An 81848-nucleotide genomic window follows, 5' to 3' on the forward strand; every position below is an offset into this window, starting at 1 on the left:
GTTTATTTTAGATGTAAATAGTCATTCGGAAATTTTCTTAATAGTTTAATTTTATTCAAAAAATAAGTTTCTTTGAAAGCAGAAATGTTACCTAATTTTTACAAAAATAGACACAAGCTAGTTTTATAATTTATTACAACACCGGAAAGAAAGAAAAACAATATATCTTTTTATCCATATTTTAGGCACCCTACCGCCATGGCATATACCGACTTGACCGTAGCCGCTCAACAGGAAGCATCATGGCATCACTGACGTCCTGGAACAAAAAAGATATCAAGACAATTATCGACTCAGAGCAGTTTGATGTTGACTACTATCTCTCTTCCTACCCTGATGTAAAAAATGCAGGCATTAATCCTATTATTCATTACGTCGTTTATGGCTGCAAAGAGCATAAACAACCAAACGATACATTTAATACAGATATCTATCTGAACCTTTTTGGCTCTGTTATTCAGCCAGAAGAAAACCCTTTCGCCCATTACATAAGAAATAATGAAAATATCTATTTTTTTGAAAAAGGACTTTTGCAGGAATATTCTCACGAATTTCTGACAAAATGCCTGAACCGTTTTAAGGGCTATGCCCTTTTTGACCCTGACTATTATCAGGATTCAAACAAGAAAGTGTCTTTTACCGGCATTTCTGCAACGCGACATGCCCTCTTATACGGTATTGGTGAAGGGAGAGAGGTTCTATCGCCGCGCCGCATTGCCCAGTATCTAGGAAATGAATGTAAAAAAGAACTCTTCTATAAACCGACAAAACAGAAAAAAGCTTTTAGCGCTCCAAAATCTATTGGCGTTTTTTATCATTCAGACGGTAACTCGTTCATTCAGGAACTTGCCGAGCTGCTACACGCCTACCTGACTGACAGCGGCTTCACCGCCACGCTCATGACCGAGCAAACACCCCTCAGCCAGAAGCCTGATCTGTGTATTTTTTGTGCGCCCCATGAGTTTTTCTTTCTTGCCGGAACGGAGGAGTGGAGGCAGGAAAACATCATTGAACAATCCATCATGTTCAATACGGAACAGCCGCAGACCTTATGGTTCACCCGTGGGCTAATCTACATTCTTATGTCTGCCGGGGTGATGGATTTGTGTCACCAGAATTTGCAGGCATTTACAGATATTGGCCTGAACACATTTCATTTTGATCCATTAGTAAAAATCGAAAAAACGCGCCTGAAACAAGCCGATAAAAATCATCCCTTTTTCCGCGTTCTACCAGAAGCGGCTCAAAGCGGATCTTCGCCGCTAAAAAACTTTAGCAACAGAAGTATTGATATCAGTTTCTTTGGCAATACATCCTTAAAGCGTGAGAAGTTTTTTTCGCGTAACGCTGGCTTTCTTTCTGATTACGAGTGCTTTCTGTATTATCGCAAAATAGATGGCCCACTCCCATCTAGCGGCGCTTACGATATTCTCAGCCGTCTTCCACGATACGTGGCGGAAAACTCAAAAATTCTTTTGAACATTCATAGAGACGACAACTGCTTTTTTGAATGGCATCGTATCGTTCGGCAAGGCATGGCAGCAGGCGCGGTGGTTATAACCGAAGAATGCTTCCCACACCCCCTTTATAAAGATGGGGAGCATTATCTGACGGAAAGCCCACGTCATATGCCAAACCTGATCGAATGGCTGTTCCACACGGAAGACGGGGTGCAAGAGGCTGCCAGAATTCAGCGAAACTGCTTCACCATTCTGACTAACAAAACACTACTGAAAGCCAAACATCTGGATTTACAGAACTATATTTCTTCTGTGTGGAGCACCGTTCAATGAGCATCATGAAACCGTGGGATCCAAAAGCAGAAACTGTTTTTTTACATAAGAAAAAAGCAAAGGTTTCCCCTCATCTTATCAGCATTTGTCTGACCAATTATAATTATGGGTCTTTTATTGAAGAATGCCTGGATTCTCTCTTCGCTCAAACGCATGATCCGCTTGATCTGGTGATCGTGGATGATGCGTCAACTGCCCCTGATACAATCGAAATCATTACGGATTGGCTAGAAAAGAATAAAAACAGGTTTTACCGGGCCACATTATTGGTGAACCCCCATAATCAAGGGCCGTCCTTTTCCAGAAATGTTGCTTTTGACTACGCCATGGGCAAATCCGTCTTCATTATGGACGCTGATAACGCCCTGTATCCCACAGCCCTTGAAAAAACCTACGATGCTTTAACGCGAGGTAACTTCCCCGCGGTATACACACAGATTGAAGAATTTGGTGAGCGTAACGGTATTGGGCGTGCCGACATGTGGGACACCACGCTCATGCGAAAAAACAATTATATTGATGTCATGGCGCTTATTCGCAAAGACGTCTGGCAACAGGTTGGGGGATTTTCCCATATTGAAGAAGGGTGGGAAGATTATGATTTCTGGCTGAAGTTTATTGATGCAGGGCTTGAACCCGGTTATCTACCCCAGATTTTATGCCGTTACAGAGTGCATAATGCGTCCCGCACAACGCTTGAGGCACTAGCAGCGCATGAACAATTAGAACTGATTATGGCGTTTCGGCATCCCGTACCAAACAACGGGACAGACCTGTAAATCATTCAGTTTCTAATCGAGTTTCAAAAAATTTCATGGTGGCTAACGAGAAAGAATAGCTTAATAAAGTCGTTCTTTCTCGTTTAAGGTAGAAATATAATTTATTAGACCTGCCACTGCCGGAAAATCATGATAAGGTATTCTTCATATCAGAACGCCCCCTAGAAATTTTCCAATCAGTTTTTATACCCCAATAAAAAACCCGCCCTATCAGAGGGGCGGGTTTTTGCGTTTCACCAGTTTGGCGTGGGGCCTTTTACAATCTGTGCCAGATCATCCGGTCTTACCCACTTCTTAAAGGCAGCCTGCACATCTGCACCGGATGCCTTGTAATAAGCCTCGGCCGCCTTGTCCGTATCATCTAATGGCAGATCAAGGTTGATCAGGCTCAGATACTCCCCTGCAATAGCCCTCAGGCTGGCACGACGGAGCGGCAGGCTCCGCAGGAGAGAAGCCTTGGCCAGAGACAGTTCATCCTCTGTTGGTGGAGCAGACTGCATGGTGCGCAAATCCTGCACGGCGGCAAGGCGCGCCTTACCAACTTTGTCAGGGTCTGCCCCGTAATCAAGTGCATAGCTTCCACGGGTGCGGCTCCAGTTAAAGCTGCTGCCCACCGTATAAACGTACCCCGTTTTCACCCGCAGATCACGATACAGGCGGGAGGAGAACAGGCCGCCGCCCAAGACTTCGTTCCCTAAGCGCAGCATGTAACGATCAGGATCTGACACCTGAAGTCCAATGGTTTCGGTCAGAACGACTTCATCCTGCACGCTGCTTTTATCAGGCACATTTGCCCGTGATGCTTTGCTCAACGGCACTTTTGGCAAGTTCAGGTCGGGTTTTGGGCCTTCAGCTTTCCAGTCACCAAATGCTTTTTCCACCACTGCACGTGCTTTTTCAGGGGTGATGTCGCCTGTGACCACAATGGTGGTCAGATCAGGCCGCCAGGCTGTCTGGTAATAATGCAGCACATCATCCCGCGTCACGCTCATGATGGAGACTGGCGTTGCCTCACGCAATGCGGGGTCTTTTGCTGGTAAAATGGCGGTTTGAATTGCTTTACCAAACAAGTGGCCGGGCGACATCAATGTACCGGCCTGTGCTTGTGCCAACTGCATCCGCACAACCTGAAACGCTTTATCTGGAAAAGCCGGATGCAATTCATTTTCTGCCAGAAGTGCGACACCTTTTTCAAAATCAGGTGTCAGCACTTGAAGTGAAAAATTACCGCCAGCATCTTCCCATGCAGGAATATCATCCAGTGCCTTCTGGAAGGCCAGACGATCATGCGTTGTCGTGCCGTAGGAGAACAGGGATTCGGTTATATCCTCGACCCCTTCTTTCCCTGCCGGTTCCTGCAAGGCCGCTTGCTGACGCACTTCACCCGTCAGCTGCACCGTATGACTGACGTGCGATGGCCAGACAATCAGCTTGATACCATTAGGCAGAACGCTGACATCGGGAAGCGGGGTGGCCGTTGGTTTTTCAAGCTGTGCCAGCGCTTTTTCAGCCCAGTCAGGCAGTTTTACTGGCTTGTCTGGTGTTGACGCAAAGGATTCTGCACCGCCGAAGCCTTTGCCTGCAACGGGCTTGCCTGAACTTTCTGGCGTCAGCACTGCCGTAACGGCATGCGCCGGGTCAAGCAGAGACGCGGCAAGTTTGTTGACGGCTTCAGGGGTGACTGCCTGATAAGCGGCAACAACATCCCCCGGAGACTCCAGATTTTGGAAGGCCAGCGCGTTGGACCAGATAGCAGCCAGACCACTCACAGAGTTAGCGGAAAACTGGAGCTGCGCTACTTCACGGCGTTTTGCCGCTTCAACCAGATCAGCCGGGACGCCTTCTTTGCGGATTTTTTCAAGAACACCGCGTAAATCAGCCATTGTTTTTGAAGAATCAGCCCCTTTGGGGAAAGCGGCCAAGGCTAGCCCAAACCCGGCTTCCTTTTTAGGGGCATATTCAAACCCCGCAAACAGGGCTTTTCCTTGCGGCACCAGATCATACAATGCGCCACGCTGGCTGCCCAACACATCAGACAGAATATCAGCCGTTGCAAAATCCTGTGCTGTGCGGCCGGGCATTGGGAAGGCCAGTGTGGCAAACCCTACGGGGTAATCGGTCGGTAGCGTAATGGTGTGCGCTGTAGGGGCAACAGGGGTTACTTTATGGCGTTCTGGCAGAGTTTTACGCGGAATATTCCCGAATGCCTCTTTCACCTGATCAAGCGTGGTGACCGGGTTTATATCGCCGGTAATAATCAGAATAGCATTGTTGGGCGCATACCATTTTTCATAAAAACCACGGAGCAGCGCGGCATTCGTTTTTTCAAAAGACGGGCGCGTGCCCAGCGCGTCTTTTTCATACGGTGTTCCGGCAAACAGAATGGACTGCAACTGTTCAAGATAGCGATAAGCCGGGCTGGACAGATCGCGTGAGACCTCCTGCTCAATCGCGCCGCGCTCCTTGCTCCAGTCCGCATCAGACAGGGTCAGGCCATTCATGCGCAGGGCTTCGATTTTCAGCAAAACGGGCAAATCGCGTGCCTGCGCCGTATAAAAATACTGGGTTACGTCTTCAGTCGTATCCGCATTATAGCTGCCGCCCAGACGGGACCCGATTGCAGCTAACTGGTCTTTATCCAGCCCCTTGCTTCCGCGGAACATCATATGTTCAAGCGCATGCGCGGTGCCGGGAAACCCAGCCGGGGCCTCGGCTGACCCCACAAGATAGTTGATTTCTGTTGTGACCACAGGCGCAAGCCTGTTCGGCACAATTACAACACGCAGCCCATTGGGCAATGTGGCCCGCACAACCTGTGCACTGCTAAGGGCGGCTGGTACCAATGCTGACGGCATGGAAGGGCCAGACGGCTGTGGCGCAGTTTGCTGCGCATACACAGGAACAGACAGCGCTGTGCCAGCCAGCAGCCCAGCCCCCAGAAGAAGACCGGACAGACGATTTTTCGCCCCAGTTCTTGAGGAATGGCTCTGCTGATGAGGCGCGGAGGAAGCGTGAACCGTCATTCTGTTACCTTGTTTCTGCGCAGCGTTTGAAAGAAAGGGCAAACCGGGGCGTTCAGCCCCCAAAACCTGGAATAGCCAGTTTCTTGGCTACAGCGGACAACTGATGCCGACGCAATTCAGACCGTGCGCGGGCATCTTCCGTCATATAATTCAACTGAATGGTATAACGCTGCCCCACAAACTGGCGGTGACCATGCCATGTGGTGGGACCGTTGGGGAAAATCAGCAATGTGCCGTCAACCGGCGGCACTTCCTTGGCGTAATCTTCAATATCATGCGGACCACGCAGTAGGCGCAGGCAGCCTTCCTGCTTTTCCCACGTCTCGCCCGCCGGGTTCAGATACAGCAGAATGGTAACGCGCTTTGCCAGCGAGTCCGTATGAATCCGACCATCTTTTTCCCGCGTGCGGCCACGGATTGTCAGCATGGATGGTGCATGGTCAAGATCAAGACCCAGCTTATCCGCTATCATCTGCCGCAGCTTTGGGCCTTCCATGGCATCAACCAGAGACTGCACCAAAGGCGACAGCGTCAGAGATGCGGGAGGGAAAGACCCGCCTGCCTGAATATCCGGCATGGCGGCAAACAGTCTGGGCAGATCATCCTTCCGAATGAAATTCGGCACCAGAACATGCGGAAAAGGATCGGTGCTGACTGGCGCGGCAGCCAACGCCGCATAGTCTGGCTGCACTGTAGTCTCTGACGTGGTCATGCGTTTCGTCCAGATAGGAACTTGTCGTCGTCATGACCACGGTAGAAGGGAAGTGCAGCCGGAACAAGACTCTGGGCAGCTCTGTTCCTCATTCACAACAAATAATGGCAGACACCCTCCGTCATTTACGCCCTGATTTTTGCCTTTATGGCGCAATGGCCCTGTAGCAGGCATTGCGCTGGGCAAACTGCTTCACACCGGCAGGCAGCGTATTCAACCGTTCACTTTGCGCCAGCATGGCGCGGCCATCGGCTGACCATTTGGCAAGGCTGATACTGGGGTTACTGAAGCTGCCACTGACCCTGACCGGAATATCCAGCGCGAAACGGCCTGTTGTTTTTCCCTGCGTGCTAAAAATCAGATCAAACCAGCGGCGGTTCAGGTCAAAACGGGCATTGGCGGATAATGTGCCATCTGCTGTCTTGATCCGCATGGGCAATGCCTGCCCTACCCCACCATGCGAACTGACAACGCCCAGCAGGCATGACACGTCAGTAGCGCCTTTGGGTTTGTTAAACAGCATGCTGATATCGGCTGATGCCGCCTGAATAATCTTTTTGTCCAACGCACCGCTGGTCATGGCCACAGCGGCAGCAATATCAGCTTTCTGCACTGCTGCGTTCAGGGTGTGCTGAGTTGCACTGGCCGTCATTTGCATATCAACCTGCCCCAGCAAAGGGACGGGTTTGAATCCCAATGCCCGACGAAACCTGTCAATATCAACTTTGGCCAGGGCCACGTCGCCCTGTACACGGGCATTCCCTTTCTCCGCCGCGGCAATTTTACCCGACGCCTTTAGCGTAGCCCCCAGATAAGCCAGGGACAGATTTCTGACCGCCATAAGCCCCGGTGTAACGGATGCTGACAAACTGGCGTCTGAGAAATGGTAGACGTTATAGGTCACCCCTTTAGCCGACAGCTTGGCGTCAATCAGCGGGTCGGGGTTGCTGCTGACATCCAGCACCATATCTGCGCCTGAGGGGTTGGATGCACCATCCTTACCCAGAAAGCTGTTCACATTCAGTTGGTCAAAAGCCACATCCGCTTTGACCTGATCCGGCTTGCCGCGCTCCCCTTCCATCAGGGATGCCTGCGTAATTGTCATGCTGTTGTTTTTTACAACGCCCTTGCCTTGGGTCACGGCCCAGAAATTACCGGCGTGGGTAAACTGGCCTTCCATATGCAGCGGGATATCCTGCGGCAGATCCATCCCGGCAATCGTCATTAACGGATGCGATGTTGGCGTTTCTGCTGTCACTGCGCCAGACAGGCCATCCGCATTCAGCGGGTCGGTTGCGGTACCATCAAACGTGAATTTGAAATCCCCTGACTGCCCCTTCACCACCATGCCGTAAGGTTTATGCGTCTGCCGCAGCGCGTCAAATGGCTGAAGCGTGGCGTCAAGCTGCACAGGTTGGCCGTTATAAGCCCCGTCCACCGTAAAGGACACCGGGGAACTGGCGTCCTTTGTGTTCAGCGTAATCGTGTTCAGGGTTGATCGGAACTCTGACCCATGTGCAGTGCGGTACGTAACATCACTGTTGTGCATCTGCACATCCAGCACCGTGGGGTAGCTGCTGCGGTCATCCGGGACAACCTGATCAGGCGATGTAATATCTGCTGCGGGCTCGTGCGGTTTGGCGGATGCCTCCCCCGGTATATCCTTGGTTTTGAAGCGCCAGTTGGGGTGGCGGTCTGGTGTACGCTCTACCAGAACATGAATGTCGCTACCCGTCACATGGCGCACAAGCATGGGACCATGCAGAAGTGTAGAAAGTTTGATTTCGACACTCAGATGACCCACATCGACCATATCCGGTTTGCTACCGCCTGGAATATTGGCAACTTTTACCCCGCCAAGATCCAGCTTCAGCCAACGGCCGGGTGTCACAGACAGGCTTTCAACAGATACGTCGCGGCCCAGCATGGCTGTCGCCCGCCGCCCCACAAACGGGCCAAAATTAACATGGCTGACTGTCATCCACCCCACAACAACTGATGCAGCCGCAACACCACAAACACCAGCACCCCCACACAGAAGCCAGAATCGCAGTGGCCGCTTGGCGGATTTTGCGGAAGATACGGTTTCAGGCTGCTGTGTCATGCTGTCTCTTTTCCAAACATTGCGCGATGATGATCCACCTTGCCCGGCATGACACACGCGCCATTTCTAACCCCACACGGGTTACAGAACTCCCACCCATCAGGCAACGGGTGAGAGACCGCATGATGGAGCATGGATCTGCCATCTGCGCCCACCACACAGCCGCTCTCTTCTGCAAGGCGTGTTGCCGTGATACGCAGCTTGTCTTTACCCTTTTTCCTTAAACTGGCTGGCGCATGACACCATCCCCTTCTACAGCCCGAGAATCCCGCGCTGTTTTATCCGCCATGATGGCGGGTGTGATGATTCTGTTTTCCCTGTGGGTGGTACGGCCTTTTCTGCCCGCCACCATCTGGGCCGTGACCATAGGCATAACCACATGGCCCCTGCTGCTGCGTATTCAAAAACTGCTGTGGGGCAGCCGGGGGCTGGCCGTTTCTGTCACAACCCTGATTGCTTTGATCGTGTTTGTCTTGCCCTTCTGGCTGGCGACAACCACGGTCATGACCCATTCGGCTGACCTGATGCAGTTTGGTGAAACCGTCATGAAGTTTCGCCTGCCAGCAGAACCCGACTGGCTGGCCCACCTGCCGCTGGTTGGCCCAAAACTGACATCCCTGTGGCAGAGATTTGAAAATACCCGTGTGCCACAGCTGGTTGACAACATGGTGCCAGACACAGGGCACATTATCCGCTGGGTACTGAATTATCTTGGCGGTTTCAGCATGCTGGCCCTTCAGTTTTTACTCACGCTTATCATCATGGCCGTGCTGCACATGAAGGGAGAAGCAGCATCTGCACTCGTGCTGGATTTCGGAAATGCTTTGGCCGGACAGCGCGGCAAGGACATGGTTATGCTGGCAGGCCGCACCATTCGCGGGGTTGCTGTGGGTGTAACGGTAACCGCACTGGTTGAAACCGCAGTGGGCGGATTGGGCATGAAAGTTACCGGTGTTCCGTGGGCCAGTGTTCTGATTGCCATTACGTTTATTGCCTGCCTGCTTCAGGCCGGACCGGGTGTGACACTTATCCCCGCAGTTTTATGGATGTATATTTTCCAAAGCCCGCTCAACGCCACTATTCTGTTAGCCGTTACCATTTTGACAATCGTGATTGATAACGTGCTGCGCCCTTATCTGATCAGAAAGCAGGCCAACGTACCGCTTATTCTGATCATGCTGGGCGTGATTGGTGGCCTGTCGGCATTCGGGCTTGTCGGTATTTTTGTTGGGCCCGTTATTCTTTCCGTCACCTATACGCTGGTGAAAAGCTGGCTGGCGGAGGCCCGGGCAGCCTCCCCCACCACGGCCTCTGCCAAGCCCTAACTCCGACTACGGCCACGGCCTTTTTTGGGTTTTGGGTCGTAACCACCCCCACCCGGCCCCAGCGGCCGGGGCACCTGATCCTGTTTTTTGCGCCGACCGCCTGATTTCTGCCCTGCGGTCGATATCGGGGCCGGTGGGGGTTCTAGCCCCAGTTGCACGGCTTCCAGCCGTTTGATTTCATCACGCAGTCGGGCCGCAGTTTCAAATTCAAGGTTGGCTGCGGCTTCCCGCATACGCTTTTCAAGACCGCTGATAGCCGCATCCAGATCCTGACCCACAAATTCTGTCACGCCTGTGTCTTCATCCGGCGCGATGGTCACGTAATCCTGTTCAAAGACGGACGAGACAATGGTGCTGATATTTTTACGTACGCTTTGTGGCGTAATGCCGTGGGCTTCGTTCCACGCCATCTGCTTTTCCCTGCGGCGGGCTGTTTCTTCAATGGCATAGCGCAGGGAGTCTGTCATTTTATCAGCATAAAGCAGCACGCGGCCTTCGACGTTACGGGCGGCACGCCCAATGGTCTGAATCAGCGACGTGCGAGACCGCAAAAACCCTTCCTTATCGGCATCCAGAATAGCCACCAGTGAACATTCCGGAATATCCAATCCCTCACGCAGAAGATTGATGCCAATCAGCACGTCAAACGCGCCCACGCGCAGGTCACGGATAATTTCAATCCGCTCTAGCGTATCCACATCGGAATGCAGATACCGCACGCGAATACCGGCTTCATTCAGATAATCGGTCAGATCTTCCGCCATGCGTTTGGTCAGCGTTGTCACCAGAACGCGGCCACCCTTGGCTATGGTCAGACGGCATTCGGCCAGCAGATCATCCACCTGATGCTCGACCGGGCGAATATCAGTCACCGGATCAATCAGGCCGGTGGGGCGGATCACCTGTTCGGCAAACACGCCCTCGGTCCGTTCCATTTCCCACGGTCCGGGGGTCGCGCTGACAAAAACGGTCTGGGGGCGAAACTTATCCCATTCCGCAAAATTAAGCGGCCTGTTGTCCAGACAGGAGGGCAACCGGAACCCGAATTCAGCCAATGTCGACTTACGGGCATTATCGCCCCGTTCCATGCCGCCAATCTGTGGCACCGTCACATGGCTTTCATCCACAATCAGCAGCGCGTCTTCTGGCAGATATTCAAACAATGTGGGCGGCGGGTCACCCGGCGCACGCCCGGACAGATAACGGGAGTAATTTTCAATCCCTTTGCACACACCAGTTGTTTCCAGCATTTCCAGATCAAACGTGGTGCGTTGGTCAAGGCGTTCGGCTTCCAGCAATTTGCCCTGCTGGGTAAAGCGGTCAAGCTGTTCGCGCAGTTCCTGCTTGATCCCTTTTATGGCCTGATTCAGCGTTGGCCGTGGCGTGACGTAATGGCTGTTGGCGTAAATGGTTACTTCCTGCAAATCAGCCGTTTTTTCGCCTGTTAGCGGGTCAAATTCAATAATACCGTCAATTTCATCGCCAAACAGGGAAATACGCCAGGCTCTATCTTCGTTCTGCACGGGAAACACATCTATGGTTTCCCCGCGCACACGGAACGTGCCACGGGCAAAGGCGGCATCGTTCCGGCGGTATTGCAGTTCAACCAGACCACGCACCAGCCGGTCACGGTCAATTTCACCGCCCAATTCCAGCTTCACCACCATGCGGGAATAGGTTTCAACCGAGCCAATACCGTAAATGCAGGACACAGACGCCACAATAATCACATCGTTGCGTTCCAGCAGCGCCTGCGTTGCCGCATGGCGCATCCGGTCAATCTGTTCGTTAATCTGGCTGTCTTTTTCAATATAGGTATCAGACCGGGGCACATAGGCTTCTGGCTGATAGTAGTCATAGTAACTGACAAAATATTCCACAGCATTATGAGGGAAAAACTGCTTCATTTCCCCATAAAGCTGGGCAGCCAATGTTTTGTTGGGGGCCAGAATAAGTGTCGGTTTCTGTGTGGCCTCAATCATTTTGGCCATGGTAAAGGTTTTACCCGACCCCGTGACCCCCAGCAGCACCTGATCCCGTTCGTTTGCCTCTACCCCCTGCACAAGTTCCTTGATGGCCTGTGGCTGATCCCCGGCGGGTTCATAGTCTGAAACCACTTCCATCCGTTTCAGCTTGGGGCGCGCCGCCTGCTTTTCGGGCTTGAACAGCACAGGCGGCAAAGCCGCTGCTTTTTCACTTAGGGAGGACCGTTTGGTTCCCCGCGCAGCAGACGTGGCGGAGCGGGATGCGGAGTGTGTGGCCATGCTGTGCAAGATGGGGCACAGTACAGCAGCCTGCAAGAGGACAGAGAGTGTTATACCGCTGAAAAGCAGCTTTTATTGCATATGAAACAACAGGCGCGACAACGGGGTGTGTGACAACACAATCACAATCATCCCCACCACAATGGCAATACGCCCACCATAGAAGGCATACGCCCGTGACACGTCATCACGGCTCGCCATATCCATGAAACGATCAATACCAACAAAGCCGTTTGCGGCACGCTGTGTCCGGTGCCGCGTCAGTTCATCATCCGACAAACCGGCGTCAGCAAACAGGGTGGCCGCATAGGTATCCAGATCATCCTTGCGATAGTGACTGATGCCACCTTGTCTAACAGATGCCGGACCTTCCCGCAGAAAAAACAGAATTTGCAATCGTTTTTCAGAAATACCAAGATAGTCTGCTGCCTGCCGTCTGGTAAGAATCTGCTGCCGTGGAAACTGAAAAACGGTTCCCGGCTCGCCTGACAGATCAACAAGGGGTTGCGGCTCTTTCATGGTGTGCCAGCTTGCGAAAAAGGCCGCAGCAGAGTCAACGGAAAAGCCCGGTCTGCTGCCCTGCGGGCACAACAAGGCTGCGGCACACACCCAAAAAGGGAGCCATAAAGCTCCCTTCTGGTCATCAGTCAGTCACGCGCAGGGGGCGCCATGAATTCAGGCCCCACAGGGTCTGTGATGTCACGGGTCAGAATGGCATCTATGGCTTTCATATCTGCGTCATCCAGCGTCCAGCCAAATGCGTCATCCACCCCGCTGATCTGCTCGGGCTTTCTGGCCCCCCACAGGGCGATAGTAGGCCCACGGTCCAACACCCAGCGAATAGCCAGTGCCAGCATGCTTTTACCGTGCTTGTCCGCAATGGCTTTCAGGTCCTCAACGGCCTGAAGATACTGCCCGAAACGCGGCTGCTGAAATTTGGGGTCACTGTTTCGCAGATCATCCCCGCCAAATTTACGGTCTGCCGTCATGCGGCCAGACAGTAACCCCCGGCATAAAGGCCCATAAGCCAGCACAACAAGATTATTCTGCACGGCATAGGGCAGAACATCTTTTTCAATCTCGCGCTCAAACAGGTTGTAAGGCGGCTGAATTGTCGCCAGCGGGGCAAACTTCCGAAACTCCTCCATCTGTGCGGTGGAGAAGTTACTGACACCCAGAGCTCCCACCTTACCGGCTTTGACCAGTTTTTCGAGGGCGCGTGCCGTATCTTCAATCGGTGTTTTCGGGTCAGGCCAATGAACCTGATACAGGTCAATATGGTCGGTGCGTAGCCGACGCAGTGAATCCTCTATTTCCTGCTCAATTCGGGCGGGGCGACTGTCACGGAACACTTTTCCGTCCTGCCAGTTCAGCGCCACCTTTGTTGCCAGAATAACGCGCCCGCGTTTGCCTTCAAGCGCTCGGCCAATGATTTCTTCTGAATGGCCAAACCCGTAAACCGGAGCGGTATCAATAACATTAATGCCCAGATCAAGGGCTTTATCAATCGTTCTTGCCGCGTTTTCGTCATCGGGGCCACCCCACATTGACCCGCCAATGGCCCATGTGCCCAGCGCAATACGTGAAGCCGGTTTGGCAATGCCGGGGATGGTAAGCATATCTGCTGTCATTCCTCGAGGTCTCCTTCCTGACGATGAACCAAAACAAAACAGGCTGCACCATACAAACATGCCACAGCCATTCTATCAAATTTAAGAAATACAGCCGTCACAGGTTGCATTGGAAAGGCGGGATGCTGCCATTCCCGCATATGGAAACAGATACCAGACTTAAAAACCCTCGAACACTTGACCGTAATCAGAAAATCGCTGCATTTTTTAAGGTATGACACAGCCTACATCCTTCATGCCCCGCGTTGGCGTTCTGGCCGCCGTTCAGCACGGGTCTGACTTTCTGCTTGTTCAACGCGCCAATGCCCCGGATGCAGGGTTATGGGGTTTTCCCGGCGGGCGGGTCGAAGCTGGCGAAACACTTTTTCAGGCCGCCGAGCGAGAACTGACTGAAGAAACCGGAATATGTGCCACGGCGTGTAGCGTTGTTGATGTGTTCGACAGCCTTCACCACACACCCGAAGGCACTTTGGCCTTTCACTATGTGATTATTGTTGTGCGCTGCACGATAGATAACAATACACCCTGCCCACCCCCGATTGCAGGGGATGACGCCGCTGATGCCCGCTGGTTTTCTTACGCGGATATTCAGGAACTCGGCGCACGGTCGAGCTCCCGCCTGGCTGGTCTCACAACACTCATGATGAAAAAAGCTGACAGTCCTTCATAAAATATTTTGGAAAATAAAATATCTTTCAAAATGTCCTATGAAGCAAAGAGTCAGAAAAGTCTGTCTTCTAACTCTTTGCGATGCTGCCTCTCTAACTTAGTAAAAAATACGACGGGCCGTGTGTGCCACACGATATTTCCAGACACAGAAAGCCACCAGAATACCCGCGGCATATAATCCACCCATCATGCTCATGGAAATAGGCAGATCAGGGATAAGATACGTTGGGGCATCACAAGGTTTGGAGGGCAGAAGCGGCATGGAGGCCAGTCGTTCGGCCATTGTATGACCACTGATGTGCGGCGCATGGCACCCCGGCAAAGGGCTGGGCCACCACTGCCATTCCACCCCAACGTGACAGGCCGCCAACCCGATAGAAGTCAACAGAACCGGGACAGCCAACCAGAGAACCGGCCCACCAGCCGCACCCGGCAAAAGAATATCAACAACGCCAATCAGAATAAGGATGCGCCACGGCCACCGCTCTACCAAGCAGAGTTCGCACGGCATGATGTGCAGAACATGTTCCACCCACCACGCCACAGCAAGCGCCAAAATGCCTGCCAAAGCCAGAAACAGCCCCATTTTCCGATTAACCAGCGCAGCTTTCACGCGCGTTTCACCTTTGCCGCCAACATGCCAATAAAATCACGTGCCCAGCTTCCCGCTGTCACACGCCAGACATCGGGCTGCAAACGGTTCCACCGGTCACACCGCTCAGATTGCGCCATAGTGAGGGCTTTGTGCAAGGCGTCGGCTATTTCATCCGCATCATGTGGGTTGACCAGCAACGCATCTTCCATTTCAGGCGCGGCACCAGCAAAATGCGACAGAATCAGCACGCCGGGGTCTTTACCGTCCTGCGCGGCCACATATTCCTTGGCTACCAGATTCATGCCATCGCGCAGCGGGGTGACAAGGGCCGCATCGGCCAGCCTGTAAAACCCTGCCAGCAATTCACGCGGTACCGGCTTTGTCAGATAACGGATCGGCGTCCAGTCAAAGTCTCCATACATGCCGTTGATACGGCCTGCGGCTTCATCAAGCTCCTCTTTCAGAAGCCGGTATTCTTCGACCTGCCCGCGTGAGACCGGAGTAATCTGAAGATAAACGACCTTGCCCTTATGTTCGGGGTACCGCTTCAAAAAAGCTTCATATCCCTTGAACCGCTCTGGCAGACCTTTGGAATAATCAAGCCGGTCAACACCGATAATAAAGGGTTTGCCGCGCAAACTTTCCTGCAACCGCAGCACTTCTGCATGCTCCAGACCGTCTCTGGCCTGTTCGGCAAAGCTTTCGGGGTCGATACCAATCGGGAAGACCTGTGCGCGTGCTTCTACGCCGCAGACGGAAAACCCGTCGTTCATATTGCGGGCGTCGTCCTCGGTTTGCAGGCCGATCACATCATAGGCGTGCATATTCCGCATCAGTCGCTCCGCACCGGGCAGCGCCTTCATCAAACTCCAGGGCGGGAACGGAATATGCAGGAAAAACCCGATTGGAGACGTAACGCCCAAATCACGCAGCGCCTGCCCCAGCGGGAATAAATGGTAATCATGAATCCAGATCAGATCACCCGGTTGCAGCAGCGGAAGAAGTTTTTCAGCAAAAAGCTGGTTTACATCCAGATAGACCTCGCGGTCGGCGCGGGTATAGCTCATTAAACCTGCGCGATAGTGGCAAAGCGGCCAGAGAATACCGTTGGAGTATTTCTGATAGAAGCCATCAAACTCGCTATGGGTCAGATCAATGGTGGCGTAGGTAACATTGTCCACCTTATCAATACTGACTTCGCGCTCGGCTTTGTCCTCTTCCGGTATTTGCTGGCCAGACCAGCCAAACCACAGACATTGCCCTTCGCTCAGGGCGTCACGTAAGGCAACAGCTAGGCCCCCGGCGGGCTGCTGCCGGTCGCGGGCTGCAGGGACACGGTTGGATACAACAACAAGACGTCCCATTTTCAGCCCTCCGTCCCGATACCAGCCACCAGAGACGCAAGCCATGTCCTGAAAGCCGCCGGCGTTGGGAAATCAGCGGGAATACGCAAGCCAATCCCCCCCAGTCTGACGGCTGTTTTAATGCCGTCTTCATCCGTCACGTCATCCCCCACAAAAACGGGTTTGCGCCCGGCAAAGGGAACCGTTTCCATCAACAGCGAGACCGCATAGCCTTTATCAATGCCGGTTGGCCGAATTTCCCACGCCATTTTTGCAGCCTGAAGATGAAAGGCACCGTCCGCATCACGCATCCAGCTTTCGGCGGCTTCCCGTATGGCGTTTCCCGCTTCCGGCGCGGCACGATAATGCAGCACAAAACCAGCCTGCTTGTGTTCCAGCCGCGTGCCGGGCCATGAGGCAACCAGCGCACGCGCTTCCTCAAGCCAATGAAAGGGAACTGTGGGCAGGGCTGCGCGCTCAATGGGGCCACCAGGGCGGTGTCGCACCGCTATGCCGTGCTCACCCGCAACAGCAAAGGGAATATCGCCCAGAAAATGGTCTATCTGGTCAATGGGGCGACCTGAAATAACAGCTAGCGCATCGCCACAGGCTGCACGCAGGTGCCGTAGGGTATCAGCCAGCCCTTCTGGCACAACCACGGCTTCCGGGCTGGGTGCGATATCAACAAGGGTTCCGTCAAAATCCAGAAGGAAAGCGGCCTGCGCCAGTGACGGAATCTGAGCCTTTTGATGGACTTCACTATCAGAAAGAGTACGGACCACGAGCACCTCGCCTTGCGTTATGCAGGCTGCATCACACCCCATGGCATGTGATGAAAACCTGCTTCCAAACGATGCCGGAGCCGGTAACAGGGGGCAACCACCCTAGGGAACAAGGCAGGCCCTGCATTCCTGAGGATACACCGCACGTCGTGGCTGTATCCTCAGTATTCCCCCCCATATTCAGGGCTGGCTGGTGGTGTGCTTTTACCTGCCGGGGCTGGCCCCTGTGGTGCTGCATCCCCCCCCATACCATCACCACCTGCAGGTGGCGATGGCGGCGCTGCGGGTTGTGTCAGCACAGGCACAGCCGGTGTTGGCAGTGGTGGGGCTGCTGGTGCCACATCATTGCCTTCACACCGCACCATCCGCACATCATAAACCGCACTTTCAAACACGCCCAAACCGGGTTCGGCGGCCAGCATCCAGCCTTTGAATACGGCCCCATCCGGGTGCGTGTCATGCAGTTCCAGCCACCCTGCGGCATCCGGAGATAATGTTTTGGGCCGCTCCAGACAACGGCCCGCTGTAATGTCTAAACTCTTGTAATGCGCTGTCGTTCCAACAGGAATTGCAATCACATCCACATGCGCATCCAACCGGTCGAGCACACGCACAACAGCCGTGCCTTTGCCCTGCCATGTGTTGGCAGGATAAATGGCGGGCGGAGCCAGTGGAGTCCCAACCGCATGAGCAGCCGAAATACCCATGCCACCCATAGCAACCGTCAGAGCGCTGGCAAGTATGGCGATAGACCGCAAACGAACACTTCTCATGCGTCGCGCCCTTGGTGGGGAGAAACAAGACCCGCCACCAGTTCGGCCAGCCGATCACGCATTACCTGTTCGCTCACACCCATCAAGATCGCATCCTCAAACGCATCGCGGAGAACGTCCTGAACTTCCTGCCAGTTTTCTTCCAGCATTTTCAGTTTCTCTACGCAGGAGACAGGCTGACCATCATTCTGTGGCCAGATTATGGGCGTTGCCATCAGGGTAGGTCGCCCTTGCCTGTGTCTGCCGCACCTGCCGGTTTATCCTTGGCGGCATCCTTGTTGGCGCGGGTCAGCGTATCCGTGACTGAGAAAATGAATTTGCTCAGCAACTGTTCCAGACTGATTGAGCCTTGAGTCTGGTTCACGGTGGCATCAGCTTTCAGGTTGCTGTCATCCCCACCCGGAGACAACGCAATATATTTACCACCCAGCAGACTATCGCTGGTGATGATGGCAGCGCTGTCGGTCGGCAGTTTTATATCCGGCCGCACGGTGAAGGTCACTTCAGCTTTGAAGGTTGCAGGGTCAACCCGTTCACTGACCACCTGCCCCACCGTAACACCGGCCAGACGCACGTCGGAACCCACACCCAACCCATCAATATGGGAAAAACTGGCGTGCAGGGGGTACCCGGTGCTGTCAGTCTTGCGGCCTTCCCCCACAATGGCGGCCACAAGCATAAGGGCGAGGGCAATCAGAACCACCACACCCGTGATAAGTTCAAGTGATGTGCGCCGTGAGGTACCTGCTGTTACCAAAGCCATGAATCCTGTGCTCTCTTTTCTCTTCCCCTTCCCTTAGCAGGGAATACGTCAGAGATCACGCATCAGGCGTCCAGGATTCATAATCCCCTGTTGCCTTAGGGCGTTGGCCGGTGCTGTAGGCGCTGCCGGATGGCCTGTAGCTTTGGGCTGTACCCGTCATGTTTGGCTGATAAGGAAGCTGCCATGGCTTGCGCTCTTCCTGCGGAATGGGCGCATCAAGCGTATGGTGCAACCAGCCCCACCATTCTGGCGGCACGGCTGATGGGTCTTCCCCTTTCAGGTAGATCACCCAGCGTTCTGGCCGATCAAGCCCACCGCCCCGACGGGCTGGCCCTGTCGATTCGTAATAGCAGCGCCCTTGTGCATCCTTGCCAATCAGGCGCCCTTTGCGGCGGGTGTACAGTCGTGTTCCGAGATTTGCCATAAGCGGGATGATAAGACCGCACGCGCGGGGTGGTCCACGCCTTTTGACAGGCTTTTCGATCAACTGCGCTCGATTGGAAAAAAGTTATCCCCCATATCCTCGTTATACCGGGGTCTGTATAGTGTTGCAGGGCCTTCAACCGGGTTACATCGCCCCTGGCACGCGGCGTAAAGTAGCCACCATGACAAGAGCCAGACGCCATTGGAACGGTGTGCTCATGAGCACACTCGAAGCCGCAGCAGACCCGGACGCACCCCTCCGCTCCGTCACGCTGCCCGCTGAGTGGGATGCAGACGCAGCCGCTGCGCTGGCCCAACTCATCCCCGGTACAGACGCCATTACCCTGTCCCACGCGACGGCACGGTGGGTGGACGCCCTGACACAGGATGATGCAACAGCACGCTCCCTGACATGGTTGCTGCTGACCCGTCAGGCCGCCCCGACAGAAGCCGTCTGGGCCTGCGCGTTCGACCGCGCACCGGGCTTTGTTGTGAATCTTGCGGCTTTTGTCACACCCGGTGAAGGCTTTGCCGCAGAAACCTTTGTCGCGGCGCTGCGGCTGCTGGCCGGTGTTTTGCGCAATGCTGCAAACACCACGGCAGACCAGCGGAATGGCGAATTACCCCTGCCCGATCTGTTCGCCCCGCAACAGGACACGGTGACGGCTTCTGCCATAACAGGTCAGGAAACGCAGTCGATGCCCCCGCGCATTGCGGGCGATATTCTGCTGACCAATCTGGATGCTTGTCTGGCCGGAGTCGGTCTTGATTATGATAGCGAAGATGGACGGGCGGCAGCCTGCGCCATTGCCACGCTGGCAACCCTGACAGCCCATTCAGGCTGTGGGCCGGAAACCCTGCCCCTGCCGCCTGTGCGTACAGTGCTGCCCGGATTAAGCGAAACGCTGCGCGCCGTCTGGAATGATGCGGCGGTTGAAACAGAAAACCCGCTTGACCTGATTGAAACAGGATTTTCAACTTCCGGCCCAGTGGATGGTCTACTGGGCGTTGAAGCCTGTGGTCTGGCCCCTGTCTTTTCGCTTCTGCGGCCGGATGGGCGTCTGGCCGCAAGCACGCAGCACCGCCTGCACGCGCGTGACTTTACAACAGAAACGGCACTGGCGGCAGCACTGGCGGGCGAAGATGTTCTGCCGCTGCCCGGCTCTACAGCCCATATGGCCATGTACCGGGCGTTGACAGGCTTTATTGACCGCATGCCCGCCCGGCCTGACCCGGCAGCCCAGCCAATGCGCCGCAAACTTGAACGCGGCATGCGGCGTGCGCTACCCCAGCGCCATGGTGGGTTTACACAAAAAACGGCCATTGGCGGCCACCGCCTGTTCCTGCGTACGGGGGAATATGAAGATGGCACATTGGGTGAATTGTCCCTGACCCCAACGCGTGAAAGCGCCATGGTCAAAGGCCTGATGGAAAGCTTTGGCGAGGCCGTCAGCATTGGCCTGCAATATGGCGCACCGCTTGAGGAATATGTGAGCAGCTTTGCCTATTCCTGCTTCGGGCCATCCGGCACGGTAGAGGGCGACCCTGTCGCCACCTATGCGACATCCATGCTGGACTACGCATTCCGGGCACTTTCAGAGGCTTATCTGGATAAAAAGCTGCCTGACGGCCCGCATCAGGACATGCAGGGTGACCCCGACCCGCTTCTGCCGCTTGATTTCCCTGGCGATGAGAGCGACCCTACCCCCCGCAAACGTGGAAGCCTGCGGTTGGTTGTCAGCTAATACAGCCGACTGTGGCTCCCGCCAGATCGGAGCCAGCAGGCCTGTCATCTTGAACGGAGAGTAAACATGAGCACGACCCCCGAAGCCCGTCTTGCCGCGCTGAACATTACCCTGCCAACCCCCGCCGCCCCGGTTGCCAATTACGTTGCCACTGTGCAGACTGGCAACCTGCTGGTTGTGTCCGGTCAGTTGCCGCTGGCTGATGGCAAACTGTTTGCCACCGGTAAGCTGGGAGACGCTGTGTCTGTTGAAACAGCGGTTGAAGCCGCCCGTTACAGCATGATCAACGTCATCGCACAGGTTAAAGCTGCCGTTGGTGACCTAAGCCGTGTGAAACGGGTGGTACGTCTGGGGGGCTTTATTGCCTGCACCCCTGACTTCACCAGCCATGCTGCTGTCATGAACGGCGCGTCTGATCTGGCCGTAGATGTTTTTGGTGATGCTGGCCGCCATGCCCGTTCTACCGTGGGCGTCCCTTCCCTGCCGCTGGATGCGCCGGTTGAAGTGGAAGGGCTGTTTGAAATCGACTGAGTAAAAGGAGTTACAATGCCCGACTGGTCTGTTTCTCTCCATGACGGCATTCACTCTCTAACGGCTTCTGCATGGGATTCCTGTGCAGGAGCAGACAATCCTTTTGTCAGTCATGCTTTTCTATCCGCGCTGGAAGACAGTGGCTCTGTCTGCCGCCGCACGGGCTGGATGCCACGGCATGTCAGCCTCCACGCCCCGGATGGCACATTGGCGGCCGTCTGCCCTGCGTATCTGAAGGGTCATTCGTGGGGCGAGTATGTTTTTGACCAAGGCTGGGCCCGGGCTTTTGAAGCCGCTGGCGGCCAATATTACCCCAAATTACAAATCGCCGTGCCGTTTACCCCGGCATCTGGCCCGCGCCTGCTGATTCACCCCACTGCCCCTCCAGAGTCTGCGGCTGTTCTGGCAGATGCCCTTCGACAAATCTGCGGTGATACCGGTCTGTCCTCCGCGCATGTAACCTTCTGTCAGGAACAGGAAAGCACGCTGATGGCCGGCCGTGGCTGGTTGCCCCGGCTTGGGCTGCAATATCACTGGCATAATCAGGGTTATCAAAGTTTTGAGGATTTTCTGGGGGCCTTATCGTCCCGCAAGCGCAAAGCCCTGCGTCGCGAACGTCGGGACGCCAATGCGGCGGGTTTAAGTTTCCACACCCTGCGCGGAAGTGACATTTCCCAGCAGGACTGGGACGCTTTTTACAGATTTTATCACAACACGGTCGATCGCAAATGGGGCAGCGCTTATCTGACGCCAAGCTTCTTTCCCATGCTTTCCGAACGATTGGGCGACCGGGTCGTGTTGATGGTTGCCCGCAATGGCACGGAAACCGTCGCTGCCGCCCTGAATTTTCTGGGTGGCGATACCCTCTATGGCCGCAACTGGGGATGTGAGGGTAACTGGCCGTTTCTACATTTTGAACTCTGCTATTATCGCGCCATCGATTTTGCCATTGAGCACGGCCTGAAACGGGTGGAGGCTGGCGCACAGGGCGAGCACAAAATTCAACGAGGCTACAGCCCCAGCTTTACCCATTCCGCCCACTGGATAGAAAACCCGTCCTTTCGCGCCAGCGTCAGTGCCTTTCTGGAACAGGAACGCGCGGCCATGGCAGAAGAGGCTCTGGCTCTCGACCAACTCTCTCCTTATCGACGGGATGAAACCTGACTGGCCACGGCGTAAAATTAACGCGTTCTAATGGCCTGTTCTGTCCAACATCGACATCATGACGGTTTTGTAGAAAGCGAAGTTCAACACCTTCTGCCTGGTGGCCCTCCAGACCGCCTGACTGTGTTTACACACTACATTCCCCTACCCGGTCACTGGCATCCTTTCTTCCAAATCGTTTCTGATTTTGGTCCCATGAAACTGGCTAAAACCTTGGGTAGCCGTGCCATAGCATTGTCCCGAGCCCATTTTTTGCGTATGCCAGCAGAACAATTTTAGCCCGCCCCTTCCCCATGAGACTGGCAGCAGGACCGATGAGCACATCCACCCCCTTTCCTTCTGATCATCACGCCACCCTGATTGATGGCAAAGGTTTTGCCGCGGACCTGCGCGCCAAAATTCGTGAGGATGTCCGCACGTTCCATGACGAACATGGCGTAACCCCCGGTCTGGCAGTCATTCTGGTAGGGAATGACCCGGCCAGCGAAGTGTATGTGCGGAACAAGGCTATTCAGACGCATCATGCAGGCATGCGCTCTTTCATGCACATGCTGCCTGAAACAACGTCTGAACCCGAACTTCTGGCCCTGATTGAACGTCTGAACAACGACCCGGAAATTCACGGTATTCTGGTTCAGCTTCCCCTGCCAAACGGGCTTGATGCGCGCCGGGTGACAAACGCCATTCGCCCGGAAAAAGACGTTGATGGTCTCGGTGAAATCAACGCCGGGCGTCTGGCCATTGACCTGCCCAGCCTTGTGCCCTGCACGCCGCTAGGCTGCCTGATGCTTCTGAAAGACCAGTTGGGCGACATGCGGGGCCAGCACGCCGTGGTCATTGGTGCCTCCAATCTGGTAGGCAAGCCTCTGGCTCTGTTGTTGCTGGCAGAAGGGTGCACAGTCTCCATAGCGCACATCCATACGCGTGACACGGCGGCGCTGGCACGGCAGGCTGATATTCTCGTGGTTGCCACGGGCGTTCGTGAACTGGTACATGGTGACTGGATTAAACCCGGTGCCACCGTGATTGACGTCGGCATTACGCGCGTCACCCTAGAAAACGGCAAAACCAAACTGGTTGGGGATGTCGTATTTGATGAAGCCGTGAAGGTTGCTGGCCGCATCACCCCTGTTCCAGGTGGTGTTGGCCCCATGACCATTGCGTGCCTGCTCAAGAACACCCTGACCGCCGCCCGCCTTCTGGTGACAGGAAAACCGGAATGAGCTTATCCCGCCTGTCTGTTGAACTCATCCCCCGTACAAACGAAGCCCTGCTGGATGATGTTGCACGTGTGAAAACGTTGCTGCCTGCGGCTGACACGCTGAATATTCCAGATCTGATGCGCTTTCCCCTACGAAGCTGGGATGCTGCGGCGCTGGTGCGTCCTCATTTCCCGAGTGTCGTGCCGCATGTCCGGGCCATTGATATTGCTCCGGATGCCACGTTGCCGGGTGCTGATCAGGACGGTTTGAAAGACGTTCTGGTGGTGCATGGTGACCCACCGGCAGATCTTTCCCATCGCACTTACCCCAACAGCACCGAAAGCATTATCCGCCGCTATAAAAAGGAAGCCCCGCACTTACGGGTTTATGCGGCATTCGATCCGTATCGGCGTGCGCCATGGCGCGAGCTGGAAGATGTTGCCCGCAAGAAAGAAGCCGGAGCCGAAGGCTTTTTCACGCAGCCGGTTTTTGATCTGAAGCTGTTTGATCTGTGTCAGGAATGGCTCCAGAACGAAACCGTGTTCTGGGGACTATCACCTGTTATTGGCCCCAAATCACGCTCTTACTGGGAAACGACCAACCATGTCGTGTTTCCCAAAAATTTTGAACCAACGCTGGATGCCAATATCCACTTTGCCCAGACGGTGTTGCGTACCCTTTCGAACCAGAAAGGCAGCGTTTATCTGATGCCACTTCGGGTCAAGCTTGATCAGTATTTACCCCCGTTGCTTGAGGCACTTGAGTAAATATTCCGACCACTTCACACTCCCTCTTGCCGATTGCATGAAAAGGTTCTGACATGGCGTTTTTTCTTCTTGGCTGGCATGGTGGGCTGGTAGGATACACAGGTTGGCACCTCCAGACGGCCTCCTTTGCAGATATCCTGTCCGGGTCAGTCTCACCTGTTATCATGCATGATGATGGCACGCTTGAGCCTTGCGGGGCATTTATCACGCCAACGCCATTAGAGAATTCAGACTCAATTGCGCTGAAAGTGAATCATCGCACTGTTTCAGATCGCAATGGCTTTCTAGAGTTGGTTGATCATCAGGCCACATGGGAATCATTCATTCCTGTTCAGACAACCTTACTTCCCATTCTGAAAGATCTGACAACGCGCAGTTGGCATGAGGCGGATAAGTGGGTCGGCAAAGCACATTGCACTGAACACCACCTTCATCTTGGTGATCGCCATTGGTCGATTGGAACACTGAATGCTGAAAAATCCGGAGAAACGGTCACGCTCTGGAATACAGATGCACCTGATCGTGTAACGTATAAGCTGTGTCCTTCACGGGCTCTCTCGTCCTTGCTGGAAACACTGAACGAGCGTTTGCAAGCGGGTGAAATACGATCCAGCGTCACCACACCCTGGGCTGATAGTGGCACTCTGCGGGAAACTCTTGCGAACGCCAGCTTTGCCCCGCACCGCACCGACTATCTGCTTCATCTTTCCCGCCAATGTGCCCTGTTTGAAATCTGGGACCTCGCTACAGGGTTTCTGGCCTGTGCGCGGCAGCAGGACTCAAATCCTGACTTCATTTACTTCGCTGCAATTCTTGCCTTGCGTGCACAGCAACATGACAGCGCCGCACAGCTTTTGGCAGAAGCTCTGACAACACGCTTTCCGGACTCAAATATTCTGGAAAAAACGGCAACCCTACGCGCGCGTCTGGCACAGGGCGAAAACACGCTGCTTCTGCTTCCTCAAACGCTTGAGGAAGCTAAGGTGCCCATGTTTGACAGGCTATTTGACCTGTTAATGGTTCCCCTTCCTCTGTCAGACCAGGACGGTAAGGACATACAGCAAGCCTACAGCATGCGTTTTGAAGACATGAGCGGCCAGCACGATATGACGCACCGCTTAAAACTTCTGACAGCAGAAGCCCATTATAATGGCGTAAGCTATTGGGAAGAAGTCAACATGGGGCACGTCGCGTGGTTGGCGGGCCTGCGTAAGGAAGCCGATGCACATTATGCGTCAGCGCGAAAACTGGCGATTGAAAGCCACATTCACCCCATTCATTATAATTGTGGCGTCTTTTCCTGGTTGAGTGAAGCAGACTGCGCTGCGCTCTCCAGCCGTTCCGTTCCAGACCGTCTTGGTGTTTCTCAGTGGGAGTGGCAGTTCAGTCCGGAAGACGATGCAACGGTTTTACCATCCGAAGTTTGTCTGGTGTTCGGGTGTGATAAAGGATATTTCCGCTTCATCCCGAAACTTATCCTTTCGCTCATCCGGGCCAGTCGCGCTAATCCGACTACCGGCTTTATTCAGTTGTGCATTGGCGTTGACCAACCCACCATGGAACAACTGACGTTTCTGACGAAAACGGCTGAATGGCTTGTTGCCAACAACTCCCGAGTGCGGCTCAATTTTGCGCATGGTACTCTGGCCTATCGGGACGGCGCGACCTACACAGCCATCCGTTATCTGATGCTCCCAGAAATTACAGCTCGCTTCAGTTGCCCCCTTATTACAGCAGATTGCGACGGCTACTTCCCATCTGATTTCGTGTCACTATGGCAGGACATGAAAGCATCGGCGGATTACGGGTTCAGACTGTATGCCTATAATCGGGAAGGCAAACAGGTCATGGGCGAACCATGGGGCTTCGGGGCCGGTATTTCTTACTTTGGGGAAGCTGACCGTATTCCCGCCATTGCCCATTTTCTGAACGACTATTTGAACACGGCCTATAATCCGCAGAATCCGACCAACTGGTGTGTGGATCAATGCGCACTGGCTGCGGCTTTCAAACGCTTTGTCGCACCGAAATGGGATGAATTGCGCATCAAATTCATGGACGAAGGCACACCCCTGATGGTTATGCCGCATCATGTGGGCGGCAAAGATGCCCTTCTGGCACATGAAGGGTCTTTTTCCATGGTGGATGTTGTGAGCGAACTGGCACGATACACACCAGAACCACCCCTCACCCCTCCCTCCTGACAATAAAAAGGGGAAGGCGTTTTCACGCTTTCCCCCTTTTAATAACGACAAATACCCCACACTCTTCAGCCAGAAAAACCTGTTTTGGTTTACGGCGCTTTGCCACCATAAACTGCCGTCAGGCTTGCTGAACCAAGGCTATGGTGATGCACCATGAACCCTACAAGCGCAGGGCTGGAGTCAGGCGTGACCTCAAGGTTGGGCACATCAAGCGCGTGCACCTTGAACACATAATGGTGCACTGGCCCCGGGGGCGGCGCAGCGCCACCGTAGCCGGGCACACCAAAATCAGTCCGAATCTGGAGCGCGCCTTCTGGCAGACCGCCTTTACCTGACCCTGCTCCTTCTGGCAGCGCGGTAACCGTGGCGGGAATATTCGCAACAACCCAGTGCCACCACCCTGACCCCGTTGGGGCATCCGGGTCATACACGGTAATCACGAAGCTTTTTGTGCCGTCCGGAGCCCCCTTCCATTCCAGCGCGGGGGACAAATTCTGCCCGGTTTGCCCCATGCCGTTGTACACCTGCGCCTGCGGCAGGGGTGCGCCCTCGGTAAATGCCGGGCTTGAGAGAACAAACGTCATGGTGCTTCCTCCTTGTTACCAGTTGCGGCTGATCAGCCAGAATTCTTCAGATGTCAGGGTAATGGCTTTCCCGGCATCAGATTCGGCAGCGGCAGCGGCCAAAGCTTCAATCCGTTCAATCATGATGATTTTACGCTGATGCGCTTCAGATGCCTCGTTAGTAGCCTGTAAAACGCCCAGAGACGTTTTGGCGGCTTTGGCAACGCGGTCAGCATCAAGCAATGCGTAGGACATGGTTTTTCTTCCCGTTTTTATACAAACACGCTTTAGTCTGAACGTCGTACGCCTGCGTATCAAGACCGGATGTGACGCACCACCCATTCGCGATTTTGCAGACCGTATCGCCACCACCTTCCATACGCCGCCGTGTGCCTGACGCATCAGGGCTGACAAGGTTCGACCAAAAACCCCATTCTTCTCTGGCGTGGGAGCCGCCTATTGCGTAAACCCGTCCGGCCATGAGCGACCGCACCGAAGATTTTGATTTCCACCTGCCCGAAAGCCTGATTGCGCAGGAACCCGCCCGCCCGCGTGAAAGCGCCCGCCTGCTGGATGTACCAGAGCATGGCGCGTTTCATGACCGGCATGTCTCTGACCTGCCGTCACTGTTGCGACAGGGAGATCTGCTGGTCGCAAACGATACAGCCGTTATCCGTGCGCAACTGCATGCGTTGCGGGGGGAAGCCCGCATTGGCATCACACTTGACCGTATCCTGCCCGATACCAGCTGGCATGTTCTGGTGCGCAATGCCCGCCGCCTGCGCGTAGGCGATACGCTGACCTTTACCGGTAGCCCCCACACAGCGGACGTGCTGGCGCGGGAGGAAGGCGGCGGGGCAATCCTGCGTTTTTCAGCGCAAGGGGCTGCATTTGATGCCTTTCTGAAAGATGTTGGGGCGCTGGCCCTACCACCTTACATCCACCGCCCCAATGGCCCTACCACGCAGGATGACACCGACTACGCCACCATTTTTGCCGAGCACAAAGGAGCCGTGGCAGCCCCCACCGCCGGATTGCACTTCACCCCGTCCCTGCTTCAGGCAGTCGATGCGACAGGCGCTGAACGCTGTACTCTGACCCTGCATGTGGGCGCAGGCACCTTTCTGCCTGTCAGAGAGAACGATATCTCCAAACACCATATGCATGCTGAACGCGGCATCATTACCCAGCAGACAGCTGACCGCATCAATGCGGTACGACGGGCTGGAGGGCGTATCATTGCTGTGGGGACAACAAGCCTGCGCCTGCTGGAAAGTGCGGCTGATGAAAATGGTCATGTGCATGCTTTTGATCAGGAAACATCCATTTTCATCCGGCCCGGCTACAAATTCAGGGCGGTTGATCTGCTTATGACCAACTTCCATTTGCCACGGTCAACATTGTTTATGCTGGTCAGTGCTTTTGCCGGGACCGAACGGATGCGCGCCGCCTATAACCATGCCGTCACGTCGGGCTATCGTTTCTATTCCTACGGGGATGCCTGCCTGCTGCGTTGCGCCAACCCCATTGACGCCCACCGTCGCACCCATCAGAACACCGTCCCTCTATCAGGTGAGGCTGGAGCATCGTCATGACCCGTTTTAACTGGACCTGCGAACGCACGGATGGTGCTGCCCGCGCAGGCATGCTGCATACAGCCCATGGCCCCGTTGCAACGCCAACATTCATGCCGGTTGGTACCGTTGGCACGGTCAAGGCCATGACCATGGATGCGGTGCGGTCAACGGGTGCTGGTATTGTGCTGGGCAACACCTATCACCTGATGCTGCGCCCCGGCGCGGAACGTGTGCGCCAGTTGGGCGGGCTGCACAAATTCATGGACTGGTCTGGCCCCATTCTGACTGATTCTGGCGGCTTTCAGGTTATGTCGCTGGGGGCGTTGCGCAAACTTGACCAGGACGGCGTGACGTTCAAATCGCACATTGATGGGTCAGCCCACCGTCTGACACCAGAAAGCTCGACCGACATTCAGCATGCGCTGGATGCCACCATCACCATGTGTTTTGATGAATGTCCGGCTCTGCCTGCCGCCCCTGACGTCATTGCCAAATCCATGCGGCTTTCCATGCGCTGGGCCGCGCGCTCCCGCGAGGCTTTTGTGCAGCGTGAGGGGTATGGTCAATTTGGAATTGTTCAGGGGGGCACGGAATCCGACCTCCGTGCAGAAAGCGTAAAAGCCCTGACCGATATCGGGTTTGAAGGCTACGCCATTGGTGGTCTTGCGGTTGGAGAGGGGCAGGAACTGATGTTCGCGACCCTCGATACCACTGTGCCGCTTATGCCGCAGACTGCGCCCCGCTATCTGATGGGCGTTGGCACCCCGGATGATCTGCTGGGCAGCGTCATGCGCGGTGTGGATATGTTCGATTGTGTCATGCCTACCCGGGCTGGCCGCACGGCACGCGCCTATACAGAACGCGGCACCCTGAACCTTCGGAACGCCCGCCATGCAAATGATGCGCGTCCTATTTCGCCGCATTGTGACTGTCTGGCCTGTTCACGCCACAGCCGCGCCTATCTGCATCATCTGTTCCGGGCCAATGAAATACTCGGCCCCATGCTGCTGACATGGCATAATATTGCCTATTATCAGCGCCTGATGCGCCAGATTCGTGAAGCCATTGTTGAAGGCCGCCTTGCTGCTCTGGCCACACACCTGCGCGCTGAATGGGCTGCCGAAGACTGGACAGAAGATGAAATGCCTCAACCGGTTATTCCACCTGTCGCATAAACACGCTCCCGCCCCCATTCCCAGAATGGGAGCTTACGCGACAGCTTTAGGCCGGCTGAAAAAATGCACAGGATCATTTACCCTGCGCCTGTTTTCTCCAAAGCCTTTGCCCGACAAATGCACTCCTCCGGCGATTGCTGATGTCTGATACGCCGCCTCTCCAGCCCGCCCTGTCTGAAACGCGCAGTCAAAAACTGGCCGCCCGTATTCGGGAAAAAGCGCTGGCACTGGGGTTTGACGCTATCGGATTCTGCCCGGCCCATCTGGGGCCAGAAGTGCGCACCCGCCTGACGGACTTTCTGGTGCAGGGGTATCATGGCGAAATGGGCTGGCTGGCTGACCGGGCCGACCAACGCGCGCACCCACAGGCCTTATGGCCCGAAGCCCGCAGTGTCATTGCGCTTGGCCTTTCCTACACGCCTGAAGGAGATGCCCTGGCAACACTGCGTAAGCCAGAGTGCGGCAATATTTCTGTTTATGCGCGGCACCGTGATTATCATGACCTGATCAAAGGCATGCTGAAACATCTGGCCCAATTTGTTGTCAAAGAAGGCCGGGATGCACTGAATGTGTCTGCACAGAGCCAGCACGCCACGGATACGCCGCAGGTTAAAGTCTTTGTCGATACGGCCCCTGTGGCGGAAAAACCCTTAGCCGCGCAGGCTGGCCTTGGCTGGCAGGGCAAACACACCAATCTGGTGTCCCGCACACAGGGAAGCTGGCTTTTTCTGGGTGAAATCTACACGACGCTCGATTTACCGCCCTCGCCCCCTTCCGGTGGCAGTTGTGGAAGCTGCACGCGTTGCCTGACCGCCTGCCCCACGCAGGCCTTTCCCGAACCCTATAAAATGGATGCGCGCCGCTGCATTTCCTATCTGACCATCGAACATGCAGGCCCTATTCCACTGGCATTACGCCCCGCTATTGGCACTCATATTTACGGTTGCGATGACTGTCTGGCCGTTTGCCCCTGGAACCGCTTTGCCCAAGTTTCACGGCAGATCAAACTCCAGCCGCGCCCTGATCTGATTGCGCCAGAATTGGCAACGCTTAGCCAACTGGATGATGCGGCTTTCCGTCAGATGTTTTCTGGTTCTCCCATCAAACGTATTGGGCGTAATCGCTTCATACGAAATGTGCTGATCGCTATAGGGAACAGCAAACAACCCGCCCTTCTGCCCCATGCACAGACCCTGACCAGTGACGCAGACCCGATTGTTGCTGAAGCAGCCCAGTGGGCAACCACACGCTTGATGGACCAACAGGCATGAGCGCCCATTTACGGAAACGCACCCTCATTCTGTCCGGGCATGACACTAGCGTGGCGCTGGAGCCCGAATTCTGGGAGGTGCTTGAAGATGTGGCGCAAAGCCAGAAACTCGCCCTGCCCGCCTTGGTTGCCAAAGTCGATTCCGCCCGTACACCGCCCCATTCTCTAGCCTCTGCCCTGCGGGTTTATGCTCTCAACTGGTTACGCCAGCAGTTAAATACCGACACCGAAGCATAACTTAGTGCCAAGCTTGACCCGCGCACGGCCTGTTTTTACGCCATGGCAGAACAAGGCAGCCATAACAGCGTTACCTGTATGCTGCCTTCTCTTGCGGCCCATCTGGTTGCTATGATGGTGCAAAGGCGAAACCCCGGCCCTATATAGAATGGCTGGAAAGCGGAAACGGGTTGAAGCAGACAGAATGGCTATTTGGGGTAAGATTTTCGGGGGTGTTGCCGGTTTTGCCATGGGTGGCCCGGTTGGGGCTGCACTGGGCACCGCCTTGGGCCACGCTGCGGACAAAGGCACGCTGCTTCAGCCGCCTGCTGGTGGCTGGAGTGACCGATGGGCGGCGCGCGCCAATCCAGACCCAAGCGGCGCGGCAACATTCATGGCCGCTAAACTGGCTGCCGCCATGGGCAAAAAGGAACAGCTTTACGGGTTAAGCAGCGTTATTTTGTGCGCCAAGCTGGCCAAATGCGATGCCCCGGTTAATCGACGCGAAATCAACGCGTTCAAGGCCCGCTTTCAGGTTCCGGCTGAAAATATGCGCGAACTGGGGCGACTGTTTGATATGTCGCGCCAGCGCACGGACGATTATGAAGGCTTTGCCCGCGAACTGGGGCAGGCCTACGCTAACGATAAGCAACCGCTGGAAGACCTTCTGGCCATCCTGTTTACAATCGCCCGGGCCGATCTGGCCGCTGATGAACCGCTGACCAAAGAGGAAACGCAGTTTCTCCAGCGCGTCCATGCTCTGTTCGGTCTTAGCAGAGGCGCGTGGGAGCGGGCCGAGCAAGGACGGGCGCGCCCCGCCATGGCTGAGGAAGACGCTTACGTCATCATGGGTGTGGAGTCCTCGCTCTCAAACGAAGAAATCCGCGCCCATTGGAAAACACTCGTGCGCCAGTATCACCCCGATGTGATGGCAGCGCGACAGGCCACGCCAGCAGAAATTGCCGAGGCTTCCGCCAAGATTTCCCGCATTAACGCAGCATGGGACCTCATCAAGCGTGAAAGAGGACTGTAAACGCCTTGTTGCAAGGAGCCTGAACAGACAACCGCACCATGATGCAGGGGGCGAATGCTGGCCGGACACAGCGCACGCAACTGCGGCATTCAGGCAACAGGGTATGGAAAAATCACAATTCAGACTGAACCCAAGGGTCTGAAGCGCGCTTTTTTTCCTCTACCCTGCCTTATGCGCAGAGAAGCCCTGCATTGCGTAGTGCCGTTCTCGTGGTAGACAAGGCGGCAGAATCTACCTGCCCGCGGGCAGGTGAAGGTAAGGATGCGTCACAGGGTGAAGGTGAAGGCGGCAATGAATTCAGGACGGAACGGTATGCGGCTCCGCCCTTGCGGTCAGGCGCAGGATGGTCAGACCCGGGCAGGCTTTTCGGCGTATCGCCGTCTTATATCCCGCTCTTCTTTCGTGGCGTTGTCGGCATTGACATTGGCCGGTTGCAGCGGGCTCCGCACACCGCCGCCCAAAGACCCCGATGCCCTTGCAGAATACAAGCAGGCCAACGATCCTTACGAGCCGCTTAACCGCAAGATTTACAACGTCACCATGACGTTTGATAAATGGGCTTTGCGCCCGGTTGCCAAAGCGTATGTCTGGTCCGTACCGCGCCCTGTGCGTAATTCGCTGGGCAACATGATTACCACCATGAACGAGCCCTCCGTGTTCTTTAACGATGTGGGCGCTGGTAAGCCCCGCCGTGCCGGGGATGCGTTTGTGCGGTGGTGCATCAATATGTCCGTCGGGATTGGCGGCCTGATTGATGTGGCGAAAATGGCTGGATACCCTCATCATGACAATGATGGCGGTTTGACACTGGCCAACTGGGGTATTCCGTCCGGCCCCTACCTGTTTCTGCCCATGGGTCCATCATCCTTCCGTGATGGCATCGGTTACGGCATTGACCAGGGGCTTTCCCCTTGGAACTATGTGCCGCGCGGTTACGGGCTGGTCAGCTTCAACTGGGCCTACAATATGCTGGCGATTGTTCAGGGCCGTTCTGCACATCTTGATGAGCTTGATGCTCTTCAGCGTGATGCGCTCGACCCATACGCTACCATTCGCAGTGCGTACCAGCAGCAGCGTAAAGCGCAGATTGAAGCGCTTAAAAACGACCACCGGGCGACTGTTCCTCTGTGGTACCATGTCAAGAACGAACAACAAGGGTAACACTGACATGACATTTTTCTCTGGCCGTCGCCTTGTTCTGGGTTCTCTGGCCCTGCTGTGTGCTGGCGGGCTGTCCATTATGCCTGCGCACGCTGCGCAGAACACAAAGCAGTTTATCGAAGGCTTTGGTAAGCAGCTTGTTGCCATCGTCAATAGCCCGGTTTCTCTTCCTGAAAAGAAAGAGAAGGTCATGCCGCTTATCCAGAAAAACGTGGATATCGATGCCATTGGCCGTTACTGCCTTGGGCGCTACTGGAAACTGGCAACGCCTGCCCAGCAGAAAGAATACCTCGAACTGTTCCATCAGGTGCTGGTAAACGCCATTACGGACAAACTGGGCGATTATCGCGGTGTCAGCTTCACCATCGGCAGCGTGACCAAATCAGGTGAAGACGAAGCCGTTGAAGCCACCCTGCTGCGCCCACAGCAGCCCCCGGCAACCATGCAGTGGATTGTCAATTCCGCCACGGGTTCTGAAAAAGTGGTCGATGTGATTGGCGAAGGTGCAAGCCTGCGTCTGACCCAGCGTCAGGATTATTCCTCTTACATCGCGCGGAACGGTGGCAGTGTGGACGCGCTGATCAGCGCCCTGAAGCGCCAGATTGCGCATCACACCGCAGCAGCGACCCAGAACTGAGTTTTTCACTCAAACGCGTCTGATTTCAAAAAAGGCATCTTGCGGCGGCAAGGTGCCTTTTTTACGTCCGCCCCCTTAAATCTGACGACGTGATTTTGAGAACACATCTGGCCTGCTTGACGCCCGAATACTTTCATACACGATCATGGTCTGACCATTCCGGGTGAATGTTTCACACTCGCGCATCCCGATTCCTTTCAGAATGCTACGCGATGCCAGATTGCTCTCTTTCGCGACGGCAATAACCCGCCTGATCCCGGCATCATGGGTGAAATTGAGCGCAGCATTCGCGGCTTCCCGTGCAATGCCTCGGCCACTGGCCCACGGGTAAAGAGCAAAACGCAGGCCAAAACCGCGACCATCCGGGCGATCATGAATACCGGTCATGCCCACAAACTGACCATTTTCACGAATGGTGAAGATACCAACCTTGTGGCAAGCCCAGAAGGCAATGTCGTCTGCCATTTCCTGCTCGGCCTGCTGGCGTGTGCACACACCGCCCAGCATTTGCCCAAAGGCACCGCCATCGGCTTTCAGGCGCACCATGTCTTCCATGTCACGCCAGGTAACAGGCTGAAGCGTCAGGCGGCCTGTGCGCACGGTGCGGGCGTCAGACATTGGTTTTTCTAGCTAACACAAGGGGTAGATACACAAACACCCCATTATGGGGCGTCCGGTTAGGCACAGAACCTGAAAAGAAAATCAGAACGGACAGATGCCTCATCAGACATCCATCCGCCAGAAATCAGCGTGCAATCGGCCGGTAACGGATGCGGCCCGGTTCGGTGGCATCAGCGCCCAGACGGCGCCGTTTGTCTTCTTCATAGGCTTCGAAGTTACCTTCAAACCATTCGACGTGGGAATCCCCTTCGAAGGCCAGAATGTGCGTTGCCAGACGGTCAAGGAACCAGCGATCATGGGTAATAACCACGGCGCAACCGGGGAATTCGGCCAGTGCTTCTTCAAGCGCACGCAGGGTATCGACGTCCAGATCGTTGGTTGGTTCGTCCAGCAGCAGAACGTTACTTTCTTGACGCAGCATCTTGGCCAGATGCACGCGGTTGCGTTCACCACCTGACAGAATACCGACTTTCTTCTGCTGGTCTGACCCTTTGAAGTTAAAGGCCCCGACATAGGCACGTGATGGCACAGCCCGTTTGCCCAGATAGATAACATCTGTCCCGCCAGAAATTTCTTCCCACACGGTTTTGTTCGGGTCCAGATCATCACGGGACTGGTCAACATAACCCAGCTTCACGGTTTCGCCGATTTTCAGCTCACCAGAATCTGGCTTTTCAGCGCCCACAATCATTTTGAACAGGGTTGATTTACCCGCACCGTTCGGGCCGATAACCCCCACAATGCCACCGGGAGGCAGCTTGAAGCTCAGGTCATCAATCAGCAGACGGTCACCAAACCCTTTGGTCAGATGGTCAGCTTCAATGACCGTGCCGCCCAGACGCGGGCCGGGGGCGATAACGATGTCAGCGACCGTGTTCTGCTTTTCAGCGCTCTGCGCCAGCATTTCTTCATAGCGCGCAATACGCGATTTGCTTTTGGCCTGACGCGCCTTCGGGCTGGACCCAATCCATTCCTGTTCAGCAGCAAGGGCACGCTGACGGGCGCTTTCTTCCTTTTCTTCCTGTGCCAGACGCTTACGCTTCTGTTCAAGCCAGGAAGAATAGTTGCCTTCAAACGGAATACCGCGACCCCGTTCGATTTCAAGAATCCAGTTGGTCACGTTGTCCAAGAAGTAACGGTCATGGGTAATGACCATGACGGTGCCCTGATAGTCGCGCAGTGTCCGCTCAAGCCACGCAACGCTTTCAGCGTCAAGATGGTTGGTTGGTTCGTCCAGCAGCAGAATGTCGGGCTTTTCAATCAGCAGACGGCACAGGGCAACACGGCGACGCTCACCACCAGACAGTTTGTCTACGGGGCTGTCAGCCGGCGGGCAACGCAGGGCGTCCAGCGCGATTTCAAGCTTGCGGTCCAGTTCCCAACCGTCACCGGCGTCAATTTTTTCCTGCAATTCGGCCTGTTCAGCCAGCAGGGCATTCATTTCATCGTCTTCCATAGGCTCGGCAAAGCGCATGGAAATTTCGTTAAAGCGGTCAACGGCCTTTTTCAGGTCACCAAAGCCCAGCGCCACGTTTTCGCCAACTGTCAGTTTGGGATCGAGCTGTGGTTCCTGCTCAAGATACCCAACCTTAACACCGTCAGCGGCCCAGGCCTCGCCACCATATTCCTTATCAATCCCGGCCATGATTTTCAGCAGGGTTGATTTACCGGCACCGTTTACGCCCAGAACACCAATTTTCACGCCCGGAAGGAAGGACAGCGTAATGCCCTTGAACACTTCACGGCCACCGGGATAGGACTTTGTCAGATCCTTCATCACATAGACGTATTGATATGGTGCCATGAGATGAACCCCCGCAGATAAATCGGTAAAAAAGAGTCTATAAGGACGTGAAAGGCATAAACCTGCGCCCGGCAGGACTTGAACCCGCAACCTAGCCGTTATGAGCGGCCCGCTCTAACCAATTGAGCTACGGGCGCGCAGGTGGCTCCCTGATTACGCAATCAGACACATTTGGCAAGACTTCCGTGTGTGAAAAGTGATGTAACGCCTCTCTATTCTGTTCCTGCTTGGCAAGTTGCATCCTGACGGATAGGGTCGGCATCCGTATTTTATCCATACTGGAGCAGCCTTAATGGACGTGTCGAAAATCTCCCCCGGTAAAGATGTGCCGTTCGATATTAACGTGGTGATCGAAATCCCGCAGGGGTCTTCCGTCAAATACGAAGTAGACAAGGACAGTGGTGCCATTTTTGTTGACCGCTTCCTGTTTACGCCCATGGCTTATCCCACGGCTTATGGCTTCATTCCCGGCACGCTGGCCGCTGATGGAGACCCGACCGATGCTCTGGTTTTGACACCTGCCAACGTAGTGCCCGGTTCCGTTATCCGCTCACGCCCCATTGGTGTGCTGAAGATGGAAGACGAATCCGGTCAGGACGAAAAAATCATCTGCGTGCCGCATGACAAAATTCACCCGCAGTTCAGCAAGGTGGAAAGCATTCAGGACCTGCCGGAAATCACGGTAAAGGCCATTGAACACTTCTTTACCCGCTACAAGGATCTGGAGCCCGGCAAGTGGGTTAAAGTGACCGGCTGGGGCACAAAGGAAGAAGCCGCAGACTTCATCCGCAGTGGTGTTGAAGCCGCAAAAGCAAAATAAAGGCCTACAGCCTTTATCCTGCCAGATACCGTCCCGCACGGTATTCTGAGCCTTTGAGACCGGAGAGTGCCCACGGGCAGCCTCCGGTTTTTTTGTGCCCGTTACCCTGCCCGCAGAATAGCCGCCATAAACCAGTCCACGGTTTTATATTTCATACCATGAGTGTGAAATATCTTCCCAAAACACAGGATTATCAAACCACCGGAACAGAGAGACAGTCAGGCCATCGCAACGCAAAGGTCTTATCGGTTCATGCCAGAAGCCAACCCCATAGCGCAGACTAAAGCCCAGCAGCCTGTGCTGTTTCTGCCTCATGGCGGCGGTCCCTGCTTTTTCATGGATTGGCCCGATACGTGGGATAACATGGCAGCCTACCTGCGCAGCGTCAGCCATACGCTTCCGCAAAAACCCGATGCCATTTTAGTGGTGTCTGGCCATTGGGAAACGGATATGCCCACAGTCACCTCTGGCTCGCACCCGTCTCTTCTTTATGATTACTACGGGTTCCCCGCACACACGTATCAGTTACGCTATCCGGCTGTAGGGGCACCCCACATTGCCACCAAGGTAACGCAACTGCTTCAACAGGCCGGAATCCCGGCAAAAGAGGATGCACAGCGTGGGTTCGACCATGGCGTTTTCATCCCGCTGATGCTCGCTTTTGAAAACGCGGACATCCCGGTTGTCGAACTCTCCCTGCAACAGGATCTGGATCCAGCGCTCCATCTTCGCATCGGGGCGGCTCTGGCTTCCCTACGGGAGCAGAATATCCTGATTATCGGCACGGGAATGACGTATCATAATCTGCGCCATTTCATGACGGCAGACCCTCGGTCTGATGCGGCTTCGCGTCAGTTTGATGCCTGGCTGGCAAACGCCATTAGTCTGCCAGCCCCACAGCGAAATGATGCGCTTACCCATTGGCAGGATGCGCCCGCCGCCCGAATCTGCCACCCGCGAGAGGAGCACCTTCTGCCGCTGATGGTCGTGGCTGGCGCTGCGGGCACAGACACGGGCGTGCGCACGTATACGGATACCGTCATGGGGAAGGCACTTTCTGCCTTCAGTTTCGGTGTCTGAAATTTTTCCCGGCAGAGCACAAACCGGGTTTTCCCACGTTATCGCTTCGCGAACACGGAAAAGCCCCTCTGCCATCCCTCTTCCTTTTCTGGTCAAGGATTAGTCCCATGTCTAAAAAAACAGTCGCCTGCACTTTTGCCCTGCTTGGGCTCGCAGCCTCGCTTGGCTTGGCACAGGCAGAAGGCACAGCCCCCATCAAGGTTGAAAGCGGCACCTACAAGGTTGAGCCCGGCCATACACAGGTTGTGTTCTCGTTGCTGCATTTCGGTTTTACACACTATTCAGGTCTGTTCTCTGACGTCAGCGGCACGCTGACCCTCAACAGCGCCCATCCTGCTGCCTCCAAGCTGGAAGTCTCCATTCCCGTCAGCAGCGTGCAGACCACCAGTGACAAATTGACCGCCGAGCTGAAAGAAGCGGATTGGTTTGATGCCGCCAAATACCCAGCCGCTACCTTTGTTTCCACTCAGGTCACTCCTGATGGAAAAGGCGGTGCAACCATTACCGGCAACTTCACACTGCATGGTGTTACCAAGCCGATTACGCTTCAGGCGCATTACGTTGGCTCGGGCGTAAACCCGATGGATAAAGCTTACACCGTTGGGTTTCAGGCTACCGGCGTTATCAAACGCAGTGATTACGGTGTAAAAACCTACGTTCCGATGGTCGGCGACGATGTGGCCCTGACAATTGCAGGAGCCTTTGAAAAGCAGAAATAATTTTCTGCCCCACACCGTTCTGGGTGGAGGGAGGCTTGAGACTTGGCCCTCTCCATCAAGACATTTTTCCGTCAGGCCAGACAATTTTCTTCTCTAACCCTCTGGTCCAGCACAAAAAACGTATCCGCTTCATTTTTTTTACACAAACCCTGTTGCCAAACGAAAAATCCCCGTTATAAAGCCCCACATACCGACGCACACTACTGGTGAGCGTCAAGATTGCGGGTGTAGCTCAGTTGGTTAGAGCGCCGGCCTGTCACGCCGGAGGTCGCGGGTTCGAGCCCCGTCACTCGCGCCACTTTCTCTTAAAATAAGAAATGGCGCGTTCTGATACGCTTTGCATCACAAAGCAGTTCAGAAAGATTGATTAATTTCCAAGATATTCTTGGTAAAAATCAGCTGTGCCTTTTAGCCCATTTATTCTCAACATGCTGATTGCAAATACCCGTCCCATAATAAAAAAGGATGGAAGATCTCTCCCCCATCCCTATCTTTTTAGACCCTCGATAATCGCTATGACGTAAGTCGAGTGTCAGCGGCCAGAACAGCGTGCAGCAAAACATTTGCCCCGGCTGTTGCATCGTCCGGTTCTGCGCTTTCTGCTTCGTTATGACTGATACCCTTCCAACAGGGTACAAAAATCATGGCCGTAGGGGCCACTTTGGCCACATAGACAGCATCATGCCCCGCACCGGACACAATATCACGCATGGAATACCCTAGCGCCTGCGCACTTTCACGCACACACCCCACACACAGCGGGTCAAAATGTACGGCAGCTGAAACCCATGTGGGCGTAATCTCCATCTCCACACCGCACACTGTCGCCTGATCTTCCATACGCTGTCGGAACTCCTGCTCCATAGCCTCCAGCACATCATCATCCGGATGGCGCAGATCAACCGTAAAGCGCACTTCTCCCGGCACCACGTTGCTGCTGGCAGGAAGACAGTCAATTATGCCTACAGTCCCCAAACCATCTGGGGCGTGATCAACCGCAACCTGATGCACACCCTCAATCATGCGCGCAGCCGCCCACAATGCGTCAGACCGCATGGTCATGGGGGTTGTACCAGCATGTGCATCCTGCCCTTTGACGCAGACAGTATACCAGCGCATGCCCTGCACACCCTGTACCACGCCAATTGTCCGCTCCTCGGCTTCAAGCACGGGGCCTTGTTCAATATGCAATTCAAAATAGGCAGCAGCCGGATGTTGGCCGCAAACTTCCGTGCCAGAAAACCCTATTTTTTCAAGCGCATCCCCCAAGATAATGCCAGCACGATCAGACCGCCCGCGTGCAAACGCCTCGGTGAACACACCGCCAAAAACACCTGATGCCAACATGGGCGGGGTGAAACGGGCCCCTTCCTCGTTCGTCCAGTTTACAATTTCTATCGGATGCCGTGTGGTTATGCCGGCAGTATGCAATGCCCGTAAAACCGCAATGCCACCCAATACACCCAGAATCCCGTCAAACTTCCCGCCTGTTGGCTGCGTATCCAGATGACTGCCAATCATGATGGGAGGAAGCGTGTTGTCTTCGCCAGCCCTGCGCGCAAACTGGTTACCCATGGAATCAAAGGTCACATCACAGCCCAACGCCGCGCAGGTCTGTGCAAACCATGTGCGTACCCGTGCATCATCATCGGACAACGCCAGACGACAAATCCCCCCTTTGGGAGTACCGCCAAACTGTGCCGTGTGCATCAGGTCCTGCCACAAAGCACCCCCATCAACCACCATATTGCTCTGTGTGACCATGTCCGCCCTCTATTTCTGAAAAAAAATTGAAAATAAAAACTCTTTCCTTGTTAAAGAATTTTTTGGGTCAGTATCCTTTTTCCGGGTCACACAACAAAGACGGCCGTTCGCCCCGCCCCATTTGCGCGATCACATCCGCTACATATCGCGCCTGCATGGTGCGAGACGCTTCAGACGCGACATGGGGGGTAATGGTGATGCGCGGGTGTGCCCACAAGGCTGACTCTGCTGGCAGCGGTTCCGGGGTGACAACATCCAGCACGGCACCACCGATCACGCCGTCATCCAGTGCTTGCAGCAGATCAGCCTGATTAACGTGGTCCCCACGACCCACATTGATAAACCCTGCCCCACGCGGAAGATTTCGCAAAAACGCGCTATCAACCAAGCCTCTGGTTTCAGGCGTGCTGGGTAGAAGGTTAACCAGAATATCACATTCTTTTAGAAAATCCGTTAAGCGGTCCTTACCGGAAAAAACCTTAATCCCTGCCACCTGCCCGTCTGAGCGACGCCAGCCAGAAACCTGAAAACCAACGCGGGCTAGATGGCTGGCAACCTGACTTCCTAGATGGCCTAACCCCATAACCCCTATGCGTGTTTCAGCACAGGTTCGGGCTACACCATTATAAGACCATTTATGCGTGGCCTGTTGCTGCGCCCATGTGCGTGCATCACGCAACAGCCCAATAGCCGCCCATGTGACGTAATCTGCCATCAGACCAACCGTCTGCTCCCCGCCCATGCGCACAAGCGGCACATGCTGCGGAAAATCAGGGGAGCGCAGCAGATGGTCAACACCTGCACCCGTGCATAAAATCGCTTTTACATCTGTTAGATTTTTGAAATGATCATCTTCCGGTTTCCACACCAGAACGTAATCATCTTGGCTGGGCTGCACTCTGGCGTGATACCATGAACAGACGTTCAGATCAGGTGCTACATCAGCAAAAGCTTTCCGCCAGCTTTCAAATTGCTCTGCCCCATCTGCACTGACAATCAGTCTGACCATTTTATATCCTCCACCCACTGCAACTTTTAGCCATCAAAACAGAAAACCCTGCCTCTTGCCACGCAAGACGCAGGGTTGCTTTCTGGCCTACTGACAAGCCCTGCTCACCATTTTAGGGGTGCTTACTTGCCTGTTGGCCCTCAGGCTGGCAGCAGTGATTTTCTACGCAATGGCATGGTCATGCAATGCACACTGCCGCCCCCGCGTGAAAACTGGTTGAGTTCCGGGTCAAGCACGGTCAGCCCTTCAGCGCGAAGCATGTCATTGATGCGCACGGAATGACGGGGGCTGACAACGCGTTCCCGCCCAAGTGCCAGCACATTGCACCCCATGTCCCGCATTGCTTCCTTATAAGAAACCGGCAGCAGACGAATACCCTGCGCACGGAACCAGTCCAGATCTTCATCCGCAATGCAATCAACAGCCGCAATTGCCAGATTTTCTGCCACCATGGTGAAAATAACATCCAGATGCAGAAAATGCTCAGGGAAGCGGATCATCCGGCATGTCCAGCCAGCTTCCTCAAACCAGCTGATGAATTCGGCAGCCCCGGCTTCATCCGTGCGGCCACCACTGACACCGACTGCCAGCAGGCCAGGGCGAATAATATGAATATCCCCGCCTTCAATATTGCCTTTGGTGCAGGTCTTCCAGATTTCATCTTCACCATAGAAAGACCGGATTTCAGCTTCCTCGCCCACACGCTCCTGACGGAACAGGCGGGTTACCACCGTGCCAAATGGCGTGGTCTGTGAACTGTCACGAGTATAGACCTGATAGGGCATACCCTCCTGCGGCTTCAGAAAATGGCAGGAAACATCTGCACCCTTCAGGGTAGAAACCAGCTCCGCAAACTGGGCGTTCAAGGCTGCACGATCAATCGTGCCTCCATTGGCCATTGTCTGGATGGCAATATCATTGCTGGGAATCCACTGATAATACTCAGGCGGGCACAGGAGTACATCAGCCAGATCACCGGTTTCGCTGTCAATAAACCACCGGTTTGCTTGCATTGCTGAAATCCTTAGATTGCTGAATTCTTCCTGACGGTAACGAATTTAAAACGGTTCCAAAATAAGAATAAACCGTAGTTCACTTTATAAATCTGTTAATCATCTCATCCAGCCCTCATCATAAAACCCCGTTCTGAACCCAAAACTGGCATTTTTTGGGCGCTGCCGGGGGTTCTCTACCGCACGGCCACATCGTTACACCTTCGTCTGGTGGCCCATCTGGCAATCATTCCCCTCTTGCATCTTTTTCCCATAAGCCGCAGGCTTTGGAGGGAGACAGACAGAAACCGGAGAACACACTGGCCATTTCGCTGGCAAAATAGCAGAATAAGCACGCTCGCTTTTCACTTCTTGCTCTTTGCGTTTGCCGTTTCACTCTATGCTGCATGTTATATCTGACAAAGGATGCGCCAGATCCGCATGACACGATCAACCAAAACTCCGCCAAGCCCCAAGCCTTCCGCAGGGCAGAAGCGCAGGCGTTCAAATGGCTTTCATGGTCAGGTATCAGAGGTTGATCTGCGCCTGCTGCGTGTCTTTCATACTGTTGCCGAACAAGGCGGCTTTTCCGCCGCTGAAATTGCACTGGGCAAAAGCAAATCTTCTATCAGTCTGGATATTTCTGCGCTGGAAACCCGGCTGGGCCTCAGGCTGTGTCTGCGCGGGCGAAGTGGCTTTGCCCTGACGGGGGAAGGTCGCGCCGTGCTGGAGGCAACGCAGGAATTGTTGCAGGACATCCAGCGTTTTCAGCAGCGGGTCAACCAGATTAGCGGCCTGCTCTCGGGCACATTCAAACTATACGTCCCTGACAATATTCAGACACACGGTGAAACACCGTTGGTGCGGGCCATAGAAGCGTTTACCACGCAGCACCCCAATGTGTTTCTAACCGTCCATTCCGCCTCCACCCGTGAAGTGGAAGTTGCTGTCATGAACGGGCAGGCAACTGCGGGCATAGCCCTTTATCCGCAGAATATGCCAGGCATCCACGGTACCCCTTTGGTGGCAGAAGCGCTGAATCTGTATTGTGGTGCGCGTCATCCGCTGTTTGCCGTGCCTGAAGACAAAATTACGGTTGAGACACTGGCTGAACAACGCATGATTGCCGTGGCGGAAGCCGCAACCTCCCCCCAGTGGGATAAAGTGCGATCACATATGTCCTATCACGCTGCGGCTGAAAATGTGGATGCCCGCGCTCTGCTGATTTTATCGGGCAATTTTATCGGGTTTCTGCCCGAAGCCTTTGCCAAACCCTTGGTAGACCGCAGCCTTCTGCGTCGCATCAGTTTCAATAATCTTCAGCTTATAACCTATTTCCATTTTCTCGCGCGCACATCTCCTGAAACAGGATTGATGGTCGAAACCTTCCGCGCCCTTCTGGAAGAGTCTTACTAATGGCTTCTCTGCGCCTTTTTTCCAGGCCAGCCCTTTCATACCGCGCAACGGCGTCTGGGCGATCGGACCAGTCTTCTTCGGTATTTGGCCACCACCCACACCCTCAAGGCTTGAGGTCTATGTTCCGCAAAAGTCTTCTGGCTTTTGCAATCAGTCTTGGCGTCAGCACAGCCCTACCTTTTGCCGCATCCGCGCAGGATGCTGCGGGCGATGTGCCTTCGTTTGTGCAGAACGGTACCCTGACGGTGTGTACAAACCCTACCCTTCCGCCCATGACATTTGTCAAAGGGTCTGACGCCAGCAAGCCAGAAGGGATGGATATTGACGTTGCACAAGCGCTTGCCCAGCGTTGGCATGCCAAGCTGTCGATTATTCCTATGGATTTCACGGGGTTGTTTCCCAGCTTGGGGGCACAGCGATGCGGTATGGTGTTGAGTGGCATTATTCAGCTACCTGCCCGTGAGAAGAATTTTGATGCCATAGCCTATCAGGATACTGCCCTGACCGTTGTGGCACGCGCCAATACTGCCCCCATCACCAGCATGGCCGATCTATCCGGCAAAACCATTGCCGTGCAGTCGGGCACCAGCTACGCCACACGCATCAACCGTGAGAATGAAGCCCTGACCGCGGCGGGCAAACTGCCAATCATCATTCAGCAATACCCCACGGAAGACCAAGTGGTGCAACAGGTGCTGATTGGCCGGGTTTTTGCTTTTGTCAGTCAGGATGTTGAACTTTATTTCCGACAAAAACAGCTTCATGGAAAAGTCAGGATTATTCTCAAACCTGATTACCCTGACTATCGACATTTTGCGGTCTATTTCCGTAAAAATGCCCAAGACCGCATAATGGTACAGACCGCCATTGCTGCACTTGAGCAAGATGGCACCTTACAGGCCTCGCGCCAGAAATGGTCTATCTCTGCTCAGTCCGAGCAGGCTCTGACACAGGATGAAAGCGCATCTTCCTTTAACTGGAGCGCCTTTTTCTCTGCATTGACTTCTCTGGCGTTTTTCAAGGGGGCCTGTATTACACTGGCTGTGGCGCTGTTATCTCACGCCATTGCCATTGTTATTTCCATCCCCATGGCTATCACCCTGAACGGACGGGGCAATTCTGTTCTCAAAGCTGTGCTGAAAACCTACGTTTCCGTGTTTCGCGGTGCGCCGACATTGTTGCAGCTTCTCTTTATCTGGAATGCCCTACCGCAATTTTTCCCTATTTTCCGGGAACAATGGTTTACCCCATTTCTGGCCACGCTCGTCGCACTGGCAATTAACGAATCAGCCTATCAGGTCGAAATCAATCGTTCCGCGCTTAGCGCCGTTGATGCCGGGCAAGAACTGGCAGCCGATGCCTTGGGCATGAACCGCAAGCAGGTTTACCGCCACGTTATTTTTCCGCAGGCACTTCGTATTGCGCTGCCCCCCACCATTAATGACTTCATCAGCCTGTTAAAAACCACGTCTCTGGCTTCCGTCATTTCCTTACAGGAACTGCTTGCCATCACGCAGGTTCAGGTTGCCCGCACCTTTGAATTTACCGAATATTACGCTGCGGCTTTGGTCTATTATCTGGCCATGGTGTTCTTTTTCCTGTTCCTGCAAAAGCGTGTTGAACGGCGTTTTTCCTGGGCAGACCGTAAGAAGGCTTCCGCCAATGCATCCTGACCTTCAACAGCCTGACGCCGCCCTCAGCGCAGCCCCATCTGAAAGCGCCATGATTTCGGTCCGGAATATGAGCAAACTTTATGGTGAGTTTGTTGCGCTTGATCGGTTGAACTTCGATGTGCAACAGGGCGAAAAAATAGTGGTGCTGGGGCCGTCTGGGTCTGGCAAATCCACCCTGATTCGTACCTTCAACAGAATTGAACCGCATGACAGCGGCAGTATTCTGATTGATGGGAAAGTTATTGATGAAAAAACCAACCTTACCCAGCTACGCTGCATGGTGGGGATGGTGTTTCAGAACTACAATCTGTTTCCACATCTAAGCGTGTTGGATAACTGTACTCTTGCGCCGCAGTTAGTACGCAACACCCCCAAAAAAGAAGCGGAAGACATGGCCCGCCGCTTTTTGGAGCAAGTAGGAATTCCTGAACAAGCCAACAAATATCCCATCCAGTTGTCAGGGGGCCAGCAACAGCGTGTCGCAATCGCCCGTGCCCTGTGCATGCAACCGGAGGTGATGTTATTTGATGAACCGACTGCTGCACTGGACCCTGAAGCCATTACAGGAGTGGTCAGCATTATGAACACGCTGGCTGAACAGGGCATTACAACGCTGTGTGTAACACACGAAATGGCGTTTAGCCGTCATATTGCTGATAAGATCATTTTCATGGATCGCGGCCGTATTCTGGAAATTACCCCACCAGAGACATTCTTCACCACCCCGCAGACTGAACGCGCGCAGGCCTTCCTTGACCAGATGATCCGCTACTAACCCTCACACACGAGCAGTATCAAAAGTAAGATTTACAACATTTCAAACGAAATACCCGCTGGTTCATTATTAAATTGAAATGAAGTTATTACCCGGGCGGATGCTTCCGCCCTCGTAAACAGGGGGTTTTCATGACCAGCAGTTCTGTACTCACTTTCCTGGAACCGCTTTGTCCACTCCCCATCCGGTCAGCTGACCGGCTGTTTACGGCGTTCTCCCCCGTATCCTCATGGCAGCACTGGATGGCATCATGACATATTTTTCGCGCCCCCAGTTTTCCTCGGCACCGCGCGTTGCCCGTAGTGTTCGGCATCGTCTGGCCATGACAGCTTTGCTGCTCGGCTCTACAACCAGCTTGCCAGCGCTGGCGGCTTCTGTAGCAACACACGGCAAACCGGCCGCGCATCCAACCGCAACCCCGGTGCACCATACCGCACCCGTCCGTATGCGCCGCACACCGCACCACAGCACGTCCCCTGAAGATATTCAGGTTGTTCGCTCCCGCACGGCACGGTTCCATTCCCAAGCCGGCACCGTCAATGTCATGAGCGGTCAGGAACTGCGTGAACTGCACGTAGAAAGCCCCAAGGAAATTGCCGCCTTTACGCCCGGTGTTACCGCCGTAAACGCGACGTCTGGCAGCACGCCTATTTTCTCCATTCGTGGTGTTGGGCTGGATGACTATGTTGGCACAAACATGGGCGGCATCGGCATCTATCTGGATGGCATGTTTGCGCCCTATCCCGCGCTGTATAACGGGCAGATGCTCGACATTGAAAACGTGATTGTTGAAAAAGGCCCACAAGGTTTTGACATGGGTCGCAGCACCACGGGTGGCAGCGTCAACATTGAATCCGTCAAACCCTCTGATAAATTTGGCGGCTATCTGGACTGGGGCTACAGTAGCTACAATACCAATACCGGAAAATTTGCCGTCAACGTGCCTATTACCAAAAAAATATTCAACCGTACGGCGTTCAGCTACACTAAAGGCGATGGTTGGCAGCATGATCTGCACACAGACAAACGCTATGGCGCGCAAGATCTGTTGGCCATTCGTAACCTGACCAAATTTGTCATTGATGACAAATCATCTCTGCTGTTGAACATTCACTACACACGCGACCGTGGCACCCCCATGTCCCCACAGGATACGGACGGCGATGCCGTAAACGGTCTGGCAGACGGTACAATTGGTGTCGGCCCCAATGCGTATTATAACCGCGTCAATGTCGGGTCCAGCCGCGTCGGACGCAAGGAAGATGGCGGCGGTGTATCAGTCAATTACGAACATCTGTTCAATTTCGGTGTGTTTTCATCATCAACCGGTATTGATTTCTATCGTCGCAATACGTTTGACAACTACGACGGTGAAGCCGCGCAGGTTGCCGATTACCACTGGGATGATACCTATATTGCGCAATCGCATGACATGCACCTGCGCACCAATATTGGAAAAATCTTTCATCTGACCGTTGGTATCTACGAATCTTATGACAAGATTGACGGCACGTACACCAGCTATCGCGCCTTCCAGTTCGGTGTTCCGCAAGCCAATCTGGCTAACCATTTCTCGCAGCAGAATCTGTCAACGGGTGTCTATGTCAACACCGTAACCAACATTACCCATAATCTGGACTTCATTGCTGCAGGCCGGTTCTCTTACGATGAACGTGGTTTCCATGGCGGCACACGGGATGTTGACGGTATTTTCGGCGGAGTGCCGGGGGCAAACCTGTCATATTTGAACACCAGCCACAATTATCCACGGTTCACTGGCCGCGTTGGGCTGCGTTATCAGGTTGTGCCAGGCACCTATCTGTATGCCAGCATCTCCAACGGCTACAAGGCCGGAACCTATTTTGCCGCCCCTGTTTCTGCACCGCAGGCGCTTGATTACGTCAAACCTGAAAACCTGATTGCTTACGAAGTTGGTGTGAAGTCCAGCCTGTTTAAAAACCGTCTTTCGATCGAAGGCTCTTTGTTCGATTATGAATATCATAATCGTCAAACGCTGTTCGTGGCTGAAATGCCGGGTAACACTACGTCGCTAAGCCTCGGCCCCATTTCACGCGCAAGAACACGCGGGGGGGAACTGTCATCCACCCTGCATAACATTGTGCCTAACCTCGATCTACGCGGGTCATTTGCTTATCTGGATGCGCAGGCTATCAGCGCAGTCAACAATATTGGCGGCCTGCCGCTTCTTTCAAACGTCACGGCCCATTCCGCGTTGCCGTTCGCCCCGCGTTTCTCATGGAGCGCCGTGGCCCGCTACGGCGTAGATGTAAACCGTTATCGCGTCACATTGCAGGCCAGCTATACATGGAAAGACAACATGCTGGTGGCGTTGGGTGACCCGAATGGTAAAACCAACAAAATCAGTTCCATGGGCCTGCGTATGGAACTCTCCCCCAAAAGCAGCAAATGGACAGCTGCCGTCTATGTTGACAACATGCTGAACAAGCACGGCAACACCTACTCCTTTACCGGCAGTGACAACAGCCGTGCACAATATCTGCAAACCCCACGTTGGGTGGGTGTTGATCTGCACTATAATTTCTGACCCCTTACGCTCCATGCCTGCATCCACGCGGCATGGAGCCCCTTTCAGGATTATCTGATGCGACTGGATGTTTTTAAAACATTGTGGGGTGACTTCCGCCCCTGGACCGCTGCACTAGAAGACCTGAAACAGGCCGGTTTTACCGGTATTGAAGCCCGTATTCCGGCAACATTACAGGAAGCACAGCAGAACGCAGACATTCTGGCTGGCGAGAACATTCCCTATATCGCCATTGCCATGACGGGTGGCGGCGTCATCCCCCGCCAGTCTGCAAGTATTGAGGACCATCTGCACGATCTGCGCGCAGCACTAGAACGCGCTGCCTGCATGAAGCCGCGCTTTATTAACGTGCTGGGGGGGAACGACCGCTGGTCTGCCACGCAACAAGCAGATTTCATTAACCGCGCCCATGCAATCGGGCAGGATATGGGGCTGTTATGCAGTTTTGAAACCCATCGTTCGCGCATTTTGGCAACACCTTGGGTTACACTTGATGTTTTACCACATCTGTCTCCCGATGTTCTGTTTACCGCAGATATCAGCCACTGGGTTGTCAGTTGTGAACGACTGCTGGATGATCCGCTCGACGATTTCTCCGCTTTTCTTGATCGGGTGCACCACGTTCAGGCCCGCATAGGGTATGATCAGGGGCCACAGGTGCCACACCCTGCTGCGCCCGAACATGCTGCGGCCCTGCGTTTTCATCAGCATATCTGGGAACAGATATGGCAGGCGCAAAAAGCACGTGGCTATCAGGTCACAACACTAACACCAGAATGTGGGCCAGATGGTTATCTGCACACTTTGCCGTTCACCAATGCCCCGATTGCCGATTTGTGGAGCCTGAATGTCTGGATAGGCCAGACAGAGCAAGCCCATTTCAAACAGTTCATGACCCGCTGACCCTTACCGGAGACACAGACATGACCGAACAGACCCCAACGGCAGAACAGACTGAAACATTCACGTCCATCCCGGTGGTCAATATTGCCGGTTTATACAGTGAAAATCCGGAAGACCGTAAAGCCGTGGCGGAGGAACTGGGGCAGGCAGCACGCAATGTGGGCTTCCTTTATATCTCCGGCCATCAGGTTCCGGCTGATCTGATCAAGAATGTGCGCGAGGCCGCAAAGAACTTCTTTGCCCTGCCGTTTGATCAGAAAATGGAATACTACATTGGCACATCCGCAACCCACAAAGGTTTCGTACCCGAAGGGGAGGAAGTGTATGGTTCTGGCCGCCCAGACCATAAGGAAGCCTTTGACATCGGGTTTGAAGTGCCGTCCGATAATCCACTGGTAAAAGCTGGCACACCGTTATTAGGGCCCAATAACTGGCCGACCGTGCCGGGCTTCAAGGACGCTGCACAGGCTTACTACAAAGCCGTATTTGCTCTGGGGCGGACGCTGTTTCGGGGGTTTGCTCTGGCGCTTGATCTGCCTGAAACGTATTTTGACGATCACGCCAATTTCCCACCGTCCAAATTGCGTATGATCCACTACCCCTACGATGCGGAAGCACAGGATGCGCCGGGCATTGGGGCCCATACCGATTATGAATGCTTTACCATCCTGCTGGCAGACCAACCGGGGCTGGAAGTCATGAACGGCCATGGTGACTGGATTGACGCCCCCCCTATTCCCGGTGCGTTTGTTGTCAACATTGGTGATATGCTTGAAGTCATGACCGCAGGGGCGTTTGTGGCCACCGCCCACCGGGTGCGCAGCGTGAAGGAAGAACGATATTCGTTTCCTCTTTTCTATGCCTGCGACTATCATACCCAGATTCGACCACTGCCTGCCTTTGCAACCGGCAATCAGGATTACGAGACCATTACCATTGGCGAGCATATGTGGGCGCAGGCACTGCAAACCTACCAGTATCTTGCCCGCCGCGTGCAGGAGGGCACACTTTCCCTGCCTGACGGAGCACGCAAAACAGCAACCTTTGGCCATTTCAACCGGGCCAAATCCACACACTAACCCGATTGTGGATTTTTATTGATAACAGGACGTGTTTTGATGTCTCTTGCCCCTACAGCCACGACCGAACAGGAACTGCGCGAAGAACTGGCTGCCGCTTACCGCCTTATGGCGCATTTCAACATGACAGATCTGGTTTATACACACCTGTCTGTTCGTTTACCCGGTGAGCAGCATCGTTTTCTGGTCAACCCTTACGGGTTACTGTTTGAAGAAATTACAGCCAGCTCTCTGGTCATTGTCGATGCTGATGGCCAACCGAAGCAGGAAACAACATGGCCAGTTAACCCGGCTGGTTTTGTTATTCATTCTGCCATTCATCGTAGTCGGCCAGATGCAGCATGCGTCATGCATACGCACACGGTACCGGGCATGGTTGTTGCCGCACAGGATCAGAAAATCCTGCCGTTAAACCAGATGAATATTGAGTTTTATGGGGCTGTCGCTTTTCACAGTTACGAGGGCATTGCCGCAGATGACAATCTAAGCGAACGCGACCGTCTGGTGCGTGACCTTGGAACCCATTCGGCCCTTATTCTGCAAAATCATGGGCTGTTGACTGTGGGTGCGACCGTAGCGCAGGCGTTTTACCGTATGTATTATATGGAACAGGCCTGCCGTATTCAGATAGCGGCGCAGGCTACAGGCGTCCCCCTGCATATGCCATCAGAAGAAAAAATTCTTCGTACAAAAAAGCAGTTTGACGAAGATCCTGATCAGGGAAAACTTATCTGGCAGGCGCTACGGCGCAAACTGGACAGAGAGCAGCCAGATTACAAAAACTGACACCCTCTGCCTTTTCTGCTCCGGTATAACAACTGGAGCAGAGACACTTAGTCGCCTAGTGCAGCAGCACCCTGAAGGGCCACGGCAACAGCATGAACTGTTGCGGCAATACGGGCCGCAGTCTGTACGGCCTCTGCACTCAAGGCTTCACGCACAATTTTTTCGTGGCTGGTGACGCACAGATCACACCCGTTGATAACGGAGACAGCCAAAGACCACAGTTCAAAATCCGCTTTTTCGACACCGGGACGGCCAATAACGCTCATGCGCAATTGTGCTGGCATTTTTGCGTAATCACCGCCCGCCATGTGCACAAAGCGGTAATAGATATTGTTCATACCCATGATCGCAGCAGCAGCTTTAGCAGCACTCAACGCTTCTGGGGAAAGCTTGTCGCCAAATTCTGCAACAATCGCTTTTGTGACCTCATCATTACGAGATGCAATGGCGGAGACAACAAAGGTACCAGCAAGCTGCTGCGGGGTCAGCGTGATATCATTGGCGAGCGAGCCGAGGTTCAGCCTCAGATCCTTCGCATAGTCGGGAAGACGATCCTTCAGGGAGTCAATGGACATCAGATAATCCGTATGAAAAGGGGGAGGAAAAACAGGGAAGGCGTCAGCCACCCTTTGCCAGACATTTGCCCAGCTACATCACCAGACCACGCCCCACCGCTCTTGTTCAGGGCGATACCGGCTGTCGGGTCAGACACATTGTTTGGGTTGGCCCACAAAGGCTGAATGTACGCCACAGGGAGGCATCGCCCCCTGTGGGAACATCCGCCAGACCAGATCCGTTTTGGGTCTGATCTGGCGGTTCGTCATCTAAAGATCAGACTTTGATGAAGTCGTCACCCTGTTTCCAGTTACAGGGGCACAGTTCATCGCTCTGCAGACCGTCGAGAATACGCAGGATTTCCTGCGGGTTACGGCCAACAGACAGATCATTGACGGACACGTGGCGGATGATGCCCTGCGGATCAACCACAAAGGTTGCGCGCAGTGCCACACCAGCGTCTTTCGCCATAACGCCCGTGCCTTCGGTCAGCTCACGCTTGATGTCGGCCAGCATCGGGATCGGCAGATCCTTCAGGTCGTCGTGGTGCAAGCGCCAGTTCAGGTGAACGAACTCGCTGTCGATAGAAACGCCATAAACAACGGCATCACGGTCAGCAAAGTCTTTGGCCAGTTTGCCAAACGCCACGATTTCAGTCGGGCAGACAAACGTGAAGTCTTTCGGCCAGAAGAAAACAATCTTCCACTTACCAGCGTCAGATTTGTCAGAAATCTGAACGAACTGGCCTTTAAGGCCTTCTGCACCACCGGGAACGGCGGTCAGATCAAAGCTTGGGAACTTATCGCCAACAGTCAGCATAAGCTTGCTCCTTGTTATTGGGCACATGCTACAACGGCACACAGGCACCGCTGTCTGGACAGTATGTATGGCGCGACACGTCCATTCATGCCAATGAATATTTTATATTAAAACAATCGGAATGATCGATTAACCGTCCAGACACTGTGCCCTAAAACAGAATCATGCCTACCGCGCCCTAGCCAGCCATAAACCGTAAGGTCTGCCATGCTTCCTCTGCCATCAGCCCAGCAGCTTCGTTATCTTATCGCGCTGTCAGAACTACGCCATTTCGGGCGGGCGGCGGCAGCCTGTGCAGTAACCCAATCGACCCTGTCAGCAGGGATTATGGCGCTTGAACGCCAGCTTGATGCGCAATTGCTTGATCGCACAGTGGGTAAGAAAGTTGTTTTTACCCCACTGGGGCACGAAATCGCGCAAAAAGGGCGGCAGGCGTTAGAAGCACTGGAAGCCGTGCCCCAACTGGCTGCTGCGGCGCGCACCCCCCTGACCGGCCCCATGCGGATTGGCATTATTCCCACCATTGGCCCGTTTCTGATCGAACCGCTGGTCAAGATCATCCGCGCACGTTTTCCACAGATTGTTCTGTCATTGACGGAAGACACAACTGAGCATCTGCTTGAAAAACTGTCTCTTGGCCGGTTGGACATGCTGGTTCTGGCCATGCCATGCCTGTGTGATGGCACGGAAACCCTGCCCCTGTGGCGTGACCCATTTCAGGTTATCATGCCTGACAACCACCCGCTGGGAAAACTGGCCCATGTGCCGGTAGAACGGCTGGAAGACCAGCAGATGGTCATGATGGAAGATGGCCACTGCCTGCGTGAACAGACTCTGGCAGTGTGCCGTCAGGGCCGAAGCTGGGATAGTTCGGACGGAGAAGGCGACTCCACATTCACCGCTACATCCCTACACACCATGGTCGATATGGTTGAACTTGGCCTTGGCATTGGGGTTGTGCCGTCACTCGCCATAGAAAACGGGCTGCTGGAAAACCATAATGTAAAGGCCCGTCCTTTATCTGGCGGCCCTGTGTGGCGCACAATCGGGCTGGCCTGGCGGCCACGCTCACCCCGCTCGGCTGATTTCCAGACCCTGGCAAAAGCGTTTGACACTCTTGCCCCTACTGCTCAGGCTACGCGGGTGGCCGATAGTTCGCTTTGAGTAAAGAATGCAGGCTGTGTTGCCAAAAAAGCAGCAAAACAGCGGTGCACAGAAAGAAATCGCGCCAAAACAGGGTGTGAAACATTGACTCGTACTGGCTGGGCCGGTATGTGCCCACACAACTTGTTTCCAGTTCCATTAAAGCATCGGCGGAGTAAGACGGGCCATGAAAATCAGAAACAGCCTGAAATCGGCCAAGGTGCGCGATAAAGATTGCCGTGTCGTACGGCGTCGCGGCCGGGTTTACGTTATCAACAAGAAGAACCCCCGCATGAAAGCCCGTCAGGGCTGATCCATGTCGTCTCCGGCCTTTCCTGGCTGGCTTTTGACGCATGACATGTGCGCAACCCGTTTTTCCGCCAGCCGGAGAAACGGGTTTTTGCGTATGAAGCCGTTATGTCTGGCTCTGTCATTAGCCAGCGCTGGTGTCAGCTTAACCAGCATCACAGTTCAAGCAGCGCCCACTGCTCCCAAACCGGCGGCTCCCAGCACTACGGCACCTGACCAGCACGGTCCCAAGCAGCCTGATTCTGCGGCTAACCAGACGCCTGCCAGCACCACAACGCCTGACGGCAAGCCGCACGGGCAAAAAGCCAAGAAACTCACCGTTGAGGAACAGATTACTCAACTGGCTGAACAACTGGCCCACGCCAAAACACCCGAAGAAGCCCACGCGCTGGAAACCATGTTGGAGAGCCTGCGGTCTGGCCATTTATCACCGACCACACAGCTTTTGCTCCGCCGGGCACAGAAAGATCTGGCTACTGAAAAACCGGATGATGCTGTGGAAGATCTTGGTGATGCCATTGCGCTTCAGCCCGACCAATCCATTCTCTGGCGCTCTCGGGCACAGATGCGGCTGGCAGCGGGGGATTTTGCCGGGTCTGTAAAAGATCTGGGGGAAGCCCTTCAGCGTGACCCAAAGGACGCGCAGGCCTGGGCATTGCTGTCAACGGTTGAAGAGCACCGCAAGGACGGACCAGCGGCTCTGAAAGCCTGGCAGAAAGTTCTGGAACTCAACCCCATGGCAGACAAAAACCATAAACATCTGGACGCACTGCACATCAAGGCTTTTGGTCAGCCCACCTAAAGGGTGCCGCCGCCTTTTCCACACCACGCTTAATACGCGTTCGTTACAGCCTGCTCTGACAGTCTGCGCTCCATGGCGCTTAGGCCTGCCGATTCTCGATCAGGCTTTTGCGAATTTTCCGGCCTCGTTCAATACGATCAACAATATAGTCTTCATCGCCCCACCGAATAGCGCGGGCCATGGCCTGCGCATCTTCCATGAAGCGGGCCAGCATCTCCAGCAAAGCATCCCGATTCAGCAGGAAAATATCGCGCCACATAATGGGGTCTGACGCTGCAATACGGGTAAAATCCCGAAAACCAGACGCCGCAAAATCCAACACCTCAGACCGGGTTTCATCCGCCAGATCATCCGCAGTGCCACAAATAGTGAAGGCCAGCAGATGCGGCAGATGGCTAACCATTGCACAGACGCGATCATGATGAGCGGGTGCCATCTCCCGCAACCGCGCACCGCACCGCTCCCACAAGGTTCGCACGGCTTTCACGGCGTCAGCAGGGGTAGACTCCAATGGGGTCAGCAAACACCAGCGATCTTCAAACAACGTCGCAAAACCAGCATCTGGCCCGGAAAACTCCGTCCCTGCCATGGGGTGAGCCGGGACATACGGGACATCTGGTCGCAGATAAGGGGTAATTGCTTCGATAACGGAAACCTTGGTTGACCCAACTTCGGTCAAAATAGCGCCGGGACGCATGGCAGGCAGTACAGAAGCCGCCACCGGGCCCATTGCGCCAACAGGCACACACAGCATGACGCAGTCAGCCACTACCGCAGCCTGGGCCGCATCGGTCGTGACCTCATCAGCGATTCCAAGTTCCGCCACGCGGGCACATACCTCGGGGGAAATATCAACCGCGATAACCCGACGGGCCAGCGTGCCATATTCCTTGGCGCGACGCAGCACGGAGGACCCGATCAGCCCCGGACCAACAACCACCAGCGTATCAAACACCGGCGCTATTTCCTCGGCCGAGGGGACGGGGGCTCTGTCTGGAGCACAGGCGGCGGTGTCCATTCCCTTATTCCTTCACCACAGATGAACCGGGGCTGTAGGGAGGAATATCCGGCTTTACCGATGCACTCACACTGGGGGTGCGCAGCCCCCGCATTTCCATGAACTGCCACAGCAACAGGACGGGAATACCAATTGCGAGCTCCCGCCCACGACGCAGCAGGGACAGGCCGAGCGAAACCGAGGAATCGATGCCAAACGTGTGGCCCAGTGCCATGTAAGCGCCTTCCTGCACACCCAAGCTGCCGGGCACCAGAAACCCAAGTGACATGACCGCGCACGTCACGCCTTCAATCGCTACGGCATTCGGCAGACTAAGCGGCGCGCCCAGAAAGCCCGCTGTCAGCCACAACATCCCCGCGCTGCCCAACCACCCCGCAAGATGATAGGTTGCAGACAGGCAGATACGGCCGGGGTGGCTCCAGACCTGCTCCATCCGCTCCTGCACATCATCCGCGCCGTTCAGGACGCTATCGTGCCACTGGGAGGCCAGACTGCGGGTAAACATCCCTCCGAACCGCCGGAAAATATGGCCACCATGCTTCTGGGTCCAGATAAAGCCGGCCGTGCCCGCAATCAGAAAAACCGCACCGATAATCACCGGCATGACAAACGGGCTGTTGCGTTGGTGCGCCACCAAAAACGCAACCCCAAGCAACACGAACGCGACCTGCCCCATAACCTCGGTGGTGATATCCACCAGATTGGCGCATGCGGCTTCGGGCAGATCAATCTGCCGGGACTTCCGGCCATGTAGCCCATGGCCGGAACACGTTGCGCGAATCCCGATCACAATGCCCCCAAGCTGGGAGAAAGGCAGACAGGTGGCTGCGGCGTCCCGCACCATGCGCGCGCCCAGCAGGCGAAGGTATCCGATCTCGGGCACAGCCGCATGCCAGGCCAGACCCAGCACGCCATCCACTACCAACTGACAGCATACCATCAGAAGGAAGCCGCCCAGACCAATACGCATGACAGCATGCACAACGGACCCAACGCCGCTCCATGCCATAGCTGCAGTAATGGCCACCAGGCCTAACAAAGTCAGAAAAATTGTAAGCTTCTTCAAGGGCTAAGCTCTGTCTGCCGGAGATACTCACCTGATGCGCCGTATGCCCAAAAGCACACGGTTCATCCAGCGGGGTGTGGTCGCAAGTGACCGATCACTTACACCAGCACAGGGTCTGGCGCCACCGTGGGTGTCAGGATAAAGAAACAATCCAGCTTTTCGGGTTCAGGCCCATCACCCTTATACCCTTGTGGGAGCGCACTTTTATGACCGCTTATACGCTCGTAACCGGCGCAACAGGTTTTGTTGGGTCTGCTGTTGCCCGCACCCTGCTGGAACGCGGACACACCCTGCGGCTTATGGTGCGCGAAGGCAGTGACCGCCGGAATATTGCCGATATCCCGGCTGAACTGGTCGAGGGCGATCTGTCCCGCCCGGATACCTTTGCCCGCGCGGTAGAAGGGTGCCGCTATGTGTTTCATGTTGCTGCCGATTACCGCCTGTGGGTGCCTGACCCTGCCCCCATGATGACCGCCAATGTCGAGGGTACACGATTGCTGATGCTGGCCGCCCAGAACGCCGGAGTGGAGCGGATTGTCTATTGCTCCTCCGTTGCGGCACTGGGCTTGATTGGCGATGGCACGGAATCCGACGAAAACACACCGGTGCAGGAACACGGTGTGATCGGTATCTATAAGCGGTCAAAATATCGTGCGGAGCAGGAAGTGCTGCGCATGGTGCGTGAAAACAACCTGCCCGCAGTCATTGTAAATCCCTCCACCCCTGTTGGGCCACGGGATATCAAACCCACCCCCACCGGGCAGATGATTCTGGATTGCGCGGCTGGCCGTATGCCCGCTTATGTCGATACAGGCGTGAACATTGTGCATGTGGACGACGTGGCAGAAGGCCACGCCCTTGCCCTTGAACGCGGCGTCATTGGCGAAAAATATATTCTGGGAGGTGAAAACTTCCTGTTGAGAGACCTGTTCGCCATGGTTTCTGAAATTGCGCATGTGCCCCCTCCGCGCATCAGCCTGCCGCAAGGTGTCATCTGGCCAGTTGCTGTGGTGTCTGAATGGCTATCACGCAGCTTCGGGTTCTCGCCCCGCGTCACACGCGAAATGCTGGCGATGTCACGCAAGAAGATGTTCTTTTCTTCAGAAAAAGCCATCACGGAACTGGGCTATGCGCCCCGCCCCGCCCGCAAGGCCGTAGAGGACGCCATTACGTGGTTCCGTAACAATGGAATGCTGAAATAAGGAGGCCGGGGGATGATTTTCGGGCTGGCCGTTCTTTCGGCACTCATCTGGTTCGGGCTCATGTTTTTCCATGGGTCCTTCTGGCAGGGCGGCCCTATTCTTCGCCCCTCCAGCCCGCAGAAAAGCCCGGCGGATATCGCGCCTGATGTCACGGTCATTATCCCGGCGCGTGATGAAGCAGAATCCATCCAGACAGCCCTTGGCTCCCTGCTGGCGCAGGATTACCCCGGCAAGCTGTCCCTCATTCTGGTCAACGACCGCAGCGAGGATAATACTGGTGCATTGGCCCGCAGCCTGCCTGACCCCAAAGGCCGCCTGACTGTTCTGGACGGTGCTGACCCCGCCCCCGGCTGGAGTGGCAAGCTATGGGCTGTCGCACAGGGCGTGGCCGAAGCCCGCCGGCGTCAGGAGACCAACCGGGGTTATATCCTGTTCACGGATGCAGACATTGTTCATGCTCCGGCCCATGTTTCCACTCTTGTTGCCAAAGCCCAGACCGATGCCCTGCATATGGTCTCTGAAATGGTGGAGCTTCAGTGCGAAAGCCTGCCAGAACGGGCGCTGGTCCCTGCGTTTGTGTTCTTTTTCGCGCTGCTCTACCCCTTCGCAAAGGTCAATGACCCCAAAAGCCTGACAGCCGGCGCTGCGGGGGGCACCATTTTGGTACGCCGTGATACACTGGCTGAAATTGGCGGAATCGAAGCCCTCAAGGGTGCGCTGATTGATGACTGCACACTGGCGCGCTGCATCAAACAGGCAGGCGGCCGCCTGTATCTGGGCCATTCCTGTCTGGCAAAATCCATCCGCCCCTACCCGCACACCAGCGACGTCTGGCGCATGATCACACGCACCGCCTATGTGCAGCTTCGGTTTTCACCGATTCTTCTGGTGCTGACTGTACTGGCCATGCTGGTGGTCTGGGTTGCCCCCGGCGCTATTGCCCTTCTGGCCCATGGCCCTGCGCGCTGGGTCGGTTTGGCAACATGGCTGGTATCAGTCGGGTCGTTTCTGCCCACATTGCGCCGTTTCCGGCTGTCGCCCCTGTGGGCGCTGACACTGCCGTTTGTGGCTCTTTTTTATACGGCAGCAACCGTGGGCTCGGCCATCAATCATTATTGCGGGCGCGGCGTGGTCTGGAAAAACCGGGCCTATACAGATGCAATCCCCAATGATGGCCGCACAAACCCAGCTGACCTGACACCCTCACACCCTCAACCGAGTCGGCCCCGACACCAAGGCACCGGTAGCGGCCAGTAAGAGACCCGACATTACGCGACCTTAGCAGCTTCGCCCCACCCGACTATGCCCACAGGGAACAGGTGGGAGTAGGCATGCCAGATCAGAGCGTGTAAAGCTCCGCCCTATGATAGCCAATCACGCAGAACCCAGCATGACTGAACCATCTTCTGTATGGGGAAAAGCTGACGTTTCCTCTGGCAAGGGAGCATCAGATGAAAACTTTCCAGTCGGATCGTTCCTGATCAGCAAAGCCCTGCGCCCGCATGTTCATGCCTATTACGCCTATGCACGCGTGATTGATGATATTGCTGACTGCGAAACCCTGACCCCGGACGAAAAGCTGGCTCGCCTGAACGCCATGGAAGATGTGCTGTTGGGCAAGCGCGAAGCCATTATGCGGCCAGACTCCATGAGCGCTGCGGTTTTACGCGCATCCTTGACGCGTACAGGGGTTCCGTTTGAAACCGCGACAGATCTGATTATTGCGTTTCGGGATGATTCCCGTGGCGTCGAATACAAAACCTGGGACGACCTGCTGCATTACTGCAAATATTCAGCAAACCCGGTCGGTCGTTTTCTGATTCACCTGCACCGGGAAAGTGCAAACGCCTTTGCCGCGTCTGATGCCCTGTGCACATCGCTTCAGATTCTCAATCATTTGCAGGATTGCCAGAAAGACCTGCAACGCTTGAATCGCTGCTATATGCCATCAGACATGATGGCTCTGGCAGGCGTCACGCAGGATGATCTGCTGGCTGGCCGCACAAGCCCGCGTCTGCGCCGTGTGTTCAACACCTTGCTTGATGGCGTGGATGACCTGAACACTCAGGCCTCTGCGTTACCCACCCATATTCAGGACCGCCGGTTCCGTATGGAATGTGCTGCAATTGTTGAACTGGCCAAACGCCTGACGCTGCGCCTGCGCCGGGAAGACCCGCTGGCCGGGCGCGTTGCCCTGAAACGGGCAGATGCCTTGCATGCAGCCGGTGCGGCCCTGCGGGCGTGGTCTTGAGCTTTCCCATTTCGGGAAGTGCTGTAAAAGACCGTGTTTCAGATAACCATGAACAGACAGGTGGAAAGCGCGTGACAGCCGAAGACATCCAGACGCATGACAAGCCAACCCCGCTTGGGTGTGATCCGGCAGATCTGGCCTGGGTGGAAAGCACCGTAAAACAGGCTGGTACGTCCTTTGCCGCTGGTATGCGCATTCTGCCGCCCATGCGCCGTTATGGCATGTACGCCATTTACGCCTTCTGCCGCGTGGTGGATGACATTGCCGACGGCAGCGAACCAATGGAAGAACGCAAGGCAGGTCTTGAAGCATGGCATGCCCGCATAGCCGACCTGTATGACGGCAAAGCGCAAGACCCGCTTGACCGCGTGCTGCTGGCCACCATCCGCTTCTTTTCCCTGCGTCAGGCTGACTTTGATGCCGTCATTGACGGTATGATCATGGACGCCGAAAACACCATTGTCGCCCCAGACGAAAAAACGCTTGATCAATATTGTGATCGTGTTGCTTCAGCCGTGGGCCGCCTGTCTGTGCGTATCTTTGGCGACAGTTCAGAAGAGGCTGATAAAGTGGCCTTCCATCTGGGGCGTGCCTTACAGATTACCAACATCCTGCGCGATATTGCCGAAGATGCTGCCCGCGGCCGCCTGTATCTGCCCGCAGACCTGCTGACCCGTTTCAACGTCCCGCACGACCCCATCAAGGCCCTGTCTGCACCCGGCCTGCAAAGTGTAGCCACTATTCTGGCAGCCCGCGCGCAAGACCACTTCCGCTCTGCCTTTGCCACCATGCGGAAATGCAACGGCAAGGCCATGCTGCCTGCCCGCATTATGGGTGCCAGCTACGAGGCCATTCTGGTGGCCCTGCGCAAACGGGGCTGGGCAAGCGCTGACCTGCTCAATCGCCCCCATACCAGCAAGCTGGGCAAGATTTTCTGGCTGACAGCCTCCTACCTTCCATAATAGCAGGCACAAGGCAGACAGACATGGCAGGTACCCTGCATATTATTGGCGGCGGCATGGCCGGACTGGCCGCAGCGGTAGAAGTTGCGGGTTCAGGCAAGAAAGTCGTGCTGCATGAAGCCGGACGGGCCTGTGGGGGCCGCGCGCGCTCCTATGAAGACCGTCAGCTTGGCTGCCGCATTGATAATGGCAACCATCTATTGCTGTCTGCCAACAAAACCGTATTCCGCTATCTGGCCATGACAGGGGCAACCGACACCCTGACCGGCCCGGAAGAACCAATTTTCCCATTTGTTGATCTGGCTGAAGACGCCCGCTGGACACTCGATCTGTCACGCGGCCGCGTGCCGTGGTGGGTCTTTCAGCCTCATCGCCGCGTGCCCGACATGCGCGTGATCGAACTCCTCAGCCTGAAAAAGCTGATGGATGCCGGGGAAGACCAAACCGTATCAGAATGTCTGCTGCCGGGCGCGCTTTCGCGTCGGCTGCTTGAACCCTTCGCCATTTCTGCGCTCAATACCTCCTGCGAGACAGGGAGTGCGGCTTTGCTTGGGGCTGTCGTGCGCGAATCCCTGTCACTTGGCGGCAAAGCCTGTGTGCCGTGGTATGCGCGTGAAGGTCTTTCTGAATCACTGGTTGACCCGGCGATTGCGCATTTACAGATTATGCAGGCCGAAATCCGGACCCAAAGCCGCATTGGCGGTCTGGACATAGACCGCGGCCGTGTCACCGCGCTGCACGGGCCGGAGGGGGCCATCCCCCTTACGGATGAAGACTGTGTCATTCTGGCGGTCCCTGCCCCCGTTGCCTCCAGCCTGTTAGCGAACCGTGTGGCCGGTTTCAGCGCGCCCGATGCCTTTGAGAGCATTCTGAACCTGCATTTCCGTCTGAATGACGCACCTCGCCCAATGGGGTCATTCGCCAAAAGCGGCTTTATGGGGCTGGTTGGCAGCATCGCGGAATGGGTGTTTCTGCGCGATAATATCCTGTCTGTTACGGTCAGTGCAGCAAACCGCTTTGCAGATCAGGACCAAGACGCCCTGGCCAGCACAATCTGGCACGATGTGCGCCGCGCCTGTGACCCTGTTCTGGCAGAAGCCCTGCCCCTGACGCCCCCCCAGCAAAGAGTGGTGTGGGAAAAACGTGCGACCTTTGCCGCAACCCCAGACCAGAACCGTCTGCGCCCCGGCGCAGCAACGTCTCTGGTCAATCTGGCGCTGGCGGGTGACTGGACGGCAACAGGTTTGCCCGCCACATTAGAAGGCGCAATGCGATCTGGCGTGCGTGCCGTGCATACATTGGGGCTACGCAGCCCTGTATGATGTGTGCCGCCAGACTATTCTGACCCAACGCTGAAACCAAAAAGGAACAATCGACATGGCCGCTGATGGCAGCGCTTTTTCAGATACCACCGTGTCCAGGGAGACACTGGATCGCGCAGTCAAAAACGCTCATGCCGCATTGGGCAAACGCCAGCAGGCCGATGGCCACTGGGTGTACGAGCTTGAAGCCGATGCGACCATCCCGGCAGAATATGTACTGCTTGAACATTATCTCAACCGCATTGATGACGGGCTACAGCAGAAAATTGGCAATTATCTGCGTCGCACCCAAAGTGCAGACCACAATGGCTGGGCTCTGTACCACAACGGCAAGTTTGACCTTTCAGCCTCTGTGAAAGCCTATTTCGCGCTGAAAGCGATCGGGGATGATATCAACGCCCCCCACATGCAGCGCGCGCGTGAAGCCATTCATGATCATGGTGGCGCAGAACGCACAAACGTGTTTACCCGCTGCCAGATGGCGCTGTTTGGTGATGTGCCATGGCGCGCCACACCGGTTATGCCGGTTGAACTGATGTTGCTGCCGCGCAAAGCATTCTTTTCTATCTGGAATATGTCTTACTGGTCACGCACGGTCATTGCGCCCCTGCTGGTGCTTGCCGCGCTGCGCCCGATTGCCATCAACCCCCGGCAGATTCACATTCGGGAACTGTTCGTGACACCACCGGAAGCCGTCAAGGACTGGATTCGTGGTCCTTACCGCTCGGTCTGGGGTCGCGCCTTCAAAGGGCTTGATGCTGTTCTGCGCCCTGTTCTGCCATTTATCCCGACCAAAACGCACGAGAAGGCTATCAAGGCTGCCATCGATTTCATTGAACCCCGCCTGAACGGCGAAGACGGGCTTGGTGCCATTTACCCCGCTATGGCCAATGTCGTGATGATGTATCGTGCTCTGGGTGTGCCGGATGAAGATCCGCGCGCTGTCACCGCATGGAAAGCAGTCCAGAAACTACTGGTTATCAAGGATGATGAAGCCTACTGCCAGCCGTGCGTGTCCCCCATTTGGGATACGGGGCTGTCCGGGCATGCCATGCTTGAAGCCGCATCTGGCCCCAACGGCATTCAGCCTGAAGAAACACTGATCGAACTGCGGAAAGCCAGCGCATGGCTGCGTGATAAGCAGATTCTTGATGTTGAAGGGGACTGGGCCATCAACAAACCCGGTCTGGCACCAGGTGGCTGGGCGTTCCAATACGGCAACGACCATTATCCGGATGTGGATGACACGGCTGTGGTCGGGATGTTGCTCCACCGTGAAGGCGACCCTGCGAACGCCGAGGCACTGGCACGCGCCCGCCAGTGGATTATTGGCATGCAAAGCACCAATGGGGGCTGGGGTGCCTTTGATATCGATAACGACAAGGAATTGCTGAACCACATTCCGTTTTCAGACCACGGGGCACTTCTTGACCCTCCGACAGCGGATGTTACGGCGCGCTGCATTTCTTTTCTGGCGCAGCTTGGCAACCCGGAAGACCAGCCAATCATTGACCGGGCCATTGAATATCTGCGCAAGGATCAGGAAGAAGATGGTTCCTGGTTTGGTCGATGGGGCACAAACTACATTTACGGAACGTGGTCCGTGCTTTGCGCCTTCAACGCTGCCGGGATATCGCATGATGACCCGGCTGTTGTGAAGGCCGTGGAATGGCTGCGTTCTGTTCAGCGGCCGGAAGGCGGCTGGGGTGAAGGCTGTGAATCATATGAAGGCGGCGCACACGGCACCTATGGTGAAAGCCTGCCCTCACAGACAGCATGGGCCGTGTTGGGCATGATGGCCGCAGGCCGCCGTGATGATCCAGCCGTGTCACGGGGTATCGCGTGGCTGGCTGAACAGCAGGACGATAACGGCGAATGGCATGAAGACCCATACAACGCCGTTGGCTTCCCGAAGGTGTTCTACCTGCGGTACCACGGTTACAAGCAGTTCTTCCCGCTGATGGCCATGGCGCGTTATCGCAATCTGGAAAGCAGCAATACCCGCCGGGTGGCCTTCGGGTTCTAAAGGGGTTTTATGTCACACTCTGCTCAGCCTTCCCCGCACAAACCGGGAATTCTGGTTGGCCTGAAGGCCGAAGCCAAATTCATCCGACAGGTTTTTCCACGTGCGGCTATTGCCGCAAGTGGGGCAACCCGTGCCGGGGCACAGCGGGAAGCCGCCCGACTGGCAGCCTGTGGGGCTGACTGCCTGCTGTCTTTCGGGCTGGCCGCAGGGCTTGACCCTGCCCTGCCTGCAGGCACGCTGATTGTGCCAGACAAAGTATCGGCATGGGGTACCCTCTATAATACAGACCCAACCCTGCGGCATATTCTGGGTGCGAGCCAGACAGGCGTGAATGGCGGCGCGTTACTGCACAGTGATACCGTTGTTCTAAATGCTGCTGACAAAGCTTCTCTCTTTGCTGAATCACAGTGCAAGGCACTGGATATGGAAAGCGGCTTTCTCGCCCGCGTGGCGGATGAAGCTGGTCTGCCCTTTGCTGTGTTGCGTGTGGTGTGTGACCCTGCAACGCGGTCCCTTCCCGCCATTGCGGGCACCGTTCTGTCACCCGATGGGGGCCTGAAGGTTGGGGCACTGCTGGGTTCTCTACTCCGTCACCCCGGCCAGATTCCGGGCCTGATAAAACTGGGGCAAGACGCCGGACGCGCCCGTACCGCCATGCAGCAGTTTCTGACCAAACAGCAGACACTCCCTGCCTTTACGCAGCTAATCGGCTAATTCAAACGCGCTGATTACCCTCGCACAGCCCCAAAACTGGTCTGCTTGTTTACAGGCTCTGCATGACGTTTTTTTGAAAAAATCACGCTCAGTGCGCCGTATCAATAACGGATAGGCAGAGTTACCGTTATCCTTATAGGGTCTCATCCGCCTTATAACGAGAAGGGAAACCGGGGTGTCAGACGTCATACTGGCTTTTAACTGTGGTTCGTCCAGTCTGAAATTCACCTTGTTTCAGCTTGATACCACAGATGGCGCGCCATCCGTGCTGGCTCATGGCGCTGTTGAAACAACGCCTGATGCGCCGCGTTTCCATGCAACGGCCAGCAACGGCACAGTTCTGGCTGATCAGACATGGGCACATCCGGATGCTCCCACTGCATCCGCCCCGTTTTCTCTTGGCCCATTGTTTGAGTGGATAGAAAGCCATCTAGCTGGCGGAAAAATTATCGCGGTTGGGCATCGGGTTGTGCATGGCGGCCCGCATTTTATTTCACCCGTGCTCATCACGCCTGACATTCTGGCAGAACTGGAAAAGCTGACTCCGTTTGCCCCATTGCACCAACCCGTTACCCTAGCCCCTATCAAAGTCATTGCTGCGGAACGCCCATCGCTTCCCCAGATTGCCTGTTTTGACACTGGCTTTCACCACACCATGCCCGCCATCGCACATCTGCTGCCGATACCCCGTCATTATGAAGATGTGGGTGTCAGACGGTATGGGTTTCATGGCTTGTCTTATGCTTACATTGCCTCCCGCCTGCCAGAGCTGGACCCCAAACTGGCACAAGGGCGCGTCATTGTGGCGCATCTGGGTAGCGGAGCCAGCCTGTGCGCCCTGAAAAACGGAAAAAGTGTTGAAACAACAATGGGGTTTTCTGCACTTGATGGTCTCATGATGGGCACCCGATGCGGTGCCATAGACCCCGGCGTTTTACTGTACATGATGCAGGAAGAAGGAGCAGGCTGGCACACGATTGTTGATACGCTTTACCATCATTCCGGTCTGTTAGGTGTGTCAGGCGTTGCCGCAGACATGCGCTCCCTGCGCGAGCATGTGGCCGAACAAACCTCACAGGCCGCTAATGCGCGTGAGGCGCTTGATCTGTTTGCTTACCGTGTGGTGCGTGAAATTGGCGCACTAACTGCGCTACTTGGGGGACTGGATGGTCTGATTTTCACGGCGGGAATAGGCGAACATGATGCCGCCCTCCGGTCGGAAGTGTGCTCTGCCCTGCGCTGGCTTGGTATAAGACTGGACACGAACGCCAACCAGCAACACGCCCCTGTCATCAGCACATCAGACAGCGCCATCATCGTTCGGGTCGAACCAACCAATGAAGAACTGATGATCTGCCTGAATGTTCTCCAGACAGCGCCAAACCTGACACAGCAGCCCTAACCACAATGCCCCATTGGGTACCGCAGAAGCCGTTATCAAACCTTTCCCGCCCAAGCTGACCATGACATCTGAAAGGACGTTGTTCACATGAGCACCCACTCCCTTCCCGCTCCACTTTCAGCCAATGATCTGACCCTGTTCAACAAATGGTGGCACGCGGCCAATTATCTGTCTGTCGGGCAGATCTATCTTCTGCGCAACGCCTTGCTGCGCGAACCGCTAAAACTGGACGATGTCAAAAAACGGCTGCTGGGCCACTGGGGTACAACGCCGGGCCTGAATTTTATCTGGCTGCATCTGAACCGTATTATCCGTGAGCAGAACCACGACATTCTCTTTATTGCCGGTCCCGGCCACGGTGCCCCCGGACTGATTGCCTCCACATGGATGGAAGGCACCTACACAGACTATTTTCCCGATGTCACACAGGATGAGGAAGGCATGACCCGCCTTTTTCGTCAATTTTCGTTCCCCGGCGGTATTCCCAGCCACGCGGCAGCCACCACCCCCGGCTCCATTCATGAAGGGGGCGAACTTGGTTATTCTCTCTCGCACGCGTTTGGGGCTGCGTTTGACAACCCGGATCTGATTGTTGCCTGCGTCGTCGGGGATGGAGAAGCCGAGACCGGACCTCTTGCAACATCGTGGCATTCAAACAAGTTTCTTGACCCGAAAACAGATGGGGCCGTGCTGCCCATACTGCATCTGAATGGCTACAAAATTGCCAACCCGACTGTTCTGGCACGCATTCCCAAACAGGAACTCCGTGATCTTCTGAAAGGTTATGGGTATGAGCCAATTTTTGTCGAGGGCCATGATCCTGACCCCATGCATCAGGCCATGGCCACCGCTATGGATCACGCTTTTGCCCAGATCCGTACCATTCAGGAAAACGCCCGCACACACAATGACACCCAGCGCCCCACATGGCCCATGATTGTGCTGCGCAGCCCCAAAGGATGGACAGGCCCTAAAACAGTTGATGGCCTACGCACCGAAGGGTTCTGGCGGTCCCATCAGGTGCCGGTCGATCATATGAATAAACCCGGCCATCTGGCTGTGCTGGAAGACTGGATGCGGTCTTACAAGCCCGCAGACCTGTTTGATGAAAATGGCTGCCTGAACGCTGACATTGCGGCACTTGCCCCCAAGGGCAACAAACGGATGAGCGCCACCCCCCATGCCAATGGCGGTGCGTTGATGCGGCCATTGCGTCTGCCAGACTTTCAGGCGCATGCCGTTGAACTGACAGCCCCCGGCCAGACCATTGCAGAATCAACCCGTATATTGGGCAACTGGTTGAAAGATGTCATGGCTGCAAATGCGGAAAGTCGAAACTTCCGGGTCGTTTCACCGGACGAAAACAATTCAAACCGTCTGAACGCGGTGCTGGATGTTACCAATCGTGCCTGGAACGCGGAAACCTACCCGTATGATGACCATCTGGCCCCAGACGGGCACGTAATGGAAATTCTAAGCGAGCACACATGTCAGGGGTGGCTTGAAGGCTATTTGCTGACAGGCCGCCACGGCTTCATGTCGTGTTATGAAGCCTTCATCCATATTGTTGATTCCATGGTGAACCAGCATGCAAAATGGTTAAAAACAGCAGCAGAAACCGAATGGCGACGCCCCATTGCGTCCCTGAATTATTTGCTGACATCGCATGTCTGGCGGCAGGACCATAACGGCTTCAGCCATCAGGACCCCGGCTTTCTGAACCATATGGTAAACAAGAAACCTGAGACGGTGCGTATCTATCTGCCGCCGGATGCCAATACGCTGCTATGTGTTGCAGATCACTGCCTGCGCAGCCGGGACCGCATCAATGTGATTGTTGCAGGCAAACAGCCTGAACTTCAATGGTTGGACAAAGACGCGGCCATAACACACTGCCAACAGGGAATTGGCATCTGGGAATGGGCAAGCAACGATAAAGAGTCAGAGCCCGATGTTGTCATAGGCTGCGCAGGGGATGTTCCGACCCTTGAAGCCCTTGCCGCCGTAAGCATCCTCAACTCCCATCTGCCTGATCTTAAAATCCGCGTCATTAATGTGGTTGATCTCATGACGCTACCCACACCTGAACAGCACCCGCACGGGCTGCCTGACGAAACATTTGATGCGCTGTTCACAACAGACAAGCCGGTCATTTTTGCCTTTCATGGCTACCCCACGCTTATCCACCAACTGATCTATAAGCGCAGGAACGCTGCCAACTTCCACGTTCATGGCTTCAGGGAGGAAGGAACCACCACCACACCCTTTGACATGACCGTACGCAACCACCTTGATCGGTTTCATCTGGTGGGCAACGTCATTCGCCGCGTGCCAAAACTGGCATCGAAAGCCGCCTACGCCCATCAGGCTGTCCGGGACAAACTGGCCGAGCATGAGCGTTATGTGCAGGAATATGGTGAAGATATGCCAGAAATCCGCAACTGGAGCTGGCCCCGCTAGGGCCACTTTCTCCAACACGCTTCACCCCTGATATCCTACCGGGCCGCCATGCAAAACACTCTTTTGCATGGCTACTATGTTGTCATTTCGCAACGGATGTCATATCGTTCCAAAGTGAGAACATTTTGAAATGACATCATACCTTGCGGCATACATGCAGCGCGCCTGTTCCTGTGTAAGGTTTTTTGAGGATATCGCGGGATTATCTGATGCCACATGCTCATCACTCCTTTCCCCCTACCCGGCGCCAGCTTTTAACGCGTATCGGCACTCTGGCCGGTAGTGCCGCACTCTATCAGGCCATGACCAGCCTTGGTCATGCTGCTGGCACGGACTTCAAAGGATCTCCTTCTCTTAAAGGAGCCAAAAAGGGCACCAAGATTCTGGTTCTGGGGGCCGGCCTTTCGGGTATGCTCTCTGCCTATGAACTCCGCAAAGCCGGTTATGATGTGCAGATTCTGGAGTTTCAAAGCCGCAGCGGCGGCCGCAATATCAGCCTGCGAGGGGGAGACACCGTAACCGAACTGGGCGGTGCCACCCAAAAAGTTGGCTTTGCACAAGGCAATTACATTAACCCCGGTCCGTGGCGTATTCCGTACCACCATCAGGGTCTACTGCATTATTGCCGTGAATTTGGTGTGCAACTTGAGCCCTTTATTGAACTGAACCACAATTCCTGGCTTCACTCCAGCGGCGCTTTTGGTGGCAAAGCTGTCCGATATCGGGAATTTGCTTCTGATTTCACAGGGTTTACAGCCGAACTTCTGGCAAAAGCGATTGATCAGCACAAGCTGGATGATGTGATCAGCGCGGATGAACGCGCCCATGTCCGTGACGCCATGAAATCCTGGGGCGCGCTTGGGTCTGATCTGACCTATAAAAAAGGAAACACCAGTTCACTGCGCCGCGGCTTTGAACGCCCGCAGGGAGGCGGCATTGACGGTGCCCCCATCCCTTCTGACCTGTTTGACCGGCAGGATGTCATGAAATCCGGTTTATGGAACTGGATGGCGTTTCATGAACGTCTTGATATGCAGACCACCATGTTCCAGCCCGTTGGCGGCATGGACCAGATTGGCAAAGGCTTTACACGGCAGGTCAAAGACCTGATTACCCTGAATTGCAAAGTTACCTCCCTGCATCAGGACCAGCAGGGTGTCACGGTTACGTATAACGATATGTCAAACGGTGGCGCTGTCCGCCAGGCAAAAGCGGATTATTGCGTCTGCACCATTCCGTTGTCCGTGCTGTCCCAGCTTGATGTACAGGTCAGTGATTCCATGAAGGCCGCTATCATGGCCGTGCCCTATGCCTCATCCGTCAAGATGGGCATGGAATTCAAACGCCGCTTTTGGGAAGAAGACGATCAGATCTATGGTGGCATCAGCTTTACGGACCAGCAGATCAGCCAGATTTCCTACCCAAGTCACGGCATTTTCTCCAAAGGGCCAGCTGTGCTTCTGGGCGGGTATATGTTTGGCCCCGCCGCTTATGATTTTGCGGGCAAGACACCGCAGGAGCGCATTGAAGAAGCGCTGAAGCAGGGCACAGCCATTCACCCGCAATACCGCAAAGAGTTTTCGAACGGCGTCAGCTTTGCATGGAGCCGTGTGCCATGGACACTGGGCTGCTGTTCCATGTGGACGGAAGAAGCCCGCAAAACGCACTATAAAACACTCTGTAGCGTTGATAACCGCGTGGTTCTTGCCGGGGAACATGCATCCTATATCGGCTGCTGGCAGGAAGGGGCCATTCTGTCCGCTCTGGATGCCGTCACCCGTCTGCACAAACGCGCGCTGGGAGCAGCCTGATGCGTAAAATCCTAACCGTTTCCGCTTTTTTTGCCCTGTCAGTCTGTCTTCTGCCCCATACTGCCAACGCAGATAGCGCCAGCGCCGTTGCGGGCAAAATGGGCAATCTGCCTGATGGTGCAGCCGTGTACAAACATGTCTGCCAAAGCTGCCATATGCCAGACGGAAAAGGGGCCGAGGGAGCTGGCGCACATTTTCCCGCGCTGGCAGACAACCCCAAGTTGCAGAGTGCTGAGTACCCCGCCTCTGTTATTCTAAACGGGTTTGGTGGCATGCCGTGGTTTGCTGGCATGCTGAACGACCAGCAGGTTGCCAACGTGGTGAATTACATTCGCACCCACTTTGGAAACCACTATACTGATACACTCAAACCTTCAGACGTTGCCGACATGCGGCCACATCTTACAGTAGAGGATGAATAACGTGCGCCTTTCCAGAACTTTCCTTCCCGCTGGTGCGCTGGCTTTGGTTGCCGCCATGGCTGCCCCTCTTTCTGCCCATGCAGACAGTGGCATCATACGGCACGCCGAAGGGGATTTCCCGATTTCTACAGCCATTGAGGTCCCGGCTGGCGCAAGCACCGTTTACCTTAGCGGTATGGGTGCCCCCGTTCAGGATAAATCAGCCCCAGCCAAAAGTCTGGAAGCCTACGGCGATACCCAGACACAGACTCTGGCGTCCCTGAAGCGTATCGAAGAAGAACTGAAGAAACTGAACCTGACCATGGGTGATGTGGTTCAGATGCACATCTATATGGTAGCAGACCCCCGAACCAAACAGCTTGATTTTGGTGGGATGATGAAGGCTTACACGCAGTATTTTGGCACAGCCAAACAGCCTAACCTGCCCGTACGCTCGGCTTTTGCTGTTGCACAGCTGGCTAATCCAGGCTGGCTGATTGAAATTGAAGTCACAGCCGTTCGTGCACCCAAGAAATAAGGCAGACGCCTAACAACGAAAGCCTCCTGCCCGGATAGGGTCAGGAGGTTTTTCATAAAGGTTATTTACCGTCCATTTTCTGAACGGTGCTATCTGCATCAGTCCCAAGAAAAAAATCTTCCGGGTCTTCTGGCACTGGCAAATACAGCAGAAAAAAACCCGCCAGAACAGTAACCACACCCAACGTAATCGGCATCCACCGTAGCACTGTTACCAGAGTGGTATCGCTCGGGCTGGCGTTCATCACCAGAGACCAGCCGCTGATACACAGCAGCGTAAAGCCGCCCAGCAAGCACACCGCTATCAGCACGAGCCGCCGAACATACACGGAAGAATGGCTACGCATGGCGTTTGCCTTCGCTTTATTGCTTGAAGGCCCGCGCTAACACATTCTGCGTTTCAAGGGAAACAGGAAGTGTCGAATTGGTCAGCGGTACACCGCGCCAACCCGCCCCCAACGCCGTGTACAGGTTCACAGCATCACGCAGACGTTCCAGCTTGGCCAAGGCTTCCTGATTCTGTGCATTCAGAGTCGTGCGTTCGGTTGTCAGCACTTCCAGAAAGCCGACCAGCCCAGCACCATACAGTTTGCGGGCGCGTTCACTGGCCGTGGCACTGTCCTCAGCCGCCTTGTGTAACTGTTCGGCATATTCAATATCGTCATGCCATGCGGCCATGGCATCTTCCACTTCTTTGAAGCCAGTCAGGACAGCCTGCCGGTATTCAAGGCGGGACGCTTCCGCCGCAGCCTGTGCCGCCCTGACTTCTGCAGTCATCTTGCCGCCGTGCATCAACGGCAGACTGGCCATCATCAGGAACTGCCAGCTCATGGCATTGACCTGGAATAACTGGTACATGGCCGATGCGTTCGGGTTGAACGTCAACGGAATCACAAAATGCGGGTAAAGGTTGGCAACCGCTACGCCAATCTGCGCTGTTGCCAACGCATATTTGCGCTCTGCCATCCGAATATCAGGCCGGTTTGCCATGACGATAGACGGCATGGTGGCCGGGAACGCCGGAACAGTTGGCAGAGGACGCACAGCTTTGAGCTGGTCTTCAAGCTCACCCGGCATTTTACCAAGCAGAACCGAAATCGCATGCGTAATCTGTGAAACACGGGTTTTCAGCGGTTCACGCGCCGCAATCTGGGTGTCCAGTTCAGCCTGCGCCTGCGCGATCTGCAAGGTGTTTCCCACACCCTCCAGATACAGTTTGTTGGTCAGATCAACCGCGTCTTTCGCAACGCGGATATTGTCTGTCGCAATATGGATCTGCAACTGCGTAACCCGCAGCAACATATAATCAGACGCCAGTTCAGACAGCAGCGTCATCAACAGCGCCCGACGCCCTTCGATGGATGCCTCAACCGCCCGTTCATGCGCTTCAACATCGCGCCGAATACGCCCGAATACGTCCATTTCCCACGTTGCCATGGCCCCATAGGTCAACATGGATGCTTGTGGGCGGTTCTGCGGATTACCGGGACGAATGGGCCAGTTATCAATGTTAATGGAATAGCGGACATCCCCGCCACCCATATTGGCATCCATCTGTGGATACCATTGTGATGCTGAACGGTCGCGAATGGCGCGCTCGGCCAGAATACGCTGCCCTGCAATTTGCAGGTCAAAGTTACCTTCAATGGCCTGCTGAACCAGACTGGTCAGCATCGGGTCATTGAAGGAAGACCACCACTCGGTCATTTCCTTGTTGGTGCGTTCAATTTCCGCAGGGGTGGCAGGATGCTCCTCTGCCGCTTCCTTGAACTGCGCAGGCACCTTCATACGGTCAGGCTGATAATTGGGCCCAACCGTGCAGGCTGTAAGCAGCATGCTGGACGCCATAAACAGACCGAGGCGACGACAAACCTTCATGTTGTGTGTTTCCTGCCGCGCTCAGAGATGATCTTGCAGCCAGGTCGTCAGCTTGCCGCGACGGCCCCGTGGTTCCGGCCCAACGCTGACAGTGGCTGTCATACCGGCAGCCAGCGTCACGCTGTCCGGCACATGGTCAAGATGAATACGCACAGGGATACGCTGTGCCAGACGCACCCAGGTAAAGATCGGGTTCACATCCTGCAGGCCCAGTTTGTCCGGCGTGCCGTTAGTATCGTTAATACCACGGGCAATGCTGACAACGTGCCCGGTCAGAATAGGCTTGTAGCCCATCAGCTTCACGCGGGCTTCATCACCCACATGCACGCCCCACATTTTTGTTTCTTCAAAGTAACCGTAAACCCAGTAGGAATCGGCATCAATCACAGCCATACGGGCCTGACCGGCTGGTGCATAATCCCCCACCCGCACATTCAGGTTGGTGACATACCCGTTGACTGGAGAATACAGCACGGAGCGCTGAAGGTTCAGTTTAGCCAGATCAAGGGCTGCGCGCGCCGCATCCACTGCGGCAATCTGGGTTGCCACGTTTGAGTTAAAGACTTCCTGTTCTTCCGCTGACACAATGCCACCCAGGCCCATACGGCGGCGGGCATCGTTCCGTTTCAGCTTCAGGTCTTCCAACGCGCCATCAAGCCGGGCCTGTGCCTCACGGATGGCCAGACGGAACCGAACCGGGTCAAGCACATAGAGAGGGTCACCCTTATGCACGTACTGGTTATCCACCACCGGAATTTGCACCACGGTGCCGGGCACTTCAGGGGCTACATCGACCACATACACGCGCACACGGCCGTCACGGGTCCATGGCGCAATCATGTACACGTTCCAGAGGGTGACCCCCAGAACAATGGCCATTGAGACGACCGCAAGGGTCAGGATAACTCGTATCAGGGTGCGCAGAAGGGGCATTGCGGAAACTCAACAGCCTTTTTCAGGATCAGACGTACAGGATCAGAAGGCAGAAAATACAAACGTAGAGAGAAACTTCGAACAAGGCGATGTGCCAGAACCAGCCCAGCAGGCCGCTCCACCACAACGCAAAGCGTACAAACATCGTCAGCGGTAGGGCCGCCAGCGCATAGACCACAATCGGCGCCATAAATACGCCGAAGAGATTGAATTCCGTCAGCATGACGCCATTCTCGTTACAGTTTTCACCGTGCGGGTTCTTTCTCGCTGGCCGGTAGGTCTTTTTGCCCTATGGCAGCCTGTTCCACACGGTCGAATATCTGGCAACACTGTTCAAGCTCGGCAGAGGACACATCGGCAGTCAGGCGCATGGCCACACGGTCGGCCGCCCTGCTGACCAGCGCCGCAATATCCCGCCCTGCTTCTGTAATGCTGACAAGTTTGGAACGCCGGTCCTCTTCATCAATTTCGCGCACAATGAAGCCGCGCTTCTCCAACACGTCCAGCAGGCGCACCAACGACGGGGCCTCCAGCGACAGGGAGCGCGCAAGGTCAGTCTGCCTGACCGGCATGCAAGAAAGGGTAAGATAATAGATGGGCCGCCAGGTAGCGTCCGTCAGACCATATTCACGCAAATCAGCATCAATCTCGCGCCGCCATACGGCTGCAAGACGCGCCAGCCGATGCCCGAAGGACCTGCGGGTTTCTATGCTGTTCGGAGAAGAGTGGTCAGGTTCCATGAAGCGCCCATGCTAGCAAGCATACAAACAGTTTGCACACTTACAAAATGCGGAGCTCATCATTCCCAGAAAAGATACGACCCCGCCAATGCAAAATTGGAATGGAACCTATGGGCAAAGGCGGAGCTGTTTATAAAAAGGACTCAGTCCTTTTTACGGCGCACAACATCCCATACTTTACGGGTGCCATGACGGCCCAGAGAACTGGCTACAGTGGCCGTTACAGCGGCCATTGTAATAGATTCGCGCATCTGCGTCATGCTGCGGTTCCGTGCGATACGGGCCTCGACCTCAGCCGTGGTCAGATAAGAACGGCGGCCAAACAGGACACAGATCAGGGCAACAAGCAAATCAAGCGCGAACACGGCAAATGCTGCGCTGACCGGGCCCCAATGAAACGTGAACAGAAAAAGGGCCCACAGGAGTCCATGCCCGGAAACAAGAGCAAAGAAGCCAAACACCGCGGCAACCACCAAGAATGCTGCCTGACGGCCAAGGCGAATGGCCATCTGCTGCATGAGGTGAGATTGGGCATGCAGGGCTGACCTGCCAAGTTCAAAAATACGCATGGACTCCGAGACTACCTTCGTTCAGATCACGTTATGCGTCAGCGTGACAGCCGACCGAGGATAAAGCCCACAACGCCTGAAATGGCGATGGAGACCAGAGAGGACGGACCACGCGTCTGCTTCGAAATATCGTTGCGCGCATGATTGGCCAGTTCACGCGCATTGGCAACAGCCTGCTCGGTCAAATTCTCTGCCTTGCCACCAGCGTTGGTCAGCGCAGGCACAATGTGTTTGGTGATCAGACGCTCAACATGCGCCTTCACAGCTTCAATTTCGTCACGGGCTGTTTCTGCTGCATTTTCGCCGGCAGCCTTTACATCCTTGATTTTATCAGAAGACATGGAAAACCCTACTCGCTCTAAATCTATTGACGATATCACTCTAACGGATCTGTCAGGACATCGTTGCATGCATACCGCGCATGGCTCGCCACCGCCACTGGCGCTTTTCAATTTTACGTCTCTGCCGTCTGGCGCTCCCCTTACGCTTACCGTGCCGTCAGGCCAGTGTCTGGCCCTTCTGGGAATCGGACACGATCAGGAAAATTTCACGGCTTTGTGCGCGGCTCTGGCAGGCCATCGGCATCCTGTGGCAGGCACTCTTCATGTGGCGGGGATGGATGTCACGCATGCGCCAACCGGGCACCGCAGGCTGGGCACCATAGGCCAGCACACACCCCTTTTCCCCCATTTGACCGTGGCGGAAAACGTTCTTTTTCCCTTAAGGGCTGAAGGCCGCATCCCCCCGGCAGATTGCCAGCGTCGTGTTACAGAAACTCTGGCCCTTACTGGTCTGGAGGCCCTCCGAAATCATCGTCCCGCTCGCCTGATGGACGAACAGGTGTTTCGGGCACAACTTGCGCGGGTTCTGGTCACCAGACCCGAAGTTATTGTGCTTGACCGCCCCTTTACCACCCTGCAACCCGCCAGCATCAGCCGTCTGGTTGCTCTGATTGAAAAGCTGCAACGCGCCATCGGCCTTAGCACCCTGCTGCTTACGGCCAATCGCGCCGAAGCGCTCCTTCTCGGGGATCGGATTGGTATCCTCGAAAACGGCCAGTTACTGCAATGTGACACCGTGCCCACGCTGCTTGACCGTCCTGTGTGTGAACAGGTGGCCGTAGCGTTTGGGGAGGCCAACGCCTTAACCGGCAAAGTGCTGTATTGTGATGATGACACAGCGGAGCTCCGCCTTCCGTCAGGCGAAACGGTCGAAGCCATGGCTGCTGCCGGGCTTGAGGATAACGACCTTGCCCGCATCTGCATCCCGCCTGACCGGCTTTCTGTCCTGTTTCCACGATCCCTGCCTGTTGCCGCGGAAGATAGTGAGGGCATGCTGCTGTGCGCGCTGGTTTCAGCCCGCCATTTAGGGACAAGCATCCATATGCGCTTCCGCATGCAGGATGGAGCGGAACTGATTGCGCATCGCCCCCCTGTCCATCTGCCAAAAGACCTTCAACCCGGACGCCCTGCTTTGCTGGCGTGGCAAACAGCCAGCGCTACAGCCTTTCCGATGGATGAGAAATCAGGCTAGAATAGCAACAAACCAAGAAGCTACCGCGTGAGGTCACCCTGTTTTTTTCATTCTTTCATGTCAGACACAGCAGCAAAGCCCATTCGGCCCTGTCCAAACGCGCATCGGCCCCCACTGTTATCCGGTGGAGCCTGAGCGCCGTTCTGGCAGGCTGCGTTCTGCTGCCCGGCATGACAGAAGCCCGCACGCATACTGTCCGCAAGGTGCACCACATTGCCCAGCCATCCCTGAAAGTGCTTACATTCGGGGGGGCCATTGCCACTATTCAACAGAAAATTCTGTTCTCCCCGTATGGGCAGCAGCTCAAAGAAACTGTTTCCGTCACGCCATGGGCTGGCGAAATTGACGCGCTGCGCAAGCAGGAGGCAGAGGCCCCCAATCGCTGGGCCGCTGTCATGATGGAAAACAGTGCCCTTCAGATCAGCTGCTCTTTAGGGCTATTGGTCCGGGACCCCGCTGACAAATCATCTGCCAGTTGTGGACAGGCCTCTGCCGCTATCGATTTTGCCATGGCGTGGGATCGTTCCCGCTTTGAAACACCGCCCACATGGGCCGATTTCTGGGATGTTGCCCGTCATCCCGGCCGCCGGAGTTTGCGACGCGACCCCCGTACCACACTTGAAATCGCGCTTCTGGCCGATGGGGTCGCGCCAGATGCGCTTTATCGGGTTCTGGACAGCACAGAAGGGCTTGAACGGGCCTTCCGTAAACTGAGCCAGATCCGTCCCTACATTATCTGGTGGTCAACACCCGAAGACGCATCCCGTATTCTTAAAAGTGGAAAAGCCCTTATGGGCAGCGTCCCAACCGGGGAAATCCTGAGCCTTCCGGCACCAGAAAGAGCCCGCTTCGGCCTGTTCTGGGCCCAGAGACTCCAGGTCAATTACGCTTGGGGTGTGCCGAACAGTTCGGCCCAGAACAATGCAGCCCTCGCTCTGACGTCATGGCTGGAACAGCCGGCCCAGAAGCAGGCTTTTGCCAATGCGTGGCCGTCCCTTCCGTCTTTAGCGGAAATCAGCACATTTTCGCCTGAAGCCCAGCATCTGCCCGCTGCAATTCCGGTCAACGATGAATTCTGGAGCCGTCATCTGGCAGATATTTCAGCCCGATTTGAACGCTGGGCTGAAGAACCGTAATTGTCAGGCTGGTGACTGTTTTGCCTCTTTTTCTCTTTGTATCGCACGCATTGGTCATGGCTTTCACCGGCATCGCTCTGGCCTTTGCTGTCCTAAGCATCGCGCTTGGCACGCATCAGGGTCAGAAACTTCATCTTCTTCTGATGCTCACCGTATTACCCGCTACCATTTTGGCATTGTATTTGCCCTTTATCGCAACTCCGTTTCACGCCAACAGGCTACTTCTGTCCTGTATGCAAGGGGTTTTGATCGGGCCAGCTATTTCTTTATGGCCCCTGACACATCTGAAATCAGCACCCAGCGTTTGGACACAAACCGCACAGGAACTTGGGGCGAACCGAGCCGCACGATTTCGTCTTCTCTGGCTGCCGCTATTGGGGTCATCCCTGACCGTAAGCCTTATCCTGACATGTGTTCTTAGCGGCTTTGGCACAGCCTTACTTCTGAAAGCCTCTCTTCCCTGAAAACCCAAGGCAGTTTATCTTGGGGGCATGACCTCCCCCACGCACACTAACGAATTTTGGAAAACCACTCCGCTCGATCAGATGACAACCCAGCAGTGGGAGTCTCTGTGCGATGGGTGTGGTCGGTGCTGCCTTCATAAATTACGCGATGAAGACACAGACGAAATTCACTACACATCCGTAGCCTGCCGGCTGCTGGATGTCTCAACGTGCCGGTGCACGGACTACCCCCAACGCCACCGAAAAGTGCAGGACTGCATTACGCTAACACCCGAAATGGTGGCAGGGCTGGACTGGCTTCCCCCCGATTGCGGCTATCGTCGTCTTTCGGAAGGAAAAGATTTACCAGATTGGCACCCCCTTCTGACAGGCACAGCAGAAAGCGTCATTACGTCGGGTGCTTCTGCCGCAGGCCGCTGCATCAGTGAACGGAAAGCGGGAGATCTGGAAGATTACCTTGTCACATGGCCCAGCGAACCTGCGACGGCTCCCCACCATCCTGTCATTCGTCATGTGCGTACGGAAAACAGCTAACATTTCTTCACGCAGCACCGTGGCCTCTTACTGGGAGGCCATGCTCCCCTTATGACACGTCATCCGCCCGAAACTCTTATCCTCAACAATCAGCCTGTTCCCGTAATCTGGCGGCCTTCCAACCGCACACGTCGGCTATCCGTGCGTATCGACCCAAAACATCAGGCAGTTATTGTCACCTACCCCCCAAATTTCCCGCGCCCACGGGCTTTGCTGTTCTTACAAAACCAATCCCATTGGGTTACGTCGCGCCTTACAACGCTCAACACTGCCCCCAGCTTTGCGCCCGGTAGTATCATTCCTATTTGTGGTGCACCCCATACCATCGTGCACCACCCCCATGCCCGCGGAGGCGTCTGGCTGGAGGGAACCGCACTGTGTGTCAGCGGCGAGCAAGAGTTTATCAGCCGTCGTATCAGTGATTTTCTAAAAAACCATGCGCGGAGTATTTTGGGACAAGAACTCCGTACAGTGGCCCAACAAAACAACCTGACCCCAACACGCCTTGATATCAGGGACACGTCCACCCGATGGGGAAGCTGCTCAAGCTCCGGCCGCATCATGCTCTCCTGGCGTCTTGTCATGGCAGAGCACGCCGTAAGGCATTATCTTATCGCGCATGAACTGGCCCACCTTAAACACATGAATCATAGCCCGGCATTCTGGGCTTTTGTTGATACGTTAACCCCGCATCGCAAGCAGGCTGAAGCATGGCTCAAACGCCACGGCAGCCAGTTATTGAGCATGCGATAAAAACGCCCCTTGCCGCCACGCCCCATCATGCTAAAACGCGGCATATCAAACCCCAGACGGCATGGACACACTATCGCCCTGCCTATTAAGCGAACTTGGCGGAATGGTAGACGCAGGAGACTTAAAATCTCCAGCCCGTAAGGGCGTGCGGGTTCGAGTCCCGCAGTTCGCACCACCAACCTGTTGAAATATAACAGTAAAATGAGAATTTGGCGGGTCTGCGGGATTCTCCCGTTTGTCTTCCCATAATGGGAATTCGTCATGCTTCGCCTCATCG

General features: G+C 55.1%; 81 protein-coding genes and 3 tRNA genes. 51 read left to right on the top strand and 33 right to left on the bottom strand.

Annotated features, from left to right (window positions below; translation table 11 throughout):
* Window positions 1-242: 242 nt before the first annotated feature.
* Both Abin_RS00320 and Abin_RS00325 read left to right on the top strand, forming a co-directional pair.
* Window positions 243-1793, top strand: a complete 1551-nt coding sequence (locus Abin_RS00320; protein ID WP_048844383.1) for a CgeB family protein — start codon at window positions 243-245, stop codon at window positions 1791-1793.
* On the top strand, window positions 1790-2572 hold the full coding sequence (locus Abin_RS00325) for a glycosyltransferase family 2 protein (protein WP_048844384.1): 783 nt from the start codon (window positions 1790-1792) through the stop codon (window positions 2570-2572). Before Abin_RS00320 ends, Abin_RS00325 begins: the two co-directional genes overlap by 4 nt.
* A 233-nt stretch (window positions 2573-2805) precedes the next feature.
* On the opposite strand, the gene Abin_RS00330 is transcribed toward Abin_RS00325, so the two are convergent.
* The 3 genes from Abin_RS00330 to Abin_RS00340 all read right to left on the bottom strand — a co-directional run bounded on the left by Abin_RS00330 (window position 2806) and on the right by Abin_RS00340 (window position 8411).
* Window positions 2806-5595 carry a M16 family metallopeptidase gene (locus Abin_RS00330; protein WP_048844385.1) on the bottom strand — a complete coding sequence of 930 codons (2790 nt, stop codon included), beginning with the start codon at window positions 5593-5595 and terminating at the stop codon, window positions 2806-2808.
* 52 nt (window positions 5596-5647) lie between these two features.
* On the bottom strand, window positions 5648-6307 hold the full coding sequence (locus Abin_RS00335; protein ID WP_048844386.1) for a 2OG-Fe(II) oxygenase family protein: 660 nt from the start codon (window positions 6305-6307) through the stop codon (window positions 5648-5650).
* Window positions 6308-6452: 145 nt separating this feature from the next.
* Window positions 6453-8411, bottom strand: a complete 1959-nt coding sequence (locus tag Abin_RS00340; RefSeq protein WP_048844387.1) for an AsmA family protein — start codon at window positions 8409-8411, stop codon at window positions 6453-6455.
* 26 nt (window positions 8412-8437) lie between these two features.
* Here Abin_RS00340 and Abin_RS00345 point away from each other — a divergent pair, with 26 nt between their 5' ends.
* Together Abin_RS00345 and Abin_RS00350 are read left to right on the top strand one after the other, a co-directional pair.
* The gene (locus Abin_RS00345; protein WP_146867655.1) at window positions 8438-8635 is read left to right on the top strand and encodes a hypothetical protein; all 198 of its coding nucleotides are present in this window, start codon (window positions 8438-8440) and stop codon (window positions 8633-8635) included.
* Between the two features lie 12 nt (window positions 8636-8647).
* Window positions 8648-9736 carry an AI-2E family transporter gene (locus Abin_RS00350; protein WP_048844388.1) on the top strand — a complete coding sequence of 363 codons (1089 nt, stop codon included), beginning with the start codon at window positions 8648-8650 and terminating at the stop codon, window positions 9734-9736.
* On the opposite strand, the gene uvrB is transcribed toward Abin_RS00350, so the two are convergent.
* From uvrB to Abin_RS00365, 3 genes are all read right to left on the bottom strand, one after another.
* Window positions 9733-12000 (bottom strand): excinuclease ABC subunit UvrB, encoded by a 2268-nt coding sequence (uvrB, locus tag Abin_RS00355; protein ID WP_048844389.1) that lies wholly within the window; start codon window positions 11998-12000, stop codon window positions 9733-9735. The two genes, Abin_RS00350 and uvrB, sit on opposite strands and share 4 nt — an antisense overlap.
* A gap of 72 nt (window positions 12001-12072) precedes the next feature.
* The gene (locus tag Abin_RS00360) at window positions 12073-12519 is read right to left on the bottom strand and encodes a hypothetical protein (protein ID WP_048844459.1); all 447 of its coding nucleotides are present in this window, start codon (window positions 12517-12519) and stop codon (window positions 12073-12075) included.
* A gap of 128 nt (window positions 12520-12647) precedes the next feature.
* Window positions 12648-13631, bottom strand: a complete 984-nt coding sequence (locus Abin_RS00365; protein WP_048844390.1) for an aldo/keto reductase — start codon at window positions 13629-13631, stop codon at window positions 12648-12650.
* Window positions 13632-13845: 214 nt separating this feature from the next.
* Here Abin_RS00365 and Abin_RS00370 point away from each other — a divergent pair, with 214 nt between their 5' ends.
* On the top strand, window positions 13846-14301 hold the full coding sequence (locus Abin_RS00370; RefSeq protein WP_052948137.1) for an NUDIX hydrolase: 456 nt from the start codon (window positions 13846-13848) through the stop codon (window positions 14299-14301).
* Window positions 14302-14397: 96 nt separating this feature from the next.
* On the opposite strand, the gene Abin_RS00375 is transcribed toward Abin_RS00370, so the two are convergent.
* From Abin_RS00375 to Abin_RS00405, 7 genes are all read right to left on the bottom strand, one after another.
* On the bottom strand, window positions 14398-14913 hold the full coding sequence (locus tag Abin_RS00375; protein ID WP_174766856.1) for a disulfide bond formation protein B: 516 nt from the start codon (window positions 14911-14913) through the stop codon (window positions 14398-14400).
* Window positions 14910-16259 (bottom strand): alpha,alpha-trehalose-phosphate synthase (UDP-forming), encoded by a 1350-nt coding sequence (locus tag Abin_RS00380; protein WP_048844391.1) that lies wholly within the window; start codon window positions 16257-16259, stop codon window positions 14910-14912. Before Abin_RS00380 ends, Abin_RS00375 begins: the two co-directional genes overlap by 4 nt.
* 2 nt (window positions 16260-16261) lie before the next feature.
* Window positions 16262-17020, bottom strand: a complete 759-nt coding sequence (otsB, locus tag Abin_RS00385; protein ID WP_048844462.1) for a trehalose-phosphatase — start codon at window positions 17018-17020, stop codon at window positions 16262-16264.
* Window positions 17021-17181: 161 nt separating this feature from the next.
* Window positions 17182-17793 carry a DUF2155 domain-containing protein gene (locus tag Abin_RS00390; RefSeq protein ID WP_255319321.1) on the bottom strand — a complete coding sequence of 204 codons (612 nt, stop codon included), beginning with the start codon at window positions 17791-17793 and terminating at the stop codon, window positions 17182-17184.
* Window positions 17790-18008, bottom strand: a complete 219-nt coding sequence (locus Abin_RS00395) for a hypothetical protein (protein ID WP_048844392.1) — start codon at window positions 18006-18008, stop codon at window positions 17790-17792. The genes Abin_RS00390 and Abin_RS00395 overlap by 4 nt, the downstream gene beginning before the upstream one ends.
* On the bottom strand, window positions 18008-18556 hold the full coding sequence (gene mlaD / locus Abin_RS00400) for an outer membrane lipid asymmetry maintenance protein MlaD (RefSeq protein WP_048844393.1): 549 nt from the start codon (window positions 18554-18556) through the stop codon (window positions 18008-18010). The genes Abin_RS00395 and mlaD overlap by 1 nt, the downstream gene beginning before the upstream one ends.
* Before the next feature lie 55 nt (window positions 18557-18611).
* On the bottom strand, window positions 18612-18980 hold the full coding sequence (locus Abin_RS00405; RefSeq protein WP_048844464.1) for an NADH:ubiquinone oxidoreductase subunit NDUFA12: 369 nt from the start codon (window positions 18978-18980) through the stop codon (window positions 18612-18614).
* A gap of 181 nt (window positions 18981-19161) precedes the next feature.
* Between Abin_RS00405 and Abin_RS00410 the strand changes: the two genes are divergently transcribed.
* The 6 genes from Abin_RS00410 (at window position 19162) to Abin_RS00435 (ending at window position 26592) form a co-directional block, all read left to right on the top strand.
* Window positions 19162-20724: a TSCPD domain-containing protein gene (locus Abin_RS00410; RefSeq protein WP_048844465.1), complete on the top strand. Its 1563-nt coding sequence runs from the start codon at window positions 19162-19164 to the stop codon at window positions 20722-20724.
* A gap of 66 nt (window positions 20725-20790) precedes the next feature.
* Window positions 20791-21255, top strand: a complete 465-nt coding sequence (locus Abin_RS00415) for a RidA family protein (RefSeq protein ID WP_048844394.1) — start codon at window positions 20791-20793, stop codon at window positions 21253-21255.
* A 15-nt stretch (window positions 21256-21270) separates the two neighbouring features.
* Window positions 21271-22419, top strand: coding sequence for a GNAT family N-acetyltransferase (locus Abin_RS00420; RefSeq protein WP_048844395.1), 1149 nt, complete (start codon window positions 21271-21273; stop codon window positions 22417-22419).
* Between the two features lie 314 nt (window positions 22420-22733).
* The gene (gene folD, locus Abin_RS00425) at window positions 22734-23642 is read left to right on the top strand and encodes a bifunctional methylenetetrahydrofolate dehydrogenase/methenyltetrahydrofolate cyclohydrolase FolD (RefSeq protein WP_048844396.1); all 909 of its coding nucleotides are present in this window, start codon (window positions 22734-22736) and stop codon (window positions 23640-23642) included.
* Window positions 23639-24388, top strand: coding sequence for a methylenetetrahydrofolate reductase (locus Abin_RS00430; protein ID WP_048844397.1), 750 nt, complete (start codon window positions 23639-23641; stop codon window positions 24386-24388). The genes folD and Abin_RS00430 overlap by 4 nt, the downstream gene beginning before the upstream one ends.
* A gap of 53 nt (window positions 24389-24441) precedes the next feature.
* Window positions 24442-26592: a hypothetical protein gene (locus tag Abin_RS00435; RefSeq protein ID WP_048844398.1), complete on the top strand. Its 2151-nt coding sequence runs from the start codon at window positions 24442-24444 to the stop codon at window positions 26590-26592.
* A gap of 89 nt (window positions 26593-26681) precedes the next feature.
* Here Abin_RS00435 and Abin_RS00440 read toward each other — a convergent pair whose 3' ends face one another.
* Both Abin_RS00440 and Abin_RS00445 read right to left on the bottom strand, forming a co-directional pair.
* Complete coding sequence (locus Abin_RS00440) at window positions 26682-27176, bottom strand: kinase inhibitor (RefSeq protein ID WP_048844399.1); 495 nt, start codon at window positions 27174-27176, stop codon at window positions 26682-26684.
* 15 nt (window positions 27177-27191) lie between these two features.
* The gene (locus Abin_RS00445; protein WP_048844400.1) at window positions 27192-27410 is read right to left on the bottom strand and encodes a hypothetical protein; all 219 of its coding nucleotides are present in this window, start codon (window positions 27408-27410) and stop codon (window positions 27192-27194) included.
* Here Abin_RS00445 and Abin_RS00450 point away from each other — a divergent pair.
* From Abin_RS00450 to Abin_RS00485, 8 genes are all read left to right on the top strand, one after another.
* Window positions 27409-27552, top strand: coding sequence for a hypothetical protein (locus tag Abin_RS00450; protein WP_158319870.1), 144 nt, complete (start codon window positions 27409-27411; stop codon window positions 27550-27552). The two genes, Abin_RS00445 and Abin_RS00450, sit on opposite strands and share 2 nt — an antisense overlap.
* Before the next feature lie 82 nt (window positions 27553-27634).
* On the top strand, window positions 27635-28750 hold the full coding sequence (gene queA / locus Abin_RS00455) for a tRNA preQ1(34) S-adenosylmethionine ribosyltransferase-isomerase QueA (protein WP_048844402.1): 1116 nt from the start codon (window positions 27635-27637) through the stop codon (window positions 28748-28750).
* Window positions 28747-29907, top strand: a complete 1161-nt coding sequence (tgt, locus tag Abin_RS00460; RefSeq protein WP_048844403.1) for a tRNA guanosine(34) transglycosylase Tgt — start codon at window positions 28747-28749, stop codon at window positions 29905-29907. The genes queA and tgt overlap by 4 nt, the downstream gene beginning before the upstream one ends.
* A gap of 140 nt (window positions 29908-30047) precedes the next feature.
* Complete coding sequence (gene queG, locus Abin_RS00465; protein ID WP_048844404.1) at window positions 30048-31178, top strand: tRNA epoxyqueuosine(34) reductase QueG; 1131 nt, start codon at window positions 30048-30050, stop codon at window positions 31176-31178.
* On the top strand, window positions 31175-31414 hold the full coding sequence (locus Abin_RS00470) for a ribbon-helix-helix domain-containing protein (protein ID WP_048844405.1): 240 nt from the start codon (window positions 31175-31177) through the stop codon (window positions 31412-31414). The genes queG and Abin_RS00470 overlap by 4 nt, the downstream gene beginning before the upstream one ends.
* A gap of 184 nt (window positions 31415-31598) precedes the next feature.
* Complete coding sequence (locus Abin_RS00475) at window positions 31599-32426, top strand: TerB family tellurite resistance protein (protein WP_048844466.1); 828 nt, start codon at window positions 31599-31601, stop codon at window positions 32424-32426.
* A gap of 291 nt (window positions 32427-32717) precedes the next feature.
* On the top strand, window positions 32718-33587 hold the full coding sequence (locus tag Abin_RS00480; RefSeq protein ID WP_174766855.1) for an MlaA family lipoprotein: 870 nt from the start codon (window positions 32718-32720) through the stop codon (window positions 33585-33587).
* A gap of 7 nt (window positions 33588-33594) precedes the next feature.
* A complete protein-coding gene (locus Abin_RS00485; protein ID WP_048844406.1) occupies window positions 33595-34224 on the top strand; it encodes an MlaC/ttg2D family ABC transporter substrate-binding protein in 630 nt (209 codons plus the stop codon).
* A gap of 75 nt (window positions 34225-34299) precedes the next feature.
* Here the strand turns inward: Abin_RS00485 and Abin_RS00490 are convergent, their stop codons facing one another.
* From Abin_RS00490 to Abin_RS00500, 3 genes are all read right to left on the bottom strand, one after another.
* Window positions 34300-34842 (bottom strand): GNAT family N-acetyltransferase, encoded by a 543-nt coding sequence (locus tag Abin_RS00490; RefSeq protein WP_048844407.1) that lies wholly within the window; start codon window positions 34840-34842, stop codon window positions 34300-34302.
* Between the two features lie 127 nt (window positions 34843-34969).
* Entirely contained in the window at window positions 34970-36649 is a 1680-nt protein-coding gene (gene ettA, locus Abin_RS00495) for an energy-dependent translational throttle protein EttA (RefSeq protein WP_048844468.1), read from the bottom strand.
* 63 nt (window positions 36650-36712) lie between these two features.
* Window positions 36713-36786, bottom strand: a tRNA-Ile gene (locus Abin_RS00500).
* A 155-nt stretch (window positions 36787-36941) separates the two neighbouring features.
* Here Abin_RS00500 and ppa point away from each other — a divergent pair.
* The 4 genes from ppa to Abin_RS00520 all read left to right on the top strand — a co-directional run bounded on the left by ppa (window position 36942) and on the right by Abin_RS00520 (window position 39566).
* Entirely contained in the window at window positions 36942-37469 is a 528-nt protein-coding gene (gene ppa, locus Abin_RS00505; RefSeq protein WP_048844408.1) for an inorganic diphosphatase, read from the top strand.
* Between the two features lie 252 nt (window positions 37470-37721).
* Window positions 37722-38549 (top strand): DODA-type extradiol aromatic ring-opening family dioxygenase, encoded by an 828-nt coding sequence (locus Abin_RS00510; protein ID WP_048844409.1) that lies wholly within the window; start codon window positions 37722-37724, stop codon window positions 38547-38549.
* Between the two features lie 107 nt (window positions 38550-38656).
* Window positions 38657-39268 carry a YceI family protein gene (locus Abin_RS00515; RefSeq protein WP_048844410.1) on the top strand — a complete coding sequence of 204 codons (612 nt, stop codon included), beginning with the start codon at window positions 38657-38659 and terminating at the stop codon, window positions 39266-39268.
* 221 nt (window positions 39269-39489) lie between these two features.
* Window positions 39490-39566 (top strand) — tRNA-Asp (locus tag Abin_RS00520).
* Between the two features lie 215 nt (window positions 39567-39781).
* Here Abin_RS00520 and Abin_RS00525 read toward each other — a convergent pair.
* From Abin_RS00525 to Abin_RS00535, 3 genes are all read right to left on the bottom strand, one after another.
* Entirely contained in the window at window positions 39782-41032 is a 1251-nt protein-coding gene (locus Abin_RS00525; RefSeq protein ID WP_048844411.1) for a M20 family metallo-hydrolase, read from the bottom strand.
* A gap of 67 nt (window positions 41033-41099) precedes the next feature.
* Window positions 41100-42041, bottom strand: coding sequence for a 2-hydroxyacid dehydrogenase (locus tag Abin_RS00530; protein ID WP_048844412.1), 942 nt, complete (start codon window positions 42039-42041; stop codon window positions 41100-41102).
* 140 nt (window positions 42042-42181) lie between these two features.
* Window positions 42182-43054: a dimethylarginine dimethylaminohydrolase family protein gene (locus Abin_RS00535; RefSeq protein ID WP_048844413.1), complete on the bottom strand. Its 873-nt coding sequence runs from the start codon at window positions 43052-43054 to the stop codon at window positions 42182-42184.
* A 420-nt stretch (window positions 43055-43474) separates the two neighbouring features.
* Here Abin_RS00535 and Abin_RS00540 point away from each other — a divergent pair, with 420 nt between their 5' ends.
* The 7 genes from Abin_RS00540 (at window position 43475) to Abin_RS00570 (ending at window position 52231) form a co-directional block, all read left to right on the top strand.
* A complete protein-coding gene (locus Abin_RS00540; RefSeq protein ID WP_048844414.1) occupies window positions 43475-44449 on the top strand; it encodes a LysR family transcriptional regulator in 975 nt (324 codons plus the stop codon).
* Window positions 44450-44568: 119 nt separating this feature from the next.
* Window positions 44569-46122 carry an ABC transporter substrate-binding protein/permease gene (locus tag Abin_RS00545; protein ID WP_084593362.1) on the top strand — a complete coding sequence of 518 codons (1554 nt, stop codon included), beginning with the start codon at window positions 44569-44571 and terminating at the stop codon, window positions 46120-46122.
* A 49-nt stretch (window positions 46123-46171) separates the two neighbouring features.
* Window positions 46172-46897: an amino acid ABC transporter ATP-binding protein gene (locus tag Abin_RS00550; RefSeq protein WP_048844470.1), complete on the top strand. Its 726-nt coding sequence runs from the start codon at window positions 46172-46174 to the stop codon at window positions 46895-46897.
* Window positions 46898-47147: 250 nt separating this feature from the next.
* Complete coding sequence (locus Abin_RS00555; RefSeq protein ID WP_084593364.1) at window positions 47148-49463, top strand: TonB-dependent receptor; 2316 nt, start codon at window positions 47148-47150, stop codon at window positions 49461-49463.
* A gap of 57 nt (window positions 49464-49520) precedes the next feature.
* Window positions 49521-50366 (top strand): sugar phosphate isomerase/epimerase family protein, encoded by an 846-nt coding sequence (locus tag Abin_RS00560; protein ID WP_048844415.1) that lies wholly within the window; start codon window positions 49521-49523, stop codon window positions 50364-50366.
* 20 nt (window positions 50367-50386) lie between these two features.
* A complete protein-coding gene (locus tag Abin_RS00565) occupies window positions 50387-51445 on the top strand; it encodes an isopenicillin N synthase family dioxygenase (RefSeq protein WP_048844416.1) in 1059 nt (352 codons plus the stop codon).
* A gap of 39 nt (window positions 51446-51484) precedes the next feature.
* The gene (locus Abin_RS00570) at window positions 51485-52231 is read left to right on the top strand and encodes a class II aldolase/adducin family protein (protein WP_048844417.1); all 747 of its coding nucleotides are present in this window, start codon (window positions 51485-51487) and stop codon (window positions 52229-52231) included.
* Between the two features lie 47 nt (window positions 52232-52278).
* Here Abin_RS00570 and Abin_RS00575 read toward each other — a convergent pair whose 3' ends face one another.
* The 3 genes from Abin_RS00575 to Abin_RS00585 form a co-directional block, all read right to left on the bottom strand.
* Window positions 52279-52806 carry a carboxymuconolactone decarboxylase family protein gene (locus Abin_RS00575; protein ID WP_048844418.1) on the bottom strand — a complete coding sequence of 176 codons (528 nt, stop codon included), beginning with the start codon at window positions 52804-52806 and terminating at the stop codon, window positions 52279-52281.
* A complete protein-coding gene (locus Abin_RS00580; protein WP_158319871.1) occupies window positions 52806-52982 on the bottom strand; it encodes a hypothetical protein in 177 nt (58 codons plus the stop codon). Before Abin_RS00580 ends, Abin_RS00575 begins: the two co-directional genes overlap by 1 nt.
* A gap of 80 nt (window positions 52983-53062) precedes the next feature.
* A complete protein-coding gene (locus Abin_RS00585) occupies window positions 53063-53605 on the bottom strand; it encodes a peroxiredoxin (RefSeq protein WP_048844419.1) in 543 nt (180 codons plus the stop codon).
* A 207-nt stretch (window positions 53606-53812) separates the two neighbouring features.
* Here Abin_RS00585 and Abin_RS00590 point away from each other — a divergent pair, with 207 nt between their 5' ends.
* From Abin_RS00590 to Abin_RS00600, 3 genes are all read left to right on the top strand, one after another.
* Complete coding sequence (locus Abin_RS00590; protein ID WP_048844420.1) at window positions 53813-54769, top strand: hydrogen peroxide-inducible genes activator; 957 nt, start codon at window positions 53813-53815, stop codon at window positions 54767-54769.
* 166 nt (window positions 54770-54935) lie between these two features.
* Window positions 54936-55061, top strand: coding sequence for a type B 50S ribosomal protein L36 (ykgO, locus tag Abin_RS00595; protein ID WP_003625637.1), 126 nt, complete (start codon window positions 54936-54938; stop codon window positions 55059-55061).
* A gap of 3 nt (window positions 55062-55064) precedes the next feature.
* Entirely contained in the window at window positions 55065-55859 is a 795-nt protein-coding gene (locus tag Abin_RS00600; protein WP_048844421.1) for a tetratricopeptide repeat protein, read from the top strand.
* Between the two features lie 79 nt (window positions 55860-55938).
* Here the strand turns inward: Abin_RS00600 and Abin_RS00605 are convergent, their stop codons facing one another.
* The gene (locus Abin_RS00605) at window positions 55939-56877 is read right to left on the bottom strand and encodes a prephenate dehydrogenase/arogenate dehydrogenase family protein (RefSeq protein WP_048844422.1); all 939 of its coding nucleotides are present in this window, start codon (window positions 56875-56877) and stop codon (window positions 55939-55941) included.
* Between the two features lie 4 nt (window positions 56878-56881).
* Window positions 56882-57943, bottom strand: coding sequence for a lysylphosphatidylglycerol synthase domain-containing protein (locus Abin_RS00610; RefSeq protein WP_048844423.1), 1062 nt, complete (start codon window positions 57941-57943; stop codon window positions 56882-56884).
* Between the two features lie 206 nt (window positions 57944-58149).
* Between Abin_RS00610 and hpnA the strand changes: the two genes are divergently transcribed.
* The 12 genes from hpnA (at window position 58150) to Abin_RS00670 (ending at window position 73032) form a co-directional block, all read left to right on the top strand.
* A complete protein-coding gene (gene hpnA, locus Abin_RS00615; protein ID WP_048844424.1) occupies window positions 58150-59145 on the top strand; it encodes a hopanoid-associated sugar epimerase in 996 nt (331 codons plus the stop codon).
* 12 nt (window positions 59146-59157) lie between these two features.
* Complete coding sequence (locus tag Abin_RS00620) at window positions 59158-60402, top strand: glycosyltransferase (RefSeq protein ID WP_048844425.1); 1245 nt, start codon at window positions 59158-59160, stop codon at window positions 60400-60402.
* Window positions 60403-60535: 133 nt separating this feature from the next.
* On the top strand, window positions 60536-61396 hold the full coding sequence (gene hpnC / locus Abin_RS00625; protein ID WP_048844472.1) for a squalene synthase HpnC: 861 nt from the start codon (window positions 60536-60538) through the stop codon (window positions 61394-61396).
* 71 nt (window positions 61397-61467) lie between these two features.
* Complete coding sequence (hpnD, locus tag Abin_RS00630; RefSeq protein ID WP_048844473.1) at window positions 61468-62358, top strand: presqualene diphosphate synthase HpnD; 891 nt, start codon at window positions 61468-61470, stop codon at window positions 62356-62358.
* A 23-nt stretch (window positions 62359-62381) separates the two neighbouring features.
* Complete coding sequence (gene hpnE, locus Abin_RS00635; RefSeq protein WP_048844426.1) at window positions 62382-63680, top strand: hydroxysqualene dehydroxylase HpnE; 1299 nt, start codon at window positions 62382-62384, stop codon at window positions 63678-63680.
* Between the two features lie 55 nt (window positions 63681-63735).
* Complete coding sequence (shc, locus tag Abin_RS00640) at window positions 63736-65706, top strand: squalene--hopene cyclase (RefSeq protein ID WP_048844427.1); 1971 nt, start codon at window positions 63736-63738, stop codon at window positions 65704-65706.
* Between the two features lie 9 nt (window positions 65707-65715).
* The gene (locus Abin_RS00645) at window positions 65716-66420 is read left to right on the top strand and encodes a phosphorylase family protein (protein ID WP_048844428.1); all 705 of its coding nucleotides are present in this window, start codon (window positions 65716-65718) and stop codon (window positions 66418-66420) included.
* A 175-nt stretch (window positions 66421-66595) separates the two neighbouring features.
* Window positions 66596-67822, top strand: a complete 1227-nt coding sequence (locus Abin_RS00650) for an acetate/propionate family kinase (protein WP_048844429.1) — start codon at window positions 66596-66598, stop codon at window positions 67820-67822.
* Window positions 67823-67909: 87 nt separating this feature from the next.
* Window positions 67910-70282: a phosphoketolase family protein gene (locus Abin_RS00655; protein WP_048844430.1), complete on the top strand. Its 2373-nt coding sequence runs from the start codon at window positions 67910-67912 to the stop codon at window positions 70280-70282.
* 209 nt (window positions 70283-70491) lie between these two features.
* Window positions 70492-72093, top strand: a complete 1602-nt coding sequence (locus tag Abin_RS00660) for a flavin monoamine oxidase family protein (RefSeq protein WP_048844431.1) — start codon at window positions 70492-70494, stop codon at window positions 72091-72093.
* The gene (locus Abin_RS00665; RefSeq protein ID WP_048844432.1) at window positions 72093-72515 is read left to right on the top strand and encodes a c-type cytochrome; all 423 of its coding nucleotides are present in this window, start codon (window positions 72093-72095) and stop codon (window positions 72513-72515) included. The genes Abin_RS00660 and Abin_RS00665 overlap by 1 nt, the downstream gene beginning before the upstream one ends.
* Window positions 72516-72570: 55 nt before the next feature.
* On the top strand, window positions 72571-73032 hold the full coding sequence (locus tag Abin_RS00670; protein WP_237595567.1) for a RidA family protein: 462 nt from the start codon (window positions 72571-72573) through the stop codon (window positions 73030-73032).
* A 61-nt stretch (window positions 73033-73093) separates the two neighbouring features.
* Here Abin_RS00670 and Abin_RS00675 read toward each other — a convergent pair whose 3' ends face one another.
* The 7 genes from Abin_RS00675 to Abin_RS00705 all read right to left on the bottom strand — a co-directional run bounded on the left by Abin_RS00675 (window position 73094) and on the right by Abin_RS00705 (window position 77492).
* A complete protein-coding gene (locus Abin_RS00675; RefSeq protein WP_048844434.1) occupies window positions 73094-73378 on the bottom strand; it encodes a hypothetical protein in 285 nt (94 codons plus the stop codon).
* Window positions 73379-73394: 16 nt separating this feature from the next.
* Window positions 73395-74909, bottom strand: a complete 1515-nt coding sequence (locus Abin_RS00680) for an efflux transporter outer membrane subunit (RefSeq protein WP_048844435.1) — start codon at window positions 74907-74909, stop codon at window positions 73395-73397.
* 21 nt (window positions 74910-74930) lie between these two features.
* Window positions 74931-75842, bottom strand: coding sequence for a biotin/lipoyl-binding protein (locus Abin_RS00685; RefSeq protein WP_048844436.1), 912 nt, complete (start codon window positions 75840-75842; stop codon window positions 74931-74933).
* Window positions 75843-75870: 28 nt separating this feature from the next.
* Window positions 75871-76065 (bottom strand): DUF1656 domain-containing protein, encoded by a 195-nt coding sequence (locus tag Abin_RS00690; RefSeq protein ID WP_048844437.1) that lies wholly within the window; start codon window positions 76063-76065, stop codon window positions 75871-75873.
* Window positions 76066-76087: 22 nt separating this feature from the next.
* Window positions 76088-76582 (bottom strand): MarR family winged helix-turn-helix transcriptional regulator, encoded by a 495-nt coding sequence (locus Abin_RS00695; protein ID WP_048844438.1) that lies wholly within the window; start codon window positions 76580-76582, stop codon window positions 76088-76090.
* A gap of 143 nt (window positions 76583-76725) precedes the next feature.
* Window positions 76726-77151, bottom strand: coding sequence for a phage holin family protein (locus Abin_RS00700; protein ID WP_048844439.1), 426 nt, complete (start codon window positions 77149-77151; stop codon window positions 76726-76728).
* 38 nt (window positions 77152-77189) lie between these two features.
* The gene (locus Abin_RS00705; protein ID WP_048844440.1) at window positions 77190-77492 is read right to left on the bottom strand and encodes a hypothetical protein; all 303 of its coding nucleotides are present in this window, start codon (window positions 77490-77492) and stop codon (window positions 77190-77192) included.
* Between the two features lie 67 nt (window positions 77493-77559).
* Between Abin_RS00705 and Abin_RS00710 the strand changes: the two genes are divergently transcribed.
* The 6 genes from Abin_RS00710 (at window position 77560) to Abin_RS00735 (ending at window position 81746) form a co-directional block, all read left to right on the top strand.
* Window positions 77560-78684 (top strand): ABC transporter ATP-binding protein, encoded by a 1125-nt coding sequence (locus Abin_RS00710; RefSeq protein ID WP_048844441.1) that lies wholly within the window; start codon window positions 77560-77562, stop codon window positions 78682-78684.
* A gap of 170 nt (window positions 78685-78854) precedes the next feature.
* Window positions 78855-79820 carry an extracellular solute-binding protein gene (locus Abin_RS00715; RefSeq protein ID WP_255319319.1) on the top strand — a complete coding sequence of 322 codons (966 nt, stop codon included), beginning with the start codon at window positions 78855-78857 and terminating at the stop codon, window positions 79818-79820.
* A 20-nt stretch (window positions 79821-79840) separates the two neighbouring features.
* On the top strand, window positions 79841-80284 hold the full coding sequence (locus Abin_RS00720) for a hypothetical protein (RefSeq protein WP_143217164.1): 444 nt from the start codon (window positions 79841-79843) through the stop codon (window positions 80282-80284).
* 27 nt (window positions 80285-80311) lie between these two features.
* A complete protein-coding gene (locus Abin_RS00725; protein ID WP_048844444.1) occupies window positions 80312-80818 on the top strand; it encodes a YcgN family cysteine cluster protein in 507 nt (168 codons plus the stop codon).
* A 51-nt stretch (window positions 80819-80869) separates the two neighbouring features.
* On the top strand, window positions 80870-81571 hold the full coding sequence (locus tag Abin_RS00730; protein WP_048844445.1) for a M48 family metallopeptidase: 702 nt from the start codon (window positions 80870-80872) through the stop codon (window positions 81569-81571).
* 89 nt (window positions 81572-81660) lie between these two features.
* Window positions 81661-81746: transfer RNA gene (locus Abin_RS00735), tRNA-Leu, on the top strand.
* Window positions 81747-81848: the final 102 nt, after the last annotated feature.

The sequence above is a fragment of the Acetobacter indonesiensis genome (genome assembly GCF_000963945.1).
GTDB classification, from domain to species: domain Bacteria; phylum Pseudomonadota; class Alphaproteobacteria; order Acetobacterales; family Acetobacteraceae; genus Acetobacter; species Acetobacter indonesiensis.

What these genes read in the sequence shown, in the direction of transcription:
- tgt (WP_048844403.1), top strand. Translation starts at nt 28,747, where the DNA reads ATGACCCGTTTTAACTGGACCTGCGAACGCACGGATGGTGCTGCCCGC.
- Abin_RS00410 (WP_048844465.1), top strand. Translation starts at nt 19,162, where the DNA reads ATGACAAGAGCCAGACGCCATTGGAACGGTGTGCTCATGAGCACACTC.
- mlaD (WP_048844393.1), bottom strand. Translation starts at nt 18,556, where the DNA reads ATGGCTTTGGTAACAGCAGGTACCTCACGGCGCACATCACTTGAACTT.
- Abin_RS00370 (WP_052948137.1), top strand. Translation starts at nt 13,846, where the DNA reads ATGACACAGCCTACATCCTTCATGCCCCGCGTTGGCGTTCTGGCCGCC.
- Abin_RS00485 (WP_048844406.1), top strand. Translation starts at nt 33,595, where the DNA reads ATGACATTTTTCTCTGGCCGTCGCCTTGTTCTGGGTTCTCTGGCCCTG.
- Abin_RS00470 (WP_048844405.1), top strand. Translation starts at nt 31,175, where the DNA reads ATGAGCGCCCATTTACGGAAACGCACCCTCATTCTGTCCGGGCATGAC.
- Abin_RS00665 (WP_048844432.1), top strand. Translation starts at nt 72,093, where the DNA reads ATGCGTAAAATCCTAACCGTTTCCGCTTTTTTTGCCCTGTCAGTCTGT.
- Abin_RS00350 (WP_048844388.1), top strand. Translation starts at nt 8,648, where the DNA reads ATGACACCATCCCCTTCTACAGCCCGAGAATCCCGCGCTGTTTTATCC.
- queA (WP_048844402.1), top strand. Translation starts at nt 27,635, where the DNA reads ATGAGCGACCGCACCGAAGATTTTGATTTCCACCTGCCCGAAAGCCTG.
- Abin_RS00700 (WP_048844439.1), bottom strand. Translation starts at nt 77,151, where the DNA reads ATGCGTATTTTTGAACTTGGCAGGTCAGCCCTGCATGCCCAATCTCAC.
- Abin_RS00620 (WP_048844425.1), top strand. Translation starts at nt 59,158, where the DNA reads ATGATTTTCGGGCTGGCCGTTCTTTCGGCACTCATCTGGTTCGGGCTC.
- Abin_RS00705 (WP_048844440.1), bottom strand. Translation starts at nt 77,492, where the DNA reads ATGTCTTCTGATAAAATCAAGGATGTAAAGGCTGCCGGCGAAAATGCA.
- Abin_RS00525 (WP_048844411.1), bottom strand. Translation starts at nt 41,032, where the DNA reads ATGGTCACACAGAGCAATATGGTGGTTGATGGGGGTGCTTTGTGGCAG.
- Abin_RS00390 (WP_255319321.1), bottom strand. Translation starts at nt 17,793, where the DNA reads ATGAGAAGTGTTCGTTTGCGGTCTATCGCCATACTTGCCAGCGCTCTG.
- Abin_RS00655 (WP_048844430.1), top strand. Translation starts at nt 67,910, where the DNA reads ATGAGCACCCACTCCCTTCCCGCTCCACTTTCAGCCAATGATCTGACC.
- Abin_RS00710 (WP_048844441.1), top strand. Translation starts at nt 77,560, where the DNA reads ATGCATACCGCGCATGGCTCGCCACCGCCACTGGCGCTTTTCAATTTT.
- Abin_RS00395 (WP_048844392.1), bottom strand. Translation starts at nt 18,008, where the DNA reads ATGGCAACGCCCATAATCTGGCCACAGAATGATGGTCAGCCTGTCTCC.
- Abin_RS00645 (WP_048844428.1), top strand. Translation starts at nt 65,716, where the DNA reads ATGTCACACTCTGCTCAGCCTTCCCCGCACAAACCGGGAATTCTGGTT.
- Abin_RS00605 (WP_048844422.1), bottom strand. Translation starts at nt 56,877, where the DNA reads ATGGACACCGCCGCCTGTGCTCCAGACAGAGCCCCCGTCCCCTCGGCC.
- Abin_RS00545 (WP_084593362.1), top strand. Translation starts at nt 44,569, where the DNA reads ATGTTCCGCAAAAGTCTTCTGGCTTTTGCAATCAGTCTTGGCGTCAGC.
- Abin_RS00510 (WP_048844409.1), top strand. Translation starts at nt 37,722, where the DNA reads ATGCCAGAAGCCAACCCCATAGCGCAGACTAAAGCCCAGCAGCCTGTG.
- Abin_RS00560 (WP_048844415.1), top strand. Translation starts at nt 49,521, where the DNA reads ATGCGACTGGATGTTTTTAAAACATTGTGGGGTGACTTCCGCCCCTGG.
- Abin_RS00530 (WP_048844412.1), bottom strand. Translation starts at nt 42,041, where the DNA reads ATGGTCAGACTGATTGTCAGTGCAGATGGGGCAGAGCAATTTGAAAGC.
- Abin_RS00320 (WP_048844383.1), top strand. Translation starts at nt 243, where the DNA reads ATGGCATCACTGACGTCCTGGAACAAAAAAGATATCAAGACAATTATC.
- Abin_RS00600 (WP_048844421.1), top strand. Translation starts at nt 55,065, where the DNA reads ATGTCGTCTCCGGCCTTTCCTGGCTGGCTTTTGACGCATGACATGTGC.
- Abin_RS00330 (WP_048844385.1), bottom strand. Translation starts at nt 5,595, where the DNA reads ATGACGGTTCACGCTTCCTCCGCGCCTCATCAGCAGAGCCATTCCTCA.
- Abin_RS00585 (WP_048844419.1), bottom strand. Translation starts at nt 53,605, where the DNA reads ATGCTGACTGTTGGCGATAAGTTCCCAAGCTTTGATCTGACCGCCGTT.
- Abin_RS00675 (WP_048844434.1), bottom strand. Translation starts at nt 73,378, where the DNA reads ATGCGTAGCCATTCTTCCGTGTATGTTCGGCGGCTCGTGCTGATAGCG.
- uvrB (WP_048844389.1), bottom strand. Translation starts at nt 12,000, where the DNA reads ATGGCCACACACTCCGCATCCCGCTCCGCCACGTCTGCTGCGCGGGGA.
- Abin_RS00690 (WP_048844437.1), bottom strand. Translation starts at nt 76,065, where the DNA reads ATGCTGACGGAATTCAATCTCTTCGGCGTATTTATGGCGCCGATTGTG.
- folD (WP_048844396.1), top strand. Translation starts at nt 22,734, where the DNA reads ATGAGCACATCCACCCCCTTTCCTTCTGATCATCACGCCACCCTGATT.
- Abin_RS00435 (WP_048844398.1), top strand. Translation starts at nt 24,442, where the DNA reads ATGGCGTTTTTTCTTCTTGGCTGGCATGGTGGGCTGGTAGGATACACA.
- Abin_RS00440 (WP_048844399.1), bottom strand. Translation starts at nt 27,176, where the DNA reads ATGACGTTTGTTCTCTCAAGCCCGGCATTTACCGAGGGCGCACCCCTG.
- Abin_RS00555 (WP_084593364.1), top strand. Translation starts at nt 47,148, where the DNA reads ATGACATATTTTTCGCGCCCCCAGTTTTCCTCGGCACCGCGCGTTGCC.
- Abin_RS00420 (WP_048844395.1), top strand. Translation starts at nt 21,271, where the DNA reads ATGCCCGACTGGTCTGTTTCTCTCCATGACGGCATTCACTCTCTAACG.
- Abin_RS00570 (WP_048844417.1), top strand. Translation starts at nt 51,485, where the DNA reads ATGTCTCTTGCCCCTACAGCCACGACCGAACAGGAACTGCGCGAAGAA.
- Abin_RS00550 (WP_048844470.1), top strand. Translation starts at nt 46,172, where the DNA reads ATGATTTCGGTCCGGAATATGAGCAAACTTTATGGTGAGTTTGTTGCG.
- Abin_RS00345 (WP_146867655.1), top strand. Translation starts at nt 8,438, where the DNA reads ATGATGATCCACCTTGCCCGGCATGACACACGCGCCATTTCTAACCCC.
- Abin_RS00365 (WP_048844390.1), bottom strand. Translation starts at nt 13,631, where the DNA reads ATGACAGCAGATATGCTTACCATCCCCGGCATTGCCAAACCGGCTTCA.
- ppa (WP_048844408.1), top strand. Translation starts at nt 36,942, where the DNA reads ATGGACGTGTCGAAAATCTCCCCCGGTAAAGATGTGCCGTTCGATATT.
- Abin_RS00565 (WP_048844416.1), top strand. Translation starts at nt 50,387, where the DNA reads ATGACCGAACAGACCCCAACGGCAGAACAGACTGAAACATTCACGTCC.
- Abin_RS00670 (WP_237595567.1), top strand. Translation starts at nt 72,571, where the DNA reads ATGGCTGCCCCTCTTTCTGCCCATGCAGACAGTGGCATCATACGGCAC.
- Abin_RS00405 (WP_048844464.1), bottom strand. Translation starts at nt 18,980, where the DNA reads ATGGCAAATCTCGGAACACGACTGTACACCCGCCGCAAAGGGCGCCTG.
- Abin_RS00360 (WP_048844459.1), bottom strand. Translation starts at nt 12,519, where the DNA reads ATGAAAGAGCCGCAACCCCTTGTTGATCTGTCAGGCGAGCCGGGAACC.
- Abin_RS00535 (WP_048844413.1), bottom strand. Translation starts at nt 43,054, where the DNA reads ATGCAAGCAAACCGGTGGTTTATTGACAGCGAAACCGGTGATCTGGCT.
- Abin_RS00575 (WP_048844418.1), bottom strand. Translation starts at nt 52,806, where the DNA reads ATGTCCATTGACTCCCTGAAGGATCGTCTTCCCGACTATGCGAAGGAT.
- Abin_RS00685 (WP_048844436.1), bottom strand. Translation starts at nt 75,842, where the DNA reads ATGCCCCTTCTGCGCACCCTGATACGAGTTATCCTGACCCTTGCGGTC.
- Abin_RS00340 (WP_048844387.1), bottom strand. Translation starts at nt 8,411, where the DNA reads ATGACACAGCAGCCTGAAACCGTATCTTCCGCAAAATCCGCCAAGCGG.
- Abin_RS00695 (WP_048844438.1), bottom strand. Translation starts at nt 76,582, where the DNA reads ATGGAACCTGACCACTCTTCTCCGAACAGCATAGAAACCCGCAGGTCC.
- Abin_RS00415 (WP_048844394.1), top strand. Translation starts at nt 20,791, where the DNA reads ATGAGCACGACCCCCGAAGCCCGTCTTGCCGCGCTGAACATTACCCTG.
- hpnE (WP_048844426.1), top strand. Translation starts at nt 62,382, where the DNA reads ATGGCAGGTACCCTGCATATTATTGGCGGCGGCATGGCCGGACTGGCC.
- Abin_RS00540 (WP_048844414.1), top strand. Translation starts at nt 43,475, where the DNA reads ATGACACGATCAACCAAAACTCCGCCAAGCCCCAAGCCTTCCGCAGGG.
- Abin_RS00480 (WP_174766855.1), top strand. Translation starts at nt 32,718, where the DNA reads ATGAATTCAGGACGGAACGGTATGCGGCTCCGCCCTTGCGGTCAGGCG.
- Abin_RS00380 (WP_048844391.1), bottom strand. Translation starts at nt 16,259, where the DNA reads ATGGGACGTCTTGTTGTTGTATCCAACCGTGTCCCTGCAGCCCGCGAC.
- hpnA (WP_048844424.1), top strand. Translation starts at nt 58,150, where the DNA reads ATGACCGCTTATACGCTCGTAACCGGCGCAACAGGTTTTGTTGGGTCT.
- Abin_RS00680 (WP_048844435.1), bottom strand. Translation starts at nt 74,909, where the DNA reads ATGAAGGTTTGTCGTCGCCTCGGTCTGTTTATGGCGTCCAGCATGCTG.
- Abin_RS00715 (WP_255319319.1), top strand. Translation starts at nt 78,855, where the DNA reads ATGACAGAAGCCCGCACGCATACTGTCCGCAAGGTGCACCACATTGCC.
- ykgO (WP_003625637.1), top strand. Translation starts at nt 54,936, where the DNA reads ATGAAAATCAGAAACAGCCTGAAATCGGCCAAGGTGCGCGATAAAGAT.
- Abin_RS00725 (WP_048844444.1), top strand. Translation starts at nt 80,312, where the DNA reads ATGACCTCCCCCACGCACACTAACGAATTTTGGAAAACCACTCCGCTC.
- Abin_RS00450 (WP_158319870.1), top strand. Translation starts at nt 27,409, where the DNA reads ATGGTTTTTCTTCCCGTTTTTATACAAACACGCTTTAGTCTGAACGTC.
- queG (WP_048844404.1), top strand. Translation starts at nt 30,048, where the DNA reads ATGTCTGATACGCCGCCTCTCCAGCCCGCCCTGTCTGAAACGCGCAGT.
- shc (WP_048844427.1), top strand. Translation starts at nt 63,736, where the DNA reads ATGGCCGCTGATGGCAGCGCTTTTTCAGATACCACCGTGTCCAGGGAG.
- Abin_RS00445 (WP_048844400.1), bottom strand. Translation starts at nt 27,410, where the DNA reads ATGTCCTACGCATTGCTTGATGCTGACCGCGTTGCCAAAGCCGCCAAA.
- Abin_RS00515 (WP_048844410.1), top strand. Translation starts at nt 38,657, where the DNA reads ATGTCTAAAAAAACAGTCGCCTGCACTTTTGCCCTGCTTGGGCTCGCA.
- Abin_RS00325 (WP_048844384.1), top strand. Translation starts at nt 1,790, where the DNA reads ATGAGCATCATGAAACCGTGGGATCCAAAAGCAGAAACTGTTTTTTTA.
- hpnC (WP_048844472.1), top strand. Translation starts at nt 60,536, where the DNA reads ATGACTGAACCATCTTCTGTATGGGGAAAAGCTGACGTTTCCTCTGGC.
- Abin_RS00730 (WP_048844445.1), top strand. Translation starts at nt 80,870, where the DNA reads ATGACACGTCATCCGCCCGAAACTCTTATCCTCAACAATCAGCCTGTT.
- Abin_RS00590 (WP_048844420.1), top strand. Translation starts at nt 53,813, where the DNA reads ATGCTTCCTCTGCCATCAGCCCAGCAGCTTCGTTATCTTATCGCGCTG.
- Abin_RS00490 (WP_048844407.1), bottom strand. Translation starts at nt 34,842, where the DNA reads ATGTCTGACGCCCGCACCGTGCGCACAGGCCGCCTGACGCTTCAGCCT.
- Abin_RS00430 (WP_048844397.1), top strand. Translation starts at nt 23,639, where the DNA reads ATGAGCTTATCCCGCCTGTCTGTTGAACTCATCCCCCGTACAAACGAA.
- Abin_RS00660 (WP_048844431.1), top strand. Translation starts at nt 70,492, where the DNA reads ATGCCACATGCTCATCACTCCTTTCCCCCTACCCGGCGCCAGCTTTTA.
- Abin_RS00335 (WP_048844386.1), bottom strand. Translation starts at nt 6,307, where the DNA reads ATGACCACGTCAGAGACTACAGTGCAGCCAGACTATGCGGCGTTGGCT.
- ettA (WP_048844468.1), bottom strand. Translation starts at nt 36,649, where the DNA reads ATGGCACCATATCAATACGTCTATGTGATGAAGGATCTGACAAAGTCC.
- Abin_RS00475 (WP_048844466.1), top strand. Translation starts at nt 31,599, where the DNA reads ATGGCTATTTGGGGTAAGATTTTCGGGGGTGTTGCCGGTTTTGCCATG.